At 72.4% G+C, this 111785-nt stretch carries 110 protein-coding genes, 1 tRNA gene, 1 other RNA gene and 1 riboswitch (2 of these 113 cut by a window edge); of the genes, 59 read left to right on the top strand and 53 right to left on the bottom strand.

The features are described from left to right. From pglX to EIZ62_RS23410, 4 genes are all read right to left on the bottom strand, one after another. On the bottom strand, window positions 1–2653 hold the 5' portion of the coding sequence (gene pglX, locus EIZ62_RS23425; RefSeq protein ID WP_156694660.1) for a BREX-2 system adenine-specific DNA-methyltransferase PglX. It extends 959 nt beyond the left edge of the window; the window shows 2653 of its 3612 coding nt (coding positions 1–2653); it begins with the start codon at window positions 2651–2653; its stop codon lies beyond the left edge, outside the window. Beyond that, entirely contained in the window at window positions 2650–7377 is a 4728-nt protein-coding gene (gene pglW / locus EIZ62_RS23420) for a BREX system serine/threonine kinase PglW (RefSeq protein ID WP_156694659.1), read from the bottom strand. Before pglW ends, pglX begins: the two co-directional genes overlap by 4 nt. A gap of 229 nt (window positions 7378–7606) precedes the next feature. Beyond that, an RNA gene (rnpB, locus tag EIZ62_RS23415) (RNase P RNA component class A) lies at window positions 7607–8008 on the bottom strand. A gap of 60 nt (window positions 8009–8068) precedes the next feature. Further along, window positions 8069–8647 (bottom strand): Uma2 family endonuclease, encoded by a 579-nt coding sequence (locus tag EIZ62_RS23410; RefSeq protein ID WP_156694658.1) that lies wholly within the window; start codon window positions 8645–8647, stop codon window positions 8069–8071. Between the two features lie 154 nt (window positions 8648–8801). Here EIZ62_RS23410 and EIZ62_RS23405 point away from each other — a divergent pair, with 154 nt between their 5' ends. Together EIZ62_RS23405 and EIZ62_RS23400 are read left to right on the top strand one after the other, a co-directional pair. Further along, entirely contained in the window at window positions 8802–9581 is a 780-nt protein-coding gene (locus EIZ62_RS23405) for a MerR family transcriptional regulator (RefSeq protein WP_156694657.1), read from the top strand. Next, window positions 9578–10447 (top strand): hypothetical protein, encoded by an 870-nt coding sequence (locus tag EIZ62_RS23400; RefSeq protein ID WP_244375927.1) that lies wholly within the window; start codon window positions 9578–9580, stop codon window positions 10445–10447. Before EIZ62_RS23405 ends, EIZ62_RS23400 begins: the two co-directional genes overlap by 4 nt. On the opposite strand, the gene EIZ62_RS23395 is transcribed toward EIZ62_RS23400, so the two are convergent. Next, the gene (locus tag EIZ62_RS23395) at window positions 10398–11840 is read right to left on the bottom strand and encodes an RNB domain-containing ribonuclease (RefSeq protein WP_156694656.1); all 1443 of its coding nucleotides are present in this window, start codon (window positions 11838–11840) and stop codon (window positions 10398–10400) included. The two genes, EIZ62_RS23400 and EIZ62_RS23395, sit on opposite strands and share 50 nt — an antisense overlap. A 92-nt stretch (window positions 11841–11932) precedes the next feature. On the opposite strand from EIZ62_RS23395, the gene yaaA reads away from it, so the two are divergent. Next, on the top strand, window positions 11933–12697 hold the full coding sequence (gene yaaA / locus EIZ62_RS23390; protein WP_156694655.1) for a peroxide stress protein YaaA: 765 nt from the start codon (window positions 11933–11935) through the stop codon (window positions 12695–12697). Window positions 12698–12756: 59 nt separating this feature from the next. Then, entirely contained in the window at window positions 12757–13383 is a 627-nt protein-coding gene (gene eda / locus EIZ62_RS23385) for a bifunctional 4-hydroxy-2-oxoglutarate aldolase/2-dehydro-3-deoxy-phosphogluconate aldolase (RefSeq protein ID WP_156694654.1), read from the top strand. Window positions 13384–13433: 50 nt separating this feature from the next. On the opposite strand, the gene EIZ62_RS23380 is transcribed toward eda, so the two are convergent. From EIZ62_RS23380 to EIZ62_RS23365, 4 genes are read right to left on the bottom strand one after another with little or no spacing between them, the layout of a single operon-like run. Continuing rightward, a complete protein-coding gene (locus tag EIZ62_RS23380) occupies window positions 13434–14285 on the bottom strand; it encodes a GNAT family N-acetyltransferase (RefSeq protein ID WP_156694653.1) in 852 nt (283 codons plus the stop codon). 5 nt (window positions 14286–14290) lie between these two features. Then, window positions 14291–15682: a bifunctional RNase H/acid phosphatase gene (locus tag EIZ62_RS23375; protein WP_208828014.1), complete on the bottom strand. Its 1392-nt coding sequence runs from the start codon at window positions 15680–15682 to the stop codon at window positions 14291–14293. Continuing rightward, a complete protein-coding gene (locus EIZ62_RS23370; protein WP_208828251.1) occupies window positions 15682–16425 on the bottom strand; it encodes a zinc ribbon domain-containing protein in 744 nt (247 codons plus the stop codon). Before EIZ62_RS23370 ends, EIZ62_RS23375 begins: the two co-directional genes overlap by 1 nt. Further along, window positions 16422–17237, bottom strand: a complete 816-nt coding sequence (locus tag EIZ62_RS23365; protein WP_156694652.1) for a Nif3-like dinuclear metal center hexameric protein — start codon at window positions 17235–17237, stop codon at window positions 16422–16424. Before EIZ62_RS23365 ends, EIZ62_RS23370 begins: the two co-directional genes overlap by 4 nt. Before the next feature lie 267 nt (window positions 17238–17504). Here EIZ62_RS23365 and EIZ62_RS23360 point away from each other — a divergent pair, with 267 nt between their 5' ends. Together EIZ62_RS23360 and EIZ62_RS32025 are read left to right on the top strand one after the other, a co-directional pair. Next, window positions 17505–18671 (top strand): hypothetical protein, encoded by a 1167-nt coding sequence (locus EIZ62_RS23360; protein WP_156694651.1) that lies wholly within the window; start codon window positions 17505–17507, stop codon window positions 18669–18671. Between the two features lie 49 nt (window positions 18672–18720). Beyond that, on the top strand, window positions 18721–18873 hold the full coding sequence (locus tag EIZ62_RS32025) for a hypothetical protein (RefSeq protein ID WP_167536417.1): 153 nt from the start codon (window positions 18721–18723) through the stop codon (window positions 18871–18873). A 98-nt stretch (window positions 18874–18971) separates the two neighbouring features. Here EIZ62_RS32025 and EIZ62_RS23355 read toward each other — a convergent pair whose 3' ends face one another. The 5 genes from EIZ62_RS23355 to EIZ62_RS23335 all read right to left on the bottom strand — a co-directional run bounded on the left by EIZ62_RS23355 (window position 18972) and on the right by EIZ62_RS23335 (window position 24164). Beyond that, the gene (locus tag EIZ62_RS23355; protein ID WP_156694650.1) at window positions 18972–19892 is read right to left on the bottom strand and encodes a 3-oxoacyl-ACP reductase; all 921 of its coding nucleotides are present in this window, start codon (window positions 19890–19892) and stop codon (window positions 18972–18974) included. Window positions 19893–19903: 11 nt separating this feature from the next. After that, window positions 19904–20980, bottom strand: coding sequence for a Zn-dependent alcohol dehydrogenase (locus EIZ62_RS23350; protein WP_156694649.1), 1077 nt, complete (start codon window positions 20978–20980; stop codon window positions 19904–19906). A gap of 27 nt (window positions 20981–21007) precedes the next feature. Continuing rightward, window positions 21008–21862 carry a MaoC/PaaZ C-terminal domain-containing protein gene (locus EIZ62_RS23345; RefSeq protein WP_156694648.1) on the bottom strand — a complete coding sequence of 285 codons (855 nt, stop codon included), beginning with the start codon at window positions 21860–21862 and terminating at the stop codon, window positions 21008–21010. 581 nt (window positions 21863–22443) lie between these two features. Then, window positions 22444–22665, bottom strand: coding sequence for a hypothetical protein (locus tag EIZ62_RS23340; protein WP_156694647.1), 222 nt, complete (start codon window positions 22663–22665; stop codon window positions 22444–22446). Further along, window positions 22662–24164, bottom strand: a complete 1503-nt coding sequence (locus EIZ62_RS23335) for an MFS transporter (RefSeq protein ID WP_156694646.1) — start codon at window positions 24162–24164, stop codon at window positions 22662–22664. Before EIZ62_RS23335 ends, EIZ62_RS23340 begins: the two co-directional genes overlap by 4 nt. A gap of 110 nt (window positions 24165–24274) precedes the next feature. Here EIZ62_RS23335 and EIZ62_RS23330 point away from each other — a divergent pair, with 110 nt between their 5' ends. The 5 genes from EIZ62_RS23330 to EIZ62_RS23310 all read left to right on the top strand — a co-directional run bounded on the left by EIZ62_RS23330 (window position 24275) and on the right by EIZ62_RS23310 (window position 28300). Further along, the gene (locus EIZ62_RS23330) at window positions 24275–24916 is read left to right on the top strand and encodes a class I SAM-dependent methyltransferase (protein WP_156694645.1); all 642 of its coding nucleotides are present in this window, start codon (window positions 24275–24277) and stop codon (window positions 24914–24916) included. A 19-nt stretch (window positions 24917–24935) separates the two neighbouring features. Continuing rightward, the gene (locus EIZ62_RS23325; RefSeq protein WP_156694644.1) at window positions 24936–25814 is read left to right on the top strand and encodes an N-acetylmuramoyl-L-alanine amidase; all 879 of its coding nucleotides are present in this window, start codon (window positions 24936–24938) and stop codon (window positions 25812–25814) included. A gap of 168 nt (window positions 25815–25982) precedes the next feature. Then, window positions 25983–26825, top strand: a complete 843-nt coding sequence (locus EIZ62_RS23320; protein WP_244375923.1) for a hypothetical protein — start codon at window positions 25983–25985, stop codon at window positions 26823–26825. 98 nt (window positions 26826–26923) lie between these two features. After that, window positions 26924–27928, top strand: a complete 1005-nt coding sequence (locus EIZ62_RS23315) for an LLM class F420-dependent oxidoreductase (RefSeq protein WP_156694642.1) — start codon at window positions 26924–26926, stop codon at window positions 27926–27928. Window positions 27929–28006: 78 nt separating this feature from the next. Then, window positions 28007–28300, top strand: coding sequence for a hypothetical protein (locus tag EIZ62_RS23310; protein WP_156694641.1), 294 nt, complete (start codon window positions 28007–28009; stop codon window positions 28298–28300). Window positions 28301–28420: 120 nt separating this feature from the next. Here EIZ62_RS23310 and EIZ62_RS23305 read toward each other — a convergent pair whose 3' ends face one another. The 4 genes from EIZ62_RS23305 to EIZ62_RS23290 all read right to left on the bottom strand — a co-directional run bounded on the left by EIZ62_RS23305 (window position 28421) and on the right by EIZ62_RS23290 (window position 32275). Then, window positions 28421–29005 (bottom strand): AMIN-like domain-containing (lipo)protein, encoded by a 585-nt coding sequence (locus EIZ62_RS23305; protein WP_425281840.1) that lies wholly within the window; start codon window positions 29003–29005, stop codon window positions 28421–28423. A gap of 93 nt (window positions 29006–29098) precedes the next feature. Next, window positions 29099–30172 carry a prenyltransferase/squalene oxidase repeat-containing protein gene (locus EIZ62_RS23300; protein ID WP_156694640.1) on the bottom strand — a complete coding sequence of 358 codons (1074 nt, stop codon included), beginning with the start codon at window positions 30170–30172 and terminating at the stop codon, window positions 29099–29101. Then, window positions 30169–30903: a class I SAM-dependent methyltransferase gene (locus tag EIZ62_RS23295; protein WP_156694639.1), complete on the bottom strand. Its 735-nt coding sequence runs from the start codon at window positions 30901–30903 to the stop codon at window positions 30169–30171. The genes EIZ62_RS23300 and EIZ62_RS23295 overlap by 4 nt, the downstream gene beginning before the upstream one ends. Window positions 30904–30967: 64 nt before the next feature. Further along, entirely contained in the window at window positions 30968–32275 is a 1308-nt protein-coding gene (locus EIZ62_RS23290; RefSeq protein WP_156694638.1) for a glycosyltransferase family 4 protein, read from the bottom strand. A gap of 218 nt (window positions 32276–32493) precedes the next feature. On the opposite strand from EIZ62_RS23290, the gene EIZ62_RS23285 reads away from it, so the two are divergent. Next, entirely contained in the window at window positions 32494–33123 is a 630-nt protein-coding gene (locus tag EIZ62_RS23285) for a TetR family transcriptional regulator (protein WP_156694637.1), read from the top strand. A 52-nt stretch (window positions 33124–33175) separates the two neighbouring features. Here the strand turns inward: EIZ62_RS23285 and EIZ62_RS23280 are convergent, their stop codons facing one another. The 4 genes from EIZ62_RS23280 to EIZ62_RS23265 form a co-directional block, all read right to left on the bottom strand. Continuing rightward, window positions 33176–33727 (bottom strand): hypothetical protein, encoded by a 552-nt coding sequence (locus EIZ62_RS23280; RefSeq protein ID WP_244375921.1) that lies wholly within the window; start codon window positions 33725–33727, stop codon window positions 33176–33178. Window positions 33728–33850: 123 nt separating this feature from the next. Next, complete coding sequence (locus tag EIZ62_RS23275; RefSeq protein WP_156694636.1) at window positions 33851–34087, bottom strand: ferredoxin; 237 nt, start codon at window positions 34085–34087, stop codon at window positions 33851–33853. After that, a complete protein-coding gene (locus EIZ62_RS23270) occupies window positions 34087–35547 on the bottom strand; it encodes an aldehyde dehydrogenase (protein ID WP_156696555.1) in 1461 nt (486 codons plus the stop codon). The genes EIZ62_RS23275 and EIZ62_RS23270 overlap by 1 nt, the downstream gene beginning before the upstream one ends. 104 nt (window positions 35548–35651) lie before the next feature. After that, on the bottom strand, window positions 35652–37124 hold the full coding sequence (locus tag EIZ62_RS23265) for an MFS transporter (protein WP_156694635.1): 1473 nt from the start codon (window positions 37122–37124) through the stop codon (window positions 35652–35654). A 167-nt stretch (window positions 37125–37291) separates the two neighbouring features. Here EIZ62_RS23265 and EIZ62_RS23260 point away from each other — a divergent pair, with 167 nt between their 5' ends. From EIZ62_RS23260 to EIZ62_RS23235, 6 genes are all read left to right on the top strand, one after another. Beyond that, on the top strand, window positions 37292–38341 hold the full coding sequence (locus EIZ62_RS23260) for a Strvi_7410 family MBL fold metallo-hydrolase (RefSeq protein ID WP_156694634.1): 1050 nt from the start codon (window positions 37292–37294) through the stop codon (window positions 38339–38341). Window positions 38342–38382: 41 nt separating this feature from the next. Further along, a riboswitch (cobalamin riboswitch) is annotated at window positions 38383–38456 on the top strand. A gap of 133 nt (window positions 38457–38589) precedes the next feature. Then, a complete protein-coding gene (locus EIZ62_RS23255) occupies window positions 38590–39912 on the top strand; it encodes an SCO2321 family membrane protein (protein ID WP_156694633.1) in 1323 nt (440 codons plus the stop codon). Then, a complete protein-coding gene (locus EIZ62_RS23250) occupies window positions 39912–40592 on the top strand; it encodes an SCO2322 family protein (protein ID WP_156694632.1) in 681 nt (226 codons plus the stop codon). The genes EIZ62_RS23255 and EIZ62_RS23250 overlap by 1 nt, the downstream gene beginning before the upstream one ends. Continuing rightward, a complete protein-coding gene (locus EIZ62_RS23245) occupies window positions 40589–41689 on the top strand; it encodes a CbiQ family ECF transporter T component (protein WP_156694631.1) in 1101 nt (366 codons plus the stop codon). Before EIZ62_RS23250 ends, EIZ62_RS23245 begins: the two co-directional genes overlap by 4 nt. Then, the gene (locus EIZ62_RS23240) at window positions 41686–43377 is read left to right on the top strand and encodes an ABC transporter ATP-binding protein (RefSeq protein WP_156694630.1); all 1692 of its coding nucleotides are present in this window, start codon (window positions 41686–41688) and stop codon (window positions 43375–43377) included. Before EIZ62_RS23245 ends, EIZ62_RS23240 begins: the two co-directional genes overlap by 4 nt. Beyond that, window positions 43374–44189 carry an ECF transporter S component gene (locus tag EIZ62_RS23235; protein ID WP_156694629.1) on the top strand — a complete coding sequence of 272 codons (816 nt, stop codon included), beginning with the start codon at window positions 43374–43376 and terminating at the stop codon, window positions 44187–44189. Before EIZ62_RS23240 ends, EIZ62_RS23235 begins: the two co-directional genes overlap by 4 nt. 46 nt (window positions 44190–44235) lie before the next feature. On the opposite strand, the gene EIZ62_RS23230 is transcribed toward EIZ62_RS23235, so the two are convergent. Beyond that, entirely contained in the window at window positions 44236–45405 is a 1170-nt protein-coding gene (locus EIZ62_RS23230; RefSeq protein WP_156694628.1) for a steroid 3-ketoacyl-CoA thiolase, read from the bottom strand. 225 nt (window positions 45406–45630) lie between these two features. Here EIZ62_RS23230 and EIZ62_RS23225 point away from each other — a divergent pair, with 225 nt between their 5' ends. Together EIZ62_RS23225 and EIZ62_RS23220 are read left to right on the top strand one after the other, a co-directional pair. Continuing rightward, complete coding sequence (locus EIZ62_RS23225; protein WP_156694627.1) at window positions 45631–46902, top strand: cytochrome P450; 1272 nt, start codon at window positions 45631–45633, stop codon at window positions 46900–46902. Between the two features lie 52 nt (window positions 46903–46954). Next, window positions 46955–47623, top strand: a complete 669-nt coding sequence (locus tag EIZ62_RS23220; RefSeq protein WP_156694626.1) for an O-methyltransferase — start codon at window positions 46955–46957, stop codon at window positions 47621–47623. Window positions 47624–47642: 19 nt separating this feature from the next. Here the strand turns inward: EIZ62_RS23220 and EIZ62_RS23215 are convergent, their stop codons facing one another. Both EIZ62_RS23215 and EIZ62_RS23210 read right to left on the bottom strand, forming a co-directional pair. Further along, window positions 47643–48383 (bottom strand): hypothetical protein, encoded by a 741-nt coding sequence (locus tag EIZ62_RS23215; protein WP_156694625.1) that lies wholly within the window; start codon window positions 48381–48383, stop codon window positions 47643–47645. Beyond that, complete coding sequence (locus tag EIZ62_RS23210; RefSeq protein WP_156694624.1) at window positions 48383–49024, bottom strand: hypothetical protein; 642 nt, start codon at window positions 49022–49024, stop codon at window positions 48383–48385. The genes EIZ62_RS23215 and EIZ62_RS23210 overlap by 1 nt, the downstream gene beginning before the upstream one ends. Before the next feature lie 108 nt (window positions 49025–49132). Between EIZ62_RS23210 and EIZ62_RS23205 the strand changes: the two genes are divergently transcribed. Then, window positions 49133–49645: a GNAT family N-acetyltransferase gene (locus tag EIZ62_RS23205; RefSeq protein ID WP_156694623.1), complete on the top strand. Its 513-nt coding sequence runs from the start codon at window positions 49133–49135 to the stop codon at window positions 49643–49645. Here EIZ62_RS23205 and EIZ62_RS23200 read toward each other — a convergent pair. Continuing rightward, window positions 49642–51690 (bottom strand): MDR family MFS transporter, encoded by a 2049-nt coding sequence (locus EIZ62_RS23200; protein WP_156694622.1) that lies wholly within the window; start codon window positions 51688–51690, stop codon window positions 49642–49644. The two genes, EIZ62_RS23205 and EIZ62_RS23200, sit on opposite strands and share 4 nt — an antisense overlap. A gap of 222 nt (window positions 51691–51912) precedes the next feature. Here EIZ62_RS23200 and EIZ62_RS23195 point away from each other — a divergent pair, with 222 nt between their 5' ends. Both EIZ62_RS23195 and EIZ62_RS23190 read left to right on the top strand, forming a co-directional pair. Continuing rightward, a complete protein-coding gene (locus tag EIZ62_RS23195) occupies window positions 51913–52908 on the top strand; it encodes a peptidoglycan-binding domain-containing protein (RefSeq protein ID WP_156694621.1) in 996 nt (331 codons plus the stop codon). Window positions 52909–53084: 176 nt separating this feature from the next. Next, window positions 53085–53753 (top strand): HAD-IA family hydrolase, encoded by a 669-nt coding sequence (locus EIZ62_RS23190; protein WP_156694620.1) that lies wholly within the window; start codon window positions 53085–53087, stop codon window positions 53751–53753. Between the two features lie 22 nt (window positions 53754–53775). Here EIZ62_RS23190 and EIZ62_RS23185 read toward each other — a convergent pair whose 3' ends face one another. Together EIZ62_RS23185 and EIZ62_RS23180 are read right to left on the bottom strand one after the other, a co-directional pair. Then, window positions 53776–54360, bottom strand: a complete 585-nt coding sequence (locus EIZ62_RS23185; RefSeq protein WP_156694619.1) for a TMEM165/GDT1 family protein — start codon at window positions 54358–54360, stop codon at window positions 53776–53778. 331 nt (window positions 54361–54691) lie between these two features. Continuing rightward, the gene (locus EIZ62_RS23180; protein WP_156694618.1) at window positions 54692–55432 is read right to left on the bottom strand and encodes an ABC transporter permease; all 741 of its coding nucleotides are present in this window, start codon (window positions 55430–55432) and stop codon (window positions 54692–54694) included. A gap of 187 nt (window positions 55433–55619) precedes the next feature. Between EIZ62_RS23180 and EIZ62_RS23175 the strand changes: the two genes are divergently transcribed. The 5 genes from EIZ62_RS23175 to EIZ62_RS23155 all read left to right on the top strand — a co-directional run bounded on the left by EIZ62_RS23175 (window position 55620) and on the right by EIZ62_RS23155 (window position 61772). Next, a complete protein-coding gene (locus tag EIZ62_RS23175) occupies window positions 55620–56264 on the top strand; it encodes an HNH endonuclease family protein (protein WP_156694617.1) in 645 nt (214 codons plus the stop codon). Window positions 56265–56421: 157 nt separating this feature from the next. After that, on the top strand, window positions 56422–58101 hold the full coding sequence (locus EIZ62_RS23170; protein WP_156694616.1) for an alkaline phosphatase D family protein: 1680 nt from the start codon (window positions 56422–56424) through the stop codon (window positions 58099–58101). A 228-nt stretch (window positions 58102–58329) separates the two neighbouring features. Further along, entirely contained in the window at window positions 58330–60189 is a 1860-nt protein-coding gene (locus EIZ62_RS23165) for an FAD/NAD(P)-binding protein (protein ID WP_208828012.1), read from the top strand. Between the two features lie 60 nt (window positions 60190–60249). Beyond that, complete coding sequence (locus EIZ62_RS23160) at window positions 60250–60687, top strand: DoxX family protein (RefSeq protein ID WP_156696553.1); 438 nt, start codon at window positions 60250–60252, stop codon at window positions 60685–60687. A gap of 287 nt (window positions 60688–60974) precedes the next feature. After that, on the top strand, window positions 60975–61772 hold the full coding sequence (locus tag EIZ62_RS23155; protein WP_244375919.1) for a DedA family protein: 798 nt from the start codon (window positions 60975–60977) through the stop codon (window positions 61770–61772). On the opposite strand, the gene EIZ62_RS23150 is transcribed toward EIZ62_RS23155, so the two are convergent. After that, window positions 61769–62026, bottom strand: coding sequence for a DUF2277 domain-containing protein (locus EIZ62_RS23150; RefSeq protein ID WP_156694615.1), 258 nt, complete (start codon window positions 62024–62026; stop codon window positions 61769–61771). The genes EIZ62_RS23155 and EIZ62_RS23150 overlap by 4 nt on opposite strands. Window positions 62027–62058: 32 nt before the next feature. Then, window positions 62059–62247, bottom strand: a complete 189-nt coding sequence (locus EIZ62_RS23145) for a hypothetical protein (RefSeq protein WP_156694614.1) — start codon at window positions 62245–62247, stop codon at window positions 62059–62061. Window positions 62248–62415: 168 nt separating this feature from the next. Between EIZ62_RS23145 and EIZ62_RS32970 the strand changes: the two genes are divergently transcribed. Beyond that, the gene (locus EIZ62_RS32970) at window positions 62416–62490 is read left to right on the top strand and encodes a 50S ribosomal protein bL37 (RefSeq protein WP_425281884.1); all 75 of its coding nucleotides are present in this window, start codon (window positions 62416–62418) and stop codon (window positions 62488–62490) included. A 69-nt stretch (window positions 62491–62559) separates the two neighbouring features. Here the strand turns inward: EIZ62_RS32970 and EIZ62_RS23135 are convergent, their stop codons facing one another. From EIZ62_RS23135 to EIZ62_RS23120, 4 genes are all read right to left on the bottom strand, one after another. Then, the gene (locus tag EIZ62_RS23135) at window positions 62560–63363 is read right to left on the bottom strand and encodes a hypothetical protein (protein WP_156694612.1); all 804 of its coding nucleotides are present in this window, start codon (window positions 63361–63363) and stop codon (window positions 62560–62562) included. A 204-nt stretch (window positions 63364–63567) separates the two neighbouring features. Beyond that, complete coding sequence (locus tag EIZ62_RS23130) at window positions 63568–64119, bottom strand: flavoprotein (protein WP_156694611.1); 552 nt, start codon at window positions 64117–64119, stop codon at window positions 63568–63570. A gap of 183 nt (window positions 64120–64302) precedes the next feature. Further along, window positions 64303–65610: an MFS transporter gene (locus EIZ62_RS23125; protein WP_244375917.1), complete on the bottom strand. Its 1308-nt coding sequence runs from the start codon at window positions 65608–65610 to the stop codon at window positions 64303–64305. A gap of 19 nt (window positions 65611–65629) precedes the next feature. Then, window positions 65630–66229: a malonic semialdehyde reductase gene (locus tag EIZ62_RS23120; RefSeq protein ID WP_156694610.1), complete on the bottom strand. Its 600-nt coding sequence runs from the start codon at window positions 66227–66229 to the stop codon at window positions 65630–65632. Between the two features lie 123 nt (window positions 66230–66352). On the opposite strand from EIZ62_RS23120, the gene EIZ62_RS23115 reads away from it, so the two are divergent. Next, on the top strand, window positions 66353–66883 hold the full coding sequence (locus EIZ62_RS23115; protein WP_156694609.1) for a MarR family winged helix-turn-helix transcriptional regulator: 531 nt from the start codon (window positions 66353–66355) through the stop codon (window positions 66881–66883). A 499-nt stretch (window positions 66884–67382) separates the two neighbouring features. Here the strand turns inward: EIZ62_RS23115 and EIZ62_RS23110 are convergent, their stop codons facing one another. The 4 genes from EIZ62_RS23110 to EIZ62_RS23095 form a co-directional block, all read right to left on the bottom strand. Then, the gene (locus EIZ62_RS23110; protein ID WP_167536414.1) at window positions 67383–68324 is read right to left on the bottom strand and encodes an S-4TM family putative pore-forming effector; all 942 of its coding nucleotides are present in this window, start codon (window positions 68322–68324) and stop codon (window positions 67383–67385) included. A 33-nt stretch (window positions 68325–68357) separates the two neighbouring features. Continuing rightward, the gene (locus EIZ62_RS32020; protein WP_167536413.1) at window positions 68358–69149 is read right to left on the bottom strand and encodes a nucleotidyltransferase; all 792 of its coding nucleotides are present in this window, start codon (window positions 69147–69149) and stop codon (window positions 68358–68360) included. Between the two features lie 651 nt (window positions 69150–69800). After that, complete coding sequence (locus EIZ62_RS23100) at window positions 69801–70493, bottom strand: HAD family hydrolase (RefSeq protein WP_156694607.1); 693 nt, start codon at window positions 70491–70493, stop codon at window positions 69801–69803. Then, entirely contained in the window at window positions 70480–71346 is an 867-nt protein-coding gene (locus tag EIZ62_RS23095; protein ID WP_156694606.1) for a GntR family transcriptional regulator, read from the bottom strand. The genes EIZ62_RS23100 and EIZ62_RS23095 overlap by 14 nt, the downstream gene beginning before the upstream one ends. Window positions 71347–71497: 151 nt before the next feature. On the opposite strand from EIZ62_RS23095, the gene EIZ62_RS23090 reads away from it, so the two are divergent. From EIZ62_RS23090 to EIZ62_RS23040, 11 genes are all read left to right on the top strand, one after another. Then, window positions 71498–71830, top strand: a complete 333-nt coding sequence (locus tag EIZ62_RS23090) for an SCO3933 family regulatory protein (protein WP_156694605.1) — start codon at window positions 71498–71500, stop codon at window positions 71828–71830. A 2-nt stretch (window positions 71831–71832) separates the two neighbouring features. Then, complete coding sequence (locus tag EIZ62_RS23085; RefSeq protein WP_156694604.1) at window positions 71833–73179, top strand: FtsK/SpoIIIE domain-containing protein; 1347 nt, start codon at window positions 71833–71835, stop codon at window positions 73177–73179. Window positions 73180–73260: 81 nt separating this feature from the next. Next, on the top strand, window positions 73261–73953 hold the full coding sequence (locus EIZ62_RS23080) for a DUF2637 domain-containing protein (protein WP_156694603.1): 693 nt from the start codon (window positions 73261–73263) through the stop codon (window positions 73951–73953). Between the two features lie 19 nt (window positions 73954–73972). Further along, window positions 73973–74158, top strand: coding sequence for a mobile element transfer protein (locus tag EIZ62_RS23075; protein WP_156694602.1), 186 nt, complete (start codon window positions 73973–73975; stop codon window positions 74156–74158). Between the two features lie 16 nt (window positions 74159–74174). Continuing rightward, window positions 74175–74471 (top strand): SpdD protein, encoded by a 297-nt coding sequence (locus EIZ62_RS23070; protein WP_156694601.1) that lies wholly within the window; start codon window positions 74175–74177, stop codon window positions 74469–74471. A 1-nt stretch (window position 74472) separates the two neighbouring features. Next, on the top strand, window positions 74473–74712 hold the full coding sequence (locus EIZ62_RS23065; RefSeq protein WP_156694600.1) for a hypothetical protein: 240 nt from the start codon (window positions 74473–74475) through the stop codon (window positions 74710–74712). 5 nt (window positions 74713–74717) lie between these two features. After that, on the top strand, window positions 74718–75266 hold the full coding sequence (locus EIZ62_RS23060; RefSeq protein ID WP_156694599.1) for a GGDEF domain-containing protein: 549 nt from the start codon (window positions 74718–74720) through the stop codon (window positions 75264–75266). 91 nt (window positions 75267–75357) lie between these two features. Further along, a complete protein-coding gene (locus tag EIZ62_RS23055) occupies window positions 75358–75540 on the top strand; it encodes a hypothetical protein (protein ID WP_156694598.1) in 183 nt (60 codons plus the stop codon). A gap of 5 nt (window positions 75541–75545) precedes the next feature. Further along, complete coding sequence (repSA, locus tag EIZ62_RS23050; RefSeq protein WP_156694597.1) at window positions 75546–76946, top strand: replication initiator protein RepSA; 1401 nt, start codon at window positions 75546–75548, stop codon at window positions 76944–76946. Then, the gene (locus EIZ62_RS23045) at window positions 76943–77158 is read left to right on the top strand and encodes a helix-turn-helix domain-containing protein (protein WP_156694596.1); all 216 of its coding nucleotides are present in this window, start codon (window positions 76943–76945) and stop codon (window positions 77156–77158) included. Before repSA ends, EIZ62_RS23045 begins: the two co-directional genes overlap by 4 nt. Continuing rightward, the gene (locus tag EIZ62_RS23040; protein ID WP_156694595.1) at window positions 77158–78288 is read left to right on the top strand and encodes a tyrosine-type recombinase/integrase; all 1131 of its coding nucleotides are present in this window, start codon (window positions 77158–77160) and stop codon (window positions 78286–78288) included. The genes EIZ62_RS23045 and EIZ62_RS23040 overlap by 1 nt, the downstream gene beginning before the upstream one ends. A 105-nt stretch (window positions 78289–78393) precedes the next feature. Here the strand turns inward: EIZ62_RS23040 and EIZ62_RS23035 are convergent. Then, a tRNA-Val gene (locus EIZ62_RS23035) sits at window positions 78394–78465 on the bottom strand. Between the two features lie 175 nt (window positions 78466–78640). On the opposite strand from EIZ62_RS23035, the gene EIZ62_RS23030 reads away from it, so the two are divergent. The 4 genes from EIZ62_RS23030 to EIZ62_RS23015 all read left to right on the top strand — a co-directional run bounded on the left by EIZ62_RS23030 (window position 78641) and on the right by EIZ62_RS23015 (window position 81936). Beyond that, window positions 78641–79405, top strand: coding sequence for a DUF4097 family beta strand repeat-containing protein (locus tag EIZ62_RS23030; RefSeq protein WP_156694594.1), 765 nt, complete (start codon window positions 78641–78643; stop codon window positions 79403–79405). Between the two features lie 122 nt (window positions 79406–79527). Beyond that, window positions 79528–80823, top strand: coding sequence for a hypothetical protein (locus EIZ62_RS23025; protein ID WP_244376263.1), 1296 nt, complete (start codon window positions 79528–79530; stop codon window positions 80821–80823). Between the two features lie 21 nt (window positions 80824–80844). Then, complete coding sequence (locus tag EIZ62_RS23020) at window positions 80845–81063, top strand: FmdB family zinc ribbon protein (protein ID WP_156694592.1); 219 nt, start codon at window positions 80845–80847, stop codon at window positions 81061–81063. A 261-nt stretch (window positions 81064–81324) separates the two neighbouring features. Then, window positions 81325–81936 carry a DedA family protein gene (locus tag EIZ62_RS23015; protein ID WP_156694591.1) on the top strand — a complete coding sequence of 204 codons (612 nt, stop codon included), beginning with the start codon at window positions 81325–81327 and terminating at the stop codon, window positions 81934–81936. Here EIZ62_RS23015 and EIZ62_RS23010 read toward each other — a convergent pair. Genes EIZ62_RS23010 through EIZ62_RS23000 form a run of 3 tightly spaced genes read right to left on the bottom strand, consistent with a single transcriptional unit; the run spans window position 81905 to window position 86435 of the window. Next, entirely contained in the window at window positions 81905–82732 is an 828-nt protein-coding gene (locus EIZ62_RS23010; protein ID WP_156694590.1) for an HAD family hydrolase, read from the bottom strand. The genes EIZ62_RS23015 and EIZ62_RS23010 overlap by 32 nt on opposite strands. Beyond that, on the bottom strand, window positions 82729–85275 hold the full coding sequence (locus EIZ62_RS23005) for a phosphoribosyltransferase (protein WP_156694589.1): 2547 nt from the start codon (window positions 85273–85275) through the stop codon (window positions 82729–82731). The genes EIZ62_RS23010 and EIZ62_RS23005 overlap by 4 nt, the downstream gene beginning before the upstream one ends. Further along, window positions 85272–86435, bottom strand: coding sequence for an HpcH/HpaI aldolase/citrate lyase family protein (locus EIZ62_RS23000; RefSeq protein WP_156694588.1), 1164 nt, complete (start codon window positions 86433–86435; stop codon window positions 85272–85274). Before EIZ62_RS23000 ends, EIZ62_RS23005 begins: the two co-directional genes overlap by 4 nt. Before the next feature lie 177 nt (window positions 86436–86612). Between EIZ62_RS23000 and EIZ62_RS22995 the strand changes: the two genes are divergently transcribed. Continuing rightward, a complete protein-coding gene (locus EIZ62_RS22995; protein WP_156694587.1) occupies window positions 86613–87587 on the top strand; it encodes a TerD family protein in 975 nt (324 codons plus the stop codon). 30 nt (window positions 87588–87617) lie between these two features. On the opposite strand, the gene EIZ62_RS22990 is transcribed toward EIZ62_RS22995, so the two are convergent. The 6 genes from EIZ62_RS22990 to EIZ62_RS22965 all read right to left on the bottom strand — a co-directional run bounded on the left by EIZ62_RS22990 (window position 87618) and on the right by EIZ62_RS22965 (window position 92392). After that, window positions 87618–88361, bottom strand: a complete 744-nt coding sequence (locus tag EIZ62_RS22990) for a TerD family protein (protein WP_156694586.1) — start codon at window positions 88359–88361, stop codon at window positions 87618–87620. A 158-nt stretch (window positions 88362–88519) separates the two neighbouring features. Next, window positions 88520–89644 (bottom strand): DUF475 domain-containing protein, encoded by a 1125-nt coding sequence (locus EIZ62_RS22985; RefSeq protein ID WP_156694585.1) that lies wholly within the window; start codon window positions 89642–89644, stop codon window positions 88520–88522. Window positions 89645–89727: 83 nt separating this feature from the next. Continuing rightward, a complete protein-coding gene (locus EIZ62_RS22980) occupies window positions 89728–90303 on the bottom strand; it encodes a TerD family protein (protein WP_156694584.1) in 576 nt (191 codons plus the stop codon). Between the two features lie 379 nt (window positions 90304–90682). Then, window positions 90683–91258 (bottom strand): TerD family protein, encoded by a 576-nt coding sequence (locus tag EIZ62_RS22975; RefSeq protein ID WP_156694583.1) that lies wholly within the window; start codon window positions 91256–91258, stop codon window positions 90683–90685. A gap of 112 nt (window positions 91259–91370) precedes the next feature. After that, on the bottom strand, window positions 91371–91856 hold the full coding sequence (locus EIZ62_RS22970) for a peroxiredoxin (RefSeq protein WP_156694582.1): 486 nt from the start codon (window positions 91854–91856) through the stop codon (window positions 91371–91373). Window positions 91857–91960: 104 nt separating this feature from the next. After that, window positions 91961–92392 carry a DUF3052 domain-containing protein gene (locus EIZ62_RS22965; protein WP_156694581.1) on the bottom strand — a complete coding sequence of 144 codons (432 nt, stop codon included), beginning with the start codon at window positions 92390–92392 and terminating at the stop codon, window positions 91961–91963. Window positions 92393–92843: 451 nt separating this feature from the next. On the opposite strand from EIZ62_RS22965, the gene aceE reads away from it, so the two are divergent. Continuing rightward, window positions 92844–95576 carry a pyruvate dehydrogenase (acetyl-transferring), homodimeric type gene (gene aceE / locus EIZ62_RS22960; RefSeq protein ID WP_156694580.1) on the top strand — a complete coding sequence of 911 codons (2733 nt, stop codon included), beginning with the start codon at window positions 92844–92846 and terminating at the stop codon, window positions 95574–95576. A gap of 63 nt (window positions 95577–95639) precedes the next feature. Continuing rightward, a complete protein-coding gene (locus EIZ62_RS22955) occupies window positions 95640–96446 on the top strand; it encodes a potassium channel family protein (RefSeq protein ID WP_156694579.1) in 807 nt (268 codons plus the stop codon). A gap of 145 nt (window positions 96447–96591) precedes the next feature. On the opposite strand, the gene EIZ62_RS22950 is transcribed toward EIZ62_RS22955, so the two are convergent. The 3 genes from EIZ62_RS22950 to EIZ62_RS22940 all read right to left on the bottom strand — a co-directional run bounded on the left by EIZ62_RS22950 (window position 96592) and on the right by EIZ62_RS22940 (window position 99147). Then, entirely contained in the window at window positions 96592–96900 is a 309-nt protein-coding gene (locus EIZ62_RS22950) for a small hydrophobic protein (RefSeq protein ID WP_156694578.1), read from the bottom strand. 19 nt (window positions 96901–96919) lie between these two features. Next, entirely contained in the window at window positions 96920–97369 is a 450-nt protein-coding gene (locus EIZ62_RS22945; protein ID WP_156694577.1) for a peptidase inhibitor family I36 protein, read from the bottom strand. Between the two features lie 167 nt (window positions 97370–97536). Next, a complete protein-coding gene (locus EIZ62_RS22940) occupies window positions 97537–99147 on the bottom strand; it encodes an MFS transporter (protein WP_156694576.1) in 1611 nt (536 codons plus the stop codon). 115 nt (window positions 99148–99262) lie between these two features. On the opposite strand from EIZ62_RS22940, the gene EIZ62_RS22935 reads away from it, so the two are divergent. The 7 genes from EIZ62_RS22935 (at window position 99263) to EIZ62_RS22905 (ending at window position 106975) form a co-directional block, all read left to right on the top strand. Then, window positions 99263–99949 (top strand): TetR/AcrR family transcriptional regulator, encoded by a 687-nt coding sequence (locus EIZ62_RS22935; RefSeq protein ID WP_244375915.1) that lies wholly within the window; start codon window positions 99263–99265, stop codon window positions 99947–99949. Between the two features lie 218 nt (window positions 99950–100167). After that, the gene (locus tag EIZ62_RS22930) at window positions 100168–101379 is read left to right on the top strand and encodes an alpha/beta hydrolase (RefSeq protein WP_156694575.1); all 1212 of its coding nucleotides are present in this window, start codon (window positions 100168–100170) and stop codon (window positions 101377–101379) included. 85 nt (window positions 101380–101464) lie between these two features. Further along, entirely contained in the window at window positions 101465–102331 is an 867-nt protein-coding gene (locus EIZ62_RS22925; protein ID WP_208828010.1) for a DUF4429 domain-containing protein, read from the top strand. 200 nt (window positions 102332–102531) lie between these two features. Continuing rightward, window positions 102532–103824 carry a sensor histidine kinase gene (locus tag EIZ62_RS22920; RefSeq protein WP_156694573.1) on the top strand — a complete coding sequence of 431 codons (1293 nt, stop codon included), beginning with the start codon at window positions 102532–102534 and terminating at the stop codon, window positions 103822–103824. Then, entirely contained in the window at window positions 103821–104498 is a 678-nt protein-coding gene (locus EIZ62_RS22915; protein ID WP_156694572.1) for a response regulator, read from the top strand. Before EIZ62_RS22920 ends, EIZ62_RS22915 begins: the two co-directional genes overlap by 4 nt. 126 nt (window positions 104499–104624) lie before the next feature. Further along, the gene (locus EIZ62_RS22910; protein ID WP_156694571.1) at window positions 104625–105794 is read left to right on the top strand and encodes an alpha/beta hydrolase; all 1170 of its coding nucleotides are present in this window, start codon (window positions 104625–104627) and stop codon (window positions 105792–105794) included. Next, entirely contained in the window at window positions 105791–106975 is a 1185-nt protein-coding gene (locus EIZ62_RS22905) for an acyltransferase family protein (protein WP_156694570.1), read from the top strand. The genes EIZ62_RS22910 and EIZ62_RS22905 overlap by 4 nt, the downstream gene beginning before the upstream one ends. A 68-nt stretch (window positions 106976–107043) precedes the next feature. Here EIZ62_RS22905 and EIZ62_RS22900 read toward each other — a convergent pair whose 3' ends face one another. Both EIZ62_RS22900 and EIZ62_RS22895 read right to left on the bottom strand, forming a co-directional pair. Next, on the bottom strand, window positions 107044–108060 hold the full coding sequence (locus EIZ62_RS22900) for an aldo/keto reductase (RefSeq protein ID WP_156694569.1): 1017 nt from the start codon (window positions 108058–108060) through the stop codon (window positions 107044–107046). Next, window positions 108057–108524 carry a MerR family transcriptional regulator gene (locus tag EIZ62_RS22895; protein WP_156694568.1) on the bottom strand — a complete coding sequence of 156 codons (468 nt, stop codon included), beginning with the start codon at window positions 108522–108524 and terminating at the stop codon, window positions 108057–108059. The genes EIZ62_RS22900 and EIZ62_RS22895 overlap by 4 nt, the downstream gene beginning before the upstream one ends. Before the next feature lie 67 nt (window positions 108525–108591). Here EIZ62_RS22895 and EIZ62_RS22890 point away from each other — a divergent pair, with 67 nt between their 5' ends. The 4 genes from EIZ62_RS22890 to EIZ62_RS22875 all read left to right on the top strand — a co-directional run. Continuing rightward, window positions 108592–109410: a serine hydrolase domain-containing protein gene (locus EIZ62_RS22890; RefSeq protein ID WP_156694567.1), complete on the top strand. Its 819-nt coding sequence runs from the start codon at window positions 108592–108594 to the stop codon at window positions 109408–109410. Between the two features lie 381 nt (window positions 109411–109791). Further along, window positions 109792–110154 (top strand): MerR family transcriptional regulator, encoded by a 363-nt coding sequence (locus EIZ62_RS22885; RefSeq protein ID WP_156694566.1) that lies wholly within the window; start codon window positions 109792–109794, stop codon window positions 110152–110154. 260 nt (window positions 110155–110414) lie between these two features. Then, window positions 110415–110618, top strand: coding sequence for a cold-shock protein (locus tag EIZ62_RS22880; protein ID WP_064071132.1), 204 nt, complete (start codon window positions 110415–110417; stop codon window positions 110616–110618). A gap of 281 nt (window positions 110619–110899) precedes the next feature. Then, window positions 110900–111785, top strand: partial view of a DEAD/DEAH box helicase gene (locus EIZ62_RS22875; RefSeq protein ID WP_156694565.1) — the 5' portion only. 611 nt of this gene lie beyond the right edge of the window; the window shows 886 of its 1497 coding nt (coding positions 1–886); it begins with the start codon at window positions 110900–110902; the stop codon falls past the right edge of the window.

The raw sequence follows: 111785 nt of genomic DNA, 5'->3' as shown, positions 1-111785 counted from the left end.
CGCCTGCGGCTACGCGGCGGGCGAGGACGATCTCGAACGCCCGCTCCCCGAGGTTGAGTTCGGGGATGTCGGGGGAATCAGGTTCCTCGGAGACGCGCAGATCTTCGGAGTGAAGGTTGTAGAGGGAGTAGACCTGCCAATCCAGCTCCTCCTGGAGGGCGACCATGCGGGCGCGGAGAGATTGCCAACGGGACTTAGCTGGCCGGAGAAAGTCAGCAGTGGGAGTGGCCTTACTCGCCACATTTACAGGGCTGGTAGAGGAAAGTTGCCGAGCTAGGCTATCGATTGCAAAGGATAGCGATGCCGGATACGCGCCGGGAAGGGGGAAATCCAGCAGAGGAGTACTGTTGAATTGGTAGAAGTCATCGAAAGGATGAGTGCTCTGTCGCGCCCCCTTCGCATCAACTGTACTTCCCATGTTGTGGCTAACCTGCTTCATCCAGAAGCCGGCTGCCGAGCTGTTCATCAGGCCGAGCAAATCGAGATGGTCCTCGTCACTCGCCTCAGCCCGGAGCTTGATGACCGGGGCGGAGCGGTTAAACACCTTGCCACCTCGATCCAACACGAAATGATTGTGCGTCGCAACGAAAGAAAAGGCGACAAGACGGTCTGATTCCAGCCGCTCATCACTATGGAAAGCATAGTTTGACCAGGGAAGACCACGCTGCTCCTTGGTCTTCGCAAACATGAGGCTTTTACGGAGCATCTGACGTCCACGCCACAGAACGAGGTCCTCAAGATGTGCACGCTGAGCAGCGTCTGCATCAGGCGGATAGATCGCATAGGCGCCAGGCGAGCTGTCCCAGTCTCGCACTTGATCACCTTCAATGAAGAGTCGCAAAGGAGCAACCCTGGACTGGATCCACGTCGCAGCTGGACGCGGGAACGCGAAGAAGTCATCGTCGCCCGTAATGGCCGCAAACCCAATGGACGCAACCTTAGCAGAAAGCCTTACCGCAGACCCTTCATCGAGCTTGTCGATCACCTCTCGTCCACCATCAGCCAGAATCCAGGGGTGCTGACTAAAGTATCGATCGCGTTCGAGGTCACCTACTGAAACCCATCGACTATTCGATCCAGGATCATCAATCTGTTTCAGAATTGCACGCCAAACCAGCCCATCTTCACCATGAACCGGTGCACTCGGCTCACCCATCGCGCCACGTACAGCTCGGATCGTTGCCGACCGATTGATTCCTGAACGGCGCTTCCCAATCAGGATAACCGTAGGCGTACCGTGCCCTGGAATATGCGCACCCGAGGTGTCGATAACTTCGGTCAATTCAACCTCGTGCCCGAAGTATTCCTCAATCAACTTTGTGCCGAATTCTCGCTTCATGAATGAACTAGCAGTGATCTGCCCCACCAGACCGTACCCGCGCCCATCGGCACCTCCCCGCTTGGCTAGCTCGAAGAACCGCTGCGCAAATGGCACCGATAGTGCGTACTTGCCTGCACAAGCGCTGTACAGCTCCCGATATAGGGTATTTAGATTCTTATCCTTCACCGTGATGTACGGAGGATTGCCGACCACAACGTGGTAGCCCCCATTCCGGAGAATGCCTGGGTGCTCCTGCACGTCCTCGGTGGCGTAGGCAAACGACGCCAGGGGATCGTCCAGCTCGTCTTCGTCCCCACCCAGCGTCAGTTCCAACTGCCGCGCCTTGATAAGCGAGTCACCGACCGCCAGGTGGATCGGCCAGTCAAACCTCGCCGCCCCCGCCATCGACCGCACACCGCTCGCCGCCATAGCCGCAACCAGCAACCGGAACCGAGCAATGGCCACGGCGAACGGGTTGACGTCAACGCCGTGCACCGAATCCAGCGCGGCCCGCACCCGCTCGTGCACGTCCTTCCCCGGATGCTCCTCCCCCCACAACCGCACCAGCCGCCGAAACGCCCCCAGCACAAAGTGCCCCGACCCACATGTAGGGTCGATCATCTTCAGTTCCTCGTAGCCGAACTCCCGCACCGCCGGGTTCATCGTCCGGTCGAGGATGAACTCCTCCACGAACTCAGGCGTCTGGAGCAGCGCATACGTCTTCCGCGCGGCTTCGCTCAGGTCCTGGTACAGGTCGCCCAGGAACCGCGTGTCCCACCCCTCCGTACCGTCCTCGTTCATCGGGTCGGTGAAGTCGTGGACCAGAACGCCCGCCTCATCCCTCCCCCGCCAGAACTCGACCAGCTCCCGCGCACCGTCATGCGACAGCGGAACCTGGTACAGCGGGTTGTGCCGCTTGTCGAAAAGCAGCCGACCCGCCTGCCCCTGCCCCAGCTCCTCGAACGCCTTCTCCAGCCACCCCCGGTACGTCGGGTCCTCGTCCGACTCCACGTACGCGTCGTACCGCGACTCCGCCAGCTCGCGCCGGTCCCCGTCCGGCCCCGTCAGATACGGCTCCGGAATAAGCCGGTTGTCCTCGCAGAACCGTACGAAGACCGTCCCCAGCACCCACGCCACCGCGACCTGAGTGACCCGCTCGTCCAGCCACGCGTTCCACGTCGCCGCCGTGCGCCCCAGCTTGCGCGCCTGGTCGTACTCGGCCCTCAACCGCGTGCCGACCTCCCCCAGCGCCTTCACCTGTCGCCCGAGGTCGGCCTCGACCGCCTTGACCTGTTGCTTCAGGTCGTTCAACAGAGCCTTGCGGTCGATCACTTGACGTCTCCCTCGACACCACTGGCACTGGCACTCGCCATGCCCTCGCCGGACCCACGATGGGCGTTGCCCACCCAAGTGTCCGGAAGCTGAATCCACTCCCCCAGGCCGGCCTGGTACGGCACGGCCACCTGCCCGAGCCGGGGCTCACGCGACGGGTCGCTCTGCGGGACCAGGAGCCACAGCCCCCGCCCGCCCCGCCGGGCCGCCGACGCCAGCCGGTCCAGGACGCCCATCGCGTCGTACCGCGCGAACACCCCGGCCTCCGTCAGCAGCACAGGACCGGCAGGGTCAACACGACCGGCCCCACCTCCACCACTGTCACCCAGCAGCTCCGCCACCCGGGGCTCCACCGCGCCCCACGCCGTCCGCACGTACTCCGCGAACTTCACGGCGCCCTTCGACCCCGGCTCGGCGGCGTCCGCCTTCAGCAAGGTCTCCCAGGTCGGCTTCGTACCCGGCGTGACCTGCGCGTGCAGGGCCTCCAGGAACAACTCCGTCACCGACAGCGCGCCCGCGCCCAGCCGCTCGGCGCCCAGTTCCCTTACCGCGTCCCGCACCAACTGCTGCCGTACGGTCAGCACCCGGAACCCGTCCCGGCGGGCCGACGCCAGCAGCCGTTCCTCCGCGCGCACCGCGCCCGCGAGCTGCGGGTCGTCGGCGTACCGCGTCACCGCACCCGTACGCGTCGAGTGGCGCCACGCACCCGTCGTGAGGTAGCTGGACGCGTCGTCCACCCGCGTCGGCAGGTAGCGCAGCGTGCCCGTGTCCTCGCGCGTGTTCAGCGACAGCTCGAAGCCCGCGTCGCGCAGGGCCTTGGTCAGCGGGCCGCCCGTCGGGAGGTCGTGGGAGGCGCCGCCCCGGCCGTCGACCACGACCAGCTCGGGGAAGCGGGCGCGCACCCGCTCGTGCACATCCTCGCCCGTCAGGCCGGGCTGCCGCCCCTCCGGGACACCCGGAATCCAGCGCACGAGCCCGGCCTGCGTGAGCCGCAGCGCCCGGACCAGCGACAGATCGCGCGGGTAGATCTCCAGGCGCGGAGTGGCTGCGGCGTTCACGGACGCCGCTGCCGCCAGCTCCACCATGCGCCGCTCGTCCCAGTTGACCGCGCCCGGCGGCACCGTCAGCGCGCCCAGCTCAGCCAGGACCGTCGCCGCCGTCGGCAGCGTGTCCAGCTTGGCGAGCCGGTCTGCCGTCTTGCCCAGGCGGGTCGCGTACTCCAGCAGGCCCGGTGCCGTCGGGGTGTCCGGGCCGTCGTCCTCCCGCACGTCGAGCGCGAGCAGGCCGGCGCCCAGGGACTCGTCTGTCGCCTTGCGGTTCGGCTGGTGCTGGAACTCGGCCTCCTGGGGCACCAGTTGTTCCACCTCGACCACGGCCCGTACGGCCGCCAGCGCCATCGCGCGCCGCTGCTCACGCCCGGCGAGATGCGTGCCGCGCCGGACCGCAAGTGCGTCCGCGATCTCGACCGCCGAGGCGACCCGGCCCATGCTCACCAGCAGGTCGATGATCTCTTCGCGCAGCGCCCGGACGGCGGGCTCCGCCTTCCAGCGCTTGCGCTCGTCCTTGAGCATCTGCGGGATGCGGCCGTGGCTCAGTCCAAGAGCTTCCGCGACGTCCTTCTGCTTCGGCCAGACGCCGATGTCCGGCAGGACGCCGTGCTCGTCGGGCAGGCGCAGCAACAGCCGTACCATCTCGGCCTTGTTGCGGTTGGAGCCGTTGTTGTTGACGGCGGGCACGAAGACGGTGGCGAGGGTGTCGAGGCTGACCGCGCGCAGCGTGCGGGCGGGCAGTGTGCCCGCCGACTCGCCCGTCGCGAGGTGGCCGACCAGGGCCGACTCTGCGGCCGTGAGCTGCTCCAGCTCCTCCTTGGCCTCCGCCCGGCCCTTCGGTGTCAGCGGCGAGACGGGGATCTCCCGCAGCCGCTCACCCCATTCCCGCTGCCGTTGCTGGACCTCGTTGCGGGTCTTGGCGCCCAGGCCGGGGGCGTTGACGAGCTTGCGGCGGCTGTAGTCGAGGAGTTCGCCGACCGTCGTGATGCCCAAGCCGTACAGGAACGACTGGGCGGCGAGCGTGAGTCCGGAGACGGTCAGCGGTGTGTCCCGCGTGACCTCGGCCGCGAGCCGGTCGCGCTGCTGCTCGGCGCTCTCGGGTTCGGCGTCCGAGATCCCCGCTGCGGCGGCGCCCTGGGCAGGCAGGCCCTCCCCGGCGGTCGTGGGTGCCGGGGCCGATGCTCGGGTCCGGTGGCTGGACGGGACCGTCTGCGACGCGTCGAGGAACACCTTGCGCCAGGCGTCCCGCATCGGCTTCAGCTCGGGGTACCGCTTGGCCGCGTCGCGGTGCAGGGCCTTCTGGAAGAAGGCGACGAGTCCGTCCCGTACGGCCGGGTCGAAGGCTTCGGCCGCGATCGTCGGGTACGGCCACTCCTTCGCGTCGGTCATACGCGGCAGGACACTGCCGTCGCCCCACTTGGGCAGCTCACCGGAGGCCATCTGGTGCAGGGTGACGGCGACGGCGTACCGCTCGGCGTGCGAGTCGTACGAGCCGCGGGTGATGACGTCGACGAAGGGGTCGAGGTAGCCGTCGGTGCCCGCGTCGGTGTTCTTCGCCGGGTAGCCGGCGAGGGAGAAGTCGATGAGCACGAGTTCGCGGGTGCGGTTGGGGCGGATGCGGATGGCGATGTTGTCCGGCTTGATGTCGCGGTGCCAGACGCCCTCACCCTCCAGGAAGTCGACGGCACCGAAGAGGTAGTCGCCGTACGCCTCCAACTGGTCGACCTGGAGGCGGCCGTTCTCGCGGAGCTGGCGGGCGACGGTCTCCTCGCGACGGCGCGGGCGGGACCCGGCCTCGCTGCCCTGCCCGGTGTCGTCGCGTTCGTCGCCGACGTACTCCAGTACCAGGACCGTACGGCCGCCGATGTGCAGCGGCTCGGGTTCGACGAGGCGGATGATGCCGGAGTGGGCGCGCAGGCGGCCCATGGCCTCGGCCTCGCGGGCCAGGATTTCACCCCGGTTGTCGGAGAGGGCGACCTTGAGCACCGCCAGCGGGCGCGTCTTGCGGGCCTCGGCCTGGAGGTCGCGGACGAGGAAGGCGCGGCTGGTGGAGCCGGTGCCGAGGCGGCGGCGGATCTCCCAGCGGCCGGCGAGCACGTCCCCGGCTACGGCCTCCAGCGGGTCCTTGTCGGTGGGGGTCTCGTCCTCCTCGCCAGGCGCCTCCGTGGCGGTGGCCGCCGAGGCGGGGGTGGTCAGGGAGTCCTCGACGACCTCCAGCAGCTCCAGAAACTCGTCCACGCTGGAGAGGCGCTGGCCGGGCCGGTAGGCGGTGGCGGCCTGGACCAGGTCGTCCACGTCCTCCGACAGGCCGTCCACCAGGGAGCTGGGGCGCAGGCCCTCGCCCGCTTCCAGGCGGGCCAGCAGCTCGGCCTGGCTGGCGGCCGGGGCCTTGCCGGTGACCAGCAAGTACGTGAGGACGCCGAGCCCGTACACGTCGAGGTGGACCGGGTCGGGGTTGAGGGCGGTCAGCTCGGGGGCGAGGTAGGCGTCGGCGTCGTCGGCGAGGTGCATGGCGGACAGGGCGGTCGGCGCGAAGCGGGTCATGCCCTGGCCCTGGGAGGAGTCGCCGCTGCGCTGGGTGGCGATCTGCCAGTCGGAGATCTGGAGCTGCGGGGTGAGCCAGGCGGCCTCCTCGCCGACGGCCCGTCCCTTGCCGCCGCGCGGGCGGGGGACGACGTACACGGAACGGGCGGCGAGCGCACGGTGGTGGATACGGCTGGAGTGGGCGGAGCGCATGGTCTCGGCGAGCTGGCGGACCAGCGCCATCCGGCCGAGGATGTCCAGCTTCTCGCCGTACTGGACCAGGTACTCGTCCAGCTTCAGGGTGGCCGGGTGGTAGTCGAAGATCAATGCTGGACCGGCGGCGTGCCCGGAGGGGAAGTACTGCTTGAGCTCGACCACGCCGGGGTGCTTGAAGCGGCCCAACACCGCGGCCTCGCGCCGGGCGGCGTTCTCGACGGACTGACGCAGGGAAGCGTCGGAGCCGCGCTCGCTGAGGTAGATGCGGACGCGGGCCGCCTCGGGCAGGTCGCTGTGGCGGGCGAGGTAGTCGGCCCAGGTGGGCCCTGAGTCGAAGGACTTCCGCTCCAGCTCGTACGGGCCGACCTTGTACTGCGCGTCGCTCTTGCGGATGCCGATGTTCTTGAGGGCCGCCTCGATCTCGCGCGAGCCGATCGCCGTGACACGGCGCCGCTCGTCGCGCGGCGGCTGCTTGAGCATCTCGACCAGCTCGTCGACGGTGTACACACCGTTCTGGTCGTGGGCGGGCAGCCGTACGCGGAAGCTGTTGTCCGTGAAGCAGACGGCCTCCGCGACCCACACCCGCTTGTTGCCGGGCAGCGCAAGCAGGCCGGCCAGTTCCTTGGCCTTGCGGTTGACCAGGTGCAGTGGGTTGCCGTGCGTACGGCGGCGACCACCAGGGGTGGTCTGCACCCAGGTGCCGTTCTCGGAGGTGACCGAGCCGTGCCAGTCCTTCAGCTCGATCATGCAGACGCCGCCGGGAGCGACGACCAGCAGGTCCACCTCGCGGACGTGCCCGGTGTTCGCGGTGAAGGTGAAGTTCGACCAGGCACGCCAGGGGTCGGAGTCCGGCAGCTTCTCCCGGATCGCCTCCAGGCCGCGGCGTTCATGATCGAACTCGGACTCGGTGACCGTGACCCACCGGCCTTCCCGCATGCCTCTTCCCCGCTCCCTATATCCCGCGAAGGTCGCCGTTCCCCATGGTCAGACCCAGGGTGCAGATCCTAGTCCCTGCCTGTGACCTGGGAAGGGGTGACGAAGAATGGGGCTTTGCGGAGCATGGCGCGCGCACGACGGAAATCGGCGGTGCACCTGCGCCGGCTCGCCGTCCGGGCGCGATCCGGAAAGCAGGGCATTTGGTCAATTGCCGATAAATGGGAGGGGGCAGACGAGTCGGGCTGTACGCCGGGTTCTGTTCCCCGGGACCTCGCGGTCGTCGGGGCGACGGCCATCCATCTAGGACCGGCGTTGCCACCGGTCTCGTGCGGTCTACCCGCGGACTCGGGCGGGCAGCCCTCGATCGTCCGCGCAGGGACACCGGAGTGTCCCCTTTTGACCTTGCTCCGGGTGGGGTTTACCTAGCTGCCCAGGTCGCCCTGGGCACTGGTGGTCTCTTACACCACCGTTTCACCCTTACCGAGGACCGAGGTCCTCGGCGGTCTGTTTTCTGTGGCACTGTCCCGCGGGTCACCCCGGGTGGCCGTTAGCCACCACCCTGCCCTGTGGAGCCCGGACGTTCCTCGGGGAGAACCCCGAAGGGTCTCCACGCGGCCGCCCGCCCGGCTCGTCTGCCGTGGCGACCATGCTACCCGCCGGGCGGGGCGGCCCCGGACGCCGGAGCCGGACGTCAGAGGAAGTCGGCGGTCTCCAGGTCGAAGCCGAACGGCTCCGGGAGCGGGAGCGGCTTGCCGAACGGCATGGTGACGACCTGGCGGTAGTCCGCGTCCTCCGGGTCGCTGAAGAGCGTCACGGAGGACGCCTCGCGGTCGACCAGCAGGTACAGCGGGATGCCGCCGCGGGCGTAGCAGCGCCGTTTGGTCTCCCGGTCCCGCTGCGGCCGGGAGGACGTCACCTCGGCGACCAGCGCCACACCGTCGCACGGCATCCATGAGTCGGCCCCGCGGAACAGCCGCAGCTCCGCCGGGGCGAAGGTGGCGTCGGGAATGACGTGGGTCCGGGGGCACGCACCCCCACTGGGCAGTTTGAGGCCCTTGTTGCCGGAGAATTGCATGCGAGTTCGTGACCGCATGAAAACCTGCTCCACGATCAGGCTGTTGTAGTCCTCGTGGTCCCCGTCCGGCGGCGGTGTCACAACGATCTCCCCCTCGATCAGCTCGGCCCGGAAGCCCTCCGGCGTCTCCAACGCCAGGAAGCCCTCCAGCAGGTCGTCCGCCTGCGTGAGCGGTGCATGGGCCATCGCGGTCATGTCTCGCCCCTTCCTCGGTCGCTCGTCAGACTGGGACATCGCCGGGCCGCCCGTCCGTGAGATGGGAGTCGTTCCCTCGATCGTGGCACATGATCGAGGAGCGTCGCCGGATTGTCCTTGACCTTGTCGCAGCGTCAACGTTTCTACTGAGGTCATGCGGATCGGAGAGATCGCCGGCCTCGTCGGCATCACCACGCGGGCGGTGCGCCACTACCACCACCTCGGGCTGCTGCCCGAGCCCCGGCGGCTGGGCAACGGGTACCGGGACTACACCCTGCGCGACGCCGTGCTGCTGGCGCGGATCAGGCGGCTGACCGAGCTGGGGCTCGGGCTGGACGAGGTGCGGGACGTGCTGGCGGATGACGCGGGGCGGGAGCTGGTCGACGTACTGGAGGAGCTGGACGCGGACCTGGCGCGCCAGCAGGGCGAGATCGGGGCGCGGCGGGAGCGGCTCGGGGTGCTGCTGGAGCAGGCGCGGGCGGGGCGGCTGCCCGCGGAGGGGCCGGTGTCGCCGGGGCTGGCGGAGCTGTTCGGCGACATGGCGAGGGCCTCGGAGCGGCTGCCGGGGCCGGAGCCGGAGATGGCGGCCCGCGACCGGGAGGTGCTGACGCTGCTGGAGACGGTGGTGCCGGAGGCGGAGGGGGCGCGGCTGGTGGACGCGATGCGGACGATGGCCGGGGCGCCGGGGGCGCTGGAGCGGGCGTACGAGGTGTACGCGCGGCTCGACGCCCTGGCGGACGCGGCGCCCGACGACGTACGGGTGGAGGAGACCGCGCGGGCGCTGGCCGAGCTGGTCCCGGACGAGGTGGTGCCGGGCGACCCGGCGGAGCTGGACGACACGGCGGTCGCGGAGGTGTTCTTCGCAGACTTCTCGGCCGCGCAGGCGGCGGTCCTGCGCCGGGCGCTGCGGATCGCCGCGGAGCGTGCGCGGTGAGGCGGGTGGTGCGGGGCGCGGCGTACGCGCTGCTGCCGGCCGAGGTGGTGCTGGCGGTGTGCCTGGTGGCGGGGGTGCGGATACCCGGCGCCGTCGTGCTGGGGGCGGAGGTGGCGGTGCTCGCGCTGCTGGGCGCGGAGGTGTTCCTGTACGTACGGCTGCGGCGCGGCGGCCTGAGCCGGCGGCAGGCGGTGGGGGTGCTGGTGCCGGAGCCGGTCGCGCGGCTGGTGGGGCACGAGCTGCGGCTGATGGTGAGCCTGGTGCGGTGGGTGGCGCGGCGGCCGCAGGGGGTCGGCGAGGCGGTGGGCGGCGGGGTGTTCGGGCACGCGCGGGCCCAGGCGGCGTACATGTACGGCTTCGCCTTCGTCTGCGTCGTGGAGACGGTGGGGATGTCGTTCCTGCTGGCGTCGTGGCCGGTCGTGCACGCGGTGGTGCTGGTGCTGGACGTCTACACCGTGCTGTTCGTGTTCGGGCTGCACGCGGCGTCGGTGACCCGGCCCCACTTGCTGACCGCCGGCGCGGTGCGGTTGCGGCAGGGGGCGCACGTGGACCTGGTGGTCCCGCTGGAGCGGATCGCGGCCGTACGGTACGAGCTGCTGTTCACGCACGAGAAGGCGGACGGGGTGCTGAACCTGGCGGTCGCCTCCCAGACCTCCGTCACCATCGCGCTGAGCGAGCCGGTCACCGCCGTGAGCCTGCTGGGCAAGCCTTACCCGGTCCACCTGGTGCGGTGTCACGCGGACGACGCGCGGACCTTCGCGGCGGCGCTCCGCCAGGCGCTCACGCCGGTGGCCCCGCCGGAGGTCACGCCGGTGGTCACGCCGGAGCGAACAGCGCCTTCTCCCGTCCCGGATCCGCTCGGGTGAGCCGTACGCGCAGCCGCTCGCCCAGCGCGAGCGGGCGTGTGCCGCCCTCGACGCGGGCCACGACCGCCGGCTCCTCCAGGTGGACGGTGCCGACCGCCGGGTCCCGGTCGTGGACGTCGACGACGTACGCCTCGAAGACGTCGCCCACCCGGTCCTTCAGCAGCGCCGCCTCCACCAGGTCGACGCACTCCCGCTCGACGGCGCCCGCCCGGCGCGATCCCTCCGCCATCCGTCGCGGGAGCGCGGGCAGCGCCTCCCGGACCCACTCCGGCGGCTCCCGGCCCGCGACGGCGGCCACGCACAGCTCGCCGGCGTACCGGTCGACGAGGCGGCGCAGCGGGGCGGTGCAGTGCGTGTACGGGGCGGCGACGGCGGCGTGGACCGCCGGCACCGGGGTGTCGCCGCCGGTGAAGACGGTGTAGCCGGCGCCCCGCAGGAGGGTGGTGCAGTCCTGGAGGAAGGCCGCGTGTCGGGTGTCGTGCGGGTCGAGGGAGCGGAGGAGCGCGGCGTACGAGACGTGGTGGGGCCAGTCGATGCGGAGGGCCTTCGCGGAGCGGCGCAGGCGGGCGACGGCGCCGTCGGGCGCGGTGGGCAGCGTGCGGAGGACGCCGGTGCCGGAGGCGGTCATCAGGTCGGCGGCGGCCATGCCGGTGAGCAGGGAGATCTGGGCGTTCCAGGAGTCGGCGGGGCGGGGGGCGCGGTACTCCAGGCCGTAACGGCCGTCGCGCTCGACGACGTCCTGTTCGGGGACGTTGAGGGAGATGCCGCCGCGTTCGGCCTCCAGCCGCTCGCGCAGGGTGCCGATCTCGCGGAGCAGGGCGAGCGGTTCGCCGGCGGTGTCCGTGTCGAGGCGGAGCTGGACGCCTTCGTAGTCGAGGCGGGCGGTGCTGCGGACGAGGGCGCGGCGGACGTCGGTGGCGGTGCGGCGGCCGTCGGCGTCGAGGTCGAGGCGCCACAGGAGGGCCGGGGCGGTCCGGCCGGGCGTCAGGCTGGCGGCGCCCTCGGAGAGGACGGGCGGGTGGAGGGGGACGCGGCCGTCGGGGAGGTAGAGGGTCTGCACGCGACGGTGCGCCTCGTCGTCGACGGCACCCCCGGGCGTGACGAAGGCGGCGACGTCCGCGATGGCGTAGTGGACGCGGTAACCGCCGCCGGGACGGCGCCCGAGGTGCATGGCCTGGTCGAGGTCGGTGGAACCGGGCGGGTCGATGGTGAAGAGGGGGATGCCGGTCTCGTCCCGCTCCGGGAGGCGCGGCGACGCGGCGGCGGCCTCCGCCTCGGCCAGTACGGCGGGCGGGAAGGCGCCGGGGAGGTCGAGCCGGGTGCGGAGCGCGTGCAGGGCGGCCGCCAGGGACGCCTCGGCCGCGCCGGTCACACGCGTCTGGCGGCGGGGCATGGGTCGAGCGTAGGGCGCGGGGCACGGGACGGCACTTTGTACGCTGGCGCGGGGCCGCATCCCCGTTTCGTACGTACCGAAGGAGAACCACCGTGCTCGTGCTGTTGCCGCCCTCGGAAGGAAAGGCAGCGTCGGGGAGCGGCGCGCCGCTGGAGCCGGGTTCCCTGTCGCTGCCGGGGCTCGCGGCCGCGCGGGCGGCCGTGCTGGAGGAACTGGTGGAGCTGTGCTCCGCCGACGAGGAGAAGGCGCGGGAGGTCCTCGGGCTGAGCGAGGGGCTGCGCGGCGAGGTCGCGAAGAACGCCGGGCTGCGGACGGCGGGTGCGCGGCCGGCCGGGGAGGTCTACACGGGCGTCCTGTACGACGCGCTCGGCCTGGCGACGCTCGGCGCGGCGGCGCGCGAACGGGCGCGGGTGTCGCTGCTGGTCTTCTCCGGGCTGTGGGGCGCGGTGCGGGTGGACGACCGGATCCCGTCGTACCGCTGCTCGATGGGCGTGAAGCTGCCGGGGCTGGGGGCGCTGGGCGCGTACTGGCGTACGCCGATGGCGGCCGTGCTGCCGGAGGCGGCCGGGGACGGGCTGGTGCTGGACCTGCGGTCGGCGGCGTACGCGACGGCGTGGCGCCCGAAGGGCGGGGTCGCGGCGCGGACGGCGACGGTGCGGGTGCTGCACGCGCCGACGCGGAAGGTGGTCAGCCACTTCAACAAGGCGACGAAGGGCCGGATCGTGCGGAGCCTGCTGGAGGCGGGCGCGGCGCCCGGGTCGCCGGCGGAGCTGGTGGAGGCGCTGAGGGACCTGGGGTACGTGGTGGAGACGCCGTCGGCGGGGAAGCTGGACGTGCTGGTGGACGAGATCCACTAGTCGTTGCACTGTGCGCAACGCTCGTTGCGGTTGACGCACCGGCTGGGCAGGATGGGCGCATGCACTCCGCCCCGTCCCCGCTGGACCACGCCCCCGTCCTGCCCGTCGTCGTCATCGAGGACGCCACCGACGCGGTCCCGCTGGCCCGCGCCCTGGTGGCGGGCGGCCTCCCCGCCATCGAGGTCACCCTGCGCACCCCGGCCGCGCTCGACGCGATCGGCTCCATCGCGGCGGAGGTCCCCGGCGCCGTCGTCGGGGCGGGCACGGTCGTCTCGGCGCGGGGCGTGGCGGACGCGGCGGCGGCGGGAGCGCGGTTCCTGGTGAGCCCCGGCTGGACGAACGGCCTGCTGGACGCCATGGAGGCGTCGGGCCTGCCGTTCCTGCCGGGCGTGTCGACCGCCTCGGAGGTCGTGGCGCTGCTGGAACGCGGGGTGCGCGACATGAAGTTCTTCCCCGCGCAGGCGGCGGGCGGCACCGCCTACCTGAAGTCCCTGGCGGGACCCCTCCCCCACGCCCGCTTCTGCCCCACGGGCGGCATCACGGCCACCTCGGCCCCCGCCTACCTCGCCCTCCCGAACGTCGGCTGCGTCGGCGGCACCTGGATGCTCCCCGCCGACGCGCTCGCGGCGCACGACTGGACCCGCGTGGAGTCGCTGGCGCGGGAGGCGTCGGCGCTCGGAGGGTGACGGGGCTCGGGGGTGACGGCCGGGCCCGGGGCACCTCCGCCATGCCGGATTCAGCCGAACGCCACGTCCACGTGGTCGGCGATCGGACGGTAGCCGAGGCGCCGGTAGAGCCCGGTGCTGGTCGGGTTGGCGACGTCGGCGAAGAGCAGCACCTGCCCGGCACCGGCATCCTGGGCGGCGCGGCTGACGGCGGCGGTGACCGCCCCCGCGTAGCCCCGGCCGCGCAGTCCGGGCGGCGTGTAGACGGGCGCGACGCGGGACTGCCCGCCGACGGGCGCCGAGTGCGCGGCCATCGAGACGGGCCGGCCGCCCGACTCCCAGACGTACAGCCCGCCATGGGCGACGCGCCGCTCGGCGTTCGCCGTGTGGTCGGTGGCGGGGCCCAGGCCGGCCTCGGCGGCGAACGCGCTCATCCAGGCGGCGGCCAGCGGTACGTCGGCCGCCGTCGCCCGCCGCGCGGCGCCCTCGGGAGCGGTGCGGGGCGGTACGAGCGCGCCCAGCCGGAACAGCCGGCTGCGACGGGTGAGCGTCCACGACCCGTCCGGACCGGCCGGGGCCGTCCACGCCTCGGCGAACGCCCGCACGGGCTCCTCGTCGCCCTTCACGCCCTCGACGCGCGTCCCGCGCAGCGCCTCGGCGAGCTGCCGGGCGGCCACCTGCGGCATGGGCCCCAACAGCGGGTCCCGCGGCGGGGTCTGGACGTACACCGCCTCGACGGGTCCGGCCGCGGTACGGCGCCAGAAGCCGAACCGGGCGTCCATGGTCCCGAGCGCCCGGGGGCCGTGGCTGCGCACCGTCTCCGCCACCGTGAGCGGCACGGTGTGCCGGGCGGGGTCCGCCGCGAGGCACGGGCCCGCTTCGCGGCGGAACTCCGCGACGTTCGTCGTGAGCTGCCAGCCCACGACGCTCACCGCAGGTGCGAGGTGTCGTTGAGGAGGCGGACCGAGGCGTTGCCGTCCCGGTAGTACGCCACCGCCGACAGCGAGGCCGCCGACAGCTCCATGCGGAACAGGGACTCCGGCGGGGCGCCCAGGGCCAGGCGGACCAGCGTCTTGATGGGCGTGACATGCGTGACCAGCAGCACCGTGCGGCCCGCGTGGCGGGCGGTCAGCCGGTCGCGGGTCGCGGCGACCCGGCGCGAGACGGCCGCGAAGGACTCGCCGCCCGGGGGCGCGGCCTTCGGGGACGCCAGCCAGGCGTCGAGCTCGTCCGGGTACCGCTCCCGCGCCTCCGCGAACGTCAGGCCCTCCCAGGCCCCGAAGTCCGTCTCCCGGATGCCGTCCTCGATCCGGACGTCCAGGCCGAGGCGGGCCGCGATCGTCGCGGCGGTCTGACGGCACCGTGCCAGCGGGGACGACACGATCTCCTGGACCGTGCCACGAGCCGCGAGCACCGCCGCGGCGGCTTCGGCCTGCCGCCGGCCCACCGGGGACAGGTCCGGGTCGGTGCCGCCGCTGCCCGAGAAACGCTTCTCCGGCGTGAGCGCCGTCTCGCCGTGGCGCAGCAGCACGAACGTGGCCGGCGCCCCCAGGTCCGCCGTGGCGGCCCAGCCGACCGGCGGTGCGGCCGTGGCGGCCGCGGCACGGCTCGTGGCCGGGGCGGCCGGCACGGCGGCGGCGTCCGGGGCCGGGGCGAGTGGATCCCCGCCGGTGGCGGCGGGGCTCGTTCCGGTGCGGCCCGTGCCGGCGGATGCCGTGTCGACGGGGCCCGTACCGGCGCGTGACGTACCCGCGGGCCCCGTACCGGCAGCGGTGAGGGCCGCCCGGGCCTTCGCGGCGCCCGCGGCCGCGTCACCGACCACCCGTGCCGCACCCGCGTCCAGCGTGGCCGACGCGCCCGCGTCGAGGGCGGCCGTCGACGTGGACGGCTGCCACTGCCTGCCGCGCTTGCCGGCGTCCATCGCCTCGTTGGCGAGCCGGTCCGCGTGCTTGTTCCGCTCGCGCGGGATCCACTCGTACGTCACCTGCGACGCCGGGAAGACCCCGGCCGCCTCCGCCGCCAGCGGCTTCATGTCCGGGTGCTTGATCTTCCAGCGGCCCGACATCTGCTCGACCACCAGCTTGGAATCCATGCGGACCCTGACCGTCGCGTCGGGCGCCAGCTCGCGCGCCGCCTTCAGGCCCGCCACCAGGCCCTTGTACTCGGCGACGTTGTTGGTGGCGACGCCGATGTACTCGGCGGCCTCCGCCAGCGGCTCCCCCGACACCGGGTCCAGGACCACGGCCCCGTAACCCGCCGGCCCCGGGTTGCCCCGGGAGCCGCCGTCGGCCTCGACGATCAGTTCCCGCAGGTCCGTCATTACAGGCCCGACTCCGAGGTGCGCACCAGGATGCGGCGGCAGTTCTCGCACCGGACGACGGTGTCCGGCGCGGCGGCCCGGACGTCGTTCACCTCGGTGATGTTCAGCTCGATGTGGCAGCCCTCGCAGCGGCGCTGGTACAGGCGCGCCGCACCGATCCCGCCCTGCTGCTCGCGGATCTTCTCGTACAGCTTCATCAGGTCGGCCGGGACGGAACCGGCCACCAGCTCGCGCTCCTTGGCGACGGACGTGGCCTCGCCGTCCAGCTCCTGCGTCGCCGCGTCGCGCCGGGCGACCGCGTCGTCGACCTTGCCCTGGACGGAGGAGACCCGCTCGGTCAGCTCGGAGACGCGCTCCTGCGCGGACTCACGGCGCTCCATGATCTCCAGGACGACGTCCTCCAGGTCGCCCTGGCGCTTGGCCAGCGAGACGATCTCCTTCTGGAGGCTCTCCAGGTCCTTCGGGGACGTGACCGCCCCCGAGTCCAGCCGCTGCTGGTCGCGGACCGTGCGCTGGCGCACCTGGTCGACGTCCTGCTCCGCCTTGGTCTGCTCGCGGGCGCAGTCGCTCTCCTCGGTCTGCGCGGCGACGAGCAGGTCGCGCAGCTGGGTGAGGTCCTTGTTCAGCGACTCGATCTCGGCGTGCTCGGGCAGGGACTTGCGCTTGTGGGCGAGCTGCGACAGGCGTACGTCCAGGGCCTGGACGTCGAGGAGTCGGATCTGGTCGGCGGGCGCGGCGTTCAGTTGGGGGCTCCAGAAGAAGAGTGGTGGGACCACGGGTCGGTGACCGTCCTCGAGACGTGGACCCGCAGGCCCCAGCCGTGACGGTCGGAAATCTCGTCGAGCTGGGCGGCGGCCAGCTCGCACCAGGGCCACTCGGTGGCCCAGTGCGCGGCGTCGACCAGACCCAGCGGTGAGTGCTGGGTGGCCTCGGAGGCCGGGTGGTGGCGCAGGTCGGCGGTGAGGAACGCGTCCACGCCCGCCGCGCGCACGGCGTCGAAGAGGCTGTCGCCGGACCCACCGCTGACGGCGACGGTCCGGACGGTGGCGTCGGGGTCGCCCGCGACACGGATGCCCTGCGCGGTGGCGGGCAGCCGCTTCGCGGCCCGCTCGGCGAACTCGCGCAGCGTCTGCGGCGGGTCCAGCTCGCAGATCCGGCCGAGGCCGTTCTCCGGTACGAGGGGCCCGGTGACGCGCAGGTCGAGCGCGCCGGCGAGGGCGTCGGAGACGCCGGGGTCCGCGGTGTCGGCGTTGGTGTGCGCGACGTGCAGGGCGATGTCGTTCTTGATCAGCGTGTGGACGACCCGGCCCTTGAAGTGGCCGGCCGCGACCGTCGTCGTGCCCCGCAGGTACAGCGGATGGTGGGTGACGATCAGGTCCGCGCCGAGCGTGAGGGCCTCGTCGGCGATCTCCTGTACGGGGTCGACGGCGAACAGTACGCGCGTGACCTCGGCGTCGGGGTCGCCGCAGACGGTGCCGACGGCGTCCCACTGTTCGGCCCGCTCGGGCGGCCAGAGGGCGTCGAGCTCGGCGATGACTTCAGACAGACGGGGCACGGAGGAAAGGCTACCTGGCCTGCCCTCCGGCCCCACACCTGTGCCGGTCCGGCCCCGGCGGGCGCGCCCGCCGCTCGCGGGCGGGGAGGCTGCGGGCGCGCCGGCCGGGGGGCGCGTGCCGGGGTTGGCGGGCGCGGGCTCCAGCACACCCGCTCCCCTTTCTCAGGCGAATCGGTACATCACCACGCTTATAGGTGAAGCGCAGAAGGTCCCGTTGTTCGGCAGGAAGTGCGAAAACTACCTTCTGTCGCCGGAGGTGACGAGTCGATGACAGCCTGTGCCATCGAGCCCACCGCGGAGGAAGGCGGCGCGGTGTCGCGTGCGGGTCTCACGATCGCGGCGAACGGCGCCTACGCGGCGCGGCTGGCGGGGGACGGCGAGGCGCTGTACCCGGAGCGCTGGACACTGGACGGGCCGGAGCCGTACGCGGTGCCCCTCCCCGCCGCGCAGCCCGAGGACCCGCACGCGCAAGTGCTTCCGCTGGTGGACGGGCGGGTGCTGATCGGGCGCCGGGCCGACGGCCGGTGCGTCTTCTCGCTGCTGTACCCGACGGGGCCGCGGACCGGAGAACTCCCGCTCGGCGCCGTCGAGTCCGGATCGGTCCGGCTGCTGCCGCCGTCACCGGACGGGGCGTACGCCTACGCGCTGGCGGCCGGCGCGCACTCGACGGGCGTCTGGCTGGTGGCCGGCGGCGCGGGCGGCGGCCCCGAGCACATCGCCGAGATCGACGGGCACTGCACGGGCGGGTCGTGGCTGGACCGCACCGGCAGGATGCTCGCGCTGGACCGGCGGCAGGCCGGTGGCGGGCCCGTGAAGGCGGTCGCCGTCGACCTGGAGCGGGGCGGCGAGGTGACACCGCTGCTCCAGATCGCGGAAGGCAGCGACGACCGGGTGCTGCTGGCCGACCCGGACAGCGGACTGCTGCTCATCCGGTCCGACGCGCCGTCACCGGGGCACCACCGGCTGGGGTGGGGCGTCCTCGGCAGCACGCTGCCGGTGCGCTTCCCGGAGTGCCTGCGGCTCCCGGACGCCGCGGTGACGCCCTTCGCGATACAGCCGGGGCAGACGCTGACCCCGGAGACGTGCGCCGTGGCTCTGCGGATCGACGCGGCGTCGGGCAGCTGGGTCGGCCTGTGGCGGCCGGCCGAACGGCGCCTGCACCAACTCGCCGCGCCGCGGGGCTGGCTGGCCGGGTCGGGGCTGTGGTCGCGGGAGGGGGAGCTGCGGCTGCCGTACGTGACGCGGGGGGTGCCGTGCGGCCTGGCGCGGATCGTCGCCGCGGCCCCGGAAGAGCACGTACCGCATGCCTCCACACCATCGGCACAACCGGAAGGCGCAGGTGGGGAACCGTCCGGGCATGCGGTGACTCCTGGTGTGTGCAAGCCGGTGCCGTTGCAGCAGGCGCCGCTCACCGGCCGCACGGCCCCTGGATAGACTCTCGGGCCGCAACATCGTCAGCGATCACTACGGGGTGACTTCCCACATGTCTGAAGCCAGGACCGACACGACCCACGGGCGACCGCAGGGGGACGCCGGCGGCTCCGGAAAGCACCGAGGCGGTGCGGCGTCGACGGAGGACCTGTCGACGCAGCCGCACGGCCGTCACCGCAAGGAGCCGCACGCCGGGGCGGCCTGACGGCACGGCAGCGCACGGCACCGCGCGAAGGGGCCGCCCCCGGTGAGGGGCGGCCCCTTCGCCGTGCGCGGTGGGGCGGTCGTCGCGTGGTGGGCCCGTCAGTTCCTCGTGAGGGACAGGACCTCCGCCGCGGCGAACGTCTCGCCGGGCGGGCGGCTCGCGTAGTACGGGGAGAGCAGCGCGTCCAGCTCCTCGTACGAGAACGCCTCCTTGGCCGCGTCGAACTTGGCCGCCACCCTCGGCCGTTCCACCACGGCCACCATGCCGCCGTGGACGACCAGTAGCTGCCCGTTGACGGCGGACGCGGCGGGCGAGGCGAGGTAGCCGACGAGCGGCGCGACGTGGTCCGGGGACAGCGGGTCGAGGGCGCCGTCGCCGGTGGGCTCCCGGAACCCGGCGAAGACGTCCCGGGTCATCCGGGTGCGGGCGCGCGGGCAGATCGCATTGCACGTGACGCCGTACTTGGAGAGCGCGAGGGCCGAGGACGTGGTCAGGCCCACGATCCCGCCCTTGGCGGCGGCGTAGTTGGGCTGGCCCGCCGAGCCGGCGAGGAACGCCTCGGAGGAGGTGTTCACGATCCGCCCGTGCACCGGCCCGCCGGCCGCCTTCGCACGCTCGCGCCAGTGGACGGACGCAAAGTGCGTGGTGTTGAAATGGCCCTTGAGGTGGACACGCACCACCGCGTCCCACTCGGCCTCGCTCATCGAGAAGACCATCCGGTCGCGCAGGATGCCCGCGTTGTTGACCAGGACGTCGAGCTTTCCGTACGTGTCGGTGGCGAGGGCCACCAGGGCGCCCGCCGTCGCGTGGTCGGCGACGTCGCCGATGTGGGCGACCGCCCGGCCGCCCGCCGCGACGATCTCGGCGACGACCTCGTCGGCCGCGGCGGCCGATCCTTCGCCGTAGTCGTTGACGACGACGGCCGCGCCGAGCCGGGCGAGCTCCAGGGCCTCCGCGCGGCCGAGGCCCCGCCCGGCGCCGGTGACGATCGCGGAGAGGTCCGCCAGGGGCATGGACATGGGGTCTCCCGTCAGATCTCGATGCAGGTGCGCAGCGCCTCACCGGTGCGCATCTGCTCCAGCGCGTCGTTGACGCCCGCCAGCGGGACCCGGTGCGTGATCAGCCCCGCGAGGTCGATGCGGCCCGCCCGCCACAGGGCGATGGCCCGTTCGTACGAGCGCAGGACGTCGCCGCCGCCGTACATCGACGGCAGGATCCGCTTCTCGTCGAAGAACAGCTCGAACATGTTGAGCTGGAGGAAGTCGTCCATGGCGCCCGCGCCGACGATGCACAGGGTGCCGCCGCGCCGGGTCGTCTCGTAGGCGGTGCGGGCGGTGGCGGACCGGCCGACGACCTCGAAGACGTAGTCGAAGCCCTCGCCGGCGGTGATCCGCTGCTTGGCGTCGGGGAGTTCGTCCGGCGCCACCGCATCGGTCGCACCGAACCGCAGCGCCGCCTCCCGGCGCGAGGCCACCGGGTCGACGGCCACGATCCGCGCCGCGCCCTGGAGCTTGGCGCCCTGGATCGCGGAGATGCCGACGCCTCCGCAGCCGATGACGGCGACCGACGAACCGGCCTCCACGCGTGCGGTGTTGATAGCCGCGCCCAGCCCGGTCGTCACCCCGCAGCCGATGAGCGCGGCGATGTCGAAGGGGACGTCGTCGGGTATGGGCACCGCGCAACCGGCGTCCACGACGACCTCCTCGGCGAAGGTGCCGGTTCCGGCGAAGCCGAAGACGTCCCCGCCGGGGCGCCGGAAGTTGGGCGTGCCGGCGTTCAGGAAGCCGGCCAGGCACAGCTGGGTCTGGCCGCGCCGGCAGGAGGGGCAGGCGCCGCACGCGGGCAGCCAGCACAGCAGCACCCGGTCGCCGCGGGCGAGGGTGGTCACCCCGTCGCCGGTGTCCAGGACCTCCCCGGCGCCCTCGTGGCCGGGAACGAAGGGCGCGGGCTGCGGCAGTACGCCGTTCATCGCGGAGACGTCCGAGTGGCACAGCCCGGTCGCCCTGACCCGGATGCGCACCTTGCCGGGGCCGAAGCCCACCGCCTCGACGTCGTCGAGGACTTCCAGTTTGTCCTGGCCGGTCTCGTGCAGTACGGCTGCGCGCATGGCGCGGCTCCCTTCACACGGTTTGCGTCACACGGTCTCTACGAGGGCGTCGGCGAGGACCGGCGCGTCGTCCCGCTCGACGGCGGACACCGCCACCCGGACTCCCTCGTCCTGCTGCCACATCCGGATGCGGAGGGTCTCGCTCGGGTAGGCCACGCCCGCGAAGCGGGTGCGGTACGCGCGGACGCGGGTCACGTCGCCGCCGAGGACGGTGTCGGCGACCGCCTTCAGGGTCATGCCGTAGGTGCACAGGCCGTGCAGGATGGGCCGGTCGAATCCGGCGAGCTTGGCGAACTCCGGGTCGGCGTGGAGGGGGTTCCAGTCGCCGGAGAGCCGATAGAGCAGGGCCTGGTCCTCGCGCACGTGCCGCTCGACGGTCCGGTCCGGGGCGCGCTCGGGGAGTTCGAGGCGTGCGGAGGGGCCGCGTTCGCCGCCGAAGCCGCCCTCGCCGCGTACGTACACCTCGGCGTCGCTGGTCCACAGCGGTCCGTCGTCGTCCGTGGCCTCGGAGCGCAGGACGAGGACGGCCGCCTTGCCCTTGTCGTACACGGCGGCGACCCGGGCGGTGGTCCGGGCCCGGCCGCGGACCGGGATCGTCCGGTGCAGCCGGATGCTCTGCCCGCCGTGCAGGACCGCGGCGAGGTCCACGTCGATGCCGGGGGCCGCCAGGCCGCCCATCATGCCCATGCCCGCGCCGGCGACGGTGGCGAAGCTGGGCAGGACGTGTAGCCGGGATTCCAGGGTGTAGCGCAGTTCGTCCGGGTCCGTCGCGGGGACTCCGGCGCCGAGGCCGAGGTGGTAGAGCTGGACGTCCTTGTGGTCCCAGGTGATCTCGCCGGAACGGGGCTCGGCCGCGATCGCCAGGTTCGCGTCAATGGGCATGGGGCTCCTTGTACGGAAGACCTCGGCACGGCCGTCCGCACCGTCGGCCGCGCCGAGGCCGCTGAGGCCGGCCCCCTCTCCCGCGCGCCCTTCTAGAACGCGTTCCAGGGCCGGTGGTCCACCTGTATAGCGCGGGCGGCGGGGGTTGGGAAGGGTGCTGACGGTGCGTCAGCTCTGGGGGTGGGGGTGTGCGCGGTTTGCCCGTGGCCACCCCAGCCGTTGTGGGCAATCGTCCCGCTGGGGCGGGACGGGTGGGCACAACGGGAGTGGTGCGGTGCCTGTTCCCGGTTCGCCTGCGGGCGGTGCCTCGGGCCGGTGCCGGTCGGTGGGGGTGGGGCGTGGCCCCTCCGGGCTCGCCTCCTCGGGGCCGGCGGCCTCAGGTTACGAGGATGGGAGCCCCGGTAACGCCGCCGGCCCCCTGCGGGGGCGACCCTGCACGGCCCCACCCCGGTGCGTCGCCGGGTGCGGGGCGGTGGGTGGTGGGCACGGCCCCGCCTCGGGTGCGTCGCCGGGTGCGGGGCGGTGGGTGGTGGGCGCGGCTCCGCCCCGGCGGGGGGCCGGGGGCGGGCGGCGGCGGGAGGTCAGAGCTTGTCCATGCCCTTGTACGGGCTGACGATGCGGGCCTTCTGGGAGCCGAAGTCGACGAGCGTGGCGATCTCGTCCTCGACGGCGATGACCGTGCCGAGGCCGTGCCGGTCGTGGGAGACCCGGTCCCCCACCGCGAAGTGCTTGATCGGTGCGGCAACGGGGGCTTTGAAGGGACTGGTGGCGAGGTGGCGCCGGGGCGCGGATCGGTTCGTCATTTCCCGCCAGTATGCGGCACGGAGGCCGGATCGGGCAGGGGGCCGTCGGGACCGGGCATGACCGGGGCCCGCCGCGGCAGCCACAGGAGCATCAGTACGGCGCCCGCCAGCAGGACGCCCGCGCCGGTGCGGAACGCCAGCGCGTACCCCGCCGTGAGCGCCTCCGGTCCCGTTCCGCCCGCCGTGCGGGAGGCGGCGACCGTCGACAGGACGGCCAGGCCCAGGGCGCCGCCCATGGTGCGCGAGGTGTTGACGAGGCCCGACACCAGGCCGGCGTCGCCCGGTGCGGCGCCCGAGGTGGCGAGCGAGGCGAGCGGGGTGATGGCCAGGCCCATGCCGGCCATCATCAGGACGCCGGGGCCGAGGATCGTCGTGACGTACGTCCCGTGCACGTCCATCAGGGACTGCCAGCCGAAGCCGGTGGCGGCGACCAGGGTGCCGATCACCGCGAGGTTGCGCGCCCCGGTGGTGGTCATCAGGCGGGGCGCCAGCTTGGAGCCGAGGATGACGGCGAGGGAGCTCGGTACGAGGGCCAGGCCGGCCTCCAGCGGGGTGTAGCCGAGCACGTTCTGGGCGTAGACAGTCATGAAGAACCACATGGCGAACGAGGCCGAGCCGTTGACCAGCATCGACACGTTCGCCGCCGTGACGGCGCGGGAGCGGAACACCGTGAGCGGCATGAGCGGGGCCCTGGTCCGGGCCTCGACCGCGACGAACGCGACCAGGAGCGCCGCGCCGCCGAGCAGCGGCAGCAGGGTCGCGGGCTCGCCCCAGCCGGCCTCCTCGGTCTGCACGATGCCGTACGCGACGGCGGCCAGCCCTGCGGTGACCAGGACCGCGCCGGGCAGGTCGAGCCGCCTGCCGCTCTCGACCCGGCTCTCGCGGATCCACAGCGCGGCGCCGACGAGGACGAGGACCCCGACCGGCACGTTGATCAGGAGTACCCAGCGCCAGGACAGCAGGTCGGTCAGGACGCCGCCGACCAGTCCGCCGGCCGCGCCACCGCCCGCGCCCACCGCCGACCAGGTCGCGATCGCCCGGGTCCGCGCGGGCCCGGGCGGTACGGCGCCGGTCACGATGGTGAGCGTGGCGGGCGCGAGGACCGCCGCGCCGAGCCCCTGTGCGGCGCGGGCGGCGAGCAGCTGCCAGCCCTCCGTGGCGAGCCCGCCGGCGACCGAGGCGGCGGTGAACAGCCCGAGTCCGGCCAGGAACGTCCGCTTGCGCCCGAATATGTCGGCCGCTCTGCCGCCGAGCAGCATGAACCCGGCGAAGGCGATCGAGTACGCGTTGAGCACCCACTGGAGGCCGACCGCCGACAGCCCGAGGTCGGCGCGCATCGACGGCAGGGCGACGTTCACCACGGAGACGTCGAGGACCACCAGGAACTGGCCGGCGCAGGCGGCCAGGAGGACCGCCCAGGTGCGGGCGGCGGGGCGGGAGGTGTCGGCGGCCGGGCGGGCAGGGGTGGTGTCGGTACGGGGCTGCGGCATGGCTGTCATGGTCGCAGGTGATGTGTGCTCCGTACATCGGAAGGTGGGCCTACGTCGGAGGTCCCGGTGCCGCCTACGATGTGACCGCTCAGTAGACGCATCCGATCAGGAGGAACCGCATGGCCGCGCCCAAGCCGGAGACGCTGGCCGCCTTCGAGGCCGCCAAGGGGTTCATGCCGGTGCGGGAGGGCCTGGCGCTGTACGCGGCGGCCGCCGAGGCGGGGAGGCTGGGCCTGCCGCTGCTGGAGGTCGGCACGTACTGCGGGCGCTCGACGATCCTGCTGGCCGACGCGGCCCGCGCCGCGGGGACCGTGGCGGTCACGGTCGACCACCACCGGGGCAGCGAGGAGCAGCAGCCGGGCTGGGAGTACCACGACCCGGCGGTGGTGGACCCGGAGGTCGGGCTGATGGACACGCTGCCGACGTTCCGCCGGACGCTGCACGCCGCGGGCCTGGAGGAGCACGTCATCGCCGTCGTCGGCCGGTCGCCGCAGGTGGCGCGGGTGTGGGCGGGTGAGGTCGGTCTGGTCTTCATCGACGGCGGCCACACCGACGAGCACGCGACGGCCGACTACGAGGGCTGGGCGCCGCGCGTGGCCGAGGGCGGGCTGCTGGTCGTGCACGACGTGTTCCCCGACCCGGCGGACGGCGGCCAGGCGCCGTACCGCGTCTATCTGCGGGCGCTCGCGTCGGGCGCGTTCACCGAGCAGTCGGTCACCGACTCGCTGCGGGTCCTGCGGCGTACGGGCCCGGGCTTCTGACACGACCTAGGGTGGCGGTGTGCACCACGACGACAGTTCGCAAGTCCCGCGCCGCCGTTCGAAGCTCGCCCTCGCGGGCGCCGCGCTGGTTCCGGCGGCGCTGGCGGGGTGGCTGGTGTGGGCCGTGACGAGCGGCCCGGCCCGGAGCTTGCCCCCGGAGGCGCGGCCCGCGCCCGGTCCGTCCGGGGCGCCCCTGGCGTCCCCGGTCACCCCCGCGCCTCCGGCGCCCCTGGCCGGCAAGACCGTGGTGATCGACCCAGGTCACAATCCGGGAAACTTCGAGCACCCCCATGAGATCAACCAGTCGGTCAACATCGGAACGAACCGTAAGGAATGCGACACCACCGGGACGTCCACGAACTCCGGTTACACGGAAGCCGCATTCACCCTGGATGTTTCACACCGTCTTCGCACCTTGCTCCGGCAGCAGGGCGCGACGGTGGTCCTCACCCAGGACGCCGACCGCCCCTACGGGCCGTGCATCGACGAGCGGGCCCGGATCGGGAACGCCGCGAAGGCCGACGCGGTGGTGTCCGTGCACGCCGACGGCTCCGGCACCGGCAACCGCGGCTTCCATGTGATCCTCCCCGCGCTGGTCAAGGGCGGCACGGCCGACACCACGAGCATCGTGGGCCCGTCGCGCGCCCTCGGCGAGCGCGTCGCGCGGGAGTTCGCCCTCGCCACCGGGACCGCTCCGGCCAACTACATCGGCGGGGGCACCGGTTTGGACGTCCGCAAGGATCTCGGCGGACTGAATCTGTCGACCGTGCCCAAAGTGTTCGTCGAATGCGGCAATATGCGTGACCCGAAGGACGCCGCATTGCTGACAGACACGGCATGGCGGCAGAAAGCGGCCCGTGGGATCGCGGCCGGCGTCAGTACCTACCTGCGGGACTAGGTCCGGCGGGCGGTAGCCTGCCGGGGGTCCGGGATCACCCCGGGCCCGAATCCGTACCGCATCCGTACGATGGGGCCGGCCACCCCCGTGCACCGCGCCACCCCGACGAGACGAACCGACGAAGGACTCTTACACGTGAACATCCGCTCCCTCACTCGAGGCGATGGCGTGGTGATCGGAGCAGCGGTGGTGCTGTTCATCGCCTCGTTCCTCGGCCTTACCCCCGGCGTCGACTGCCCCGCCGGCATCGACTGCTCCAATTACGACACGGCCAACGCCTGGGACTCCCTGGGCCTGCTGATGAGCATGTTCCTCTCCGGTGTCATCGGCGCGGCGCTGATCGTGGTCGGGCGCGGGATGCCCGGCCGCAAGGTCGCAGGTATCGACCTGGGCCAGTTCGGTGTGGCGTTCTGCATCTTCGCGCTGTGGACGGCGTTCTGGACGATCATCGACTGGGAGCCCGACGCGGGCGCGGGCATGATCCTGGGCCTGCTGGCCACGATCGTGCTGGCCGCCGCCGCGGTCGCCGCTCCGCTCGTCCCGGCCCTCAAGGCCCCGCTGATGGGCGCCCCGCGCCCGCAGCAGCCCCAGCCCTACGGCGGTCAGCCGCAGGCCGGGTACGGCTACCCCGGCGCCCAGCAGCCGCCGTACGGCGGCCAGCCCCAGGGTGGTTACGGCTACCCGGGTGCGCAGGCCGGTCAGCCGGGCCAGCCGCAGCCGGCTCCGGCGGGCCAGCCCGGTCCGCAGGCGCAGGCCTCGCAGGCCCCGGCGCAGCCTTCGCAGGGCGGTCAGGACCAGTCGGCGTCCGGCTCGGACTTCTCGCCGTTCTGGTTCGCGGTTCCGGTGGCCCGCCCGCTGTACGGCGAGGACGGTTCGCCGACGCCGATCGCGGAGCTGGCGCCCGGCACCTGGTACCTGGCGGTGGAGCAGCGCGGCCCGGGCCTGGTGGCCCAGACGCAGGACGGCCGCCGTGGTGTGCTCCAGGACACGACGGGCATCCAGCGCGGCTGATCCCCCAAGCGTGGCCGGCGGCCCCTCGCCCTTCCGGGCGGGGGGCCGTTGCCGTACAGTCGCCGCGACGTGCTGACGGATCGTCAGGAGGCGTGGTCATGCGGCTCGGACTGGCACTCGGCTACTGGGGGCGCGGGCCCGGGACCGGCCACCTCGAACTGGCCCGCGAGGCCGAGCGGCTCGGCTACCACTCGGTGTGGACGGCCGAGGCGTGGGGCTCGGACGCGTTCACGCCGCTCACCTGGATCGCGGCGCACACCAGCCGGATCCGGCTGGGCACGGCGATCGCGCAGATGGCCGCCCGGACGCCGACGGCCACCGCGATGCACGCGCTCACCCTGGACCACCTCTCGGGCGGCCGGATGATGCTGGGGCTCGGCCTGTCCGGGCCGCAGGTCGTCGAGGGCTGGTACGGCCGCCCGTTCCCCGCCTCGCCGCTCACCGCGACGCGGGAGTACGTCGACGTGGTCCGCCAAGTCCTGCGGCGCGAGGGGCCGGTGGTGCTGGACGGCAGGTTCCACCCGCACCCGTACGCCGGGGAGGACGGCACCGGCCTCGGCAGGCCGCTGAAGCCGATCACCCATCCGCTCCGCGCCGACCTGCCGGTCCTGCTGGGGGCGGAGGGCCCGAAGAACGTCGCCCAGACGGCGCGGATCGCCGACGGCTGGCTGCCGCTGTACTGGTCGCCGCTGCGGCCCGGCGCGTACGACCTGCCGGACCTGCCCGCCGGGTTCATGGTCGCGCCCATGGCCCGCGCGCGGGTGTGCGACGACGTCGCCGAGGGCCTGCTGCCCGTCAAGGCGATGCTCGGGTTCTACATCGGCGGCATGGGCCACGCCACCCGCAACTTCCACGCCGACCTGATGGCGCGCATGGGGTACGAGGCCGAAGCCCGCCGTGTGCAGGAGCTGTTCGCGCGGGGGCGCCGCGAGGAGGCGGTGCGCGCCGTCCCGGACGCCTTCGCCGACGAGATCTCCCTGACCGGCCCCCGTGGCCGGATCGCCGAACGCCTGGAGCTGTGGCGCGCGGGGCCGGTCACCGACCTCCTGGTCACCGCCCCCGACCCGGCCACCCTGCGGGTGCTGGCCGAACTCAACGCGTAGCGCCCCCGGTTCGGGCCGGGCCGGACCGGTGGGCGGGGCGGCGGGTTTCGTACGGACCGGAGCGGCAACGCGTACCGCATGTCTCCCCGTCGCAGAAGCGGAAGCGCACAGGCGGCGACCGTCATAGCGGTCGTCGCCGACGTCATGGCCGCCATCATCGGCCTCTGGATCCTGATGTACCTCTTCGACGCCAACCGGGCCAACGACCTGGTGAACTTCATCCAGGAAACCGCCCGCTGGCTGGCCGGCTGGTCGCACGACCTGTTCACGTTCGACACGGCCTGGCTGCGCGTCGTGTTCGGTTACGGCCTCGCCGCCCTGGTCTATCTCCTGGCGGGCCACGCCCTCGCCGGCCGCCTGCGCCGGTACTGACCGCCTCAGGCCCGGTCGCGGGCGACGGCTCCGGGTGGCCGCGGCCGGGACAGCGGTGGGCGTCGACCCGCCACGTGTCCCGGCCCCTGCGCTTGGCGCCGCCGAGCGCCCGCGCCGCGGTCAGCGGGTGGCGCCCCAGGTGTGGGCGACGTCCACCACGAGGCGGTCGGACAGGTGGAGGACCCGGAACGGGAGCCGCGCGCGGACGCCGAGGCCGACCTGGGTGTCGCCCTCGAAGCTGCCGACGAACCGGGTGTCCCGGAAGGTGCGGTAGCCCGTGAGGTCCACCCCGGGCAGCGGCTGGGCGACCTTGCCGCGGTAGGTGGCGGCGCCGGTCTCCGGGTCGTAGCTGGGGGCCGACAGGCGCACTTCGAGGACGGCGCCGCCGGCGACCGGGATGTGGCGTCCGGAGCCGTCCTGGTAGATCCGCTCGACGTACCGGACGTCGTACCCGACCTTGCCGGTGCCGACGCCGGGGACGTGGAAGACCATGCGGTCGAAGCAGTCGTGGCGGCCGGTCCTGATGTCCGTCAGCGAGGCGGTCGCGGCGGCGGTCGCGGTCTTCTGGACGCTGCCCCAGCCGGTGGGGCAGACGGTGGCGGCCCGCGCGGCGGCGACCGGTGCCGCCGTGGCCGGGGTGGTCAGCATGCCGAGACCGGCGCCGGTGAGCAGGAGCGTCGCCAGTGCCGTGGTGCGTCGTTTCATCGTTCTCCCCTGCCGCTGGTGCTCTTTACGTGTGGGACGGCCGGGAGAGCCGGATGGTTGCGCACGAATCCGGTCATATACGGGTCGGGCCGGTCAGCGGCAGCAGTCCGGTTCCAGGCCCCTCGGCAGGCGGTCGCCGCCGAACACCGCCGTGGTGGCCTCGTCGCCGCCGAGGGCGGCCACCGCGAGCAGCAGGGAGCCGGCCGTCCAGGTGGTGAGTTCCTCGGGCCAGACGGCGCGGTCGCCCTCGAAGACGTAACCCGTCCAGTACATGCCGCCCGGGGCGCGCAGGTGGGCGATGGACTGGAGGATCTCCAGGGCGCGGTCGGACTCGCCCATCGCCCAGAGCGTCAGGGCCAGCTCGCAGCTCTCGCCGCCGGTGACCCAGGGGTTGGGCAGGACGCAGCGGACGCCGAGGCCGGGAACCACGAAGTCGTCCCAGGCGCTCTCGATGCGCTCCTTGGCCGCCGCGCCGGTGACGGCGCCACCGAGGACCGGGTAGTACCAGTCCATCGAGTAGCGGCTCTTGTCGAGGAACCGCTCGGGGTGGTGGCGGACGGCGTGGCCGAGCGCGCCGGTGGCCAGTTCCCAGCCGGGCTGCGGCTCCTCGCGCTCCTCGGCGATGGCGAGGGCGCAACGCAGTGCCTGGTGGATGGAGGAGGAGCCGGTGAGCAGCGCGTCGGTGACGGGGGTGCCGTCGGGTTCGCGCTTCCAGCCGATCTGGCCGCCGGGCTGCTGGAGGCGCAGGACGAACTCGACGGCGGCGTGGACGGCCGGCCACATGCGGTCGAGGAAGGTGTCGTCGCCGGTGGCGAGGTAGTGGTGCCAGACGCCGACGGCGATGTAGGCGCAGAAGTTGGTCTCCCGGCCGTGGTCGGTGACCCGGGTGTGGTCGCCGTCGTGGTAGGCGGCGTACCAGGAGCCGTCGTCGTTCTGGTGGCGGGCGAGCCACTCGTAGGCGCGGGCGGCCGCGGCGTGCTCGCCGGCGGTGTCCAGGGCCATGGCGGCCTCGGTGTGGTCCCAGGGGTCGAGGTGGTGGCCGCGGAACCAGGGGATGGCGCCGTCCTCGCGCTGGACGGCGAGGATGCCGGCGACGGTCTCGGCGGCCTCCTCGGCGGTGAGGACGCCGGGCAGGACGAGGTGCTCGGTGCGCTCGGGGGAGGTCACTTGGCGGCCGTCGCGGGGAGGTGCGGCTTGGTCGCGTACGCCACGAAGCTCTTGCCCATGACCGGGTTGAGGGCCTGTTCGGCGAGGCGGGTGGCGAGCGGCTTCTTCATGATGTCCCAGACCAGCAGCTTGTGGTACGCCCGCACGGGCAGCGCCTTGTCGTTGTCGACGCCGAAGGCGCACTTCAGCCACCAGTAGGGCGAGTGCAGGGCGTGGGCGTGGTGGGTGCCGTAGGGCTTCAGTCCGGCCTCGCGGATCCTGGCGAGGAGTTCGTCCGCCTTGTAGATGCGGATGTGGCCGCCCTCGACCTCGTGGTAGGCGTCGGAGAGCGCCCAGCAGACCTTCTCGGGGCCGTAGCGGGGCACGGTGACGGCGATGCGGCCGCCGGGCTTGAGGACGCGGACCATCTCGGCGAGGACGCCCTTGTCGTCCGGGATGTGCTCCATGACCTCGGAGATGATGACGACGTCGAACGACTCGTCGGGGAAGGGCAGGTTGAGGGCGTCGCCCTCCATCGCGGCGGCGGTGGCCCCGGCGGGTGCCTCACCGGCTTCCTTCATGGCGGCGAACCACTTGGCGACCTCGCGGATCTCCTCGCCGTTCTGGTCGAGGGCGACGACCTGGGCTCCGCGCCGGTAGCACTCGAAGGCGTGCCGTCCCGCGCCGCAGCCCAGGTCGAGGACGCGGTCGCCGGGGGCGAGCGGGAAGCGGGTGAAGTCGACGGTCAGCACGGGTGCGGCCTGCTTTCACGGTCCGGGGTGGTGTGTGCGGTGGGGGAGGTCGCGGGGTGGGCGGTCATCGGCGGGCTCCGCGCGCGGCGATCGCCTCGCGGTACAGCTCCGCCGTGCCCTGGGCGGCGCGGGCCCAGGTGAACCGGTCCAGGACCCGGGTGCGGCCGGCCGCGCCGAGCCGGGTGCGCAGTGCGGTGTCGCCGAGCAGCCGGCCGAGCGCCGCGGCGAGGGCGCCCGCGTCGCCGGGCGGGACGGCGAGGCAGGTCTCGCCGTCGGGGCCGGCGACCTCGGGGATCGCCCCGCCGGTGGTGGCGACCAGGGGGGTGCCGGTGGCCATGGCCTCGGCGGCGGGCAGCGAGAACCCCTCGTACAGGGACGGTACGCAGGCCACTTGGGCGCCCCGGTAGAGGTCGACCAGCTCGGCGTCGGTGACGCCCTTGACGAAGCGGACGGCGCCGTCGAGCCCGTACCGCTCGATGGCCTGGGCGACCGGGCCGTCCTCGGCGCGCTTGCCGACGACGACGAGGTGGGCGTCCGGGTTCTCGGTGCGCAGCTTGGCTAGGGCCTCGACGAGGTGGACGAGGCCCTTGAGGGGGACGTCCGCGCTGGAGGTGGTGACGATGCGGCCGGGGACCTCGGGGACGGCGGGGTCGGGCGACCACAGGTCGGTGTCGGCGCCGATGTGGACGACGCGGATGCGGTCCTGGCGTACGCCGAGGTGTTCGGTGATCTCGTCGCGGGAGGTGCCGGAGACGGTGAGCACGGAGGGGAGGCGGCGGGCGACGCGCTTCTGCATGCGGGTGAAGGCGTACCAGCGGCGGACGGAGGCGCGGCGCTTCCAGTCGCCGGCGGCGTCGAGCTCCAGTTGCCGGTCCACGGTGATGGGGTGGTGGACGGTGGTGACGAGGGGGGCGCCGATGTCTCCGAGGAGGCCGTAGCCGAGGGTCTGGTTGTCGTGGACGACGTCGAACGCGCCGCGCCGGGCGCGCAGGTGGCGGCGGGCGCGCAGCGAGAAGGTGAGCGGTTCGGGGAAGCCGCCGGTCCACATGGTGGCGACCTCGAGGGCGTCGATCCAGTCGCGGTACTCGTCGCGCTTCGGGGTGCGGAACGGGTCGGGCTGCCGGTACAGGTCGAGGCTGGCCAGCTCGGTGAGGGGGACGCCTTCGTCGAGTACGGGGTAGGGCTGGGAGCCGATCACCTCGACGTGGTGGCCGAGGCGGGCGAGTTCGCGGGAGAGGTGGCGCACGTAGACGCCCTGTCCGCCGCAGAACGGGTTCCCCTTGTACGTGAGGAGCGCGATGCGCAGCGGGGTGGCGTCGCCGCCTCCGGTGCCACCGCCGCGGGGGCCTGCCTCTATGGCCTCAGCGGTCACTCGCGGCCCCCTTCTGCCTTGCGTTTCGCCGGAGCGTAACCGGTCGCGCTAATCTAGAACAAGTTTCAGACTTGGTCGTTCAAGGAGCTTCGAATCTACCGGCAGGTAGCGCGGGTGTGAGGGCCGGATCAGGTGATTCACGCCACGGCGGGCCACCGGCGGCACCGGCCCCGCGCCCCCGTCGGCGCGCCATGGAACGGAACAACGGAACGGGACCTATGACAGGGGAAGTCAGACCGGCGTCGCCGCCGCTCACCGAGCGCCAGGAGGCGCGCCGCCGCCGGATCCTCCACGCCAGCGCGCAGCTGGCCGGCCGGGGCGGCTTCGACGCCGTCCAGATGCGCGAGGTCGCCGAGGCCGCGGGGGTCGCGCTGGGCACGCTGTACCGGTACTTCCCGTCCAAGATCCATCTGCTGGTGGCCACCATGCAGGACCAGCTGGACCACATGCACACCACACTGCGGAAGCGGCCGCCGGCCGGGGAGACCGCATCGGAGCGGGTGGCGGAGACGCTGATGCGCGCCTTCCGCGCCCTCCAGCGCGAGCCGCATCTGGCGGACGCGATGGTGCGGGCGCTGACGTTCGCGGACCGCAGTGTGAGCCCGGAGGTGGACACGGTCTCGCGGCAGACGACGGCGATCATCCTGGACGCGATGGGCCAGGAGCACCCGACGCCGCAGGAGCTGTCCGCCGTGCGGGTGATCGAGCACACCTGGCACTCGGCGCTGATCACCTGGCTGTCGGGCCGGGCGTCCATCGCGCAGGTGAAGATCGACATCGAGACGGTGTGCCGTCTGATCGACCTCACGGCCCCGCCGCCGCCCCCGCCCGGTACGGGCCCGGCCTGAGGGCCGTACGGGGACGCGGGGCGCCCGCGGAAGGGGCGGGGGCGGGCGGGGGCTACTGGGCCGTCTTGTTCTTCTCCAGGTCCTGCTGGAAGAGCTTCTCGCACTTCGGGCCGTTGTCGGTGGCGATGAACGAGACGACGAGGAAGCCGCCCTGGCCGTGATGGCTGGCCTTCATCGTCCAGCCGCTCTTGTCCAGCGAGGTGATGACGGAGCCCTTCTGGTCGAACTTCTGTGACTGCTTCCAGCCGCCCTCGGTGAGCGCGGCGAGGGTGGCGTCGTAGGACTTCTTGGAGTCGCCGGCCTTCTTGTCGTCGACCTGCCAGGAGACCATGCAGGGCTTGAGGGCCGGCGGGACGTCCTCGTCGGAGGGCTCCTCGGTGAAGCCCGCCGCCGTCGCCGCGGCCGAGATCTCCTTGGTCACCGCGGCGGCGTCCAGGCCGCCGCCGGCCTCCGCGCCCGCGCCGCCCGCCGGGGCCGAGGCGGCGGACGAGGGGGCCGCCTCGCCCGTCGTCGTGTCCGTACCTCCGCCGCCGCAGCCCGCGACCAGCAGCACCACTCCTGCGGCCACGGCCGCCTTCGCCTTGCGCACGAACGTCCCAATCATGTGTGCACGCGGGCCCCGTGCCCCCGTGATCAAGAAAGAAGTTTCGCACGCGGGAACGGGTCGGCCGGTGCAATGACGGGCGCCGCGCGCCGTTCCTCCGCGACTCCTCCACGCTTCGCCGGTTCACTCCTCGCGAGGCGGGAAGACCGGCTCCCCGCCGTCGGCCAGGGTGAGGGTGATGGCCTCCACGGGGCAGCCCTCGGCCGCCGCGAGGACGCGCTCGTCGGGGTCCGTCCCGGCGGCCCGGGGCCGGGACTGCCGGGCGGTGTCCAGGGCGAAGCCGTCCGGGGCGAGGTTCACGCACATGCCGGATCCGATGCACACGGCCCGGTCGACCTCCACGTGCCAGCGGTCGCCCATCACGACGCCCGGTGGCCGGGCGGGAGGTGGATCATCTTGTGCTCCAGGTACGCGTCGTAGCCCTCGGGCCCGAACTCCCGCCCGAGGCCGGAGTTCTTGTAGCCGCCGAAGGGGCCCAGCATGTCGAGGCTGAAGGTGTTGACGCTGAAGGTGCCCGTCCGCACCCGGCGGGCGAAGTCCACGCCGCGGGCGGCGTCCCCGGTCCACACACTGCCGCTCAGGCCGTAGTCCGAGTCGTTCGCGATCGCGAGGGCCTCGTCCTCGTCCTCGTACGGCAGGAGGCAGATGACGGGGCCGAAGATCTCCTCGCGGGCGACCCGCATCCGGTTGTCGACGTCGCCGAGCAGGGTCGGCTCCACGTACCAGCCGCGTTCCGGGCCGGGCGGGCGGCCGCCGCCCGCGAGGACCTTGGCGCCCTCCTCCTGGCCGGTGCGGATGTAGTCGAGGGACCGCTGCTGCTGGCGCCGGGCGACGAGCGGGCCGACCTGGGTGGCCGGGTCGAGCGGGTCGCCGACCACCAGCGCCCCGGCGGCCGCCGCGAGCGCCCCGGCGAACTCGTCGTAGCGGGAGCGCGGGGCGAGGATCCTGGTCTGCGCCACGCACGCCTGGCCGTTGTTCATCCACGCGGCCGGAACGATCCCGGCGACCGCCGCGTCCAGGTCGGCGTCGGGGAGGACGACGGCCGCGGACTTGCCGCCCAGCTCCAGGGTGACGCGGGTGAGGTTGCGGGCGGCGACCTCCATGACGCGCTTCCCGGCGGCCACCGAGCCGGTGAAGGAGACCTTGTCGACGCCGGGGTGGCCGACCAGGTACTCGCCGGTCTCCCGGCCGGCGGGCAGGATCGACAGGACGCCCTCCGGCAGCCCGGCCTCGCTCGCGATGTCGGCCAGCAGGTACGCGTCCAGGGGCGATTCGGGTGACGGTTTGAGGACGACCGTGCACCCGGCCAGCAGCGCCGGGCCCAGCTTCGCGGCGGCCGTGAACTGCGGGACGTTCCACGGCACGACCGCCGCGACCACCCCGACCGGTTCGCGCCGCACCAGGATCGGGCCGAGGACGCCGGCCCGCTCCACCTCGTACGGGTGGTCGCGGGCGACCGTGATCGCCGCGTCCCACACCATCATCGCGCCGAGCGCCTGCGCGAGGACGCTCCACGAGTAGGGGGAGCCGTTCTGCGCGCTGATCGTCCGGGCGATCTCCTCGTGCCGTACGGCGAAGGCGTCCTTGATGCGGGTCACGGCGGCGATCCGCTCCTCCAGCGGCATCCGCGGCCAGGGGCCCTCGTCGAAGGCCCGGCGGGCCGCCGCGACCGCGCGGTCCACGTCCGCCTCGGCGGCGTGCGGCACGCGGCCGATGACCTGCTCGGTGTGCGGCGAGACCACCTCGATGGTGCCGGTTCCGACCGGGTCGACGAACTCCCCGCCGATGAACAGCTTCCCGTGCTCGACCAGTCCGCCCAGCTCGGCCATGGCAGCGCCTCCGGTCAGTCCACAGTTTCTGACGGTGTTTCAGAAACTGATACCAGGTGCCGCCCCCCATGACCAGGCTCCGTACGCGAAGCCCCTCAGGACCGCGCCTGCTTCAGCAACCCCTTGACCGAGGCCCCGGAGTTGGCCTTGAACCAGCCGAGGCCGTACCTCGCGGCCTCCCGTTCCAGCTCCTTGACGTCGAGGGCCTCGTAGATGTCGTAGACGGATTCGGCCTTCTTCTCGAAGTCGAACGAGGAGATGAAGACGTCGGGCTTCTTCTCCGGAGACCAGAAGGCCGCGACGTAGCGCGGCTTCCTGGTCAGATTGATCAGGTTGTTGTTGTAGCGCACCCGGCCGTGGTAGATGAGCCGCGGGTCGCAGTCGTCGGGCGGGCAGTAGTACCTTCCCGCCGACTTGCTCCACGAGTACTTCTCGTAGGAGAAGTCCTGGTCGAGCTTTCCGCGGTCCTCCCTCAGGACCGCGAACCGGAGCTGGGCGTCCAGGGTCTGGTACTCGGCATCCCTGGGAAGCGTGATCACCTTTTCCTTCCGGAACTCCTCACCGACGTCCAGGGTCGACCCGGGCCCCTGGAACTGGCCGGACGCGACGATCTCACGTTCCACATTGCTCACATACCGTTCGGCCTCCGCCTTCGACCCTCCCGGGCCCTCGTCGCTCCTCCATTCCCGCAGCCCCCTGCCCTGCGGCGAGAAATCGGACGAGTACCCGAAGACCGTGAACTCGTCGACGACCAGGTAGGCCGGGATCCCCCCGGCGTTCTTGGCGTAGAACGTCACCGGAACGTGCATGTAGGGCGAATCGGCGTCCGCCCACGGCTTGCCGAACTCCGACCGGAGGACGAAGTGCAGGGGTGCGGCGATCGGTTGGTAGACGACCGAGTAGCCCAGGCTGACGGCCGTCAGGAGCGCGGTGACGACGACCCCGGCCGCGATCTTCCTGGGGTACGGCACCTCCGTCCACACCTGTTCGCGGACCAGGAGGTGGAGGGCCCACAGCGACCAGAGCCACAGGGAGAGGAAGGCCAGGACCCCGACCACGAACTCCCTCTCCTCGATCCAGAGGAAGAGGAGGATGCTCGTCGTCGCCAGCGTCATGAGCGCGCCGACGAGGACCAGCGCTCCGGACAGCCGGACCCGCCGGCGACCCCAGTAGTCGGCGACCGCGGGCGTCGCCACCCCCTGGACCGCGGCAGCCAGCAGGAACATCACCCCGACCAGGCGCTGCGCGAAGGTCAGCGCTCCGAAGGCGTCCGCCCAGCCGACGACGGCGTGCAGGGCCAGCGAACCGAGCATCCCCGCGACCATGACGGCGATGATCACGCGCCGCGACCAGCCGTCCCCGTCGGGCCACACGTCGCTGCCACCGCCGCGCCAGTGGACGTACCGGGGGTCGTCCAGGTCCAGGTCGTCGGGGCAGCCGTGCCGGCGGAGCACCTTCCGCGCCTCGCGGAGGGACCACGCGCTCCCCACCGTCTCCCCGCTGACGGTGATGCGGCGCAGGCCACGCCGGCCGGGCGGCTCGACGACCACCCATGGTCGGATACCCATGGGACCAGGCTCGGCGCCCGGCCCGCCCCGTGCACCCCGAACTGCTGCGTTCGATGGACGCCTGGCACCGCGGGGCACGGCACCGGCCGGGCACGCCCTGTTCTGACGAATCGTCAATTCCCGTACACTCGGGGACCGGCCGCGGCCCCGGGGGAGGATGAGGTCCCATGCCACCAGCACCGCGGGTGTACGAGCACGGTGGCGGCGTCGCGAGCGTCGCGGTCACCATCCCGGACAACCCGCTCGGCCACACCCTCGTCCACGTCGTCGACACCGACCGCGGCCCCGTCCTCGTCGACACCGGCTGGGACGATCCGGGCTCGTGGGCCGAGCTGTGCGAGGGGCTCACCGCCCTCGGCACCTCCGTGCGGGACGTCCAGGGCGTCCTCGTCACCCACCACCACCCCGACCACCACGGGCTGTCCGGCCGCGTCCGGGAGGCGTCCGGCGCCTGGATCGCCATGCACGCCGCCGACATCGCCGTCGTCCGCCGCACCCGCGAGGCCGAGCCGGGCGCCTGGCGCGGCTACCTGGAGGCGAAGCTGGAGGGCGCGGGCGCGCCCGCCTCGCACACGGCCCCGCTGCGGGCCGCCCGGCCCGGCGACTACCCGCTGCCGCGGCCCGCGCTGCCCGACCGGGAGATCGGCGCGGGCGAGCTCCTCGACCTCCCCGGCCGCCGGCTGCGCGCCGTGTGGACGCCCGGCCACACCCCGGGCCACGTGTGCCTGCACCTGGAGGAGGCGCACCCGGCGAACCTGCCCGGGCGCGGCCGTCTCTTCTCCGGCGACCACCTGCTGCCCGGCATCAGCCCGCACATCGGGTTGTACGAGGACCCGGACGACGCCGGCCCGGGCCTGGGAGACCCCCTCGGGGACTACCTGGACTCGCTGGAGCGGGTCGCCCGGCTCGGCGCCGCCGAGGTCCTTCCCGCGCACCAGCACGCCTTCACCGGCGCGGGCGCACGGGTGGCGGAGCTGCTCGCGCACCACGAGGAGCGGCTCACCGGACTGCTGGCGCTGCTGGAGACCCCGCTCACCCCGTGGCAGCTCGCCGAACGCATGGAGTGGAACCGCCCCTGGGCGCGGATCCCGTACGGCTCGCGGACCATCGCCGTCTCGGAGGCGGAGGCGCACCTGCGGCACCTGGTGAAGCAGGGCCGGGCCGAGCCGGTGCCGGGCAGCGCCCCCGTGACGTACGTCGCGTGTGACCCGTCCTGACCCGCCGGTAGAGTGAGCGCGTCGTCATCATGCCCGTACGGGGGGAAGCCGGTGCGAATCCGGCGCTGACCACGCAGCCGTGAGACCGCCCCGTCGGCGGTGAGCCGGAATGCCCCGTACGTGCACGTGTTCGGCTCGTGTCGCCGGGACCTACCTCCGGTGACCGGCACCGTCGAGGAATACGGAGCCGGAGCCTGGTGCCCTTCGCGTGCCGGTCCCCGGATCCCGCAGGAGAGGCCACCCACGCCATGACCACCGTTCGCGTCCGCCGCGGCGCCGCCGCGGCACTCGCCGCAGCCGCCGTCCTGCTGTCGGGCGGTGCCCCGGCCGCCCACGCGGCGCCGTCGCCGGCCCCCTCCCCCGCCCCCGCGCTCCCGGCCGGCCTCTACGGGACGAAGGACCCGACGTACGACGGCGTGTGGCGGCAGTCGCTCGCCTTCATGGCCCAGCAGGTGTCCGGCGTCGAGCCGAACCGGCAGGCCGTGTCCTGGCTGATGGGCCAGCAGTGCGACGGCGGCGGCTTCGCGTCCTACCGCCCCGACCCGGCGAAGACCTGCGACCCGAAGACGGTCCTCGACACCAACGCCACCGCCGTCGCCGTCCAGGCCCTGTCCGGAGTGGACAAGCCCGAGACGGACGAGCCCGGCGAGGACCCGGTCAGCAAGGCCATCGGCGCGGGCGCCGCCTGGCTGAAGGGCGTGCAGAACCCGGACGGCGGCTGGGGCTACAACCCCGGCTCGCCGAGCGACGCCAACTCGACGTCGATCGTCGTCAGCGCGCTGGCCGCGACCGGCCACCGGCCCGGCGACATCACCTCCAAGGGCGGGAAGACCCCGTACGACGCGCTGGTCCGCTTCGCGATCCCCTGTGACGCCAAGCAGGGCGCGGGCGCGTTCGCCTACCAGCCCGACCCCAAGACGGGGGCGCTCGTCGCGAACGGTGACGCCACCGCCGCCGCCGTCCTCGCCGGGCTCGGCAAGGACCTCCAGGCGCGCGGCGTGAAGCCGGAGCAGAAGCCGACCTGTGAGACCCCGGCCAAGCCCGCGGCCACGCCGACCGCCGAGCGCGCCGCCCGCAACGGCGCCGCCTACCTGGCGGGCGCCCTGGCCAGGAGCGGCCACCTCGACCTGCCGCCGATGCCCGGCGCCGCCACCACCGCGCCCCAGCCTGACTTCGGCAACACGGCCGACGCGGTCATCGCCGTCGGTGCCGCCGGGCACGGCGAGAAGGCGGCCGGCGCGCTCGCGTGGCTGGAGAAGAACTCCGCGGCCTGGGCCAGGGAGAGCGGCCCGGCCGCCTACGCGCAGCTGATCCTGGCCGCCCACACCCTGGGCGCCGACGCCCGCGACTTCGGCGGCGCCGACCTCGTACGGCAGCTGAACGCGACCGGCCCGGCGCCGAAGGCGGCCCCCCTGGAGACCAAGGAGAAGGAGCAGGAGTCCGCCGAGCCGAACGGGGCGGAGGGCGAGAGCGAGGGCTTCAGCGTGTGGCTGGTCGTCGCGATCTTCCTGGTCGCCGGCATCGGCATCGGCTTCCTGCTCAGCGGCCGCAACCGGAACCGGCAGCGGTGATGCGCACCCGGTCCTCCTCCCGCCTCCTCGTCCTGCTGCTCGCCGCCTGCACCGTGCTGCTCGGCCTCGCCGGGCCGGCCGGGGCGGCCGGCTACCGGTACTGGTCGTTCTGGGAGAGCGACGGGAAGGGCTGGACGTACGCCACGCAGGGCCCGGCCACGGCCCGGCCCGGCGACGGTGACGTCAACGGCTACCGGTTCGCGGTGAGCGCCGACTCGCAGGACGCCCAGCGGCCTCGCCGGGCACCCGACTTCGCCGCGATCTGCGCGTCGACGCCCGCGAAGGACGGCACCAAGCGCGTCGGCGTGGTCATCGACCCCGGCACGGCGGCGGACGCCCCGGAGGGGTCCGGGCAGCCGCCCGCCCCGCGCGCCGCGTGCGCCCGGGTGCGGGCCGACGCGACCGCCGCGGAGGCCCTCGCGGAGGTCGCGAAGCCACTGCGGTACGACAACCATGCGCTGCTCTGCGGGATCTCCGGCTATCCGAGGACCGGTTGCGGGGAGCAGGTCGCGGCGACGCCCGGTGGGCCGAGCCCGACCGGTTCGCCGTCTCCCCCGCCCGCGCCGCACCCCGTCATGGACCTGGAACCCGGGCCGTCCGCCGGCGTCGTCACCGGTGTGGCCGCCGTCGTCGTGCTGGGCGCCGCCGGGGTGTGGCAGGCCCGCCGCCGTCGCCGATGAGCCCCCGCCCGGCCGGGCTGCGCGCACCCGAGGCGAACCGTTCCAACGCCGTGCACGCGGGTGCCTGGTGGCTGTGGGCGCTGGGCCTGGCGGCCGCCGCGTCCCGCACCACGAACCCGCTGCTGCTGGGCCTGCTCGTCGGGGTGGCCGGGTACGTGGTGGCGGCCCGCCGCACCGACGCGCCGTGGGCCCGCTCGTACGGGGCGTTCGTGAAGCTGGGCCTGGCGGTGCTGGTGGTCCGGCTGGTGTTCTCGGTGTTCCTGGGTTCGCCGATCCCCGGGACGCACCTGCTGGTCACGCTGCCGGAGGTGCCGTTGCCCGACTGGGCGCAGGGGGTGCGGATCGGCGGCCGGGTGACGGCCGAGCAGCTGCTGTTCGCGCTGTACGACGGGGCGAAGCTGGCCACGCTGCTGATCTGCGTGGGCGCGGCGAACGCGCTCGCGAACCCGGCGCGGCTGCTGAAGTCGCTGCCGGGCGCGCTGTACGAGGTGGGGGTCGCGGTGGTGGTCGCGATGACGTTCGCGCCGAACATGGTGTCCGACGTAGCGCGGTTGCGGACGGCCCGGCGGCTGCGCGGGCGGCCCACGGGCGGGGTGCGGGCGGTGCTCCAGGTGGGCCTGCCGGTGCTGGAGGGGGCGCTGGAGCGGTCGGTGGCGGTCGCGGCGTCGATGGACGCGCGGGGGTACGGGCGTACCGCGCCGGTGCCGCCGGTGGTGCGGCACACCACGACGGTGCTGACGCTGGGCGGCCTGTTCGCCGTGTGCGTCGGCGCGTACGGGCTGCTGGCCGCGTCCGGGGAGTCGTACGGGGTGCCGCTCGTCGGCGCGGGGGTGGTCATGGTGCTGGCGGCGCTGCGGCTGGGCGGCCGCCGTTCGGTCCGCACCCGCTACCGGCCCGACCGGTGGGGCGTGCGGTCCTGGCTGGTGGCCGGGTCGGGGGTGGCGGTCGCGGCCCTGGTGACCGCGGCCGGCACGGCGGCGCTGCACCCCGGAGTCGTCCCGCTCGCCGCGCCGGAGCTGCCGCTGTGGCCGGCGCTGTCCGTCCTGGTGGGCCTGCTGCCCGCGTTCGTGGCCCCGCTGCCGAAGGAGTCCGTGTGATCCGGTTCGAGAACGTCTCGGTGACGTACGCCGACGCCGCCAGGCCGACGCTGGACGGTGTCGACCTCACCGTGCCGGAGGGTGAGCTGGTGCTGCTGGTGGGCCCTTCGGGGGTGGGCAAGTCGACGTTGCTGAACGCGGTGCCGGGCCTGGTCCCGCACTTCACGGGCGGCACTCTGCGCGGCCGGGTCACCGTCGACGGCCGTGACACCCGTACGCACAAGCCGCGTGAGCTGGCCGACCTGGTCGGCACCGTGGGCCAGGACCCGCTCGCGCACTTCGTCACCGACACGGTGGAGGACGAGCTGGCGTACGGCATGGAATCGCTGGGCCTGGCGCCCGCGGTGATGCGCCGCCGGGTGGAGGAGACCCTGGACCTGCTGGGTCTCGCGGCCCTGCGGGACCGGCCGATCGCGACGCTGTCGGGCGGCCAGCAGCAGCGGGTGGCGATCGGGTCGGTGCTGACCCCGCACCCCAAGGTGCTGGTGCTGGACGAGCCGACGTCGGCGCTGGACCCGGCGGCCGCGGAGGAGGTCCTCGCGGTCCTCCAGCGGCTGGTCCACGATCTGGGCACCACCGTCCTGATGGCGGAGCACCGGCTGGAGCGGGTGGTCCAGTACGCCGACCAGGTCGCCCTCCTGCCGGGCCCTGGCGCCCCGGTGGTCCTGGGCGCGCCGGCCGACGTGATGGCCGTCTCGCCCGTGCACCCCCCGGTGGTCGCCCTCGGCCGGCTGGCGGGCTGGGACCCGCTCCCGCTGTCGGTCCGGGACGCGCGGCGCCGTGCGGGCGGGCTGCGGGACCGGCTGGAGGGCCGCGCCCCGGCGCCCGGTGAGGTGGTGCGGCCGGCGCCCGCTGGCGGTGGCGCCGCGGAGCCGTCCGGTGCGCGGGGCGGGCTGGGCCGGCTGCTGCGCCGTCGCGACGGGGGCGCGGGTGGCGGGGACGCCGTCGCCGAGGCGCGTGCCCTCGCGGTGCGGCGCGGCCGGGTGGAGGCGCTGCGGGGCGTGGAGCTGGCGGTGCGCGCCGGGGAGACGGTGGCGCTGATGGGCCGCAACGGCGCCGGCAAGTCGACGCTGCTGGGCGCTCTGGTGGGGATGGTCGAGCCCGCGTCGGGCAGCGTCCTGGTGGGCGGCCGGGTGCCGCACCGCACACCGCCGCGTGAGCTGATCCGGCACGTGGGGCTGGTCCCGCAGGAGCCGCGTGACCTGCTGTACGCGGACACGGTGGCCGCCGAGTGCGCGGCCGCCGACGCCGACGCGGGCGCCGTCCCCGGGGCCTGCCGGGCGCTGGTGTCGGAGCTGCTGCCGGGTGTGGCGGACGACGTGCACCCCCGGGACCTGTCCGAGGGGCAGCGGCTGGCCCTGGCGCTGGCGGTGGTGCTGACGGCGCGGCCACCGCTGCTGCTGCTCGACGAGCCGACGCGGGGCCTGGACTACGCGGCGAAGGCCCGGCTCGCCGGGGTGCTGAAGGGGCTGGCCGCCGACGGGCACGCCATCGTGATGGCGACGCACGACGTGGAACTGGCCGCCGAACTGGCGCACCGGGTGGTGATCCTCGCCGACGGGGAGGCCGTCGCGGACGGCCCCACCCATGAGGTCGTCGTCTCCTCCCCGGCGTTCGCCCCGCAGGTGGCGAAGATCCTGGCGCCCCGGCCGTGGCTGACCGTCTCGCAGGTGGAGGCGGTCCTGTGAGCGGCCGCCCGGTGCGCCTCGGTCCGCGGTCGGTCGCCGCGCTCGTCCTGATCAGCGCCATCGGGGTGGTCGCCTTCGGCTGGCCGCTCCTCAGCGACGGCTCGTCCGTGCTGGCGGGCCGTTCGCAGGACGCGCCGTGGCTGCTGGCGGTGCTGCTGCCGCTGCTGGTGGCGGTGGTGGTGGCGACGATCGCCGACTGCGGCATGGACGCGAAGGCGGTGGCGATGCTGGGCGTGCTCGCGGCGGTCGGCGCGGCGTTGCGGCCGCTGGGCGCGGGCACGGCGGGCCTGGAGCCGATGTTCTTCCTGATGGTGCTGAGCGGCCGGGTCCTCGGCCCGGGATTCGGGTTCGTGCTGGGCGCGGTGACGATGTTCGCGTCGGCGCTGCTGACCGGCGGGGTGGGGCCGTGGATGCCGTTCCAGATGCTGTCGATGGGCTGGTTCACGATGGGCGCGGGCCTGCTGCCGGGTCCGGTGGCGGTGCGGGGCCGGGCCGAGTTGCTGATGCTGTCGCTGTACGGGGCGGTGGCGGCGTTCGCGTACGGGACCGTGATGAACCTCCAGGGGTGGGTGACCCTCCAGGGGATGGGCAGCGGCATCTCGTTCCAGCCCGGTGACCCGGTGCACGAGAACCTGGTGCGGTTCGTGGCGTACTGCGCGGCGACGTCGCTCGGCTGGGACCTGGGGCGGGCGGTGCTCACCGTCGTCCTGGTGACGACCATCGGGTCGACGGTCCTGCGGGCCCTCCGCCGGGCGACCCGGCGGGCGGCGTTCGACGCGCGGACCGGTTTCGAGAGCGCCCCGAGGACCTGACCCGGCCCGCACGCGGGCTTCGGAGTGCTGGTGTCGGCGCCGCGGTTCAGAGGCGCTGGATGATGGTGCCGGTGGCCAGCCCGCCGCCCGCGCACATGGCGATCAGGGCGAACTCCTTGTCGGAGCGTTCCAGTTCGTGGAGCGCGGTGGTGATGAGCCGTGCGCCGGTCGCGCCCACCGGGTGGCCGAGGGCGATCGCGCCGCCGTTCACGTTGACCTTCTCCAGGTCCTGGTCGAAAACCTGCGCCCAGCTGAGCACCACCGAGGCGAAGGCCTCGTTGATCTCGACCAGGTCGATGTCCTTGAGCGACATCCCGGCCCGGCCGAGGACGGCGCGGGTCGCGTCGATCGGCCCGTCGAGGTGGAAGTGGGGGTCGGCGCCGACCAGCGCCTGGGCGACGACGCGGGCGCGGGGCTTGAGCTTCAGGGCGCGGGCCATGCGCTTGGACGCCCACATCAGGGCGGCGGCGCCGTCGGATATCTGCGAGGAGTTGCCGGCGGTGTGGACGGCGGTCGGCATGACCGGCTTGAGCCGGGCGAGCGCCTCCGCGCTGGTGTCGCGCAGCCCCTCGTCCCGGTCGACGAGCCGCCACATGCCCTGGCCCTCGCGCTGCTCGTCCTCCGTGGTGGGCACCTGGACGGCGAACGTCTCGCGCTTGAAGCGCTCCTCTGCCCACGCGGCGGCGGCGCGCTCCTGGGACAGCAGCCCGAGTGCGTCGACCCGCTCGCGCGTGAGGCCCCGGTGGCGGGCGATGCGCTCGGCCGCCTCGAACTGGTTGGGCAGGTCGACGTTCCACTCGTCGGGGAAGGGCTTGCCCGGGCCGTGCTTGGAGCCGCTGCCCAGCGGCACGCGGGACATGGCCTCCACGCCGCAGCTGATGCCGACGTCGATGACCCCAGAGGCGATCATGTTGGCGACCATGTGCGAGGCCTGCTGGGAGGACCCGCACTGGCAGTCGACGGTGGTCGCGGCGGTCTCGTACGGCAGGCCCATCGCGAGCCAGGCGGTGCGGGCGGGGTTCATGGACTGCTCACCGGCGTGGGTGACCGTGCCGCTGACGATCTGTTCGACGCAGTCGGCGTGGATGCCGGTGCGTCCGAGGATCTCCCGGTACGTCTCGCCCAGCAGGTAGGCGGGGTGGAGGTTGGCGAGTGCGCCCGAGCGTTTTCCGATGGGGGTGCGTACGGCTTCGACGATGACGGGTTCCGCGGCCATGAGCTCGTCCTCTCCTCGCACGCCCGCGAGGCGTCCCGGCGCCGCCACGGACGAACTGGTACGCGTTCTAGTTGTCGGGTCAGTCTGCTGAGGATTACCCCGGGTACGCAAGGGTCGTGCACGCCACGGCGGACCAAGTGAGTCCCGCACGCCCCTTGCCACTTGTAGAACCCGTTACTACCTTGCGGGCAGGTTCTGATGGAGCATCAGGTATGGAGGTCGTCGATGACCTGCCCCCACCTCCCGTCCCTCCCGGCGGCCCTCCCGGAAGGGTTCGACCTCACCGACCCCGACCTTCTCCAGGCCCGCGTGCCGCTGCCCGAGTTCGCCGTCCTGCGGCGGACCGCCCCCGTCTGGTGGTGCGCCCAGCCGCGCGGGATCTCCGGCTTCGACGACGAGGGGTACTGGGCGGTGACCCGGCACGCCGACGTCCGATACGTGTCGACGCACCCGGAGCTGTTCTCCTCGCACACCAACACGGCGATCCTCCGGTTCAACGAGACGATCAGCCGCGACCAGATCGACGTCCAGAAGCTGATCATGCTCAACATGGACCCGCCCGAGCACACCCGGGTCCGCCAGATCGTCCAGCGCGGCTTCACGCCCCGGGCGGTCCGGTCCCTGGAGGGCGCCCTGCGTGAACGGGCCCGCTCCATCGTGCGGACGGCCCTGGCGCACGCGGGCGACGACGGCTCGTTCGACTTCGTCACCGAGATCGCCGTCGAACTGCCGCTCCAGGCCATCGCCGAACTCATCGGCGTACCGCAGCAGGACCGCGCCAAGATCTTCGACTGGTCCAACAAGATGGCGGCCTACGACGACCCCGAGTACGCCATCACCGAGGAGGTCGGCACCGAGGCGGCCATGGAGATCGTCTCGTACGCGATGAACCTCGCCGCCGCCCGCAAGGAGTGCCCCGCCCACGACATCGTGTCGCAACTGGTCGCCGCCGAGGACGAGGGCAACCTCGCGGGCGACGAGTTCGGCTTCTTCGTCATCCTGCTCGCCGTGGCGGGCAACGAGACCACCCGCAACGCCATCAGCCACGGCATGCACGCCTTCCTCACCCACCCCGAACAGTGGGAGCTGTACAAGCGCGAACGCCCCCGCACCACGGCCGAGGAGATCGTCCGCTGGGCCACGCCCGTCGTGTCCTTCCAGCGGACCGCCACCCGCGACCTCGAACTGGGTGGCCGGAAGATCCGCGCGGGCGACCGCGTCGGCATCTTCTACTCCTCCGCCAACCACGACCCCGAGGTCTTCGACCACCCCGAACGCTTCGACATCACCCGCGATCCCAACCCCCACCTGGGATTCGGTGGCGGCGGGCCCCACTTCTGCCTCGGCAAGTCGCTCGCCGTCCTGGAGATCGACCTCATCTTCAACGCCATCGCCGACAGCCTCCCCGGCCTCCGCCCGGCCGGCGACCCCAGGCGCCTGCGCGCGGCGTGGCTCAACGGCATCAAGGAACTCCAGGTCACCCTCGGCCGGGAGTAACACGGCCGGTAATGAGCGGTCCACGGCCACCGGGTGACGTACGTTCGGCTGCATGAGCCAAGAGCGATGGTCCGCCGTGGACGACTACCTCACCGACATGCTGGCACCCGCCGACGAGGCCCTGACGGCCGCGCTCGCCGACAGCGAGGCCGCGGGCCTCCCGGCGATCAGCGTCACCGCGCCGCTGGGGAAGCTGCTGCACCTGCTGGCCAGGACGCAGGGCGCCCGGACCGTCCTGGAGATCGGCACGCTCGGCGGCTACAGCACCATCTGGCTCGCCCGCGCGCTGCCGGAGGACGGCAGGCTCGTCTCACTGGAGTACAACCCCGACCACGCCGACGTCGCCCGCGCGAACCTCGCACGGGCGGGGCTGGACAAGGTCGCCGAGATCCGCACCGGCGCGGCCCTCGACACGCTGCCGCGACTGGCCGAGGAGGGCGCCGGCCCCTTCGACCTGGTCTTCATCGACGCCGACAAGCCGAACAACCCGCGGTACCTGGACTGGGCGCTGCGGCTGACCCGCCCCGGCAGCCTGATCGTCGTCGACAACGTCGTACGCGGCGGCGCGGTCACCGACGAGTCCTCGACGGACCCGGCGGTGACCGCGACACGGGAATTGTTCGACCTGGTCGCCCGGGACCCGCGGCTGGACGCGACCGCGATCCAGACGGTCGGCGGGAAGGGCTACGACGGAATGCTCCTGGCCCGCGTGGCGGCCTGACCGGCCGTCACGCGCGCCGTCAGACATGCAGCAGGCGCTCCGCCATGGCGCGGTACGCCTGGAGCGTGACGCGCAACCGCTCGGTGTCGGGCTGCTGGTCGTCGCCGGGGCCGTGGCCGTCGCCGTCGGGGTCCCAGTCCGCGCGCAGGGCGCTGCGGTGGTCGTCCAGAGCGGCCGTGAGCTCGTCGGCGGCCTCGTCCAGTACGTCGGCGGCCTCCTTCACGGACCGGTGCGGGCTGTCCACGAAACCGGCGAGGGCCCGCTGCAGCCGCTCCCCGAGCCCGTCGCGCACGCTCCGCGCCACCAGCGGATCGGACACCCCGGCCACACCGGCGCCGTCTCCCCCGGCCCGGTCCGGGAAACCGTGCGCGGCACGCGGGGCGTGGGCGTCGGTGCCGGTGTGGTGCGGGGCGCCGGGTGCGGGGGTGGGTGCCTTCGGGGCGGCTGCGTCCGTGCCCAGGCCGGCGCCGAGCGTGGTGACGGGCGGGGTGACGGGCGGGGTGCCGGGGGCCGGCGGAGTGCTCGCCCCGGGTCCGGCCGGAGCGGCCTGGGGGGCCTGCGGGGCCTGCGGGGCCTGCGGGGCCTGGGGGGCCTGCGTGGCCTGGGGAGTGTGCGGGGCGTTGTTACCGGCGCGGGGGTCGGTGCCCTGCGGGGCGCCCGCCACGTGCTCGGGGGTGGGGCCGGGCGGCGGCGGGACCCGCAGGCCGTGCGAGGCGTCGGCCCTGCCGGCCGGCGTGTGGGTCGGCTTCTCGGCGGACATCAGGCACCACTCCCCTTCGGCCACGTCGCGTGGAACCGGTTACCGCGGCCCTCCTGACGGCGCGGGGCGTGCCGGGCGTGGTCCTCGGCGTGCTCGGTCACCAGCGCGTCGAACAGGCGGCGCGCCTCCAGCATCGCGGAACGCAGCTCCTCGGTACCGGCGTTCGGGGTCTGCCCGTTCGCGGCGGAGGCGCGGTGCACGCGGCGGAAGCCGTCGACGTGGTGGGCGTGGTGCACGGACAGCGCCGCGACCTGCTCCTCGTACGCGGTGGCCGCCGGGAAGCCCCGGTCCTCGGCCAGCCGGGCCAGCAGCCGGTCGGCCTGCACGACGGCCTGACGCGGGGCGTCGACGAACTGCTCCTGGAGGCCCGACCAGAGGGCCACGTACTGCTCGCGGGCGTCCCGCGTCAGCGGCCGGGGCCGCAGGTCGCCGTGGCGCTGGACGCGCTCGGCCAGTTCTCGCTCGGCGGCCTTGGTGTCACCGTCGTGCCGGGAGACGGCCCGCTCGTACTCGGGGCCGAACCTCCGCCTCAGTCCGTGCCCGCGCCGGCCGCCCGCCTTGCCCGGTCCCGCGTACAGCACGGCGGCGACCACGGCGACGAAGACGACGACCAGAGCGATGACGATCAGCTCAGTGGACATGCTGTCTTCCCTCGATCCAGGGGTCGGGGTTCATTTGGTGTCTGCTCGACGGCCCGTGTTGCCGCAAAAGCGTTGGCCAAACGGCGGGCCCCGGGATAGAGACGACCCATGACGAGCACCAACTGGACCGTCCGCCCCGAGCGTTACGACAGTCCCGCAGCCACCGCTCTGCGGTTCGACTACTTCGACGACGTGGCGAGCCGCTACTACGGGCGGCCCATCACCGCGGACGAGGTCGACGAGGGGATCCTGAACGAGGGCCTGGACCGGCTCGTGCCGCCGACCGGGCAGTTCCTGGTCGGCCGGGCGGACGGTGAGCCCGCCGCCTGCGGCGGGGTGCTCATGCTGGACGCGGAGCGGGCGGAACTCACCCGTGTGTTCGTCCGCCACGCCCACCGCGGCACCGGGGGCGCCGCGCTCCTGATGGACGCGCTGGAGGAGGCCGCCGCCGCCTTGGGCGCCCGGCGCATGGTGCTCAACACCCGCCTGGACCTGGTCGAGGCGCGGGCCCTGTACACCCGTTGCGGCTACCGCGAGATACCGGCGTACTGCGAGGGCCCGTACATGGAGGTCTGGTACGGCAAGGAGCTGCGCCCCTCCCCGGCCGGGAGACCCGCCTAGGCGCGGTGGTCGCGACGCACCTCCACGACCCGTGGCCGCTCGCGCCGGGAGCCGCACAGCTCGGCCGTCAGCTCCTCGACCAGCTGCACCAGGTCCGTGGGCCGCTCCGGGCCCCACCAGTCACCGAGCAGCTCCGCGAGCGACTCCTCGCGCGCGTGCGCCAGCCGGGTGGCGACCTCCACGCCCTGCTCGGTGAGCACCAGCTGGAGGCCCTCGCGGCGCACCAGGTGCCGCTCCTCCAGCTGCCGGGCCGCCTCGGTGATGAACCGGATCGGTACGGGCGTGGTGTCGGCCAGCCGCGCCGGCTCCACCGTGCCGTGGCGGCGTACGCGCAGCAGCAGCCAGCTGGACGCGGGCAGGAGGTCCAGGCCGGCGCGGGCGGTGATCTTCTCGTAGATCGCCTTGCGGCCCTCGCGGGAGCCGAGCACCGACAGGGCGCGGGCGCACTCGTCGTAGGAGGAGCGTTCGACGGGGTTGGAGGCCACGGTCTGGCTGGGGTCGGGCGCGGTGACCGCGCCGCGCAGCCGGTCCTCCTTCAGCAGCCAGGCGACGAGGAAGGCGAGAACGACGACGGGCGCGGCGTACAGGAAGACGTCGGTGATGGACGTCGCGTAGGCGTGCAGCACGCCCTGGCGCAGGCCGGGCGGCAACTGCGCGATGGCGCGCGGGTCGGCGGCGAGCTGGTCGGGGCCCGCGCCCGGTGGCAGTTCGCGGCCCGAGAGGGCGGCCTCGAGTTTGCCGGTGAGCCGGTTGGTGAAGACGGTGCCGAAGATGGCGACGCCGAAGGACGCGCCGATGGAGCGGAAGAAGGTGGCGCCGGAGGTGGCGACGCCGAGGTCCTCGTAGGCGACGGCGTTCTGCACGACCAGCACCAGGACCTGCATGACGAGGCCCAGTCCGGCGCCGAAGACGAAGAAGTACAGGCTCAGCTCCCAGTCGGAGCTGGTCTCCTCCATCCGGTGCAGCAGGAGCAGGCCGAGGGCGGTGACGGCGGTGCCGAGGAGGGGGAAGACCTTCCACCGGCCGGTGCGGCTGACGATCTGGCCCGAGCCGGTCGAGGTGATCAGCATGCCGAGCACCATGGGCAGCATGTGCACCCCGGACATGGTCGGGGTGACGCCCCGGACGACCTGGAGGAACGTCGGCAGGTAGGTCATCGCGCCGAACATCGCGAAGCCGACGATGAAGCTGATGACGGACACGAGCGTGAAGGTGCGGATCCGGAACAGCTTCAGCGGCAGTACGGGCTCGGCGGCGCGCCGTTCGACGCGTACGAACCAGACGAGGAGCACCGCGCCGAGGACGGCGAGGCCGATGATCTGCGCCGACCCCCAGGCCCAGGTGGTTCCGCCGAGGGACGCCACGAGGACGAGGCAGGTGGCGACGGAGGCGATGAGGAGGGTGCCGAGGTAGTCGATGGTGTGCCGGGTCTGGCGGACGGGGATGTGGAGCACGGCGGCGATGACGAAGAGGGCGACGACCCCGATGGGGAGGTTGATGTAGAACACCCAGCGCCACGAGAGGTGCTCGGTGAACAGCCCGCCCAGCAGCGGTCCGAGGATGCTGGTGGCGCCGAAGACGGCGCCGAACAGACCCTGGTAGCGACCCCGTTCGCGCGGCGGGACGAGGTCGCCGACGATCGCCATGGACAGCACCATGAGGCCGCCGCCGCCGAGGCCCTGGACGGCGCGGAAGGCGATGAGCTGGGGCATGTTCTGCGCGACGCCGCAGAGCGCGGAGCCGACGAGGAAGATGACGATCGCGGTCTGGAAGAGTTTCTTGCGGCCGTACTGGTCACCGAGCTTGCCCCACAGGGGGGTGCCGGCGGTCGAGGCGAGCATGTACGCGGTGACGACCCAGGACAGGTGTTCCATGCCGCCGAGTTCGCTGACGATGGTCGGCAGGGCGGTGGAGACGATGGTCTGGTCGAGCGCCGCCAGCAGCATGCCGAGCAGCAGGGCGCCGATGGCGACCAGGACGGCACGCCGGTTCTGTCCCTGACCGGGGGCGGGGTCGGTGGCCGGGGTGGTCACTTCCTGCGCCATGGCTTCTCCCTCGTCATCTCGCGGGCCGTCATGCACGGGCGGGCGGGCGGCGGGTCGGACGCGTACCCCTCGTTTCCTCATCCCATCCTGGGTGCTTCGTCCCGATACGGCCCGCCGAGCGGGGACGGAGGGCCTGGCGAATGGTCCTTCGGTGGTCCCTGCGGTGGCCCCGGCGGCCGGGGGCTGCATAATCGCTCGCAGTTTCCAGGGGAGGGGCCCACATTGACGGGAAGACCGGGACGGTTCTGTCCTGACTGCGACGGCGTGTGCGCGTGCGCCGCCGCGGAGGACACGCTGGGCATACGCCCGTACGTGGACCTCTCGGCGGCGGAGCGGGACGACGCCCCGTCCGGTCCGGCGCCGGACTCGGGCGCCGGGTCGGCGGCGGGGCCGGGCGCGGGGTGGGGGCCGGCCGCCGGGTCGGGCACCATGCCGCTGTACGTGGCGCTCGAGCCCGAGCTGGTGCCGCCGGCGCACACGGGCCCGCCGCACGGCGCCCGGGCCGGGACCAGGGCGCTGGCCCGGGCCGAGGCGCGGTCCCGTACGCGTGCCCGCCGCCCGTACGCCGTGCTGGGTGCCGTGGCGGCGGTGGTCGCGGTGGCGGGCGCGGCGGGCTACGCGGCCGGGCTCTTCGGCGGGGGCGGCGAGACGGACCGGGCCCTTCCCGACGCGGTGCCGAGCACGCCCGGGTGGCCCAGCGAGGCGCCCCAGGGGCTGTCGCGGCCGACCGGATCGCCGTCCCCGCCGGGCACGGGGTCCCCGTCGGCGTCGGTGACCGGGTCCGCGTCCGCCTCCTCTTCCGCTTCCCCGTCGGCCTCCGCGTCCCCGTCCGCCTCCGCGCCGGTGACCGCCTCCGCGTCCCTGGCCGTCGCCGCACCCGGGACGTCGTCGGCCTCCGCGTCGGCGGCCCGCCCGCCGGGCGGTGGGGCCGGCGGGTCCTCGCCGTCGCCCAGCCGGAGCCGGGTGCCGGGCGCGGAGCAGCCGCCCGAGCAGGCGCCCACGCTCAGCCGGGGCGACCGGGGCCCGGAGGTCACGGAGCTCCAGCACCGGCTGCGGCAGGCGGGGCTGTACGACGGCCCGCTGCACGGCCGCTACAACGACGACGTGGAGTGGGGCGTCGGCCAGTACCAGGAGGCCCGCGACCTGTGGGACGACGACTGGGGCGTCTACGGCCCGGAGACCCGGCAGTGGCTGGAGTCCGAGACGTCGGGGCGCTGACACGGGAGGGCGGCGGGGGCGGGCGCGAGGGGCGGCGGAGGGCGGCCCGAGCCGGGCGGACTGGCGTTCGACGGATCTGCTTTGTATCGTTGAGGAACAAAGTGGTCCCGCCCGTAAACCCTGACCGGCGGGCGGGCCACTGCGTACCCCCTCACCCCCTCCTCTGGAGATCGCCGATGCCGGCCGCCCCTTCCGTCCTGACCGCCCGGGCCCTGCTCCTCGACATGGACGGGACGCTCGTCAACTCGGACGCCGTGGTGGAGCGCTGCTGGCGCCGCTGGGCGGTGCGCCACGGGCTCGACCCCGAGGAGGCCCTCAAGGTCGTCCACGGCCGCCAGGGCTACGCCACCATGGCCGTCCTCCTCCCGGACCGCCCCATGGAGCAGAACCACGCCGACAACCGCTCGATGCTCGCCGAGGAGACCGCCGACCTGGACGGCGTCGTGCCGATCGGCGGCGCGCCCGCCTTCATGGACGCCGTCGCCGCGCTCCCGCACGCCCTGGTCACGTCGGCCGACGAGGCGCTCGCCCGGGCCCGCATGGGCGCGGCCGGGCTGCGGATGCCGGACGTCCGGGTGACCGCCGAGCGGGTGGGCGCCAGCAAGCCCGACCCGGAGGGGTTCCTGAAGGGCGCGGCCGAGCTGGGCTTCGACCCGGCCGAGTGCGTGGTGTTCGAGGACTCCGAGGCGGGCATCCAGGCCGGGCGCGCCGCTGGGATGCGGGTGCTGGGCGTCGGGCCGCGCGCCGGCGCGTTCGCCCCGGACGTCCACGTGCCCGACCTGACGCACGTGCGCGTGGAGGCGGACGGCGGCGGCGCGATCCGCCTCCACATCACCGGGGCCTGAAGCGCAGGGCCCCGGGCCGGGCCTACGGGGCGAGCGCCTCGTACAGGCTGAAGCCCGCCAGCGCCAGCATCAGGCAGGCGGCGACCTTGGTGATCAGCCGCAGCGGTACGTACTTCATCAGCGTCCGCCCGCCCAGGATGCCGATTCCGGCGACCGCCCACAGGGCGAGGACGGCGCCGAGGCCGACGGAGAGCGGGTTGTCGTAGCGGGCGGCGAGGTTGGCCGTCATGATCTGCGTGAGGTCGCCGAACTCGGCGACGAGGATCAGCATGAAGCCCGCTCCGGAGACCTTCCAGAAGGACTGGTCGGCCGGGGCCTTGATCTTCTCCTCCTCCTCGTCGGTCTTCTTCAGCAGCAGGACGGCCGCGCCCGCCAGGAACAGCACGCCCACCAGCGCCTGGACCAGCCGGTGCGGGAGGAGCGTCAGGACGCTGCCGGCGGCGACGGCGAGCACGACGTGGACGGCGAAGGCCGCGGCCACGCCCGCGAAGACGTACGACGCGCGGTAGCGGGTGCCCAGCATGAGGCCGGCGAGGGCGGTTTTGTCGGGCAGTTCGGCGAGGAAGACGACGCCGAAGGTGATCGCCATGATCGTGAAGCTGAGCACGGGATGGATTTCCTCAATCGGTCGGGCACCGCCGTACCGAGAAGAGACGTGTCAGGGGTCGCTTCGGCACGGCGGCACCATGGCTGCGGGCATGGCACTGCGGTTGCCGAAGGTCTCGCTGGCGGGCCCTGCGGGCCGCCTCCGGGCGCCGGCCGGGCGCGAGGCCCAGCAGTATGTCGACGTTCCGGCGAAGAGCTACTCCCCTTCTGCTCCCTCCAGGGTACGCGATCGCCGGTACGGCACCGGGGCCCGCCCCTGCTCCCCCATGGCACCGGGGACCGCCCCACCTCCCGGCGCCCACGCGCCCCGCCCCGCGGCGGGCCGGAGTGCCCTACGCCTCGCGCCGGTGCAGCCTGCCCCGGGCGACCAGCTCCAGCACGGTGGCCACCGCGACCCCCTGCACCGCCATCAGCCCGACGAGCACGAAGAGCTGCACCGCGCCGGCCTCCAGCGGTGACGCCCCGCCCAGCAGCATCCCGACGAACGCGCCCGGCAGCGTGACCAGCCCCACCGTCCTGGTCTGGTCGAGCCCCGGCAGCAGCGCGTCCGCCGCCGCCTCCCTGGCCACCTCCAGCCGCGCGTCCCGCTCCAGCAGCCCGAGCGCCAGGCCCGCCTCCACCTCGCCGTGCCGCGTGCCGAGCTCGTCCAGGGCGCGCCGCCCGCCGAGCACCGTGGCGGTGAGCGCCCCGCCGATGAGGATGCCGGTCACCGGGACGAGGGCGATGCCCTTCAGCGGGACGAGACCGGTCAGCACCAGGGCGCCGACGACCGGGGCGACGCCGGCGGCGATGGGCCCGGCCGCCCACCACCAGGTCCGGTTGGGCGTGATGCGGCGCCCAGCCGTGCGTACGGCGACGGCGTACATCAGCAGCAGGAATCCGAGCAGCAGCGGCAGGTGCCGGACCACCCACCCGATGACCAGCGACACGGCGGCGAGCTGCGCCGCGGCCCGCACGCCCGCGGTGACGATCTCGCGCGGCGCCCGGAGGTGGGCGATCGCCGCGACGGTGGCGGCGACGGCGAGCAGGACGGCGAGAACAGCCGCGAACGTGGCATTGACGGGCAGCAGCACACGTCAACCCTAAAGCCGGACAAGCCAGGTGCCGGGACGTCAGAAAGGGGAAGAACCCTTGATGTGACGTGCGCATGTCGTCACTCTGTAACCCGGCGCATTCCCCGGGGCAACCTGGCGCCGCCACGATGACCGGGCTGCCCGAGCCGGCAGCGGTCACCGCCCCCACACCAAAAGGGAGTTACCCATGTCCGGTGTCTACGCGCGTCGAATAGCCGTGCTCGCCGCCTCCGCAGCCCTCACCGCCACCGGGGCCCTGGCCACCGCCCCGGCCGCCCAGGCCGCCCCGCCCACCCCGGTCAGCGCCGCCACCGCCCGCACCTACCTCGCCCAGCTCACGGTGCGGGCGGAAGGTTCCTCCAGCGGTTACGACCGCGACAAGTTCCCGCACTGGAGCACCCAGTCCGGCGCCTGCAACACCCGTGAAGTGGTCCTCAAGCGCGACGGCGTGAACGTCGTCCAGGACTCCAGTTGCGCGGCGGTCAGCGGCAGTTGGTACTCCGAGTACGACGGTGCCACCTGGCACGCGGCCTCGGACCTCGACATCGACCACGTCGTCGCCCTCTCCGAGGCGTGGCGCTCCGGCGCCTCCGGCTGGACCACCTCGCAGCGCCAGGCCTTCGCCAACGACCTCACCCGTCCGCAGCTCATCGCGGTCACGGACAACGTCAACCAGGCCAAGGGCGACCTCGACCCCGCCGAATGGATGCCGTCGCGCACCGCGTACCGCTGCACCTACGCCCGCATGTGGGTGCAGGTGAAGCACCACTGGAAGCTGAGCACCGACTCGGCAGAGAAGAGCGCCCTCCAGTCGGTCCTGAACGGCTGCTGACCGACCGCCGGCCCCGGGCACCGACCGGGTCCTGGCCACCCGGGCGGTGCGTGGCGGGCGGCGACGCGCCGCCCGTCCCGCGCCGCCCACGGTTCCTTACCCCTCCGTCGCCCCGTACCGTACGGAGGTACGAGCGGGTCGACGGAGGAGGCCGGGCATGAGTGCCGGACTGCGGTTGGGACCATTGCTGCGGTACGTCGACTGGGAGCGCGGCGACCGGGCGACGGTCTGGGTCGAGGCCGACCGGCCCTGCACGGCCGAGGTGCGCTGCGCGGACGGCGCCGGTGGCCACGCGCGGACCTTCCAGATCGCCGGGCACCACTACGCGCTGGTGCAGGTCACCGGCCTGACGCCCGGGACGACGACCGCGTACGAAGTCTTCCTGGACGACCACCCGGTGTGGCCGCCCACGGAGCCCGGGCGCCGCTACCCGGCCAGCACCATCACCGCGCCCCGCCCGGGGGCGCGGGAGCTGAGCGTCACCTTCGGTTCGTGCCGCTGGGCGGCGCCGCCGCCGGGCGGCAAGGACCCGGTCGGGCCGGACGCCCTCGACACGCTGGCCACCCGGCTGGCCTCCGACCCCGACGCCGTACGCCCCGACGTCCTGCTCCTCCTGGGCGACCAGGTGTACGCGGACGAGACCTCGAAGCCGACGCAGCGCTGGCTGGCCTCGCGGCGGGACCTGCGCGAGGAGCCGGGGGTGCAGGTCGCGGACTACGAGGAGTACACCCACCTCTACTACGAGTCCTGGCTCGACCCCGGCGTCCGCTGGCTGCTGTCCACCGTGCCCACCTGCATGATCTTCGACGACCACGACGTGATCGACGACTGGAACACCAGCGCCTCCTGGCTGGCCGACATGCGCGACACGGGATGGTGGCGCGAGCGGATCCTCAGCGGGCTGATGTCGTACTGGGTCCACCAGCACCTGGGCAACCTCTCCATCGACGAGCTGGAGGCCGATCCGCTGTACGCGGCGGTCCGCGACGCCCCGGACGGTACGGAGCCGCTGCGCCGGTTCGCCGCCGAGGCCGACGCCGACCCGGCGCGGGCGCGGTGGAGCTACCGGCGGGACTTCGGCAGCACCCGGCTGGTGATGATCGACACCCGGGCCGGACGCGTACTGGACGAGCAGAACCGGTCGATGCACGACAAGGAGGAGGAGCGGTGGCTGGCCGAGCAGTTGACGGCCGGCCGGGACGGCTGCGACCACCTGCTGGTCGGGGCCTCGCTGCCGTGGCTCCTCGCGCCGATGATGCACGACGCCGAGACCTGGAACGCCGCCCTGTGCCGCGGTGAGCGCGGCGCCCGGTGGGCGCGGCTGGCGGAACGCGTGCGCCGGGGCGCCGACCTGGAGCACTGGGCCGCCTTCCCGCACTCCTTCGAGCGGCTGACGCGGCTGCTCACGGAGGCCGGCACCGGGCCGGACGCCCCGGCGACGATCTGCGTCATGTCGGGCGACGTGCACCACGCGTACGTCGCCGAGCCCGCATGGCCGGGGGCCGCCGACCCGCGGTCGTCCCGGATCCTCCAGCTGACCTGTTCGCCCGTGCACAACCGGATCCCCGGGCCGTTGCGCGTCGCGTTCCGGCTGAGCTGGAGCCGCGCGGGGCGGCGGATCGGGCTCGCCCTCCGGCGGCACGCGCGCACCGGCCCACCGCTCGTGGAATGGCGCCGCACGGGCGGGCCGTGGTTCGGCAACCAGCTGATGACGCTCAATCTGCGCGGCCGGTCGGCGAGGCTGCGGCTCGAGCACGCGGCGGCCCGGGGCCGCGACCGGAAGGACGCCGAGCTGCGGGCCGTCCACGAGCGCAGCCTGTCGGACGACTCCGCCTGAGCAACCGGAGCACCCCCGCCTCCGCGCCCGGGCGCCCGGGCCCTGGGGGCGGGCCCGTGCTGTGAACGTCCCGTGAACGTCCGGTTCAGGCCTTTCCCAATCCCGCCCATAGCGGATGGTGATCCTCCGGCCAGGGGTTCGACGAGGGGCGCCGCGACGGCATGATGAGCCTTCGCCTGCCGCCCGCAGGCGACGCCGGCCACGCCCCCTGCCCCGGGAGTCCGAGTCTTGTCGTTCGCCGTTCCCCCTGCCATAGCCCTGGTCGGTGCGGGCCCTCGCGGTACCTCCGTACTCGAACGGCTCTGCGCCTCCGTCCCGGAACTGGCCGCGGGAACTCCGCTGACCGTCCACGTCGTCGATCCCGCACCACCGGGCGCGGGCCGTGTCTGGCGCACCGACCAGCCGGCCGAGCTGCTGATGAACACGGTGGCGTGCCAGGTGACGGTCTTCACGGACGAGAGCGTCAGCTGTGAGGGCCCGATACGCCGGGGGCCGAGCCTGTACGAGTGGGCCGTCGCCCGTTCGTACCCGCTCGGCCCCGACGACTACCCCACCCGCGCCTGCTACGGCGCCTATCTGGAGTGGGCGTTCGCCCGCGCGGTGGCACAGGCGCCGCCGGAGGTGACCGTACGGGTGCACCGGGCGCGGGCCGTACGCCTGGAGGGCACCGGACCGCGGACGCTCGTGCTGGACGACGGCACCGTACTGGCCGGTCTGGGCGCGGTCGTGCTCGCCCAGGGCCACCTCCCGGTCCGCCGCGACCCCTCCTCGGAGCACCTGGGCGCGTACGCCGCGCGCCACGGCCTGCGGCACTTCCCGCCCGCCAACCCGGCGGACCTCGACCTGACGCCGATCGCGCCCGGCGAGCCGGTGCTGCTGCGGGGCCTGGGCCTGAACTTCTTCGACCACATGGCGTTGCTCACCGAGGGCCGGGGCGGGACCTTCGTGCCCGAGCGGACCGCAGACGGGAAACTCGGCCTGACCTACCGTCCGTCGGGCCGTGAGCCCCGGCTGTACGCCGGTTCGCGGCGCGGCGTCCCGTACCGGGCGCGGGGCGACAACGAGAAGGGCGCGTCGGCGCGGCACGAGCCCGTGCTGCTGACGCCGGACGTCATCGAGCGGTTCCGCAAGCGGGCGGACGCGGGTGACCCGCCGGACTTCCTGGGCGAGGTGTGGCCCCTGGTGGCCAAGGAGGTCGAGGTGACGTACTACGAGGCCCTGCTGAAGCGCCCGCGCGGCTTCCGCACCCGGTTCCTGGCCGCCGGCGAGGCCACTCTCGACACGTACGGCGTGCCGCCCCGGGACCGCTGGTCGTGGGACCGGACCTCGCACCCGTACGCGGGCGAGACGTTCCGGTCACCGGCCCACTGGCGCGGCTGGCTGCTGACGCACCTGCGCCGCGACGCGGCGGACGCCGCCCTCGGCAATGTGACCGGTCCGGCGAAGGCCGCGCTCGACGTCCTGCGCGACATCCGCAACGAGCTGCGGCTGATCGTCGACCACGCGGGCCTGTCGGGCACCTCGCGGCGGGACCACCTGGACCACTGGTACACACCGCTCAACGCCTTCCTGTCGATCGGGCCGCCGCGTCGCCGCATCGCGGAGATGACGGCGCTGGTCGAGGCGGGGGTGCTGGACGTGGTCGGCCCGCGCATGCGGGTGCGTCCGGACTCCGGGGCCTTCACGGCCGAATCGCCCGACGTGCCCGGTTCCGCCGTGTCCGCGACGACGCTGATCGAGGCCCGGCTGCCGGAGCCCGACGTGCGGCGCACCGGTGACGACCTTCTCTCCGGAATGCTGGATTCCGGCCAGTGCCGCACCCATGTCGTCGACGGCTACGACACCGGAGGGCTCGACGTCACACCGTCGCCGTACCGCCTGGTGAACCGTCACGGCCGCGCCCACCAGGGCGTCTTCGCGCTCGGCGTCCCCACCGAGGGGGTGCACTGGGTCACGGCGGCGGGTGCCCGGCCGGGAGTCGACTCGGTGACCCTCGCGGACACCGACGCGGTGGCCCGCGCCGCTCTGCGCGCACGCTCCGGCACCGAAGCGGAACGACCGAATGTTGAACTTGCAAGTATTGATTAGGACTCCCTAACCTTGGGGCTCATCGGTTTCGTCCCCAACCGAAGGATCCCCATGTCCCAGATCACCGCGCGCCTGGACCAGGCCCGCCCCTACGCGCTCGGCCTGTTCCGCATAGTCGTCGGGCTGCTGTTCACCTGCCACGGCGCCGCCTCGCTCTTCGGCGTCCTCGGCGGCGCGGGCGGCACGGGCGGCACCGTCCCGGCCGGCACCTGGCCCGGCTGGTACGCGGCCGTCATCGAACTCGTCGGCGGCGTCCTGGTGCTGGTGGGCCTGGGCACCCGCGCCGCCGCCTTCATCGCCTCCGGCGCGATGGCCTACGCGTACTTCAAGGTGCACCAGCCGATGGCCCTGTTCCCCCTCAAGAACGGCGGCGAGCTGTCGGCCATGTACTGCTGGTCGCTGTTCCTGCTGGTCTTCACCGGCCCGGGCGCGCTGTCGCTGGACAGCCTCTTCTCGTCCTCGCAGGCGGAGCGCAAGCGCGAGCCGGTCACGGCCTAGGTCGTGTCCGACGGCTCGGCGGTACGAGCCGACCGAGCGCCTGGGTCGCCTGGTCCGACTGAGCGCTGGGCCGCCTGGTCCGACTGATCCGTACGAGCCGTACGGGCCGTACGAGCCGCCGCTCCGGTGGTTTCCCACCCGGGCGCCGGGGGCGCGCGTTCCGACCCAGTCCGCCCCCCGTCCCCCGCCCGGGTGATAGCACGGCCCTGTTCGCGGCGTACGCTTTCGGCCTGTCCAGCCGCGCCGCCCGCCCCACGGGTCCGGCTTCACGGGACCCGGGAGTGAAGGTGCTCGAAAGCGTGGCCGCCGGCCCGTGGATCTACACGGCTGTCGTCGTGTCCGTCCTCCTGGACGTCTTCCTGCCGGTCCTGCCCAGCGGCATCCTGGTGATCACCGCCGCGACGGTCGCCGCGACCGGAAACGGTTCCCTCCTCGCACTCACCCTGTGCGCGGCCGGCGCCTCCGTCCTGGGCGACCTCGTGGCGTACCGCCTGGCCTGGCGCGGGCGGTCCCGGCTGCACCGGCTGATCGCCCGGTCGCGGCGGCTGACCGTCGCGCAGGAACGTCTCGGCGCGGCTCTGGCGCGGGGCGGCGGCGTGCTCGTCGTCATCGCGCGGTTCGCCCCGGCGGGGCGCTCGGTGGTCTCCCTGGGCGCGGGCGCGGCGCGGCGCAGGGCGAGCCAGTTCGTGCCCTGGTCCGCCCTGGCGGGCGTGGCGTGGGCGTCCTACAGCGTGGCGCTCGGCTACTTCGGCAGCCAGTGGCTCGGCCCCACCTGGACGGGCGTGGCCGTCTCGGCCGCCGCCCTGCTCCTGGCGGGCGCCCTGGCCGCCTACGTCATACGGCGCCCGACCGGCGGGGCCGAGCAGCCGCTACCGGGCGCGGCCGTACCGGACCCGGAACCGGGGGCGGGGGCGACGCGGGCGGACATTCCCGCCCAGTCGCAGGGGCAGCCGCTGCCGATGCCGCAATCCGTACCGACGGCGGGGCCGGGGCAGGCGACCACGTCACCGGTGGTCCCGGCGCCCGTGGTCCCGGCGCCCGTGGTCCCGACGGCCGTCGTACCGTCCCCGTCGGCGGCTTCCTAGCGCTGCCCCGCCGGGGCGGCTTCCTGGCGCTGACCGGCCCGGCCGGAGCCCCGTACCTCGAGCTCGTCGAGCAGGCGCCGGGTCGCCTCGGCGATCTCCTCCACGGCCCGGTCGAAGACCTCGCGGTTGTGCGCGGCGGGCGCCCGGAAACCGGACACCTTGCGGACGTACTGAAGAGCGGCGGCGTGGATGTCCTCCTCGGTGGCCTCGGTGGGGAGCACGGGCGGGCGGAGGGTCTTGATACTGCGGCACATGCCCCCAGTGTGCGCCCGCCCGTGCCCCCGGGTCACCGCTTCGGTCGCTTGCGGGCCCGTGCGCGCTCCTGCTCCCGCTGCCGTTGCCTGTCCCGCTCGATGGTGTAGGTGGCCCAGTCGCCACGGTGCAGGTTGCACCGTGAGGCCCCCACCATGGCGAGCCGCTGACAGCGCCCGCCGTGCTTGGTGCGCGCGCCGCACGTGGACTGTGTCCGAGCCATGTCGCCTCCTGGTCTCCGCCGTTCCCCCCACGGCAGAGTCCCGTCACGGGGAACCGTCCGGGCAGGGCGCACAGCGGTCCCACGAAGGTGCGCTCCGTCGCACGCGCGGTCCGGCGTCCGCTGCACGACGCGCGCCGCGAACCTAAACTGGCGGTGGAGGTACGCACCATGTCCAAGCGAGGAAACAAGCGCCGCGCCCGCAAGAACAAGCGCGCCAACCACGGCAAGCGCCCCAACTCCTGACCCAGCCGCGCCCCCTGCCGGCCGCCCGCGCCCCCGCCGGCCGCCCGCACCGCTGTCGATCGTCCGCGGTCAGGACACGACGCGGTCCTCCGCCGCTCGCAGGAGCCGCCGTTCCAGCACCGCCACGTGCTGGGGGCGGTGGGCGTTGGCGTGGCGTATGAGCAGGTCGCGGGTGGTGGCACCGACACGACGTCTCTTGGGGTGGCGGGCCGTGAAGTGCTCGCTCGCGAAGAACTCCACGGCTCCGTCCAGGCCCGCCCGGTCGCTCCGGCGCACCGCCCGCTCCAGTGCGCCCGTCGTGGCGCCGTCCAACAGGGCCAGCGGCGCGAGACGGGCCAGCCGCCGCGCCGCGTCGATCCCGCTGGGCGGCGTGCCGAGCCAGCTGAGCACCGTGGTCAGGGGCGCGAGGGTCGAGAGGTCACCGTCCGACGAGGTCACCGCCCCGGTCGCGGTCCGGTCCCCGCGCGCCCACTCCTGGGCGTACCGCCGCAGCGGCTCCGGTGCGCGGGTGGCCCAGGCGGCACGGTGACGTCCCGGCAGGGAAGCCGGGTCGGCCGGGTCGAGCAGCGGCAGGGGGCCGTGCCGGTCAACCGTCCGAATGCACCGGTCGGCGGCGTCGTACAGGGCGAACGTGAACTCCCCCTGGCACATGCAGACGAACCCGCCGCCCCCGTCCAGCTCGGCCACCGACGCGGCCGCCACCTCCAGCACCTCCCCCACTTCCCCCGGCTCCGTCACCTCGTACGTCCCGGGGTGGCCCGGAAACCCACGGGAGTACCGCCCACTCACGTTCTCCGAATCCGCGTACTGCCGGTCCGTGACGACGATCCGAGCCGTCCGGGACAGCCCGCCGGTCACATCCCACACACCCATGCTTCCCCCCGTGGTCGCCGCGTCGCCGCGTACGTCGAGATCTCCACTGCCAACCACGATAGGAGCGACCACTGACAACGCCCTGCGCACTCCCGCCGGGCCGGCCTCACATGCGAGCGGGCTCAGGCTGCACGTGCGGGAATGGGCTCAGGCGTCAGATACGGTGATGGGCTCAGGCGGCACATGCGGGGACGGGCTCAGGCGTCACATGCGGGTGGGCTCCCAGCCGGCTCGCTCCACGGCGTCCAGGGCGATCGTCCACGGGTAGCCGCCGGGCAGGTCCCGGCCGGGCGGGTTCGCGACGTAGGCGCCGTCGCCGTACAACACCGTCACGCCGGTCGCGCGGAGCGTCGCCACCGACGTGCCGAACGCGGGATGCTGCACGTGGGACTCGTTCACGCACGGCATCACCACGGTGGGAACGCGCTTGCCCACGCCCTGGACCGCCACGCTCACGACGAACTTCCCGGTCAGCCCCAGCGCCCATTCGTTCATGGCGGTGAAGGTCGCGGGGGCGAAGAGGACGACGTCCGCCGCCGGCCACGCGTCCGGCTGCCCCGGCAGGTCGTACTCGTACCGCACGGGATGTCCCGTGAGCGCCGCCAGCCCGTCGAGGCTGTCGGCCAGCCACCGGGCGGCTGTCGGCGTGAGACCGAGGCACACGTCCCAGCCGCGCCTCTGGGCGTCCTCGATCGCACTGGCGACCTCGAACACGGGCGGCGCGGCTGAGCAGAACAGATACAGGGTCCTCGTCATGGCTCCATCCGATCACACCCAACCCGACCCGCCCGGCCAGGCCTTGGCGGGACCGGGACACGGCCCGCCGACAGACTGACCCAAGATGATCAAGAAGGAAAGACGATCTTGAGCCAACGCGGCACGGAGGCCCGGAGGCCGTCTTCCGACGGTCCCGGGCCGTCTCCCGAGAGGTACCGGCCGTCAGGCCAGGACGAGCAGGGCGGCGATGGCCGGGCCTATCGCCCCACCGAGCTGGTAGCAGAGGACGAACAGGCCGATCGCCGCGGGCCGCCGGTCGGCAGGGGCGTGCTGGGCGGCGCGTACGGACAGGACGGCGTTGCTGCCGGTGGCGACGAACACGGCGGCCGCGGCGGCCAGGAGCAGCGCGGGCGCCCAGGAGGCGAGAGCGGCGGTCAGGGGCGCGCCGGCGCCCAGGACGACGAGGACGGTGAGCACCTTGCGGTGGCCCAGGCGCGCCGCGGCGGCGGCGAGGAACCAGGAGAGGGCGGATCCGGTGAGGAGCGCGGCCAGTTGGCCGGTGCCGATGGTCTCGGTGCTCCAGCCGGTCCGTCGCCCCGCCACGGCCGGAAGGGCGAACAGCAGGACGAAGTAGGAGGTGGAGAACGTGAGGGCGAGCAGGGCGGAGCTGACGAATCCGCGGGCGCGCAGGACGGCCACGGGGACGAACCCGTCCGGGCGGCGCCGGACGTGGAGGGCGAGCGACAGACCGGCGGCCACCGCGGCCGACGCGCCCAGCAGGGGCGCCATGGGGACCAGGACCAGGGCGGACGCCAGTGCGGCGACGAGCGTGGCCCCGACCGCGTCGAAGGACGCGGCGGACGCGGCCCTCTCCGGTGCGGTGCCCGTGGTGTGGCGCCGCACGGCGGGCACCGCGAGGAGGGCGACGGCGGACACGGCGAGCGAGGCGCGCCAGTCGGCGGCGTCGGCGAGCACCGAGCCGAGCAGCGGCCCGACGGCGCCCAGCACGCCGAACCCGGCGGTGATGGCCCCCATGCGGCGGGTCGAGCCGGCGAGGTTCATCGCCACGGCGACCAGTCCCGCTCCGCCCGCCGCCTGCGCGGCTCTGCCCAGGAGCGTCAGGGGGAGCCAGGGCGACGCCACGACGAGCACGGTGCCGGCGAGCACGACGACCGTGCTGGTGTGCAGGGTCGCGCGCAGCCCCCGGTGCCGGACAAGGGCGGCGAACAGGGGCGTTCCGACGGTCATGGCCCAGGCGAAGAGGGTGACCATCCAGGTCGCCTGAGCAGTGGTGACGCCGAGAGAGCGGGCCATGTCGGGGAGGATCAGGACGGGTGCGTTCGCTCCCGTGGCGATGGGCGCGGCCAGCAGCGCCAGCCACAGCGCCGACGGTGGGCGGGGCGGCGCGGAAGCGGTGGAACGGCGTGCGGATACGGCGACGGACACGATGACCCCCGGTTCGGTCGGGTGGGCGGTGGCGGAGTGGCGGTGCGGGAGGACGGAGACCGGTTTCAGGCAGCGACCTCGCACAACAGGAGCACCATGCGGTTCAGACGGTGGTGACGACCTGGTCGTAGTCCAGGCGCGGGGAGCGCGGGTACCAGGCGTTCTCGCCGGGGCGGCCGATGTTGACGACCATGAGCGGGGTGTGGTCCTCGTCGAGGAACTCCTTCTGTACGCCGGCGAAGTCGAGCCCGGTCATCGGGCCGGCGGCCAGGCCGGCGGCGCGTACGCCCACGATGAAGTAGGCGGCCTGGAGAGCGGCGTTGAGGAGGGCGGACTGTTCGCGGACCGGGCGTTCGGCGAAGAACAGGTCGGCGGCCTGCGGGAAGTGGGGCAGGAGGGACGGGAGTTCCGCGTGGAACTCGTTGTCGGCGGCCAGGATCGCGACCAGCGGGGCGGCGGCGGTCTTGGCCCGGTTGCCCTCGTCCATGTGCGCGACCAGGCGCTGACGGGCCTCGGGGGTGCGGACGAGGACGACGCGCAGGGGCGACTGGTTGAAGGCGGTCGGGCCGTACTTGACCAGGTCGTAGACCGCCCGGAGCTGCGCGTCGGTCACCGGCTCGTCGGTGAAGGCGTTGGCGGTGCGGGCCTCGCGGAAGAGGAGGTCCTGGGCGGCGGCGTCGAGGGTCAGGGCGTGCGTGGACATGGCGGGCTCCATCCGTTCAAGGTCGAGAATTTCAACGTTGAGATAAAAGCACTCCCGCTTGTTCAACGTCAAGTGATTCAACGTTGAGATACCCTGGGGTCCTGACGCGTGAAGGAGACGGGCATGGACGGAACGAACGACGGGGCGGCCACCGACGCGGTGGACGGCATCATCGAGCAGTGGACGCTGGAGCGCCCCGACCTGGCCGACAGCCTGTGGCCCGTCCAGGTGCTCGGCCGCCTCCAGCGCCTGGGCGTCGCCCTGGAGAAGGAGTTCCGCGCGTTCGCGGCCGAACGGGACCTGGAGCTGGGCGAGTTCGACGTCCTGAGCACCCTGCAACGCTCGGGCCCCCCGTACGAACTGACCGCCGGAGCCTTCCGCAAGGCCGCGATGGTCACCTCCGGAGCGATCACCAACCGCATCGACCGCATGGAGGCCAAGGGCCTGGTCGAACGGGTCCGCGACACCGAGGACCGGCGCTCGGTGAAGATCCGCCTCACCGAACGGGGCCACGAGGTCACCCGCGCCTACATGGCCGACCACCTCGCCAACGAGGCCCGCATGCTGGCGTCCTTCGACCGGGAGGAGTGCGAGGACCTGGCACGGAAACTGCGCACCCTGCTGGTCTCCCTGGGCGACACGACCATCAGGTGACGCGCACGCGCCGACCCGCAGAGCCGGAACCGAACCCAAGAGGCCTAGGCCCCGCGCTTAACGTCAAAGACCCCCGCAGCAGACGCTGCGGGGGCCTTTGCACTGGTGGGCGCGGACGGTTTCGAACCGCCGACATCTGCTTTGTAAGCCTGGCGCCCCACGCGGACACGTTGTCGCTGGCGACCGCCATCTAAGGCACTAGGCCTGCCAACACACCACGCGCACCGCCGCGTGCCGCAGTTGACCGTGGCTGACCGCTCGATCTGGCACGGATCTGGCACGGTCAGCTTCTAGTCCGTTAGCTCCAGCCGAGTCGGTCAGTAAGGATCATTCCGGTCGCTGCACAGCCTTAGACGGACGCCACCGGACGCGGCCGGGTGCTGCGATTGCGGTGCGTCGCTCATGCACTCCGACCGATGGTCTCGACGTCTCGACGTGCCCCGCGTCGGTCGGCGACTGGCGCCCCCTATGCCGCGCCCGGAGGAAGCTGGAGGATGGCCTAGTCAGTCTCGCCATCGGGTCTCCTTGACCGCTGGCGAAGTTGCGACGCGGCTGTCCTCATTACCCGTTCATTCACCGCCCGATTCATTTTGTAGATGGCGTCCGGCACGAGCGGTGTCGAGCGGCGGAGATCGTACATGCTCTCCTGCCACACGAGCAGGTCGTTCCCTTCAATTGATTCCGAGGCACCTCGCATTCGACTCTCGATCGAGCGCATAAGGTCTGCCCGATCGCGTGCTGCGCGCCGGATTCCAAGGACATATCGAACAACGTCAAGAAAGGATGGCAACACCGGCAACAGAACGCCAGCCAAGAACGTGAGGAGCGAAAGATTGGTCGCGATACTCACAGCGACGAGCACCAGCACCCAGGCCACGGTTGCCGCCGTCCATACAATTGCTGTCGAGCGCAGAAGCCTGTCTGAGTATGCTGCGTTAGCACGCTGCGAGATGGCGACTGTCAGGACGCCGGGATCGCTTGCGTCGATCGGATACCAGTCCAACAGGCTCTCATCATCGGCGGTAAGCCTGAGCCCAGAGTCGGGTCCGGCAACTGCGGCAATCTCCTCGATTGACGGCAGGGGCGATCTCTCAACACTGCCCCGCATCCCAAATACATAAAAATCGAATTGCTCTTGAACGGCGGCAGCCTTAGCGACCAATGCTGATTGCGCGTTAATCAACACACTTTGACCTAGAAAGAGCCACAGCCCTGCAATCGCCCCGGAAACAACGGCAAGATTCGGCCAAACCACCGAAACAACGGGAGCGCCGAGTCCAATAATCATCATCCCGAACCAGCGGAGCGCCAGCCACTTCTTGGCTTTCGAGTAAAGGCGACGCTGTGCGATGAGAAGTCGCAGGGCGTCATCTTCGTTTTGTCGCGCTTGCATGTCCGCGCTGGACGGTGGTACGTAGTCTGCCTGTGGACCTGTGGTCATATGTGCAGCCATATCTCTCAGAATCAGGTAGATCTACCGATTGAAGAGCAATTTGAGCTGTTCGATGGCCTTTTCCTGTTCGTCGCTTTGGTAGAAATCTCTGGCTTTCCGCGCGCGGGACACAGCAGTACTGAGCATTGACATCGCATCCAATCGGTTCGACTCGGATGAGCAGGAGCCGAATCTTGAACCAAGCCCAGTCGGATCATTCATCGAAGCTAGGCCTACGTCGTGCATCTTACTGAGAGCGAGATACACATCCCAGATCGGCGAATATGCGCTCTCACCATCTAGGTGCTTTGCTGATCGCATCTCAAGATAGCAAGAAGAGACCGGTACGCTCCGCCGATACTTCCAAACCTTGAGCTGGCGCGCCAGCCGCTTCGCACCTCCATTATGCTTCCTGTTGATGTCGTTTACGTACTGATTGTGATCCTTCGGATAGGTCTTCATCCACCCATCCGAAGGATCGGCGATCCAATAGCCGGTAGACCCAGGGTAAGCTGGTACAACTTCAACATGCCCGTCCGAAAATCGACATACCACTGCCGGTCGACGGATTACGATGATTGTTGACGGAAATCGATCCTGCAGTGTGCTTTTTACCCTATTCAACATGGTCCAGGGAGAGCCTGGCTGGATCCCCTTGAGTGATGTCAGAAAATCAGCGTCGCTGTACTGCCAGACACCAGTTCCGTGTCTCAGCGAACCAATCTCGAACATCTCCCGCAGGCCCAGATAGGCGTCAAGGCGAGCCTCAATAGCCCCTCGGTGACGCCGTGCTGCATCGAACTCTGACGCTGTTGGCGTGTACAGCTTGGTCAAGTCGTCAAGCCACGCGATAGCTGACTGTCCCACAAGCCACCCCTCATCGCCCTATGTGACGAGCGTCACTTCAGGTGTGCTCCAACCATAGCTCCGGGTGCTGACACCGGAAGGCTTGTCTGAAAAGTTCCGGTGGCTTGGAGGCGCCGCCGATTGCTTGTGGCAGGGAGAGCCCGCCGCGTCCGCGTCATCCACCCCCAACTCCCATCCCGTCTGCCGTCGACCCGCACGTCAGTGGAGCGGGCGCGGTGCCGGGCGTCCAGGTGGAGCGCGCCACTGTACGAACGACCTGGACGCCCGGTGCCGTGTCTGCTCGGCTTGTCCTGGGTCGATGGCAGACGGGATGGGAGTTCCCCGCCCCAGCCCTCCACGGCCGGCACCCGCGTACGGCGCCCCCGCCATCCCGGAGTCGGAGCGCCCCCGCCGGAGGCATGTCGGTGACGGGGAGGGAACCGCGGGCCGTTGGGGCTCGGCTCATGCCCTTGGGCCTATCCCAGCCGTAGGGGCGGGCGTCGGCGCAGCGCGCGCGGAGCGGGCCGAAGGCAGGAGCGTCGCGCGGAGCGGAGCCGGGAAGCCCGCCCGGCGGAGCGGAGCGCAGCCGGGTGCTTGATGAGGTAGAGAAACCTGTAACAGGTCCCGGCTGAACCTCGGCTACGCCGTGGTTAGTGCGTCGGCGATGGCGTACATGTCCTCGGTGATGGCGTCGGCTTGCGCTTCGGCGAAGAGGTCGGCCTTGTGGGGCTTGTTGGCGTAGGCGATCACCGTCGTACCCGCTGCATGAGCGGCCTGGACGTCCGTGAGCGAGTCACCGATCAGGGTGCAGTTCGTGACGTCCATGTGCATCTGCTCGGCCGCCGTGATGAGCGGGAACGGGTTGGGCTTCATCAGATGTGGTTGCCCGGACGGGCGCCCGACGATCTTCGCGACGTACTCCCCCAACCCATGCGCCACGAGGAAGTGCTGGACGCACTCGGCGGAGTTGTTGCTGACCACCGCTACAGCCCGCCCCGAGGAAACGGCGGCACGCAGAGCCTCTTCCGCCCCCGGCGTCGGGGGACCGGCCACTGCCACGGCTTCGACCTCGGCTGCCGTCAGGGCATGCTCGACCCTCTGGCCAAGCTCGGCGTTTGCCTCATGGGCGAGGCGCAGGACCTCGATCGGGTCATCGGTTTCGGCGGCCTTGGCGCCTGCTACCTGATCCCCGGCGGACAGCAGCGCGGTGAGCAGCTTCGCGACCTGGGGAGCGGGCAGCCCGGCGAACACGTCGCATACAGGCCCGTCGAAGTCGAAGAAGATCACGCGTGCGGGCGCCAAGACGTCGGAGAGCTGGTCATCGTGCGTCAAGGTCGAAATCCCTTCCGATGGTCTCCCAGACACTGTCGAACCACATACGGGCCTGCTGAACCTGCTGGGCTCCGCTGGACGACTCGCCGTCGTTGATCGAGTGGTGGAAGAGCGTGGTGTCCTTGCCCACCAAGTCGAAGATCTCGATCGTCTCGCCCTGGGCCACCACCTTGTTGGGGCGGATCGGGTAGTACCCGAAGAACGCGTCTTCGCCGTTGATCACGTAGAGCTTGAAGAACTGCGTACCACTGTGCACGCGGACACTGATCCGGGTCTCCGCGACCAGGCCCAGGTGTTGAAGCTCGGTGATGGCATCCCGGATGCTGCGGGTGTAGCTGACCATGATGTCGCGCATGCGGTCGCGGAGCCGCTTGTCGTCGGCCCCGTCCTTCATGCGCACAGGCGCGGCCTGCGGCACTGACATGTCCGGTACGAGTATCCGCATGGTGATGCTCGACGGGGTGAGTCGGCCGATCCGGATCTTGTCGAGCGGCTCCTGAAGCGCGCCGTGCAGGGTCTCGCTGGAGAACCCGGCGAAGTCGATGGTCACGTGGTCGTTCGCGAAAGCCTGCTCGACGTACGGCCGGAGCCCCGCCGGCCTTTCGGTCCGGTTGCGGACGTAGACCCCGCTCCCTTTACGGGAGACCACGAGTCCTTCGTCTTCGAGGTCGCGCAGCGCACGCTGGATCGTCGCTCGGGCGAAGCCGTAAAGCTCCGTCAGTTCCTTGTGCGACGGGAGCTTTTCCCCAGGGGCCAACCGCCTTGTTCGGATGGCAGCTCCGAGACTGCTTGCCACCTGCTCGTACGGGGCGCGGTCGTCGTCTGGGTCCAAGGGCTCGGGGACGAAGGTCATGGGTCGATGGTAGGCGACGCCCCGCAGACAAGACAGTCATGCCAGTCATGTTGTTGACATGGCTAGCCATCTCTCCTATCTTCGAGATGTGACCAACCGGGATAGCCAAGTTGGTCATCTGGTCCCAGCCTGCTGTCACGAAGGAGAAACCATGCCGTCGTTCAAGGTAGACACGTCGACCGCTGTGGTGTTCGTCGCCACGGCTCCCGTGCCGAAGCTCGTGAGTAAGCAGACCGGTGAGCGTGCGATGGACCGGGAGACCGGTGCCGGGCTGTCCACGGTGGGCCTGCTGATCTCGGACGAGGGTGAGGGCAACCTCTACCAGGTGACCGTCCCGGAGACCGGCCTTCCGGAGGGGCTGGCGCCGGGAATGCCGGTCTCGGTGATCGGGCTGAAGGCCCGGGACTGGGAAAACACCTTCAACGGCCAGACCCGGCACGGCATCTCGTTCCGCGCCGTCGCCGTCACCCCGGTCGGGACCTGACCATGACCGACCTGTCGACGTTATTCGAGGTCGGGATCCCGCTGGCCGGTGCCGGTGGTCTCGGCTACGCCAAGGTTCGTGCCCCGCGCGTGTTCTGGTCGCTGGCCGGACTGCACGTGACGAAGGTGCGGTTCGCGGTCACCTACCGCTCCACGATGGACGTGTGCGGGCTGACGGTTCAGCCGTCCCGCCTGCGGGCGTTCATGGTCCGCACCGTCGCCCGCCGCAGCGACGTGCCCCCCGTACCGCCGAAGATCCGCCGGGTACGGGGCTCGGCAACCGGCCTGCGGGTCACACTGCGCCTGCCTGCCGGTCTTGAGCCTGCCGACGTTATGGCGGCTTCCGAGCGGCTGCGGCACGCCTGGGGCGTCCACTCGGTCAACGTGGTGGAGACCAAGCCCGGGTTCGTGGAGCTGCGGATGACCGGTTACGACGTGCTGCGGCGGGTGAAGATGCCGCGCCGCCGCCCGTCCGGGCCGATGACGGTGCCGGTGGCTCTGCGGGAGGACGGCACCGCGTACGTCCGGGACTACCTGAAGGTGCCGCACGCGCTGACGCTGGGGGCCAACCAGTCGGGCAAGTCGATGTACCTGCGCAACCTGATTGCCGGGCTCGCCCGGCTCGACGTCGCCCTGGTCGGCATCGACTGCAAGCGCGGGGTTGAGCAACGGGGCTACGCGCCTCGCCTGTCGGCGCTGGCTGTCACGCCGCAAGAGGCATCCGAGGTCCTGGATGCGCTGGTGGGCGAGATGGAAGATCGCTTCGACCAGCTCAGCGAGCACGGCGCCGCCGACATCTGGGCGCTTCCCGAGAAGGTTCGGCCGCTGCCGGTCGTGGTCCTGGTGGACGAGGTCGCGGAATTGTTCCTGGTGGCGGGGAAGAAGGACGAGGAACGCCGGGACCGGATGGTCATGCAGATGATCCGCCTGGGACAGATGGCCCGCGCGGCCGGCATCTTCCTGGAGGTCTGCGGGCAGCGGTTCGGCTCGGAGCTGGGCAAGGGTGCCACCACGCTGCGCGCCCAGCTCACCGGCCGGGTCGTGCACCGGGTCAACGACAAGCAGACCGCCGACATGGGCCTGGGCGACATCGCCCCGGACGCCGTTGTGGCCGTGACCACGATCCCGCCCGACCGGCCCGGCGTCGCCGTCGCCGGTGACTCCTCCGGCGGCTGGTCCCGCATTCGCACTCCCGAACTCAGCGCGGCCGAAGCCGCTGCCATCTGCGCCCAGTTCGCCCGCCGCACACCGCACCTCCCGCGCCTGGCCGCGTACCGGCCGGTGGTTTCCACCGCTGCCGAGTCCGGCGAGCCGGTGTCGCTGGTGAAGCCGATCCCGGCTACGGACTGACGGCCCCCTCTCCCTCCTCGGTCGGCGTGACCGTCTCGCGCCAGGTCCCTACCCGACCCATGCCTGAAAGGAGGTGACCTCGTGTTCCGCACTCTCCGCCTCGACGCCGTACTCATCCAGGCAGTGATCGCCGGTGCCCTGTCCTTCTCCCACCTGCATGACCTGGCGCAAGCCGCTGGGCAGGACGGCTGGAAGGCGTGGGCCTACCCGGTGAGCGTCGACCTGCTGCTGGTCGCCGCATGGCGCCGCATGCGCGCCGACGCGGGCAACCGTGATGCCTGGCTGTGGTTCGCCATCGCCCTCATCGCGTCCCTCGGCGCCAACGTCGCCACCGCCGGAATGCTCGACATGCAGAACGTCCCGCCGTGGCTGCGGATTCTCGTCGCCGGATGGCCCGCCCTCGCGTTCCTCGGCGGCACGCTCCTGGCCCACGCACCCACACCAGCGCCCAAGCCTGAACCAGCAGACCAGGCTCCTGCGGAAGAGCCCGCCCCTGAACCGGTCGCGGATCTGACCGTGGAACGGGCCCTGGACCCCGCGCCCGAGCTGCCGCCCGCCGACCCGGCCCCACCGGAAGCTCCCCCGGTCGCCCCGCCGCAGCCCGTCTCCACGGCGCCCGCGGCTCCGTTCCCGCCCGCGCTGCTCGACCACGCACGCAAGGTCGCTGACGCTCACCGCGCCCAGACCGGCACCCCGATCGACGCAGCGACCCTGCGCAGTCGCCTCGGTGTCCCGGCCGCTCTGGCGGACTCCATCGCCCACCAACTCGCCTGACACGGAAGGAGAAAGACCCGTGCGACCGAACCGCTTCTACAACGTCATCCGCATCGGTCCCGTTCAGGTCGGCACCCACCACGACGGCCGGGGCCGCACCAAGCACACCGCCGTGTGCTCCGCCCCCGGCTGCGACTTCTCCGCCGACTACTTCACCCGCGCCGCCGCCGAACTCGCCGCCCGCACCCACCGCTGCAAAGCCTGAAAGGAGACCCGCCCCCGTGTTCACCCCCAAGTACCCGCGCCCCGACACTTACACCCCGACCCGGCACACCGTGCCCGAGCACCCGGCCGCCCCCCTGCCGGCACCCCCGGCCCCGGTCGCCCCCTCCGCCCGCACGGCGGTCCAGCTCACCCCCGGCAGCGCGCTCGCCCTCGTGGCCGGTGGCGGGGCCGTGGTCCTGGTCGTCGGCGCCGTCCTCGTCTCCATGCTCCTCGCCGTCGCCATCACCGCCACCTCGGTCGCCGTGTGCGCCGTCGTCCTCAAGTCCCTGATCAACCAGGAAAGGAAGCACTGACATGGGCCTCTTCCGCCGCAAGAGCGAAAGCACGCCGTCCAACCCGCAGATGGCCGAACTGGGGCGCGAGTACGCCATCGCCAAGCGCCACGGCGACCGCAAGGCCATCGGCCGCATCCACCGCCAGCTCGGCGCCACCAGCATGAACGACAACGACCGGGCCTCCTTCGAGCAGGGCCGCGACGCCTACGACGCCATCCCGCCCATCAAGCCCGCCCGCAACCGGCGCAAGGGCCGGTGACCGGCATGGACACGGCCACGATCGCCGCCGCTGGCTTACCGGCCCTCGGCTGGGCCCTGCACGGCGGGCTGCTCATCCGCCGCCTTGCCACCGCCCGCCGCGACCCCCTGACCGCCCTGCACACCCGCGCCGGATGGACCGCCCGCGCCGACCACCTGCTGGCCCGGCACGGCAACGCGCTCGTGGTCCTGGTCGACCTGGACGACTTCAAGGCCATCAACGACACCCACGGCCACGCCGCCGGAGACACCGTCCTCACCGCGACCGCCGACCGCCTCAGCACCTGGTGCGGCCGTCACGGCATCGCCGCCCGCCTCGGCGGAGACGAGTTCGCCGCCATCGTCACCGACCCCGACCACACCGCCGGCCTTCCCGCCCTCCGGGCCGCGCTCGACGAGCCCGTCACGCACCACGGCCACACCCTGCGGGTCTCGGCCTCGGTCGGCCACTGCCACCGTGACCACCTGCCCCTCCCCGCCCTCACCGACGCCCTCTCGGCCGCCGACAAGTCGATGTACGCGGCCAAGGGCCACGGCAGGCGCAACACACGCTAAGCGGCCCCCGGAGCGGCCTCGGTCGCCAAACTTCCGCCGCCCCGGGCGCCTGAACCCCTCCCAGATCCACCGGACCCGAAAGGGACAACCCATGATGCCCCAGCACCCGACCCCGCGCGTCTGCTCCCACTGCGACGGCTTCCCCGTCGTCCACATCACCACCGGCACCACCACGCCGGACGGGCAGCGCCGCACTCTTCCCGCCACCTGCCCGGCCTGCAAGGGCACCGGCAACCGCACCGCCCCCGCCGCCCTCGCCCGCGCCGGGAAGTGATCGCCTTGACCGACACCGCCACCGCGGCGGGCCTGGACCCGGCCACCCTGAGCGATCTGCTCCGGGTGGCCGGGTCCCCCGGGTTCGACCGCCTCACCGAACAGATCCGCCGCACCGGAGGATGCGCCGCACCCATCCGCCTGTCCGGCGGCACCAAGCTCATCGACCCCGCCACCAAGACCGTCCTGCACGCCTACACCACCGACAACGAACCCGGCGGCGTCCTGCGCGTCGCCTGCGGCAACCGCCGGGCCTCCCGCTGCCCCGCCTGCGCCTGGACCTACGCCGGGGACACCTACCACCTGATCCGCGCCGGGCTCGTCGGCGCACCCGACAAAGGCACCCCCGACACGATCCGCGACCACCCCCGCGTCTTCGCCACTCTCACCGCGCCCTCCTTCGGCCCGGTCCACAACCGACCCGGCAACCGCCGATGCCGCTGCGGGACCCGACACCCCGAAGACGCCCCCGAACTCGGCACCCCGCTCGACCCGGAGACCTACGACTACGCGGGCGCCGTGCTGTGGAACAACCACGCCTCCGAACTGTGGCGGTACTTCACGATCTACCTCCGCCGGGAAGTCGCCCGCCGTGCCGGCCTCACTCAGAAAGCCGCCCGGGAGCAGTCCCGGGTCTCGTTCGGCAAGGTCGCCGAGTACCAGAAGCGCGGCGCCGTGCACTTCCACGCCGTCATCCGCTTCGACGGCCCCGAAGGACCCGACACCCCGCCCCCGGCCTGGGCCACCCTCGACCTGCTGACCGACGCCATCCGGGCCGCCGCCGCCCGCGTTGAGGTCAGCGTTCCCGCCGCCCCGGAGCACGGCGTCGACCAGGACCTGGTGCTGCGGTGGGGCGACCAGCTCGACGTCCAGCCCATCGGCGCCTTCGGCCAGGGCGAGGAGCTGACCGAACAGGCGGTCGCCGCCTACGTCGCCAAGTACGCCACCAAAGCCGCCGAGACCACCGGCACCGTCGACCACCCGGTCGGCAACAAGGAAGCCCTCGTCCTCCTTGGTGTCCCGGACCACCCCCGGCGGCTCATGGAAGCCTGCATGGACCTCGATGCGGCCTACCCGGACCGGCGGCTGCGGGCCTGGGCCCACATGCTCGGCTTCCGCGGCCACTTCTCCACCAAGTCCCGCCGCTACTCCACCACCCTCGGTGCCTTACGCCAGGTCCGCGCCGACTACCGCGCCGCCCAGCAACGCACCGCACTCGGACTGCCCGACCCCGACGAACACCCGGAAGCCACCGTCCTCACCGTCGCCCACTGGGCCTACGCCGGACATGGCTCCACCCCCGGCGAATCCTGGCTCGCCGCCAACGTCCGCCGCGACATCCAGCACAACCGCGAACACGCCCGAGAGATCCGCGCCGAACTCGACCTGGAAGGAGCCGCAGCATGAAGGACCGGCTGATGAGCGTCGCTGAAGTCGCCGAATACCTCGGGACGACGGAGCGCTTCCCACGCCGCCTGATCGCCGAGCGTCGCATCGTCTTCGTCAAGGTCGGCCGCCATGTGCGCATTCCGGAGAGCGCGTTGGAGTCGTTCGTCCTGGCGAACACCGTGTCGCCGATCTCGCCGGGCCGTGGGACGGCGTACAAGGCGGTGGCCTGATGGCAAACGGCAAGGGCAGGAAGCGCCGCTTCGGCTCGGTTCGCAAGCTGCCCTCCGGGCGCTTTCAGGCGCGGTACCGAGGCCCCGACGGGCAGCTCCGTGCGGCACCGCAGACCTTCGCGACGCAGACTGACGCTGACCGGTGGCTGGTCCGCAAGGAAGCGGAGATCATCGAGGGTCGGTGGCAGAATCCGGACGACAAGATCCCGTTCGGGGCGTACGCCGACGCCTGGTTCAAGGAGCGCGACTACGCGGCAACAACCCGGGAGCGCAACGGCAGTGCTCTGCGGCTGCACATCCTGCCGACGTTCCGCGACGTCAACGTGGGTGACATCACCACACCGCAGATCCGGCGTTGGCGTGCCGGCCTTCTCGACAGCGGCGTGGGTGAACCGACCGTGGTGAAGGCGTACCAGATCCTTCGGGCGATCATGCACACGGCAGTCGATGACGGGCTGATCCAGCGCAACCCCTGCCGGATCAAGGGTGCAGGTGCCACGAAGACGGCTGAGCGTCCCTTCCTCACGGTCGCCGAGGTGTTCCGGCTCGCCGACGTCGTCCCCGAGCGCTACCGAGCGTTGATCCTGCTCGCCGCATTCACGTCGCTGCGGTTCGGGGAGCTGGCGGCGCTCCAGCGGCATGACGTCGACCTGGAGCGCCGAGTCGTCTCCGTTCGCCGGGCTGCCGCCGAGACGCGTACGGACGGCTTGCTGATCAAGACGCCGAAGAGCGCTGCGGGCATTCGTACGGTCGCGTTTCCGGCCTCGCTGGGCGAGGAGCTGCAAGCCCACCTGTCCGAGTACTCGCAGGCGGGGCGCAACGGACTGGTCTTCGTTGGGCCTCGCGGCGGCATGCTGCGCCGCAACAACTTCCGCCGTATCTGGCTGCGCGCCCTGGCCCAGGCCGGTCTAGGGGACGTCCACTTCCACGACCTGCGGCACACGGGCAACACTCTGGCGGCCACTGGTGGCGCGACCACGCGGGAGCTGATGCACCGGATGGGGCACTCGTCGGTACGGGCGGCGCTGATCTACCAGCACCTGGTGAACGGTCGCGACCATAAGATCGCCGATCACGTGGACCGCCAAATCCGGAAGGTTCAAGATCGGAACGGACCATCTGGCACGTGAGTGGCACGCCGCCCGCTCCCCTCGGTGACGGCAGAGGAACGAACAAGGCCCAGGACACCGGGAAACTGCCGGATGGCCTGGGCCTTCGTCGTACTGCCGATCAAGTGGGCGCGGACGGTTTCGAACCGCCGACATCTGCTTTGTAAGAGCAGCGCTCTACCCCTGAGCTACGCACCCGTGGAGTGAGTGAACAGGGTACATGGCCGACCGGTGGATCCCGCAAACCTGGGCTCGCGGGCGGAGGGTGCGGGGGTTAGCCCTACCTGGGGAGCGGTGGGTGGCCGGATCGCGGTGGGGTGGGGTGGATACGTAGCGTGAGGGGCGAGGGAAATGACCTAGTGGGGGAGTCGTCGTGGGTGCAGGACGGGTGCGGGCGTTTGTTGTCGGTGGGGTGGTGCTGGGGGCGCTGGGGCTCGCGGGGTGCGGGGATGCGGGTGTGGAGGGGGCGCCGGTGGAGCGGAAGGCGTTCGGGTTCCGGGGCGAGTCGCTGGTGGTGGAGGCGGGCGATTCGGAGCTCGTGCTGGTGCCGGCGGACGTGAAGGACGTGGAGGTGAGCCGGCAGGTCGACGGGTGGGTGGTGTTCGGGGAGGGGCCCGACCCGGTGTGGAAGCTGGAGGGCGACCGGCTGACGTTGCGGGTGGAGTGCGACGCGCTGGCGAGTCGCTGCGGGGCGCGGCACGAGGTGCGGGTGCCGCGCGGGGTGGCGGTGACGGTGGAGGGGGACAACGGGGACGTGACCGCCGAGGGGTTCGAGACGGCGCTCAAGGTGACGGTCGACAACGGTGGGGTGACCGTGCGGGACGGGCGGGGGCCGCTGGAGTTGCGCAGTGAGAACGGGGACGTCCGCGTGGAGGGCGGGACCGCGAGGAGCGTGGTGACGTCGTCGGGGAACGGGGAGATACGGCTGGCGCTCGGGGCGGTGCCGGAGCGGGTCGAGGCCGTGAACGACAACGGTGACATCACCGTCGAACTGCCCGGCGGTGCTACCCGGTACGCGGTGGAGGCGGGGAGTGACAACGGCGAGGTGAAGGTGGGGGTGCCGACCGACGAGCGGAGCGGGCACGTGGTGAAGGCGCGCAGCGACAACGGGCAAGTCACGGTCCGGAGCGCGAACTAACCGGCCGGTGTGTTCGTCCTTACCTGGTGGGAGAATGAACCGGTCAGGGGCGTACACATGGCACGGGAGCGGATGTGACGGCGACACGAGCGCGGCGGTACGTGCAGGATGTGCTCGCGCTGATGTTGCTGCCTGTGCCGTTGATGGTGGCGGCGCTGCCCGGGGCCTTCGCCGGAGGGGGTACGCGGCGCTGGTTCGGCGGGCGCGGTGAGAGCCAGCGGGCGGACGCTCAGGCGGCCAAGGACGCGGCTGCGGCGGCGTTCTACGAGTTGGACACCGCCCAGCGGGACCTGCGGATCTCGATCGAGACGATCACGGCGGTGGACGCGTCGCCGGGGGCGCTCCGGGCGGTGGACGGTTTCGCCGAGCTGGGGCGGCGGATCGACGAGGTGAGCCTGGCGTACATCACCGTGGTCGACGCGTACGACCTCGACCGGGACGATCTGGAGGCCTCCGTCGCCTCCCGGGCGCGCGGGGAGCTGAACCGCGCCAAGGACGACCTGGTCCGTGTGAAAGGGGAGCTGGACAGGTTCGAGCAGGGGCTCGGGCCGCTGCTGGACAAGGCGGAGACCCAGCTGGCCCGGCTGGCGCCGGCCGTGGAGCGGGCGAGGGCGGCGCTCCTTTCCGCGAGCAACGCTCTCGACACGGTGCGTGGTTCCGGACTGCGTGCGGATGATCTCGCGACACGGCTCGCCGCGCTCGGCCCGGAGCTGACCAAGCTCAACCAGGGCGCTGGGCAGCACGGTGTCGCCGAGACGCTGCAGCGGGCCGACCAGGTCCTGCGGGATGCCGAAGGCGTACGTGCGGAGGCGGAACGGCTGCCCGAAAGGGCGGCCGAGATCGACAAGCGGCTGGTGTCGCTCAGGACGCGCGCGCAGGCCCTCGCCAACCGTGCCTCGTCGGTCGATCCGGTGCTCAGCGAGCTGCGCCGGCGGTTCAGTGTCGCGTGCTGGCAGGACCTCCAGCATGTGCCCGAGCAGGCCGCCAAGAGCGTCCGGCAGGCGGAGGGGAAGATCGAGGAGGCGGCCAAGGCCCGTCAGGAGCAGCGGTGGCCCGATGCGACGGCCCTGCTCTCGACCGTGCGGGCGCTGCTGAACGGCGCCGACGAGGCGGTGTCGGCCGCCGGTGACCGGCTCAGCCGGCTGAACGCCGTCTCCAAGGACCCGGAGGTCGAGATCCAGCGCACCCGGTTCGCCATCCGGGACGCCCAGCGGCTCGCCATGGCCGGCCGGAACACGCCCGATCCGCGTCACGCCCGCCCTCTGGACGACTCGGTGGCCCGGCTGGAGCGGGCGATCGCGGGGCTGGAGGGCCGTCACCCCGACTACTGGCACTTCCTGACCGAGACGGAGGCCGTGCGGGCCACGGTGGCGCGTGCGGTGGAGATGATCCGGGAAGACCGGGGCGGCGGTCACTGACGGCGCGGTTAATCTGGGGCCATGCCTCGCTATGAGTACCGCTGCCGCACCTGCGGTGACACCTTTGAACTGAACCGTCCGATGGCCGAGTCGTCCGCGCCGGCGGCCTGTCCCGTCGGTCACGACGACACCGTCAAGCTGCTGTCCGCCGTCGCCGTGGGTGGTACGGCGAAGGGTGGTGCGCCCGCGCCGTCGCAGGGCGGGGGCGGCGGTTGCTGCGGGGGCGGCTGCTGCGGCTGACCCGGCCACGTCGGGCGCCCTGATCCCGGACCGGCGGGCCGTGGCCGACGTCCATCACGGACGGACGGCCCTGCGGTCGCGCTCGCCCGCCGCCAACTCGGCGCCCACCGCTGCCGGTTCCGGCTGGTGGCGGCGCGACGGCCACCCCCGGGGCCGCCCCCGGGCCGCCCCCGCCTCCGCCTCCGCACTGCGGAGAACCCCAGGGCGAAGCCTGCGGCGGCCTTCAGTGTGCTTTCAGCTTCGGGTCTCTAGCGTGGAGCCATGGAACGCTGGATCAACAGCCTCATGGACACCCTTGGCGCGCCGGGAGCCGGACTCGCCATCGCCCTGGAGAACCTCTTCCCGCCGCTGCCCAGCGAGGTGATCCTGCCGCTGGCCGGGTTCGCCTCGGCGACCGGCCGGATCGACCTGATCGCCGCGCTGCTGTGGACGACGGCCGGGTCCGTCGTCGGCGCGCTCGCGCTGTACGGCGTGGGGGCGCTGCTCGGCCGGGAGCGGACGATCGCCATCGCGAGCAAACTGCCGCTGGTGAAGGTCGCCGACATCGAGCGTACGGAGGCGTGGTTCGGGCGGCACGGCACGAAGGCGGTGTTCTTCGGGCGGATGATCCCCATCTTCCGCAGCCTCATATCCGTGCCGGCCGGCATAGAACGCATGCCGCTGCCGGTGTTCCTGGGGCTGACGACGCTGGGGAGCGCGATCTGGAACACCGCGTTCGTCCTCGCCGGGTACGTGCTGGGCGACAACTGGGAGCAGGTCAGCCACTACGTGTCGCTGTACTCGAAGGTGGTACTGGTCGTGGCGGTGGCCGCCGTGGTGGCGTTCGTGGCGGTCCGGCTCCTCAAGCCGGGTTCGGGGGCACGGCGGAGCTGAACCGGCGCAGGATCTCCTCGCCCGCCGCCACTCCGCGCTCCTCCAGCGCTTCGACGTGACCGGCGTTCCAGCCGGCCTCCGCGAGTTCGCCGTGGCCGGGGCGCCAGCCCCGGTCCGCGGCGAGCAGCAGGTCGGCGTCGAGCAGCGAGTCGCCGGCGGCGAGCACCTGGTCCGCCCCGGTGCGGCGGGCGACCTCGCGGACCGCCGCGCTCTTGGTGAGCGGCTGGGGGACGGCGTACACCTTGCGTCCCTGGAGGGAGACGGCCCAGCCTCGCGGGGCGGCCCACGCGGCGAGTTCCTTCATCCATCCGTCGGGCATGAGGGCGCGCTCGACGACCAGGTAGGCGAAGAGGTCTTCGGCGACCCGCTCCTTCAGCAGCCAGGCGGGGTCCGCGGCGGCGAGCAGGTGGGTGCGGACCTCGTCGAGCGAGGCGCACTCGTCGGCGAGGCGGGCGGCGACGGTGCGCCGCCAGTCGGGGTCGGAGACGCCGTCGACCAGCAGGTGGCCGCCGTTGGCGCAGATCGCGTAGCGCGCCGGTGGTCCGGGGAGCCGGATGCGCTGGTACTGCTCGCGGGTGCGGGTGGTGGCCGGTACGAAGACGGCGTGGCGCGGGAGTTCGGTCAGCAGGGCGGCCGCGGTCTCCGTCATGTACGACAGCGGCTTGTGCTGGTAGGTCTCGACGCAGAGGAGGCGGGGCGCCTCGGCGTCGGGCATGGTCAGGCCGAGGGCGGCGGCGGAGTAGATGAGGGTGCGGTCGAGGTCGCTGGCGACGAGGGTGGTGAGGGCCGTGGTCATCGGTTCGCCACCGCCTTGCCGTCGGCGCCCGTGGCGCCCCTGGTGTACTTCGGGTGGATCAGTCCGACGCAGGTGTAGTGCAGGTCGTCGACCTCCTCGACGGGTACGCCGCGCTGCTCGGCGAGCAGGCGTACGTGGTCGAGGTCCGCGCCCGCGCCGCGCTGGGCGAGGATCTTCCAGGGGACGCGGCGCAGCAGGACGCGGGTGGTCTCGCCGACGCCGGGCTTGACCAGGTTGACGTCGTGGATGCCGTACTCCTGGCTGATCCGCTCGACGGCTGCCCAGCCGGCCCAGGTGGGGGTGCGGTCGGTGGCGGAGAGTTCCTTGACGTCGGCGTCGACGAGGGCGGTGACGTCGTCGAAGTGGGAGGTGATGGCGGTCAGGAAGTCGTTGGACACGTCGGCGCCGGCGAGTTCGCGGTAGAACTTCGCGCCGTGGTAGTCGTCCGGCCCGACCAGGTCGGCGCGGAGCACGGTGCGGGATATGAGGCCGGAGACCGTGGAGTTGAGGCAGGCGGAGGGGATGAGGAAGTCCTCGCGGGTGCCGTAGGTGCGGACGCAGGAGCCGGGGTCGGCGAGGACGGCGATCTCGGGGTCGAAGCCGGGGAAGTCCTGGAGGGCGGCGGCCAGTTCGCGGGTGATGGCGCCCTTGCCGGTCCAGCCGTCGACGAACACGACGTCGGCGGGGTCGTGGTGGGCGGCGAGCCAGCGCAGCGCGTTGGCGTCGATGCCCCGGCCGCGCACGATGGACACGGCGTAGTGCGGGAGGTCGAGGCCGTGGCGGTGGAGCGCCCAGCGGCGCATGAGTACGCCGACGGGGGTGCCGGCGCGGGCCAGGGAGACCAGCACGGGGCGCGGGGACCGCTCGGCGAGGACGGTCTCGGTGACGGTGCCGACGGCGCGGGCGATACGGGCGGCGGAGGTGTCGAGGGCGGCGTGGAAGAGGGCCTGGTAGCGGTCGCTGGGCTGGTACTCGACGGGCAGGGACTCGGCGTAGTGGGCGCCGCCGTGCTGGATGGCCTCCTCGCGCTCCTCGGTCGGGGCCTCCAGCTCGACGTCCGAGAGGTCCTGGAGGAGCCAGCCGACCTCCTCGGGGGCGTAGGACGAGAAGGCGGGGCCCCGGAGAGGCTCGGGCAGCATGGAGGGCCTTTCGGCGGGGACGTGGGACGCGGGGACGTGGGGCACGGGAACGCGGGACGCGGGGACGTAGGACGGCACGACGGCGAGCAGCACGTGCGGTATGTGCGCGGCGAGCTGCGCCAGGAGGCCGTCCGGGGCGTGGAGCGCGGGGGTGTCGGCGGCCGAGTCGACGACGGCGACGACGGCGTCGAAACCGGCGCCCGCGACGTTGTAGGCGTACCGGTCGCCGGGGCCGTCGGCGGGCGCGTCGTGGGCGGGGAACACGAGCCGGGTGCGGATGGCGTAGCCGGGGTCGTCGACGGGGAGGACGGGCGAGCGTGTGGTGGTCGAGAACCGCACTTCGGCGCCGCCGTGCCGCTCCAGCGCGACGCCGAGGGCGAGCGGGGCGTACATCAGCTCCTCGCACCCGAGGACGAGCAGGCGCGGTGCGGCGGCGCCCTCACCGCCGGGGGCACCGTCAGGGAGCCCGAGGGCGTCGGCGAGGCGCTCGGCCATCGCGGGGAGCGCGGCGTCCAGGCGGGCGCGGTGGGCGGGCGTGAAGCCGTGCCGCCCGCCGTCCGGTACGCCGTCGGGCCACCCGAGCCGGACGCGCCGCACGGGCGGCGCCGGCGCGGCGGGCGCAGCGGGCGTGGTCCCGGCGCCGCGGGTGGCCGCCGCGGCCTCGTACTCGGCCACCAGGGCCTGGCCGCGGGCCAGGACGCCGTCGGGGAGCCGGACCGTGCCCGCCGCCAGGGTGACCAGGTCCACCCGGGCGCCGATCTCGGCGGCGAAGGCCGCGAACCGGTCCTGGTCGGCGGCCGAACGCATGTCGACGAGCGCGACGATCACATACCGCTCGCGCGGGTGGCGGGAGTGGAGGTCGCGCACCGTGTTCAGCACGGTGTTGCCGGTGGAGAACTCGTCGTCGACCAGGACGAGCGGCCCGGTGCCCGCCAGCAGGGCGGGGTCCTCGGGCAGGAGCAGGTGCGAGGTGGCGTGCGAGTGGGCCTCCTCGAAGCCGCCCGCCGGGGCCACCCCGGGCACCGGGCGCCGGGTGGAGTGCAGGTACGGGGCGCTGCCCACACCGTCCGCGACCGAGTGGCCGAGGCCGGTCGCCGTCTCCGCGTACCCGAGCACCACGGCCCGTTCCGCGTCGGCGGGGCCGAGCAGCTGTCGTACCCGTACGCCCAGGTCGTAACCCGACCGCCAGACCACACCGGGGCTCTGCGGCACGTGCTTGCCGAGCACGTTGGACACCAGCAGGTGCGCCCGCTTGGGGTTGCGGCGCAGCGCCAGGCCCAGCAGTTCGGGCAGCCTCCGGTCGCCGGTCAGCTCGACCCCGAGCCGCTCCGACACCCACGTACCCGACCAGACCACCACGTTCTCGCTCTCTCCCGGAATCCTGCCCGGCGTCTCGTGACTCACTTGACCAGCCCCGCTGCGAGCAGCTCCACGAAGCCGACGTCCTCCTTCGCGACGCCGAAGACCTCCGCTCGCCGGAGGGTCCGCTCCGCCCACGCACGGTGGGGCTTCACTTCATTCATCTTGTTCGTGTAGGCGCTCCGCAGCACCCCGCCGCCACCGCGTTCCGGTCGCAGGATGTCCTCGGCGTCGCTGAACTCCTCGTGGCTGACGACGGACAGGGCGTGCACCGGCAGGACGTGGGAGGGGTGGATGCACGTCTTGCCGAGCAGGCCGTTGGCCCGGTCGAGCTCGATCTCGCGCAGCAGCCCGTCCAGGTCGTGTTCGATCAGCGCGGTGCGCAGTTCGTCGGCCCGCTGCTCCATGAAGGGGCTGCGGCGCAGCTGTGGCTTGAAAATGCGCTCCTGGAGGCGGAAGTACTCCCACACCGGGCCGGTGATCGTGAAGCCGGTGCCGTCGGAGCGGCCCAGGACGTTGACGACGTCCGCGATGACGCCGGCCACGATGTGGACGTCGTACGCCGTCATCTCGGGCGAGCGGCGCAGTCCGTACGCGGAGCAGAAGTCCGTGACGCCGAGGCGCAGCGCCAGGACCCGGTCACGGTACTTGTCGACGATCCGGCCGATGCCCGCGAGCGTCTCGTACCGGGTCTCCAGGTGGAGGAGCTCCGGCGACTCCAGCACGGGCATGGCGAACAGTCGCCGTTCACAGATGTTCTCGGCCACGGTGAGCGCCTCCATGAAGGGCCCGCCGCGCTCCTCGGTGAACTTGGGCAGGACGAATCCGGACAGCAGCCGGGCGGACGGCCCGAGCCGCCGCACCAGGTCGGCCATCTGTTCCGCCCGTCGCACCCGGATGAAGAGCAGGGGCGGCTCGCCGTCGCGTTCGTGCAGGTCGGCGAAGTGCCGGACGAGGTTCTCCTCCGCCTCGGCGACCTCGCCGTCGTCGATGGAGTCCTCCAGGCACAGGACCATCGACACGACGCCGCGCCCCACCTGCTTCATCACGTCGTCGGCGAGCCTCGGCCGGGTGGCGGGGCTGTAGAGCGTGGCGCCGAGGGCGGCGCCGAGGACCCGGGCCGGGGAGTCGGCGGTGAACTCGCACGGCTCCCGGTGGAAGAGCCCCGACCGGGCAGTGGCCGGGATGTGCCCGAAATGACGCATGAGTATCCCCCGAACTGCCGTGAAAGGCCCTGATGACATGTGGCCGGTAATAGTACGTAGGGAGAGGTGTCGCGGGTTCCCCCCGGGCATGAACTCCAGGTAACTCGTCTGCTTCTCGCCCCCGCCGCGCGGCCCCCGCGTTGTCCGGGGCGTGGGCGGCCAGGCAGGATGTCGGACATGACGCACGCCATGCTGAAGGGCTCGAACGTCCCGCTCGATGCCGCGGCCGTACGGGCCGTACTGTGCTGGACCCCCGGCCCCGGGGTTCCGGACGTGGACGCCTCCGCCCTGCTGCTCGGCACGGACGGACGGGTGCGTTCCGACGAGGACTTCGTCTTCTACAACCAGCCACGCCACCCTTCGGGTCTGGTCCGACGGCTGTCGAAGAAGCGGGTGTCGGAGGGGCTGACCGACACGATCGAGGCGGACCTCACGGCGCTGGACGCCTCGGTGGACCAGGTGGTGCTGGCGGCGTCGTCGGACGGGGACACCTTCGATCACGTACGTGACCTGCGCATTCTCCTGTACGACGCCGGGTCGGGCGGCACCGAGCCGCTGGCCGTCTTCGAGGTGCGGCCGGAGACCGGCGAGGAGACGGCGATCATCTGCGGCGAGCTGTACCGGCGCGGGGACGGCTGGAAGTTCCGCGCGGTGGGACAGGGCTACCCGACGGGGCTGATCGGGCTGGCCACCGCGTTCGGGATCTCGGTGGACGAGGCTGACGAGGCGGACGAGGCCGCGGAGACGAACGGGTCGGGAGAGGCCCGGGAGGCGGGGGCCACTGTCGCGCCGGGCACCGCTGCCGGGACTCCCGCGTCCCCCGGCACCCCGGCGGCCGCGGACGCCTCGGCGTCGGCACCCACCACGGTGGTGCCCACCGCCCCGGCGACACCCCCGGCCCCTGGGGCGCCCCCGCCGCCGGTCTCACCCCCGGCCCCCGGCCCCGCGCCCGCCGGCACGCCCGCTCCCGCCTACGGCTACCCCCAGCCCGGCCAGGCCCAGCCCGGCTACGGCTACCCGCAGGACGGTCCGGCACAGCCCGGGTCCGGGCAGCCCGCCTACGGCTACCCGCAGCCCGCCGCGGCCGCCGCGCCCGCGCCGGACCCGAACTTCCGGCTGCCGCCGATGGGCCCGCAGTTCGTCCGCTCCTGAGCCCACGGCGGGTGCGCGACGGGCGCGGCCTCACACCTTGCCGGCCTTGAACCCGCGCCCCCACTGCAGGCCCCACCCGTAGAGCCGGTCCAGCTCGGCCTGGAAGCCGTACACGAACCGCACCTCACGGCGTACCACCAGCTCGTCCTTGACGTTCTCCAGCATGAAGACCGCGCAGGAGCGGGCCTGCGGTGCGCGTTCGTCGAGTTCTATCTCGATGCGGGGGCCGTTGCTCGGGTAGAGCGTCATCGTGGCGTGCGTACGGTCGAAGGCCGGCGTCTGGTCGTAGATGTAGACGAAGAACAACAGGCGCTTGATCGCGTCCCGGTGGTCGAGGTTGACGAAGATCGTCTCACCGGACGGCGCGCCGAACCGGTCGTCGCCGCTGAGCTTGACGTACGGGGCCGAGTTGAGGTCGCCGAAGAAGCTGCCGAGCGGCTGGACGACGCCCTTGGTGCCGTCCTTCATCTCGTACAGGCAGCCGATGTCCAGGTCGACGTTGACCACGCCCTGTGTGTGCGCCTGGACCACGTCGGGCTTGAAGAGCTTGAGCGGGTGCCGCAGCAGCCGGCCGCTGTGCCGGGAGCGGCCCTCGATGTCGGAGGTGCGCATCCGCCAGGAGAGGTTGACGCGCAGGTTGCCGGTGGCCGCGCCCTGCTTGGTGAGCGAGACGGACGGGCGGCGCTTGGTCAGGTCGATGGCGTTCGACGAGGCGCTGCCCGAGTCGAACTGCGCCGCGTTGTTGTTCCGCAAGAGGCTGTCCCAGAAGGCCATTGCCCCACCCCCAGTCGTCCGGTGCCCCATGGTTGAGCGCATACGCGACGGGGCGGCCGGGAGCACCGGCCGCCCCGCAACGGAAGCGTTCCTCGCTCGCGGGGGTCCCACACCCGGGCGGGCCCCGCGAATGTCACACGCCGGACGTCATCCGGACGTCAGACCGAGACGTGCGTCTTGTCCTCCTCGCCCGCTGCCGCCAGCGCCTTGTTGCGGCGCACGGAGGACAGGAAGGACGCGGCGATCAGGAAAACACCGACGAGACCGGTGATGATCTCGCTGATCTCGTGCTGAATGGTGATGAGCAGGATGACCGCGAGCGCGCCGATCGCGTAGTGCGCGCCGTGCTCCAGGTAGACGTAGTCGTCCAGCGTGCCCTGGCGGACCAGGTAGACGGTGAGCGACCGGACGTACATCGCGCCGATGCCGAGGCCCAGCGCCATCCAGAAGATGTGGTTGGTGATGGCGAAGGCGCCGATCACGCCGTCGAAGGAGAAGGACGCGTCCAGGACTTCCAGGTACAGGAAGAGGAAGAAGGCGGCCTTGCCGGCGAGGCCGACGGCGGAGACGGGCTTGCCCTCCTTCTTGGCCTTCTCCTCCTCCTCGTGCTCGCGCTCCTCCTCTTCCTCCAGCTTGTCCTCGAAGTAGCCGGACAGGCCGCCCACGATCAGGTACGTGACGAGGCCCGCGACGCCGGAGAGCAGTACGGTGGCCGACTTGTCGGCGTGTCCGGTGCTGGTGTGCGCCTGGGTGGCGAAGGTCATGGCGGTGATCAGCAGGACGATCAGCGCGATGCAGACCGAGAGCATGTCGACCTTGCCGAGCTTGGCCGCGGGGCGCTCCAGCCACGAGAGCCACTTGTGCTCGCGGTCCTCGAACATGAAGTCCAGGAAGATCATGAGCAGGAACATGCCACCGAAGGCGGCGATGGCCGCGTGCGCGTCGGTGACGAGGTCCTCGTACCGCGAGGGGTTGTCCATGGCGAGCTGGACGGCCTCGATGGGGCCGACCTGGGCGCTGATGGCGACGATCACGACGGGGAAGACCAGCCGCATACCGAAGACCGCGATCAGGATGCCGATCGTCAGGAAGATCTTCTGCCAGAAGGCGTTCATCTTCTTGAGGATCCCGGCGTTGACCACCGCGTTGTCGAACGACAGCGAGATCTCGAGGATCGACAGGATCAGTACGATCCCGAACGCCTCCCAGCCCCACTGCCAGGCGGCGAAAGCGAGGCCGAGCGCCGTGACGGCGAACGACCAGCCGAAGGTTTTCAGAACCACTGGCTACCCAATCGTGTTAAGTACGGATACGGGTCTCCCCCGCGCCGTGCGCGCCGGGTTTTGAACAAACCCGGAGACGTTCTTCAGGAAACATTGACCCCGAAGTCTAGAGCGATGCCCCGCAGCCCCGATGCGTACCCCTGTCCCACCGCCCTGAACTTCCACTCGCCGCCGTACCGGTAGAGCTCGCCGAAGATCATCGCGGTTTCGGTCGAGGCGTCCTCGCTGAGGTCGTAGCGGGCGAGTTCCTGGCCGTCGGCCTGGTTGACGACGCGGATGAAGGCGTTGCTGACCTGGCCGAAGGTCTGGCCCCGGTTGTCCGCCTCGTGGATGGAGACCGGGAAGATGATCTTGTCTACATGAGCCGGTACGCGTGGGAGGTCGACGATCAGCGACTCGTCGTCGCCCTCGCCCTCGCCCGTGAGGTTGTCACCCGTGTGCTCGACGGAGCCGTCGGGGCTGGTGAGGTTGTTGTAGAACACGAACCATTCGTCACCGAGCACCCTGCCGTTCTGGCACAGCAGTGCGCTGGCGTCGAGGTCGAAGGGCGCTCCGGTGGTGGAGCGCGCGTCCCAGCCGAGGCCGACCAGCACCTGGGTGAGGTTGGGTGCGGCCTTGGAGAGGGAGACGTTGCCTCCCTTGGCGAGCGTGACGCCCATGATGGTGATCCTCCCCTGGATCCGATGCTGCGTTCTCCCGGGGCGGACCCCGGACCCCCGCCCCGGGCGCGGTGCTCGTGCCCGGGGCGGGCGGGTAAGGCACGTCCGGCGCCGCACGGAGACGTGCGGCGCCGGACGGGACTGCACGGCGTTCGGGCCCCGCCACCCGCGACGGGTCGCGGCGCCCCCACCCCGGCGCCCCACCCCGGGACGCCGGGGCAGCGGGCCGCCGGCGGGCCGGAGCGCCGGGGCCGCCGGGGTGTGACACCGCGGCGGCCGGGCCTTACGGGCGCCGGGCGTCACACCGCGGTGGCCGGCCGGGGCCGGACACCGCGGTGGTGGACCGTGACCGTGTGGTGCCGGGTCGGGTCGCGTCGGGTCAGACGTTGACGCCGAAGTCCTGCGCGATACCGCGCAGGCCCGACGCGTAGCCCTGACCGACCGCGCGGAACTTCCACTCCGCGCCGTTGCGGTACAGCTCGCCGAAGACCATGGCGGTCTCCGTCGAGGCGTCCTCGCTCAGGTCGTAGCGGGCGATCTCGGCACCGCCGGCCTGGTTCACGACGCGGATGAACGCGTTGCGGACCTGGCCGAAGGACTGCTGGCGGGTCTCGGCGTCGTAGATCGACACCGGGAAGAGGATCTTGGCGACGTCGGCCGGCACGTTGGCCAGGTCGACCTTGACCTGCTCGTCGTCGCCCTCGCCCTCACCGGTGAGGTTGTCGCCGGTGTGCTCGACCGAGCCGTCCGCGCTCTTCAGGTTGTTGAAGAACACGAAGTCCTGGTCGTTGCGGACCTTGCCCTCGGCGCTGACCAGAATGGCGCTGGCGTCGAGGTCGAAGTCCGTTCCGGTGGTGGTGCGGACGTCCCAGCCCAGACCGACGGTGACTGCCGTCAGGCCCGGGGCCTCCTTGGTCAGCGAGACGTTGCCGCCCTTGCTGAGGCTGACTCCCACGAGTCCCTCCATTGGTTTCCAGGGGCAGCGCCCCCGTGGTGCGTTGGCATCGGATCAACGACTGGATCCTAGTAACCGGTTCCCGTCGTGAGCAGGCACTTGCGCCGAAGAATCAGAGGGTGTCGAGCGCCGCGACGTACTCGTTGAGGTCGCGGGCGTCCGGCAGACCGTTGACGACGGTCCAGCGGACGACGCCCTCCTTGTCGATGATGAAGGTGCCGCGCACCGCGCAGCCCTTCTCCTCGTCGAAGACGCCGTACGCGCGCGAGACCTCGCCGTGCGGCCAGAAGTCCGACAGGAGCGGGTACTCCAGGCCCTCCTGCTCGGCGAAGACGCGCAGGGTGTGGATCGAGTCGTTGGAGACGGCCAGGAGCTGGGTGTCGTCGTTGACGAACGTCGGCAGCTCGTCGCGGAGGGCGCACAGCTCCCCGGTGCACACCCCGGTGAAGGCGAAGGGGTAGAAGAGGAGCACGACGTTCTTCTCTCCGCGGAAGTCCGCGAGCGACACGGTCCGTCCGTGGTTGTCCTTCAGCTCGAAGTCCGGGGCCTTGGTGCCGGCCTGGACGGGAGCGGTCGTCTCGATCGCCTCGATCGCCATGACAGAAAGAATCCCTTCGCCGAATCTCGTGGACCCCACCCTACGCACCGGGCCCCCGCCGACGGGTGTCGGCGGGGGCCCGGGTGGCTCGGCTCGGGGCGGAATCAGCGCTTGGCGGTCTTCGGGGTCACCAGGCGGCTGCCGGTCCAGTCCTTGCCGGCGTTGATGCTCCGGGTCTGCGAGAGGCCTGCGGTCTGCGCCGCCTCGTTGATGTCGCTGGGCTCGATGTAACCGTCACGGCCGGTCTTGGGCGTCATGAGCCAGATCTGCCCACCTTCGTCGATCAGACCGATGGCGTCGACCAGCGCGTCCGTGAGGTCGCCGTCGTCGTCACGGAACCACAGCAGTACGACGTCGGCGACGTCGTCGTAGTCCTCGTCGACGAGATCCTGGCCGATGAGGGCCTCGATGCCTTCACGGAGCTCCTGCTCGACGTCGTCGTCGTAGCCGATCTCCTGGACCACCTGTCCGGGCTCGAACCCCAGCTTTGCCGCCGGGTTGGTCCGCTCCTCCGCGTGGTCCGCGGTCGCGCTCACGGCTTGCCTCCTGATCGTTTTTTGGGAAGTGCTTCGGCCGCGCGCGTACGCGTGGCATTGGGCGTAGTCCACACGTGCGGGGCGGATCGCGCAAGTACCCCGCTGTCGAGACCGCCGAAACGGTGACGTTTGGGGCCGTCTCATCGCAACTTCAGGCATCTTCCCGCTCATGCCCGCGATACGCACCACGGCTCTTGACCCACTTTATTCGCTTCTACTCCTTCCGTGCGCCCGCAGGGGGCGAACGGCCGAACGAAACACATGGCCGGGTTGGGCGTAAGGTTGCGATTTGACCAGCGCCTTCCTGGGGCCCGGGCCCGGATACGGCGAACCGTGGGGGTTACCCCTCGGTAAAGATGACGTTTACGCCCATGGGGTACACGATGGTGGCGGCGCGACCGCACTGCTGACACTCCACTCCCCGTAGGCTCCACCGAACAGAAGGAACAGCGTGGCTTCCGGATCCGATCGCAACCCGATCATCATTGGCGGCCTTCCCAGCCAGGTCCCGGATTTCGATCCCGAAGAGACCCAGGAATGGCTCGACTCCCTCGACGCCGCCGTGGACGAGCGGGGCCGCGAGCGCGCCCGCTACCTGATGCTCCGCCTGATCGAGCGGGCGCGCGAGAAGCGCGTGGCCGTGCCCGAGATGCGCAGCACGGACTACGTGAACACCATCGCCACCAAGGACGAGCCGTTCTTCCCCGGCAACGAGGAGATCGAGCGCAAGGTCCTCAACGCCACGCGGTGGAACGCCGCCGTGATGGTGTCGCGTGCGCAGCGCCCCGGTATCGGCGTGGGCGGCCACATCGCCACGTTCGCCTCCTCCGCCTCCCTGTACGACGTGGGCTTCAACCACTTCTTCCGCGGCAAGGACGAGGGCGACGGCGGCGACCAGATCTTCTTCCAGGGACACGCCTCGCCCGGTGTGTACGCGCGCGCGTTCCTGCTGGACCGGCTGACCGAGGCGCAGCTCGACGCCTTCCGGCAGGAGAAGTCGAAGTTCCCCAACGGTCTGTCGTCCTATCCGCACCCGCGGCTGATGCCGGACTTCTGGGAGTTCCCGACCGTCTCCATGGGTCTCGGCCCGATCGGCGCGATCTACCAGGCGCGCATGAACCGCTACATGGAGGCACGCGGCATCGCCGACACCTCCAAGTCGCAGGTGTGGGCGTTCCTCGGCGACGGCGAGATGGACGAGCCGGAGTCGCTCGGCCAGCTGTCGATCGCGGCGCGCGAGGGCCTCGACAACCTGACGTTCGTCGTCAACTGCAACCTCCAGCGGCTCGACGGCCCGGTGCGCGGCAACGGCAAGATCATTCAGGAGCTGGAGTCGCAGTTCCGCGGCGCCGGCTGGAACGTGATCAAGCTGGTGTGGGACCGCTCCTGGGACCCGCTGCTGGCGCAGGACCGGGACGGCATCCTGGTCAACAAGCTGAACACCACGCCGGACGGGCAGTTCCAGACGTACGCGACGGAGACCGGCGCGTACATCCGTGACCACTTCTTCGGTGACGACCAGCGCCTGCGGGCCATGGTCGAGAACATGAGCGACGACCAGATCCTGCACCTGGGCCGTGGCGGTCACGACCACAAGAAGATCTTCGCGGCGTACAAGGCGGCCGTGGAGCACAAGGGCCAGCCGACCGTGATCCTGGCGCAGACGGTCAAGGGCTGGACGCTCGGCCCGAACTTCGAGGGCCGCAACGCGACGCACCAGATGAAGAAGCTGACGGTCGACGACCTGAAGGGCTTCCGCGACCGGCTGCACATCCCGATCACCGACCAGCAGCTGGAGAGCGGCGTCCCGCCGTACTACCACCCTGGCCGGGACTCGGAGGAGATCCAGTACATGCACGACCGCCGCAAGGGGCTGGGCGGGTACGTCCCGACCCGCGTCGTGCGCGCGAAGCCGCTGGCGCTGCCGGACGACAAGACGTACGCGGCGGTGAAGAAGGGCTCGGGGCAGCAGTCGATCGCCACGACGATGGCGTTCGTACGGCTGCTGAAGGACCTGATGCGGGACAAGGAGATCGGCAAGCGGTTCGTGCTGATCGCGCCAGACGAGTACCGCACCTTCGGTATGGACTCCTTCTTCCCGAGCGCCAAGATCTACAACCCGCTGGGCCAGCAGTACGAGGCCGTGGACCGTGAGCTGCTGCTCGCGTACAAGGAGTCGCCGACCGGGCAGATGCTGCACGACGGCATCTCGGAGGCGGGCTGCACGGCGTCGCTGATCGCGGCCGGCTCGGCCTACGCGACGCACGGCGAGCCGCTGATCCCGGTGTACGTCTTCTACTCGATGTTCGGTTTCCAGCGGACCGGCGACCAGTTCTGGCAGATGGCCGACCAGCTGGCGCGCGGTTTCGTCCTGGGTGCGACCGCCGGCCGTACGACCCTGACCGGTGAGGGGCTCCAGCACGCGGACGGCCACTCGCAGCTGCTCGCCTCGACGAACCCGGCGTGCGTCGCGTACGACCCGGCCTTCGGCTTCGAGATCGCGCACATCGTCAAGGACGGCCTGCGCCGGATGTACGGCGAGAACGCCGAGGACGTCTTCTACTACCTCACCGTCTACAACGAGCCGATCCAGCACCCCGCCGAGCCGGCGGACGTGGACGTGGACGGCATCGTCAAGGGCATCCACCGCTTCAAGGCGGGCGAGGCGGGCGCGATCCCGGCGCAGATCCTGGCGTCCGGCGTGGCCGTGCCGTGGGCGCTGGAGGCGCAGCGGATCCTCGCCGACGAGTGGAACGTCCGCGCCGACGTCTGGTCGGCGACGTCCTGGAACGAGCTGCGCCGCGAGGCCGTGGAGGTCGAGCGGCACAACCTGCTCCACCCGGAGGAGGAGCAGCAGGTTCCGTTCGTGACGCGGAAGCTGTCCGGCGCGGAGGGGCCCTTCGTGGCCGTCTCCGACTGGATGCGCTCGGTCCCGGACCAGATCTCGCGCTGGGTGCCGGGGACGTACACCTCGCTGGGCGCGGACGGCTTCGGGTTCGCGGACACCCGGGGTGCGGCGCGGCGGTACTTCCACATCGACGCGCAGTCGGTCGTGCTGGCGGTGCTGACCGAGCTGGCCCGCGACGGCAAGGTGGACCGCTCGGTGCTGAAGCAGGCCGTCGACCGCTACCAGCTGCTGGACGTCTCGGCCGCCGACCCCGGCGCCGCGGGCGGCGACGCGTAAACACTGGGGCTGCGCCGGGTGCGGGAGGCTTCGTCCTCCCGCACCCGGCCTACCATTCCCGGCATGAAGGAACGCTGGGAAGCACGCACCCAGACCCCGCTCCTGGCGCTCGCCCTGGCCTTCGCCGTCGCGTACGCGGTGCCGATCGTCGCCCCCGACGCCGAGCGGTGGGTGCACACGTCATGCACGGCCGTCGAGTGGGTCGTCTGGGGCGCTTTCGCCCTCGACTACGTGATCCGGCTGGCGCTCGCCCCGTCGCGGTGGCACTTCGTCCGCAGCCATCCGCTGGACCTGCTGGCGGTGCTGCTGCCGCTGGTGCAGCCGCTCAGGCTCCTCCGGCTCGTCTCCACGCTGCTGCTGGTGGGCCGGCGGGCCCGGATGGCGTCGCAGATTCGGCTCACCACCTATGTGGCCGGATCGGTGGCGGGACTGCTGATGTTCGGCTCCCTCGCGGTGCTGCACGTGGAGCGGGACGCCCCGGACGGGAACATCAAGACGCTGGGTGACGCGGTGTGGTGGTCGTTCACCACGATGACGACCGTGGGCTACGGCGACCACGCGCCGACCACCGGACTCGGGCGGCTGCTGGCCGTCGGCCTGATGCTGTCGGGCATCGCGCTGCTGGGTGTGGTGACGGCGAACATCGCGGCCTGGTTCATCTCCCGCTTCGAGCGGGACGACGCGGCGGAACGCCGCCAGGCGGCGCTCCTGGAAGCGCTGACCCTGGAGGTCAGGGAACTGCGCGCGGAGGTCGGCCGGTTGTCCCCCGGCGCGACCGAGGTCGTCTCCGCCCCCGCCACGTCGGGCCCCGCCACGTCCGGCCCGGTCGTGCCCGCACCGCCCCGGACCGACCCGGAGATGGCGCCCTAGGACGGGACCGGCCGCCGGGGTCCGGCGACGGTCCGGCCGCTGCGTGGGACGGGCGCTTCGAGTGCCGTCTGATAAACGGCCGTCTACTCGATGCGCGTCTACATCGATGCGCGTCTACATCGATGGGCGTCCATTCGGTTGCCGCCTACAGGACGCCGTTGCCCGGGGTGCCGGCACCGGCCAGCCATACGAGGGCCAGGACGGTGTCGATCGCCCCGAGAACGAACGCGACCAGCGCCGGGAGGTGGTTGCTCGCCCAGCGCCGGCCCATGCCGAGCCAGCCGCAGACGATCGCCACCGGGCCGAGGACGATGCCCAGCACGAAGAGACCGGCGACCGCGCAGACCAGTCCGACGATTCCGAGCGTCGCGCGATCCGGCCCGGTCCGCGACCATGTCCGGCCGCGTGAGCGGGGGCTCCTGCGCGAACGCGAGGTGTACCCGAAACTGCCCATGGCCCCCGGGTGCCCCGGTTCAGTTCTCCCACACCTTGAAGGCCCGTACCCGATAAGGGGATTGGGGCACCCAGGTGCCGCCGCCCGGATACGTCTCGAACTCCCCGGTCTCGCCGCACTCGGCCGACTGGTACGTGGTGACGGGCCGCCCGGTGCGGTTGGCGAGAGCCACGGCGGCCGTACCGGCGGGCAGCGGGACGCAGGACTCGATGTCGACGCCCGCCAGTTCGTACGTGTGCCGGGCGCCTCTGAAGCCTTCCTTGGCCCACAGGCACAACTGCCCGGCGTCGCACGGGCCGAGACGCGGCGCCGTCGCGGCGGACTTGGCGGTCACCGGCACGGCGCCCACCGGCACGGCGGCCACCGGGACGGCGGCGCCGAGCGCGGTGGTGGCGGACGCCCCGGCGGTGAGCGCGGCGGCGCAGGCCAGGGTGAGGACGGCGGAGCGGACGACGGTCGTGGAACGCATGGAAACCCCCGTGGGTCGTCGTGACGATCACCTACGCCACCCATCGTGACGCTGTGTGACCGTCTGCGGAAGGCTTCCTGGCCCGATACACCCGGAAGGGTGACGCTGCGCAACGACGAGGGCCCCGCAGCCGTCCGCCGCGGGGCCCTCGTCGTACACCGGACCGGTCAGATGTGGACCGCGCCCCCGCCCGCCTCCGCGTTCTCACCGCGCTTGGTGAGCGTGGCCACCAGCACCGCGACGACCGCCACCACACCGGCGACCGTGAAGGCCAGACCCATCCCGGACAGGAACGTGTCGTGGATGACCGCACCGATCTTCGACGCCAGGTCGGGCGTCATACCGGGCGCCTTGTCCAACTCCGCCGGGACCGCGCCGAACTCCGCCACCTGCTCCAGCCGCGGGTCCGGCGGCACCGGAATGCCGGCGTCCTTCCAGTTCCCCGCGAACTCGGACGTGACCTTGGAGGAGAGGACGGCACCCAGCACCGCCGTACCGAGGGCGCCGCCGACCTGCATGGCCGCCTGCTGGAGGCCACCGGCCACACCGGACAGCTCCAGCGGGGCGTTGCCGACGATGACCTCCGTGGCGCCGACCATGACGGGCGCGAGCCCGAGGCCGAGCAGGGCGAACCAGAGGGACATGACCAGCGTGCTGGTGCCCGTGGTCAGGGTCGTCATGCCGAACATGGCCGCCGCCGTGCAGACCATGCCGCCGACGAGCGGGACGCGCGGGCCGTACTTGGTGATGAGCGCGCCCGCCAGCGGCGAGGAGACGATCATCATGGCGGTCAGCGGCAGCAGGTGCAGGCCGCTGTCGACCGGGCCGAGCCCCATGACGCCCGAGAGGTAGAAGGTCACGGGGAACAGCCCGCCCATGAAGGCGAAGGCCATCAGCACCATCAGGACCGTACCGGCCGACAGTGGTACCGAGCGGAACATGCCCAGCGGGATCAGCGGTTCCTTGACCTTGGTCTCCCACACCGCGAAGAGCGCGAACAGCGCGACCGCGCCGCCGATGAAGCCCCAGGTGCTGCCGCTGCCCCAGCCCCAGCTCTCGCCGGCCTTGACGATGCCCCACACCAGGGACGCCATCGCCGCCGACAGCAGCACGATGCCGACGATGTCGAACGAGCGCGGCGCGTTCCGCGCGCGGTGGTCCTTCAGGATGACCAGGCCCATGGCCAGGGCGAGGACGCCGACCGGCACGTTGATGAAGAACACCGACTGCCAGCTGACGTGCTCGACAAGGACACCGCCGAGGATCGGGCCGCCCGCCGTGGAGGCGCCGATGACCATGCCCCAGATGCCGATCGCCATGTTCAGCTTCTCGGCCGGGAAGGTCGCGCGCAGCAGGCCGAGCGCGGCCGGCATGAGCAGCGCGCCGAACAGGCCCTGGAGCACCCGGAAGGCGATCAGGAGGGTGATCGAGTCGGACATGCCGATCGCGGCGGACGCGGCGGCGAAGCCCGCGATGCCGATGAGGAACGTCTGCCGGTGGCCGAAGCGGTCACCCAGCTTGCCCGCCGTGATCAGCGCGACGGCGAGGGCGAGCAGGTAGCCGTTGGTGATCCACTGGACGTCGGCCATGGACGCTTCGAGGTCACGCTGGATGACGGGGTTGGCGATCGCGACGATCGTGCCGTCGAGGGCGACCATCATCACGCCGACCGCCACGGCGAACAGCGTCAGCCAGGGGTGGCCGCGAAGCCCCTTGGCCGGGGCCGGCTCGGGCGCGGGGCCCTGCGGCGACTTATCGATGGTGGTCTGACTAGTCATACGGCGAGGCTAATGTCAGTCGCTGACAATTGACAAAGCGATTCATACGCCGGTAACTGTCGCGTCTCTCACAGGTAGCCTGAGCAGCCGGAAATGGCAGAAAGAGGACCATGAAGTGACGGCCGAGCAGCCGACCTCCCCGGCGACGCCGGCGCCCGTGGGCCTGCGCGAGCGCAAGAAGCGGCGCACCCGGGACGCGCTGCTCCGTGCGGCGCTGGAACTCTTCACCACCCGGGGGTACGAGGAGACCACGGTCGACGAGATCGTCGGCGCCGTCGACGTGTCGCAGCGCACCTTCTTCCGCTACTTCGCCAGCAAGGAGGAGGCCGCCTTCGCCGTCCAGCACATGGTCGAGCGGCACTTCCTCACCGCGCTGCACGAACGCCCGGCGCACGAGGCGCCGTTGGAGGCGATGCGCAACGCCGTCCTGTCCGCCTGGGACACCATCGGCGAGGCGATCATGGAACTCGTCCCCATCGAGCTGTACCTGCGCACCTTCCAGGTCATCGAGTCGACGCCCGCCCTCCTCGCCGTGCACCTGCGGCGCTCCATCGAGATGGAGGAGAACATCGCGCGGCTGATCGCCGACCGCGAGGGCCTGGACCTGGACGCCGACCCGCGCCCCCGGGTGGCCGTCGCCGCGTTCAGCGGCGTGATGCGTGTCACGGGCCAGTTGTGGGGCCGGGGCGAGGACGCGTCCCTGGAGGCGATCCGCGAACTCACCGCGACGTATCTGGACCACCTCGGCCCGGCGCTCGCCGCCGACTGGCGCCCCCGGCGCACCCCGCCCGCGGCGGAGTGACCCGGACCGCCCCAGGACCGACACCCCGGGACCGATACCGCGGGACCGAAACCGCGGGACCGATCCCCACGCGCACCGGCGCCCCCGCGCCAACCCCCGCCACCGCCCTGCCCGATGCTTACCGGGAGTAACTCGCTTCCCCCAACAGGCCACCCTCACGCGTGACCTGCGTCACGCTCGTCGCGAGGTCGTGCGTACGTCTCCTAGGGTGTCCCGCAGTGACTTCTTTCGACTCATCCCCCACGCTCCAGGTGTGGCGCGCCCTGTTCGCCCTCGCCGTGGTCTTCGTCCTCCTCATGACCACCGGCTGGACGGCGATCCGGCACCAGCCCGGGCCCGGGCAGCCGCGCGAGGCCGCGCTCGCCGCGTGGCGGGACGGACGGATAGGCGTACGGGAACTCCCCGACCCCGCGTCGCCGCCCGACGTACTCGCCGCGTTCTTCGGCTCCCTGACCGCGCGTCAGCGCGACCGGCTCGCCGCCGATCACCCGCTCGTCGTCGGCAACCTCGACGGCGCGCCCGTCACCCTGCGCTACCGCGCCAACCGGATCGCCCTGGACGCCGCGCTGGACGCCGAGCGGAAGCGGGTGGAGGACAAGCGGCTGTCGCCCGACGGCCACCAGGAGGCCGTGCGGCGCACGCACCGGTTCGCGTCCCTGATGCGCGCGGGCCGGCAGATCCTCGCCTTCGACCCGTCCGGCAAGGGCCGGGTCGCCGAGGTCTTCGGCGACCTCGACCGGGCGGAGCACGTCTCGGTGGTGGTGCCGGGCGTCGACACCAACCTGCTGACGTTCCAGAAGACCGCCCGCAAGTACACGGCGCCGGTCGGGATGGCCGAATCCCTCTACACCGCCGAGCGCGCCTCCGCCCCCGGCACCCGTACCGCCGTCATCGCCTGGGCCGACTACACGGCGCCGGTCGGTGTCGGCATGGACGCGGCCATCGGCCGGCTCGCCGAGAACGGGGCCGCCCGGCTCGTCTCCCTCACCCGGGCGCTGCCCGGCGGCTCCCGGGTGGCGCTGTTCTGCCACAGCTACGGCTCCGTGGTGTGCGGTGTCGCCGCGCGCGACCTGCCCGCCCGGGTGGCCGACGTCGCGGTGGCCGGAAGCCCCGGGATGCGGGCCGAGACCGCTGCCGAGCTGGACACCGGCGCCCGCGTGTGGGCCATGCGCGACGCCGACGACTGGATCGCCGACGTGCCGTACCTGGCGGTCGGCGGGCTGGGCCACGGCGCCGATCCGGTGGCCCCGGAGTTCGGGGCACGGGTACTGTCGGCGGCGGGCGCGGTCGGGCACGCCGGGTACTTCGAGCCCGGCACCGAGAGCCTGCACAACTTCGCCGAGATAGGTGTCGGCTCGTATCGCACCGTGCGCTGCGCGGCCGGTCAGGACGCCTGTCGCAGCGGAATCTCCGGTGCGAGCGCGATCTGACGCGCGTAGAGGGGCGCGAAGCGTGGCCGAAGCTCACAAGTCTCCGGGGGCGACGCGCGGGCGCACGCCGCATACGATGAGGCGCATGGGTGATGTGCTGGCCGGAATTCATGCCACCTGGGAGTTCGAACCCGACGCCGTGCTCATCCGCTTCGAACGGGGGATCCGCGCACCGAAGCTCTACCAGGCTCTGCGTGAGCGACGCATCCCGCACGAAGCGCTGGCGTCGGTGACCCTCTCCCCGGGCAGACGCGGCACCGTCGTGCTGCACGCGGTGCCGCGAGCGGGCGCCGATCCGCTGATGGAAGCGGCCGCGGGCCAGCTCAAGGACGCCTGCGACCCCTACCGGCTGGTCCTGCCCGCCGAGCGGGAGACCCTCGCCGAGTACTACGCCGACGAGCTGCGGGCGCGGCTCGGCACGGACGCGGCGGAACCGGCCGACCGGTACCTGGTGGCCGCCCCCGAGGGCCCGCTCCAGTTCAAGGCGTACGACGGCAAGGCGACGTTCGACGACGGCCAGGTGACGTTCCGCTGGTTCTGGACGGGCGCGTCCTCCGCCAAGTGGAAGGCCGGCGACCAGACCTTCTCCGTGCGGGATCTGACCGGTGTCGAGTGGCGCTCGCCCGACGTCTTCGACGGCTACCTGCGGCTGCGGCGGCGCGGCCACGCGGGCGACGTCCAGCCCGCGCAGGCGGACCAGGACCCGGCGGCGGTCGTCTTCGGGCTCGGCTACGGGCCGGTGCACGAGTCGCTGCCGTTCGCCGCGGCGGTCCTGGCGGCGGTACGGGACGCGGGCGCGGCGCCGGTGCCGGTGCACGCCGCGGTGACGGCGGGACGCGACCCGGCGGTGATCGCGGAGCGGATACGGCACCTGGGCGAGCTGTACCAGGCGGGCCTGGTGACGGACGAGGAGTTCGCCGCGAAGAAGGCCCAGCTGCTCGCGGAGCTGTAACGGCGGCTCGCGGAGCCGTAGCGCCGGGGCCTCCGCCTCCGGAGCGGCCGGAAGGCGCGGGACGCCTGGTGCGGCCAGGGTGCCCGGGGTGGCAGTGCGGCCGGGGTGCCAGGGGACGGTCGTCGTACCCCGGTACGGGTTCGGGGCCGGCACCCGGGTATGACGCGGGGCGGCCGGGCGGTGCCTAGGCTGGCGGGATCATGGCTACCACTCCCCCGCTGTCCCGGCTCCGCGAATCGGCGCGCGCGCTGGGGCTCGCCCTCACCACGCCGACCGGGAGCGGGGCGCCGTTGCTCGGGCAGGCGGCTTCGCCCTGGCTGCGGCCGCTGCCGTACGTCGTCGCCTTCGCGTTCGTCGCCTCGCTGCTGCCGGTCACCGTGGCCGTACTCGTCAACGACTACCGGGTGAACGGCGCGATCGCCGGGGCCCTCGCGACCGCCCAGACCGCGCCGCTGCTGCTCGCCGTGACCCGGCCGCTCCAGGCGTGGTGGATCATCATGTCCGCCGACGTGCTGGGCGCGCTGGTCCTGCTCGGGGCCGACGGCGTGGCCGGGCGGTCGTGGCCGTGGACACCGATGGTCGTGGTCGGCTACCTGGCGCTGATGGTGGCCCTGGGGCTGCGCGAGCCGCGCCGGACGCTGCTGGGCGTGTGGCTGGCGACCGGCGCGGCCGGGTTCGTGTTCGAGCTGGTGTCGCAGAGACACAGCGACGGCATCCACCTGTTGCTGTTCGTCCTCAGCGGGGCCGTGCTGCTGCTCACGGCGAGCCTCCGGGAGCGGGGCGACGCGCAGCGGCGCCTGGTGGAGCAGGAGACGATCAGCGAGGCCGAGCGCGCCCGGCGCACGCTGCTGGAGGAACGGGCGCGGATCGCGCGCGAGTTGCACGACGTGGTGGCCCACCACATGTCGGTGATCACGGTGCAGGCGGATTCGGCGCCGTACCGGATCGAGGGGCTGCCGGAGGTGGCGCGCGAGGAGTTCTCGACGATCGCCGCGTCGGCTCGGGAGTCCCTGGCCGAGATGCGGCGGCTGCTGGCGGTGCTGCGCAGCGAGGGCGCGGAGGGTGAACGGGCACCGCAGCCCGGCCTGGACCGGTTGCAGCAGCTGGTGGAGGCGACGGTACGGGCGGGGGTGCCGGCCGAGCTGTCGCTGCCCGCCGCGCTCGGCCCCGTACCGCAGGCGGTCGACCTGTCGGCGTACCGGATCGTGCAGGAGGCGCTCGCGAACGTGGTGCGGCACGCGCCGGGCGCGCGGACGCGGGTGTCGGTGTCCTCGGACGGTGAACGGCTGACGGTGCTCGTCGTCAACGGGCCGTCGACCAAGCCCGGTTCACCGCTGGAGTCGTCCGGTACGGGGCACGGGCTGGTCGGGATGCGGGAGCGCGTACGGTTGACCGGCGGAACGCTCGACACCGGGCCGCTGCCGGACGGCGGCTTCCGGGTCGCGGCGGGTCTGCCCCTCGCCACCGCCCTCGAAACGGAGGAACCCGCGTGACCATCCGCGTGATCATCGTCGACGACCAGGCCATGGTGCGCGCGGGGTTCGCGGCCCTGCTGTCCGCGCAGGCGGACATCGACGTGGTGGGCGAGGCGCCGGACGGGCGGGCGGGGGTGTCGGTGGCCCGGTCCACGCACCCCGACGTGGTCCTGATGGACGTGCGGATGCCGGAGATGGACGGCCTGGCGGCGGCGCGGGAGATCCTGTCGCCGCCCCCGGGGGTGGTGCACCGGCCGAAGGTGCTGATGCTCACCACGTTCGACGTGGACGACTACGTGTACGAGGCGCTGCGCGCCGGGGCGTCCGGCTTCCTGCTGAAGGACGCCCCGCCGGCGGACCTCATCGGCGCGGTACGGGTGGTGGCGGCGGGCGAGGCGCTGCTGGCGCCGTCGGTGACGCGCCGTCTGATCGCCGACTTCGCCGCCTCCCGCCCGGCGCCGCGCCGCGACCGCTCGGTGCGCCTGAACGGTCTGACGCCCCGTGAGACGGAGGTCCTGGAGCTGATCGCCCGGGGCCTGTCGAACCAGGAGATCGCCGGCCACCTGGTCCTGGCCGAGCAGACGGTGAAGACCCACATCGGCCGGGTGCTGTCGAAGCTGGACCTCCGCGACCGCGCGCAGGCGGTGATCTTCGCGTACGAGTCCGGCCTGGTCACGCCGGGCGACGCGTAGCCCGCTCTCCTCCACCCCCTACCGGGGTATCACCTCGTGGTTGGCTCCGCGGGGTGACGCCCCGTCGGACGACGCCCTCCTACCTTCCTCTCGCCGCACAGGACGAGGGAAGAAGAGGGGGGCGTCATGCGCCGCTGGAGGAACCGCCCGGACACCGGCACGCGGGAGGGGGTGCCGGTCTCGCCGGTCACCGCGCCGGAGGGCCGGGCCCCCGGCCCCGGCACGGCCACCACCGCCCGCACCATTCGCCCCACCCGCCCCGCCCGGCGCGTCCGGCGGGCGCTGACGGCGCTCGTGGTCACGGTCGCCGTCGTCGCGGGGACCGCCGGGTGGGCGGCCGGGAGCGGGCAGGTGCCCGTGACGGGCCCACCGCCGGGCAGCGCGGCCTGGGTGGGCGACACCTCGCTCGGGCGGGCCCTCCCGGACCCGGCGAGCGCCACGCCCCGCCAGGTCGCCGCCTTCTTCCGCACCCTGACGCCCACCCAGCAGCGGGCACTCGCGCACCGGCACCCTGCCGTCGTCGGCAACCTCGACGGCGCCCCGCTCGCCCTCCGTTACGAGGCGAACGAGACCGCCCTGCGCCATGACGCCCGGTTCGCGCACCTCGCGGGGCGGGGCCGGCAGATCCTCGCGTTCGATCCGCGCGGCCGCGGCCAGGTCGCCGAGGTCTACGGGGACCTCGCCCGCAGCCGCCGGGTCGCCGTCGTCGTACCCGGGTCGGACATCGACGCCGGGACGTACGACCGGCCCACCGACCCGGACGGCACGCCCGCCGGAATGGCGAAGCGGCTGCGGGCGGCCACCCGCGGCACCGCCGTGATCGCGTGGGCGGGATACACCACGCCCGTCGGGGTGGGCCTGGACGCCGCCACGGGCGGGCTCGCCGAGGCCGGCGCCCCGCGGCTGGTCCGGTTCGCCGACGGGCTCGCCGCACTCGGTGTTCCCACGCCGGCCGTCTTCTGCCACAGCTACGGCTCCGTCGTCTGCGGCCTGGCAGCTCCGCGGCTGAACGCCCGGGACCTGGTGGTCCTCGGCTCACCCGGCGTACGGGCCGGAAACGTCGCCGAACTGCGCACCGGCGCCCGCGTGTGGGCCGCCAAGGACCCGTCCGACTGGATCTCCGACGTGCCGAACGTCCAGTTCCTGGGCCTCGGCCACGGCACCGACCCGGCCGCCCCCGAGTTCGGCGCCCGCCCGGTGCCCGCCGCCGACGCCCACGGCCACACCGGCTACTTCGCCCCCGGCACCGAGTCCCTCCGCGCCTTCGCCGCCATCGCCCAGGGAGACGTCCGATGACACTGACCGCACGCATCGAGGCGCGCACGCCCGCCCACCGTGACCGTGCCGTCGACGGGCTGCGCGCGCTGGCGCTGCTCGCGGTCCCCACCGGCCACTGGCTCCTCGGCGGTTTCACCCTCGACGGCGACGGGGCGATCCACAACGCCAGCCCGCTCAGCACGTTCGGGTTCTTCGCGCCGGTCAGCTGGGTGCTCCAGATGCTGGGGATCTTCTTCCTGGTCGGCGGCTACGCGTCCGTCCTGTCGTACACCCGGCACACCGGCTCCACGCGCGCGTGGCTCGGGACCCGGCTCGCCCGGCTCGGCCGCCCCGTCCTCGGTGTCACCGCCGTCTGGGCCGTCCTGGTCCCGGTGCTGTACGCGCTGGGCGTCCCGGGCGACACCCTGCGCACCGGGGCGACGCTCGTGGTGCAGCCGTTGTGGTTCGTCGGGGTGTACCTGGTGGTCACCGCCCTCACCCCGTACTGCGTGCGGGCCGCCGGGCGGCTCGGCGCCTGGGCGGCCGCCCCGCTGCTGGGGTCCGTCGCCGTGGTCGACTTCCTCCGCTACGGCCCGTTCGCGGAGGCCGTACCGTCCTGGCTGAGCGTCCTGAACATCCTCCCGGGCTGGCTGTTCGCCTACCAACTGGGCGTGTCCTGGGGGCTGCGACGGATCGGCCGGCGGCAGGCGTGGGCCCTGCTGCTCGGTGGCGCGGCCCTGTTCGCCGCGCTGCTGCTCGCCTTCCACTACCCCGCCTCGATGGTCGGCGTCCCCGGGGAGACCCGCACCAACTCCCACCCGCCGTCGCTGCTGGTCCTCGCCCTCGCCGCGGCGCAGAGCGGGGCCGCGATCCTGCTGCGCGACCGGCTGGGCCGGCTGCTGCGGCGCCCCGCGCTGTGGGCGCCGGTCGTCGTCATCAACCTGTCGGCGATGACGATCCTGTGCTGGCACCAGACGGCGATGCTGGCCGCGGCGGTCCCGGCGTCGTTCCTCGGCCCGGTCGCGGGGCTGACGACCGCTCCGGACACCCTGGGCTGGATCGTGGCGCGGCTGGCATGGCTGCCGCTGTTCGCGGGGCTGTTGCTGCTGATCGGCCGGTACGCGCGGGGGTTCGAGACGCCGTGGACGCACGCCACCGCCGCCCACCGCTCGGCAGCGGGGCTGCTGGCGGCGGGCTTCGCGGTGTACGCGCTCGGCTGACGCGCTCGGCCGACGCGTCCGGCTGAATCGTCCGTTCGACCTCGCGGTGTACGCGCTCGGCCGACGCGTCAGGCCTCGCGGGCGGCCGACGTGGACGACATGTCCGGGTAGCGGTCGCCCGCGACCTGGGCGGCGATCGGCTCCAGCGCGGCCAGCTCCCGCTCGCTCAGGGGGATGCGGGTGGCGGCGGCGTTCTCCAGCAGCCGGGCGCGCTTGCGGGTGCCGGGGATGGGGACGACGGTCAGGCCGTGGACGTCCGCCCGCTGCTGCACCCAGGCGAGGGCGATCTGCGCGGGGGTCGCGCCGTGCGCCTCGGCGACCTCGCGGACGGGCTCCAGCAGCGCGGCGTTGCGGCGGGCGTTGTCGCCCGTGAAGCGGGGCTGGAACTGGCGGAAGTCGCCGCCCGACAGGTCCGTCGTGGCGTCGGCGAACGCCCCGGTGAGGAAGCCGCGTCCGAGCGGCGAGTACGGCACGAACGTCACGCCCAGCTCGGCCGCCGCGCCGACCGCGCTGCGCTCGACGTCGCGGGAGAACAGGGACCACTCCGACTGGAGGGCCGCGATGGGGTGCACGGCGTGCGCCTCGCGCAGTTCGGCGCCGGTCACCTCGCTCAGGCCGAGCTGCTTGACCAGGCCGCGCTCCACCAGTTCGGCCATCGCGCCGACGGACTCGGCGAGCGGCACGGCGGGGTCGCGGCGGTGCATGTAGTAGAGGTCGATGACGTCGACGCCCAGGCGGCGCAGGCTGCCCTCGACGGCGGCCCTGATGTACGCGGGGTCGTTGCGGATGCCCCGGTGGTGCGGGTCGTCGGTGCGCTCGACGGCGAACTTCGTCGCCAGGGTGATCTCGTCGCGGTGCTTGGCGACGAACGGGGCGAGGAACTCCTCGTTGGCGCCCCGGCCGTAGATGTCGGCGGTGTCGATCAGGGTGACGCCCGCCTCGAGGGCGGCCTCCAGGGTGTCGCGGGCGGCGGCCTCGTCGGTGTCGCCGTAGAACTCGCTGATGCCCATGGCGCCGAAGCCCTGGACGCCGACGAGGGGGCCGTCGGTGCCGAGGCGTACGGTCGCGATCTTCTCGGTGCTCATGTGGTCCTCTCCGGGGCCCGTCGGGCACCCGCGTAATAGTCGATCTTGTAGTCAAGTACGTCGAGCGTGTCCTGGAGCTCCGCGATCCGGGACCGCACGTCCCGCCGTGTCCGCTCCAGCAGCTCCTGCCGCTCCTCGAAGGTGTCCTCGCCCCGGCGCACCAGCTCGGCGTAGCGCACCATGTCGGCCACCGGCATCCCGGTCAGCCGGAGCTTGCCGACGAACGCGAGCCAGTCCAGGTCCTTGTTGGTGAAGCGGCGCTGGCCGGTGTGGGACCGGTCGACGTGCGGCATCAGCCCGATCCGCTCGTACCAGCGCAGGGTGTGCGCGGTGAGCCCGGTCCAGGCCGACACCTCGCTGATCGTGTAGCGGTCCTGGCCGTCGGGGCGCGGGTGCGGGGGTGGCGGGGAGCCGCAGGCGTCGGGGCGCCCGGTCCGTACGGGAATGCTCTCGATCACCGTCATGACCCCCACGCTAGAACCTTGGAGTGCACTCCAGGCAAGCGCGAACGCGGGAGATACGCTCGGACGCATGCGAAGCGTGGCGATGATCGAGAACTGGCCGGTCGGGACGGCCGCGGCGGCCGTGGTGCGAGCGGACGGCACCGTGGCGGGGGCGCACGGCCCCACGGCCCGGCCGTTCCCGCTGGCGTCGGTGACCAAGCCGCTCGCCGCGTACGCGGTGCTGGTGGCGTACGAGGAGGGGGCGGTCGAGCTCGACGAGCCGGCCGGGCCCGAGGGGTCCACCGTGCGGCACCTGCTCGCCCACACCTCGGGGCTGGCGTTCGACGAGCACCGGGTGATGGCGGAGCCGGGCACGCGGCGGATCTACTCCAACGCCGGGTTCGAGGTGCTGGGCGACCACGTCGCCAAGGCCACGGACATCCCGTTCGCCGAGTACCTGCGCCAGGCGGTACTGGAGCCGCTGGGCATGAAGGACACGACGCTGGACGGTTCGCCCGCGAAGGACGGCGTGTCGACGGTGGACGACCTGGTGCGGTTCGCCGCCGAGGTGCAGGCCCCGCGGCTGCTGGACCCGCGCACCGTGCTGGAGGCCATGTCGGTCGTCCACCCGGGGCTGACCGGCATCCTGCCGGGGTACGGGCACCAGCGGCCCAACGACTGGGGGCTCGGCTTCGAGATCCGGGACGGCAAGTCGCCGCACTGGACGGGCGGTTCCTCCTCGCCGCGGACGTTCGGGCACTTCGGCCAGTCGGGCACGTTCCTGTGGGTCGACCCGGACGCGGGTGCCGCGTGCGTCGCCCTGGCCGACCGGGCCTTCGGGCCGTGGGCGATCGAGGCGTGGCCGCCGTTCACGGACGCGGTCCTGGCGGAGCTGTCGGCGCGCTGACGGCCCACGCACACCCCTCTCGACGACACCAGAAAATCTCCACCGCCGAAGGTAGATTTCCACCTGCGCGGACGGTAGGCTTTCCGCCGTACACGTTGGTCATGGGCCCCTCGCAGGTACGGAGGGCCCGCCCTGGAGAGACAAGGAGACGGCACCGTCAGGATCACCCGGGCACGCACGTCGCCCGGGCACCGCAGACCCCGAACGGCAGGTGGTCCACGGTCACGTATTCACGATCCCGCATCCCCGCCCTCCCGGGCGTCGTTGCGGAATACAGAGAGCCGGTCCCGCGAGCGGACCGGTAGATGGTGTTGGAACCCCTCGGGGCCCGGGTGTGGAGCACACCCGGGCCCCTCGACGCGTCCCCGAGAAGAAGGTGCTATGCCCCCTGAGAAGCCCTCCGTCGTCGACAGTCTCGACGACGACGACTACCCCGCCTACACCATGGGACGGGCCGCCGCCCTGCTGGGCACCACCCCCGCTTTCCTCCGCGCCCTCGGCGAGGCCCGGCTCATCACCCCGCTGCGCTCGGAGGGCGGCCACCGCCGCTACTCCCGCTACCAGCTGCGCCTCGCCGGGCGGGCGCGCGAGCTGGTCGACCAGGGCACGCCGGTCGAGGCCGCCTGCCGCATCATCGTCCTCGAGGACCAGCTGGAGGAGGCCCTGCGCCTCAACGAGGAGATGCGGCTCGGTGAGGAGACGCGCCACCCGGCCGGGAGCTCCGCCTCGGACGAACGCCCCTGAGAGAAATCCCCGCGTCCGACCGGCGGAAGCGCATATCTCCCGCCGCCGCCGCAGAAATTCTTGAATAACTCCTGACGGAAACCTGACGAAAAAACGTAGCGCACCCCCCGACGCCACCCGTGCTACGGTGTTGTCAGTTGCAGTTGTGGTTCCCAGAAACTTTTCAGTTCATCCGGTGCTTTTCCGGAGGGGAAAACATCCCAGCGACTCCGGACCCGCAAGGTGCGACGTCCGGGCACTGCCCCAAAGGGAGATTCAATATGGCATCTGGCACCGTGAAGTGGTTCAACGCGGAAAAGGGCTTCGGCTTCATCGAGCAGGACGGTGGCGGCGCTGACGTGTTCGCGCACTACTCGAACATCGCCTCCTCCGGCTTCCGCGAGCTTCAGGAAGGCCAGAAGGTGAACTTCGACGTCACGCAGGGCCAGAAGGGCCCGCAGGCCGAGAACATCGTTCCCGCCTGACGCTGACGCCACCGCGCAAGCGAGGACCGGGGCCCACACCCATGGGTGTGGGCCCCGGTTCGTTTTTTCTCCGCTCCGTCGGGTACGACGGAGCCCGCGCCCGGAATCGAACGCCGCCCTTCGCGGCTCACCGTCCGGCGCCATTCAAGACGAACCGGCCCGCGCCCGTCGGGCGCCGGTAAGCGTTTCGTCTTTTTCCGGTCCGTTCTTGCGAATCCCCGTGCGGCCAGCGGCCGCCGACAGGAATTCCTCGATACGAGCCGCATCGAGGAAGGTTCCGCATGAACACGAACCGCACAGCTCGCACGAACGACAGCTCCGGCTCCTACCGCTCCCGGACGGCCTCCGCGGGCTCCGCAGGCTCCGGCCGTGGCGGCCGGGGCCGCCCGCAGGGCGCGGTCCGGCCGGGCCCGGCCGGACGCCCGGGCGGCGGCCACGGACGCCGCTCCACCGCGCCCCGCGGGGAGTTCGCCCTGCCTGTCAGCACCACCCCGTCGTTGCCGTCCGTCGAGACGTTCGACGCCCTCGGCCTGCCGGAGCACCTGCTCGCCGAGCTGCGCTCCGCGGGCGTGACCGTTCCGTTCCCGATCCAGGCGGCGACGCTGCCGAACTCGCTGGCGGGCCGCGACGTCCTGGGCCGCGGCCGCACGGGCTCCGGCAAGACGCTGGCGTTCGGCCTCGCCCTGCTGGCCCGTACCGCCGGGAAGCGCGCCGAGCCCCGGCAGCCGCTGGCCCTCGTGCTCGTCCCCACCAGGGAGCTGGCCCAGCAGGTCACCGACGCGCTCACCCCCTACGCCCGGTCGCTGCGCCTGCGGCTGACCACGGTGGTCGGCGGTATGCCGATCGGCCGCCAGGCGGGCGCGCTGCGCGGCGGCAGCGAGGTCGTCGTCGCGACGCCCGGGCGGCTCAAGGACCTGGTCGACCGGGGCGCCTGCCTGCTGGACCGGGTCGCGATCACCGTCCTGGACGAGGCCGACCAGATGACCGACATGGGCTTCATGCCCCAGGTGACCCACCTGCTCGACCAGGTGCGGCCCGACGGGCAGCGCATGCTCTTCTCGGCCACCCTGGACCGGAACGTCGACCTCCTGGTGCGCCGCTACCTCACCGACCCGGTCGTGCACTCCGTGGACCCCTCGGCGGGGGCGGTCACCACGATGGAGCACC

Source organism: Streptomyces ficellus (assembly GCF_009739905.1).
GTDB lineage: Bacteria > Actinomycetota > Actinomycetes > Streptomycetales > Streptomycetaceae > Streptomyces > Streptomyces ficellus_A.
This window is presented reverse-complemented; position numbering and strand designations above follow the sequence as displayed.

Excerpts from the sequence above, each read along its gene's own strand:
- EIZ62_RS23025 (WP_244376263.1), top strand. The coding sequence starts at position 79,528 with ATGTTGCTGCCTGTGCCGTTGATGGTGGCGGCGCTGCCCGGGGCCTTC.
- EIZ62_RS23335 (WP_156694646.1), bottom strand. The coding sequence starts at position 24,164 with ATGACAGCCATGCCGCAGCCCCGTACCGACACCACCCCTGCCCGCCCG.
- EIZ62_RS23355 (WP_156694650.1), bottom strand. The coding sequence starts at position 19,892 with ATGTCCATGCCCCTGGCGGACCTCTCCGCGATCGTCACCGGCGCCGGG.
- EIZ62_RS23065 (WP_156694600.1), top strand. The coding sequence starts at position 74,473 with ATGGGCCTCTTCCGCCGCAAGAGCGAAAGCACGCCGTCCAACCCGCAG.
- EIZ62_RS23010 (WP_156694590.1), bottom strand. The coding sequence starts at position 82,732 with ATGACCACGGCCCTCACCACCCTCGTCGCCAGCGACCTCGACCGCACC.
- EIZ62_RS23060 (WP_156694599.1), top strand. The coding sequence starts at position 74,718 with ATGGACACGGCCACGATCGCCGCCGCTGGCTTACCGGCCCTCGGCTGG.
- EIZ62_RS23090 (WP_156694605.1), top strand. The coding sequence starts at position 71,498 with ATGCCGTCGTTCAAGGTAGACACGTCGACCGCTGTGGTGTTCGTCGCC.
- EIZ62_RS23265 (WP_156694635.1), bottom strand. The coding sequence starts at position 37,124 with ATGGGTATCCGACCATGGGTGGTCGTCGAGCCGCCCGGCCGGCGTGGC.
- EIZ62_RS23145 (WP_156694614.1), bottom strand. The coding sequence starts at position 62,247 with ATGGCTCGGACACAGTCCACGTGCGGCGCGCGCACCAAGCACGGCGGG.
- EIZ62_RS23040 (WP_156694595.1), top strand. The coding sequence starts at position 77,158 with ATGGCAAACGGCAAGGGCAGGAAGCGCCGCTTCGGCTCGGTTCGCAAG.
- eda (WP_156694654.1), top strand. The coding sequence starts at position 12,757 with ATGCACTCCGCCCCGTCCCCGCTGGACCACGCCCCCGTCCTGCCCGTC.
- EIZ62_RS23015 (WP_156694591.1), top strand. The coding sequence starts at position 81,325 with ATGGAACGCTGGATCAACAGCCTCATGGACACCCTTGGCGCGCCGGGA.
- EIZ62_RS23170 (WP_156694616.1), top strand. The coding sequence starts at position 56,422 with ATGAGTGCCGGACTGCGGTTGGGACCATTGCTGCGGTACGTCGACTGG.
- EIZ62_RS22990 (WP_156694586.1), bottom strand. The coding sequence starts at position 88,361 with ATGGCCTTCTGGGACAGCCTCTTGCGGAACAACAACGCGGCGCAGTTC.
- EIZ62_RS23190 (WP_156694620.1), top strand. The coding sequence starts at position 53,085 with ATGCCGGCCGCCCCTTCCGTCCTGACCGCCCGGGCCCTGCTCCTCGAC.
- EIZ62_RS23095 (WP_156694606.1), bottom strand. The coding sequence starts at position 71,346 with ATGACCTTCGTCCCCGAGCCCTTGGACCCAGACGACGACCGCGCCCCG.
- EIZ62_RS23000 (WP_156694588.1), bottom strand. The coding sequence starts at position 86,435 with ATGCGTCATTTCGGGCACATCCCGGCCACTGCCCGGTCGGGGCTCTTC.
- EIZ62_RS22925 (WP_208828010.1), top strand. The coding sequence starts at position 101,465 with ATGGGTGATGTGCTGGCCGGAATTCATGCCACCTGGGAGTTCGAACCC.
- EIZ62_RS22910 (WP_156694571.1), top strand. The coding sequence starts at position 104,625 with ATGCGCCGCTGGAGGAACCGCCCGGACACCGGCACGCGGGAGGGGGTG.
- EIZ62_RS22955 (WP_156694579.1), top strand. The coding sequence starts at position 95,640 with ATGAAGGAACGCTGGGAAGCACGCACCCAGACCCCGCTCCTGGCGCTC.
- EIZ62_RS23215 (WP_156694625.1), bottom strand. The coding sequence starts at position 48,383 with ATGTCCGCCGAGAAGCCGACCCACACGCCGGCCGGCAGGGCCGACGCC.
- EIZ62_RS23340 (WP_156694647.1), bottom strand. The coding sequence starts at position 22,665 with ATGACGAACCGATCCGCGCCCCGGCGCCACCTCGCCACCAGTCCCTTC.
- EIZ62_RS22945 (WP_156694577.1), bottom strand. The coding sequence starts at position 97,369 with ATGCGTTCCACGACCGTCGTCCGCTCCGCCGTCCTCACCCTGGCCTGC.
- EIZ62_RS23220 (WP_156694626.1), top strand. The coding sequence starts at position 46,955 with ATGAGCCAAGAGCGATGGTCCGCCGTGGACGACTACCTCACCGACATG.
- EIZ62_RS23315 (WP_156694642.1), top strand. The coding sequence starts at position 26,924 with ATGCGGCTCGGACTGGCACTCGGCTACTGGGGGCGCGGGCCCGGGACC.
- EIZ62_RS23055 (WP_156694598.1), top strand. The coding sequence starts at position 75,358 with ATGATGCCCCAGCACCCGACCCCGCGCGTCTGCTCCCACTGCGACGGC.
- EIZ62_RS23115 (WP_156694609.1), top strand. The coding sequence starts at position 66,353 with ATGGACGGAACGAACGACGGGGCGGCCACCGACGCGGTGGACGGCATC.
- EIZ62_RS22905 (WP_156694570.1), top strand. The coding sequence starts at position 105,791 with ATGACACTGACCGCACGCATCGAGGCGCGCACGCCCGCCCACCGTGAC.
- EIZ62_RS23280 (WP_244375921.1), bottom strand. The coding sequence starts at position 33,727 with ATGATTGGGACGTTCGTGCGCAAGGCGAAGGCGGCCGTGGCCGCAGGA.
- EIZ62_RS23285 (WP_156694637.1), top strand. The coding sequence starts at position 32,494 with ATGACAGGGGAAGTCAGACCGGCGTCGCCGCCGCTCACCGAGCGCCAG.
- EIZ62_RS22980 (WP_156694584.1), bottom strand. The coding sequence starts at position 90,303 with ATGGGCGTCACGCTCGCCAAGGGAGGCAACGTCTCCCTCTCCAAGGCC.
- EIZ62_RS23330 (WP_156694645.1), top strand. The coding sequence starts at position 24,275 with ATGGCCGCGCCCAAGCCGGAGACGCTGGCCGCCTTCGAGGCCGCCAAG.
- EIZ62_RS22885 (WP_156694566.1), top strand. The coding sequence starts at position 109,792 with ATGCCCCCTGAGAAGCCCTCCGTCGTCGACAGTCTCGACGACGACGAC.
- EIZ62_RS23205 (WP_156694623.1), top strand. The coding sequence starts at position 49,133 with ATGACGAGCACCAACTGGACCGTCCGCCCCGAGCGTTACGACAGTCCC.
- EIZ62_RS22970 (WP_156694582.1), bottom strand. The coding sequence starts at position 91,856 with ATGGCGATCGAGGCGATCGAGACGACCGCTCCCGTCCAGGCCGGCACC.
- EIZ62_RS23045 (WP_156694596.1), top strand. The coding sequence starts at position 76,943 with ATGAAGGACCGGCTGATGAGCGTCGCTGAAGTCGCCGAATACCTCGGG.
- EIZ62_RS23410 (WP_156694658.1), bottom strand. The coding sequence starts at position 8,647 with ATGACCGCGATGGCCCATGCACCGCTCACGCAGGCGGACGACCTGCTG.
- EIZ62_RS23310 (WP_156694641.1), top strand. The coding sequence starts at position 28,007 with ATGTCTCCCCGTCGCAGAAGCGGAAGCGCACAGGCGGCGACCGTCATA.
- EIZ62_RS22900 (WP_156694569.1), bottom strand. The coding sequence starts at position 108,060 with ATGAGCACCGAGAAGATCGCGACCGTACGCCTCGGCACCGACGGCCCC.
- pglW (WP_156694659.1), bottom strand. The coding sequence starts at position 7,377 with ATGCGGGAAGGCCGGTGGGTCACGGTCACCGAGTCCGAGTTCGATCAT.
- EIZ62_RS23350 (WP_156694649.1), bottom strand. The coding sequence starts at position 20,980 with ATGCGCGCAGCCGTACTGCACGAGACCGGCCAGGACAAACTGGAAGTC.
- EIZ62_RS23360 (WP_156694651.1), top strand. The coding sequence starts at position 17,505 with ATGACAGCCTGTGCCATCGAGCCCACCGCGGAGGAAGGCGGCGCGGTG.
- EIZ62_RS23305 (WP_425281840.1), bottom strand. The coding sequence starts at position 29,005 with ATGAAACGACGCACCACGGCACTGGCGACGCTCCTGCTCACCGGCGCC.
- EIZ62_RS23395 (WP_156694656.1), bottom strand. The coding sequence starts at position 11,840 with ATGCCCCGCCGCCAGACGCGTGTGACCGGCGCGGCCGAGGCGTCCCTG.
- EIZ62_RS23250 (WP_156694632.1), top strand. The coding sequence starts at position 39,912 with ATGCGCACCCGGTCCTCCTCCCGCCTCCTCGTCCTGCTGCTCGCCGCC.
- EIZ62_RS22920 (WP_156694573.1), top strand. The coding sequence starts at position 102,532 with ATGGCTACCACTCCCCCGCTGTCCCGGCTCCGCGAATCGGCGCGCGCG.
- EIZ62_RS22995 (WP_156694587.1), top strand. The coding sequence starts at position 86,613 with ATGACGCACGCCATGCTGAAGGGCTCGAACGTCCCGCTCGATGCCGCG.
- EIZ62_RS23230 (WP_156694628.1), bottom strand. The coding sequence starts at position 45,405 with ATGGCCGCGGAACCCGTCATCGTCGAAGCCGTACGCACCCCCATCGGA.
- EIZ62_RS23020 (WP_156694592.1), top strand. The coding sequence starts at position 80,845 with ATGCCTCGCTATGAGTACCGCTGCCGCACCTGCGGTGACACCTTTGAA.
- EIZ62_RS22880 (WP_064071132.1), top strand. The coding sequence starts at position 110,415 with ATGGCATCTGGCACCGTGAAGTGGTTCAACGCGGAAAAGGGCTTCGGC.
- EIZ62_RS23110 (WP_167536414.1), bottom strand. The coding sequence starts at position 68,324 with ATGACCACAGGTCCACAGGCAGACTACGTACCACCGTCCAGCGCGGAC.
- EIZ62_RS23085 (WP_156694604.1), top strand. The coding sequence starts at position 71,833 with ATGACCGACCTGTCGACGTTATTCGAGGTCGGGATCCCGCTGGCCGGT.
- EIZ62_RS23225 (WP_156694627.1), top strand. The coding sequence starts at position 45,631 with ATGACCTGCCCCCACCTCCCGTCCCTCCCGGCGGCCCTCCCGGAAGGG.
- EIZ62_RS23345 (WP_156694648.1), bottom strand. The coding sequence starts at position 21,862 with ATGCCCATTGACGCGAACCTGGCGATCGCGGCCGAGCCCCGTTCCGGC.
- EIZ62_RS23375 (WP_208828014.1), bottom strand. The coding sequence starts at position 15,682 with ATGACGGACCTGCGGGAACTGATCGTCGAGGCCGACGGCGGCTCCCGG.
- EIZ62_RS32025 (WP_167536417.1), top strand. The coding sequence starts at position 18,721 with ATGTCTGAAGCCAGGACCGACACGACCCACGGGCGACCGCAGGGGGAC.
- EIZ62_RS23260 (WP_156694634.1), top strand. The coding sequence starts at position 37,292 with ATGCCACCAGCACCGCGGGTGTACGAGCACGGTGGCGGCGTCGCGAGC.
- EIZ62_RS23245 (WP_156694631.1), top strand. The coding sequence starts at position 40,589 with ATGAGCCCCCGCCCGGCCGGGCTGCGCGCACCCGAGGCGAACCGTTCC.
- EIZ62_RS23255 (WP_156694633.1), top strand. The coding sequence starts at position 38,590 with ATGACCACCGTTCGCGTCCGCCGCGGCGCCGCCGCGGCACTCGCCGCA.
- EIZ62_RS22940 (WP_156694576.1), bottom strand. The coding sequence starts at position 99,147 with ATGACTAGTCAGACCACCATCGATAAGTCGCCGCAGGGCCCCGCGCCC.
- EIZ62_RS23275 (WP_156694636.1), bottom strand. The coding sequence starts at position 34,087 with ATGGGCGACCGCTGGCACGTGGAGGTCGACCGGGCCGTGTGCATCGGA.
- EIZ62_RS23120 (WP_156694610.1), bottom strand. The coding sequence starts at position 66,229 with ATGTCCACGCACGCCCTGACCCTCGACGCCGCCGCCCAGGACCTCCTC.
- EIZ62_RS22895 (WP_156694568.1), bottom strand. The coding sequence starts at position 108,524 with ATGACGGTGATCGAGAGCATTCCCGTACGGACCGGGCGCCCCGACGCC.
- EIZ62_RS23135 (WP_156694612.1), bottom strand. The coding sequence starts at position 63,363 with ATGGGTGTGTGGGATGTGACCGGCGGGCTGTCCCGGACGGCTCGGATC.
- EIZ62_RS23150 (WP_156694615.1), bottom strand. The coding sequence starts at position 62,026 with ATGTGCCGCAGTATCAAGACCCTCCGCCCGCCCGTGCTCCCCACCGAG.
- EIZ62_RS22890 (WP_156694567.1), top strand. The coding sequence starts at position 108,592 with ATGCGAAGCGTGGCGATGATCGAGAACTGGCCGGTCGGGACGGCCGCG.
- EIZ62_RS23210 (WP_156694624.1), bottom strand. The coding sequence starts at position 49,024 with ATGTCCACTGAGCTGATCGTCATCGCTCTGGTCGTCGTCTTCGTCGCC.
- EIZ62_RS22950 (WP_156694578.1), bottom strand. The coding sequence starts at position 96,900 with ATGGGCAGTTTCGGGTACACCTCGCGTTCGCGCAGGAGCCCCCGCTCA.
- EIZ62_RS23200 (WP_156694622.1), bottom strand. The coding sequence starts at position 51,690 with ATGGCGCAGGAAGTGACCACCCCGGCCACCGACCCCGCCCCCGGTCAG.
- EIZ62_RS23175 (WP_156694617.1), top strand. The coding sequence starts at position 55,620 with ATGTCCGGTGTCTACGCGCGTCGAATAGCCGTGCTCGCCGCCTCCGCA.
- EIZ62_RS23130 (WP_156694611.1), bottom strand. The coding sequence starts at position 64,119 with ATGACGAGGACCCTGTATCTGTTCTGCTCAGCCGCGCCGCCCGTGTTC.
- EIZ62_RS23405 (WP_156694657.1), top strand. The coding sequence starts at position 8,802 with ATGCGGATCGGAGAGATCGCCGGCCTCGTCGGCATCACCACGCGGGCG.